Origin of the sequence: Oryzisolibacter sp. LB2S, from assembly GCF_040732315.1 — a bacterium.
Classification (GTDB): Bacteria; Pseudomonadota; Gammaproteobacteria; order Burkholderiales; family Burkholderiaceae_C; genus Alicycliphilus; species Alicycliphilus soli.
This window is the reverse complement of record NZ_CP160388.1, coordinates 1,664,953-1,777,474: the sequence shown is the minus strand read 5'-3', so window position 1 is coordinate 1,777,474 and position 112,522 is coordinate 1,664,953. Positions and strand designations below refer to the sequence as shown.

The following is a 112,522-nucleotide window of genomic DNA, read 5'->3' as shown; positions in this document are numbered from 1 at the left end:
CGCAGGAAGTGCCGGACAACGACGCCCTGCTGCAGGGCCTGCTGGCCGCCTACCCCGCCGGCCCGGCGCGCGAGGCCGCCGCCTGGCGCCTGCAGCTCGCGGCCGAGGGCATGGACGAGGCCGCCATCCACACCATAGACGCCTGGTGCCAGCGCATGCTGCGCGAGCACGCCTTCGACAGCGGCAACCTGTTTGACGAAACCCTGGAGGCCGACGAGGCCCAGCGCCGCACCGAGGCCGCGCAGGACTACTGGCGCCAACAGGTCTACCCGCTGGGGCCGGATGCGCTGGAGGCCGTGCTGGGCGTGTGGCCCACGGTGGACGCCCTGGCCACCGACATGAATGCGCTGATCGACGAACCCCTGCCCGCCGAACGGGGCGCGGGCGATGCGGGCGCGCTGGTCGAACGCATCCAGGCCGAGCGCAGCGCGCAGCTGGCCGCCCTGGCCGCGGGCTGGGCCGAGCGCGCGCAGCAGTTCGAGGACTGGCTCGACGGCGAGCTGGCCAACAACAAATCGGCCTGGAACGGCCGCAAGCTGCAGGCGGGCCGCTACAAGGTTTGGCTGAAAGCACTGCGCGACTGGGCCGCCGCCCCCCATCCCGATCTGGCCGAAACATTGGCCACCGGCGCCACCCGCCTCACCCCCGCAGGCCTCGACGATGCGCGCAGTGGCGATGTGCCCGTCACCCTGCACAGCGCCGCCCAGGCCCTGGCCGAGCTGCTGGCCGCACTGGACGAGCTGCCCCAGCTGGCCCCGGCGCTGCGCCAGCACGCGGCCGTGCGGGTGCAAGAGCGCCTGCGCTGGCTCAAGCAGCAGGCGGGCACGTTCGGCTTTGCCGACATGCTCAGACGCCTGAACGCCGCCCTGGCCGGGCCGCACGGCGCGCGGCTGCGTGCGTCCATCCTGGCGCAGTACCCGGTGGCGCTGGTCGATGAATTCCAAGACACCTCGCCGCTGCAATACCGACTCTTCGACCAGATCTACCGCACGGCAGAGAGCAGCGCGGACAGCGCCCTGCTTCTGATCGGCGACCCCAAGCAGTCCATCTACGGCTTTCGCGGCGCCGACATTTACAGCTACCTAGAGGCGCGCCAGGCCACCGCCGGGCGCCACTACGCGCTGGGTACCAACTACCGCTCCACCCAGGCGCTGGTCGACGCCGTCAACCACTGGTTTGCCAGCGCCGAGGGCCGCCCCGGCAGCGGAGCCTTCCGCTTTCGGCAATGGCAGGACGGCCAGGCCCACAACCCCCTGCCCTTCACCCCCGTGGCCGCCCAGGGCCGCAAGGAGCGCTTTGAGGTAGAGGGCAGGCCCGCGCCTGCGCTGCACATCGTCCACCACGGCGGCGCGGACGGCGAACCGCTCAAGGGTGACGAGCTGCAATCCCACCTGGCGCAATGCTGCGCCGAGCAAATCGTGCAATGGCTTGCCGACCCCAGCGCCGGCTTTGCCCACCCCGACAAGGGCTTTGCCCGCGTCAAGGCCAGCGACATCGCCATCCTGGTGCGCAGCCGCAAAGAGGCCGACGCCGTGCGCGCCGAGCTGCAGCGCCGCGGCGTGGCCTCGGTCTATCTGTCCGAGCGCGAATCGGTGCTGGCAAGCGACGAGGCGCAAGACCTGCTGCTGTGGCTGCGCGCCGTGGCAGCGCCGCTCGATCTGCGCTGCCTGCGCGCGGCCCTGGCCACGCGACTGCTCGATCTGCCCCTGGCCACGCTGGAGCAACTGGCGCAGGACGACGCGCTGCTCGACGCCGCCAGCGAGCTGCTGCGCCAGCTGCACGGCATCTGGCAGCGCCAGGGCGTGCTGGCCCTGGTGCGCCACAGCCTGCACCGCCTGGGCCTGCCCGCGCGCTGGCTGCAGGGCGAGGACGGCAACGGCGAGCGCCGCCTGACCAATGTGCTGCACCTGGCCGAGCTGCTGCAGGACGCCAGCGCCACGCTCGAGGGCGAGCACGCGCTGATCCGCTGGCTGGCCGAGCAAATCGCCCAGCCCGCCCAGGACGGCGACGCCCAGACCCTGCGCCTGGAGAGCGACGCCGACCTGGTCAAGGTCGTCACCATCCACAAAAGCAAGGGGCTGGAATACCCGCTGGTGTGCATTCCGTTTGCCGCCAGCTACCGACCGATCGAGCGGCGCGGCACCCCGCTGGTGCGCCTGCCGCAACCCGGCGGCGGCCATGTGCTGCGCCTGGACTATTCCGACGCCGATCTGCAGCAGGCCGACAAAGAGCGCCTGCGCGAAGACCTGCGCCTGTTCTACGTCGCCCTCACGCGCGCCCGCCACGCCCTGTGGCTGGGCTGGGGGCCGCTGCGCCGGGGCAAAGACAAGGCCTGCGTGAACCAGCGCAGCGCCAGCGGCTACCTGCTGGCCGGCGACGACCCGCGCAGCGCGCAGGACTGGATCAAGGCGCTGCAGGACTTCTGCGCGCGCCAGGCCCACAGCCTCTGCACCCCCGCACCGGCGGAGCCCGCCCTCACCCGCCTGCCACCCCCGGCCGACGCGGCCGTGCTGCCGCCAGCCCCGGCCTACAGCGCCGACTTTGACCGGCGCTGGGGCATAGGCAGCTTCTCGGCTCTGGTGCGCGGCATGGACATGGCCGCACACGCGGGCGCACCCGAGCCGCTGCAGGATCTGCCGGAGGATCTGCCCCAGGCCCTGCCCACCGCCCCGCTGCGCCCGGCGGACGACGAACCTGCCAGCGTCACCGCCATCACCCCGGCCAACACCGGCGCACAAGCCCCCTGGCACCGCTTTCCCGGCGGGCCGCTGGTGGGCAACTTCATCCACGACCAGCTCGAATGGCTGAGCAGCGAAGGCTTTGCCCTGGCGGACAACCCCAGCCTGGCCGGTCAGCTGGAGCGCCGCTGCCAGCGCGCCGGCTACAGCAGCGCCCAGGCCGCCGATCTGCAGGCCTGGCTGACAGCCGCCCTGGCCCAGCCCCTGGCTCCCTTGGGCACCAGCCTGGCCCAGCTGCAGGCAGACCCCAGCCACCAGCGCCTGGCCGAAATGGAGTTCTGGCTGCCCGTGCAAGACCTGCCCGCCGCCCAGATCGACGCCCTGTGCCGCCGCCACATCCTGCCCGGCCAGCCGCGCCCGGAGCTTCCTGAGCGCAGCCTGCACGGCATGCTCATGGGCTTTGCCGACCTGGTCTTTGCCCATGCGGGCCGCTACTGGGTGCTGGACTACAAAAGCAACCGCCTGGGGCCAGATGCCGCCAGCTACCACAGCCAGCACCTGCAGGCCGCCATGCTGGCCCACCGCTACGACGTGCAGGCCGCCCTCTACCTGCTGGCCCTGCACCGCCTGCTGCGCCAGCGCCTGGGCGCAGCCTACGAGCCCGAGGCGCAGCTCGGCGGCGCGCTGTACTGGTTTCTGCGCGGCATCGACGGACCGGTGCAGGGGCTGTACGTGGAAGAGGCGCCGCTGGAGTTGCTCTCGGATCTGGAGCGACTATAAAAACAGTTCGTGACGTTCATGAATAAAGCGCAATAAGCTATAATTTTGATAGCTTACACTTTCCCATGAGTTGCACCAAGAAGCTTGGCACGCCGAGGCGGCGAGAACCATCCTGCGCATTGCCGTACATTACCCCGGGTGCGGGTGTTGCACTTCGGAGTTGAGACCGCCCATTTTGGCGTGTTATCTGTTTCCCATATAAACCAAAAGATAAGTGAATGCAGCAACTTGCCCCAGCAAAAGTACTCCCCCAACCCAAAACAGGCGATTAAGCCAGTGGGAATTTAACGCACCGATAGTGAGACGCAGAGCATGCTCACGCTGCTGCAATGTTTGCAACATCAAGGCATCCTGATCCTCGCGATTTTTTCGCTCTGCTGCCAGTTGTTTCTTTGTGAATTCAAGGCAATCTCTCAATTGACTTACACCATCACCAAGTTTCGCATGGGATTGACGCAATGCGGCGTCAAATGCCTGAAAGCGCTGCGCGACAAGATCTTTTTGGATAGATATTTCAGAGCCAAAAAGAATCAATTGTCGATCATACTCCGCCTCCTTGTTCCGTATATTTTCTTCCAGCCGATTTTTCTCAACTTCAATACGACTGGAGTGATCACTCAGTTCTTGAAGAGCACTCCCGAGTAAGTCCAATTTTTCTTGGATTATTTTCGGGGCACCTGCAGCAAATTCGGATTGCTTTGCAATCTTTTTTATCTCGTCTTGCAGGGTATGATGCTGCATGTCGATCGTTTCGGAGAATGACCGCAGCCATCCATGTAAAGCGTCCCTATCTGCAGCATCTACTTGGCCGAGCCCCTGCACAATAGGTTGCAGCAAAGCTGTTTCGCGTGAGGCGCGCAAGTGCTCCAGCAATCCCTCGGTCAATTGTCTAACAGCTTCAAGCTGCTGACTGATTTCTCGATGATTGGCATCTATCTTCTCTGCATGCAGAAGGTTGCTCGTGGCCAAATCATTGCAAACTGCGCTCAGCGCAAGATTGACCTGCGAAATATCGCGAATATGACCAATTGAATCGACGACGTTCTGAGCAAATTTGCCAGAATTCCACAACCGCGCAATGAAATTGCCATTTGCAATATCACCAGCCACCTTCAGTGATTTCTCACTCCCATCAATAGCCTTACGCGCGGTGGCAGCCAGTTTTTTTAAATCAATATTATGGTCTTTGCGGCTTAGCTGAAGTCCAAATTCTTTGGCTGTTTCCCTTGTGATGGAAACTCCGCTGGAACGCTTGACGCTCATTCATCCACCTACTTTAGGGAACCAGGACGAAAGCTCAATAGCTTGGCAATATTGGCAACGTCCTGTTCAATTGCTTTTAGATTTCTCGTGCTTGCCTTGTTAGACGCCTCTGTATTCCGATAGTGCTGGCCGATCTGTTCCACGAGTGCGACGCCACGGATACGAGATTCAAAATCGGCACGAAAGGCCGTTCTAGTTTGTTTCCAGGCGTTCAAGATTTTTCGTTGAGATTCCACGTCACCCACCATCCGCTTCACAATGATGGGAACCAATAACCCCAAAGGCCCAGCAACCCAATAAGCGCCTGCCGTCAGCGTGGTGTAGCCCATACGGGATTTCGCTTGTTCTAGAAACTCCCCGCCAAATTTTCCGGGCTCAATTTCCCCGTTCCTGACCGATTGACTGAGCTTTACGGCATCCATCAACAAGTTGGCCAGTAACGCAGCGCCGAAAGGATCAATTGCATCAAGTGCAGATAGGGCCGCTGCGGCACCACCACGCGACAAGGCCCAGCCTGCTTCGGTTCGAATTTGGGCGGTCGTCAAATTCTCTTTCAACCGTTCAGTGAGCTCTGCTGGTTTGATCCTGCCCCGCAGTGTTTCTGCTACATCTGACATCAATTGCGGACCGATGGACGTCGCCAGTGCAACGGCTACTGCCAGTAAAGCGCCTTCCCCCACATTGCCAAGCAAGGTCGAGTCCTCACCCACATATCCTGGGAGAACACCATCGCGGATGCCTTCCGCTCCCTCTTGTGCATCGGCGTAACTCAAGGGCAGGGATTGGGCTCCACCATAGTCGATGCGATCGGCATACTGAATCGACTCCAGCGCATGTGCACTCTGAACGTCGTTCGACGCATATGCCTCCGCGATCGCTTGGCTGTGCAACTGCTGGACTTGGGCCAACTGGTCGGATGGGACAACAATGATCTGGTCGGCATATTTGGCGGTGATGGTGCCACCATCGTTTATCAACTGAGCGCCAGCGTTGTACGAGTCTTGCGCGGTCTGGTAGAACTTTGGATTGAATTGGACACCGGCCACAACGATATCCGGCGAGCCAAACGCAGTGCTACCCAAACGTTCAGCACTGAAGTCGAGACCTTGATATTTGGCGTCGATATTGAGTGAAGCAGTGTGATGCGCCTCCGCAAAGTAACCTGCGCCGCCGCTGGCGTTGTTGGCGATGACGTTGTGTGCGTCGTCGTAAATTGGAGCTCCTGCGCCATATGCCACACGGTCGTTGTAGGCCTGCTGGCCCTCAAGCCCTGCAGCGTATGTCCCAGCCTCTGTACTGGCATCAGACCTGTGTTGTTTCGATTGCATCCGTTCACCTCCTCGCCGATTAGATTACGTTTGTTTACTTACAACAAGTGTGCGATCAACTCGTCATAGGAGGCTACTCGCGCTGAACATAGCGATTGCGTTCTTTGAACGGCATCTTGGGTTGGCGTGAGTTCTAGCAAAAACGGGCTCCACCAATCATCCATCAACTTCTGTCAGCTACGTATACGATAGCAAAATGCTCGCCCACCCTCGCCACCACGACCGCACCACGCTGGACCTGTTTGCCGACGCGCCCGAGCCCAGCCCGGCCCTGACGCCAGCGGCCACCCTCGCCACCCTGCGCGCGCTGACCGACGCGGGCCTGCTGCGCCATATCGACACCGCCCTGGCCGCCGAGCTGCACGCGCGCCAGCCCGATGCCGCGCCCTGCGTGCTGGTGGCCTGCGCCCTGCTGGCGCAGATGGAGGGGCGGGGGCATAGCTGCCTGCCGCTGGCGCAGCTCTTGCCTGCGCCGCAGGACTTGCTGGGCGCGCCCGACGACAAGCCCGAGGCCCTGGCCCAGCTGCCCGCCCTGTGGGGCGAGCTACCCCAGCGCCTGGCCGAATGGGTGGCCGCCCTGCGCGCCTGCCCCTGGGTGCGCTTGGCCGGGCAGGACGAGGACGCTGCCCATGACCAGGGCCAGCCCCTGGTGCTGGCACAGGCCAATGGCAGCGCGCCGCGCCTCTACCTGCGCCGCTACTGGCAGCACGAGCAGGCCGTGGCGCAACACCTGGCGGCGCGCAGCGAGCCGGGGCAGCAGGAACAGGCCATCGACGAGGCAGCCGCGCGCACCTGGCTCGACCGCTTCTTTCCGCCCCCGGCGGAGGCATCCGCGGGCCCCGACTGGCAAAAGATTGCCTGCGCGCTGGCGCTGCGCGGTCGCCTGTCCATCATCACCGGCGGCCCCGGCACGGGCAAAACCTATACCGCCGCGCGCCTGCTGGCGCTGCTCTTTGCCACCGCCGCCCAGCCCGACCAGCTGCGCGTGGCCCTGGCCGCGCCCACGGGCAAGGCGGCGGCGCGGCTCAAGCAGTCCATAGACCAGGCCCTGGGCGCGCTGCAGCCGCAGGTGGGGTCGGCGCTGGACCTGGCGGCCCTGGTGCAGCGCGTGGGCGCGGCGCGCACCCTGCACTCGCTGCTGGGCGCAAGGCCGGGCACGCGGCATTTTGGCCACCACGCGGGGCGGCCGCTGGAGGTGGACATGCTCATCGTCGACGAGGCGTCCATGATCCACCTGGAGATGATGGCCGCCCTGCTCGCCGCGCTGCCGCCCGGCGCCCGCCTGGTGCTGCTGGGCGACAAGGACCAGCTCGCCTCCGTGGAGGCCGGCGCCGTGCTCGGCGACCTGTGCCAGGACGCGCAGGCCGGCCGCTACAGCACCGCCACCGTGGACTGGCTGGCCCGTGTGGCGGGTGAGGCCGTCCCCCCCGCCTTCCAGGCCCAGGGGGCCGCCCCTGCACTGGCGCAGCACATCACCATGCTGCGCGCCAGCCGGCGTTTTGGCGGGCCTATCGGTCAACTGGCCCAGGCCGTGAACGCCGGCGACGCCGTACGCGCCCTGGCCGTGCTGCAGGGCGATGCCAGCGGCGCCGTGGCGCAGATCGGCGGCGGCACGCCCGAGCAGGCCGTCAGGCTCGCCTGGCCCGGCCGCGCGGACTGCGCCAGCTATGCCGACTATGCCCGGGAGCTGGCGCGCTGGCCCAGCGTGGCCCAGGCCGCCGCCACGCCAGGGTTTGAGTCCACCCACGCCGACTGGGTGCGCGCCGTGCTGCAGGCCTTCGAGCGCTTTCGCCTGCTGTGCGCCGTGCGCGCGGGCGACTGGGGCGTTCAGGGCCTGAACCGTGCCGTGGAGCAGTCCCTGGCGCAGGCCGGTGCCATCCCGCCCCGCCCCGGCGCCTGGTACGCGGGGCGGCCGGTCATGGTCACGCGCAACGACCCGCAGCAGGGCGTGTTCAATGGCGACATCGGCATCGCCCTGCCGGCAAGCGCCCCGGGCCACGCGCTGCGTGTGTTCTTTCTGCAGGGCGAGGAACTGCATTCCGTGGCCCCCACGCGATTGCCGCAGGTGGAAACGGCGTTCGCCATGACGGTGCACAAAAGCCAGGGCTCGGAATTTGCCCACACCGCCCTGGTCCTGCCCGCCGGCTGCGGGCCGCTGCTCTCGCGCGAGCTGGTCTATACCGGCATCACGCGCGCGCGCAGCAGCTTCACGCTGGTCGAGCAGCACCCCGGCCTGCTGGCCCAGGCGGCCGGCCAGCCCACCGAGCGCGCCAGCGGCCTGGCCCAGGCGCTGGTGGGACAATCGGGGCATGGATGAATCGACCCAGCGCGCCACGGACGGCGCTGCCTCTACAGAAAAACACAACCCCTGGCGCATGAGCGTGGCGCCGATGATGGACTGGACGGACAAGCATTGCCGCCACCTGCACCGCCTGCTGTCGCGTCACACGCTGCTCTATACCGAGATGGTGACCACCGGCGCCCTGGTGCATGGCGACGTGGCACGCCATCTGCGCTTTGACGCGCCCGAGCACCCGGTGGCACTGCAACTGGGCGGCAGCGAGCCGGCCGATCTGGCGCACAGTGCGCGTCTGGGGCAGGACTGGGGCTATGACGAGATCAACCTCAACTGCGGCTGCCCGAGCGAGCGCGTGCAGCGCGGTGCCTTCGGCGCCTGCCTGATGAACGAGCCTCGCCTGGTGGCCGACTGCGTCAAGGCCATGGTGGACGTGGTGGATGTGCCCGTCACCGTCAAGCACCGCATAGGCATAGACCAGGGCGAGGACTACAGCTTTGTGCGCGACTTTGTCGGCACCGTGGCCGAGGCCGGGTGCAAGGTCTTCATCGTGCACGCGCGCAATGCCTGGCTCAAGGGCCTGTCCCCAAAGGAAAACCGCGAGATTCCGCCGCTGCGCTACGAGGTGGCGGCGCGGCTCAAGGACGACTTTCCGCGGCTGACGATCGCCATCAATGGCGGCTTTCAGGCCGACGCGGCGGTGCAGGAGCAGCTGGCGCTGGTGGACGGCGTGATGGTGGGCCGCGAGGCCTATCACAACCCCTGGTGGCTGGCACGCTGGGACGAGCTGTTCTTTGGCGCGGCGCCAAGTGCCCTCACGCGCGAAGAGGTCGAGGAGCAGATGGTGGAGTACATGGAGCGCGAGGCCGCCACCCATGGCACGCATTGGTATGCAATCGCCCGCCACATGCTGGGCCTGCGCCACGGCCTGCCCGGCGCGCGGCGCTGGCGCCAGGTGTGGAGCGACCACCGCCTGAAGCACCTGCCTGCGCGCGAAGTCATGGCGCTGGCGCGCACCAGGCCCGTTCCGGCCTAGTTTCAGCGTGGTGCCCGCAGCGGCGGACGGGGCGCCCGCCTCCGGTCCGTGCGGCAAAAGCCCGCCGCCCTTACCATAGGCGCTGTCTTCTCGAGCGCCTGGTATCCACATGTCCGCGACATCCCATCTGGCCCGTGAGGAGGCCGTCTTCCACGCCTTCTACGAGCGCGAGCTGCCCGTTCTGCAGCAGGCCTGCGCCCGCTTCATGGCGCTGTTGCAAGCCATTCTTTCGCAGGCGCGCCATATCGACATCGCCAAGGTCGAGGGCCGCGTCAAGGACCGTGACGAGTGCCTGCACAAGTTCTCGCGCAAGTACCGTACGGCCCTCGAGGACAGCGGAGCGGCCTACGAGATTCGCCACTACATCACCGACCTGATAGGTGTGCGCGTGGTCTGTCTGTACGAGGATGAGCTCGAGAAGGTGGCGCAGATCGTGCAATCGCATTTCGATGTGATCGACGTGACCGACAAGGTCAGCGCCATGGAGGGCACGGAGGCGTCCTTCGGCTACAAGGGCCTGCACCTCGATCTGCGCTTCAACGCCACCCAGGCCGCGCTGCCCGACCATGCGGCCTTTGCCAACCAGCCGTTCGAGCTGCAGGTGCGCACCATCATTCAGGATGCCTGGAGCGTGCTGGATCACCGGATCAAGTACAAGAAATCCATTCCCGCGCCGCTCAAGCGACGCATCAACGTGCTGTCCGCGCTATTTGAGCTCGCCGATCGCGAGTTCCGCCAGATACGGGACGCGACCGCGGCCGAGTTGCAGCATGCGCCGGACGAAACCGACGAACCCGAGGCGGAGGCCGTTCGTCCTCAGACCCCGGGCAGCGAGCTCAACGCCTTCACCTTCCTGAAGATCGCCAACCATTTCTTCAAGGACGCCGAGTTCGACGCGCAGAAGGTGGACCAGTTCGTCGACGACATCCGGGCCTGGTCACCGGGTATCACGCGCGCGCGCTTCAATGCGCTGATGCGCGAAACCCTGGCCACCGTCAAGCGCTACAAGCAGTTCTACGAGGAACGCAACCCGGAAAGCAGCTTCACCCCCTTCACCGTCATACGCCACTGCCTCTATTTGGGTGAAAAGCAGGTCTTTCATCGTGCTTTACGCAACAGTGCACGCGAGGCCTTCGAGGCATGGTTGCAGGGTCTTGACTGAGGAAATCCAGAGATGAAAAATCTGCCGACGCGCCTTACCACAAAGCGGCTAAAGCTATTAACACGATAGTCAAACCCGGCCCATCTTTGTCCCATACGAGACAGGTTTTCCGTATTTCCCACGCACACCGCTTCGGTCGATAGATACGATATTGTGCACTGCAACATAAAATAGGCGCCCCATGCTATACACCCTGTATGAATCTCAGCGCACCCTGATGGAACCGTTTGCAGACCTCGCGCAGGCCGCTGCAAAGTTCTACAGCAACCCCTTGTCGCCCTTCAGCGAAACGGATCTCGCGCACCGTTTGTCTGCGGGCTGCGAGCTCATGTTCCGACTGGGCAAGGACTACGAAAAGCCCGAATTCAACATTCGCACCGTTGATGTCGACGGTGTGAACTGCGCCATCCACGAACGCATCGAGATCAACAAGCCGTTTTGCGAGCTGCGCCGCTTCAAGCGCTTCTCGGACGATCCCGACACCCTGCTCAAGCTCAAGGATCAGCCCGTGGTGCTGGTCGTCGCGCCCCTGTCCGGTCACTACGCGACGCTGCTGCGCGACACGGTGCGCTCCATGCTCGAGGGCCACAAGGTCTACATCACCGACTGGAAGAATGCGCGCACGGTTCCGCTGTCCGAGGGTGATTTCCACCTTGATGACTACGTGAACTACGTGCAGGAGTTCATCCGCCACCTGCAGAAGAACTATGGCAACTGCCATGTGATCAGCGTATGCCAGCCCACCGTGCCGGTGCTGGCTGCCATCTCGCTGATGGCGAGCCGGGGTGAGACCACGCCGCTGTCCATGACCATGATGGGCGGCCCCATCGACGCGCGCAGTTCTCCCACGGCGGTGAACAACCTCGCCACCAAGCGCAGCTTCCAGTGGTTCGAGAACAACGTCATCTACCGTGTGCCGAGCAATTTCCCGGGCGCGGGCCGCCGTGTCTATCCCGGCTTCATGCAGCACATGGGCTTTGTTGCGATGAACCCTGACCGTCACGCCACCAGCCACTACGACTATTTCAAGAATCTGGTGCGTGGTGACGACGCCAGCGCCGACGCCCACCGGAAGTTCTACGACGAGTACAACGCCGTGCTCGACATGGATGCCAACTATTACCTCGAGACCATCAAGACGGTGTTTCAGGAGTTCAAGCTGGTCAACGGCACCTGGGACGTGCGTGCCGTCAATGGCGACCTTGAGCGCGTGCGCCCTCAGGACATCACCAGCACCGCGCTGTTGACCGTTGAGGGCGAGCTCGACGACATCTCCGGCTGTGGACAGACCAAGGCTGCGCACGACCTGTGCAGCGGCATTCCGGAGGGCCGCCGCATGCACTATGAGGTCAAGGGTGCGGGCCACTATGGCATTTTCAGCGGCCGCCGCTGGCGCAAGCATGTCTATCCCAAGGTGCGCGACTTCATTCTCGAAAACCAGCCTGCCCAGATGGCGGCCGAGGCACGCACGCGTCGCGCGCGCAGCGCCTGACGACGAAACGCCATGACGCCCCCTGCCGAGGCCCCGCTGCTGCCGCTGTCACCGACAGAGGAGCAAAAGGCCTTGGCAGCACGCATCGAGGCGGCCCTGCCGCAGACGCAGTGCACGCGCTGTGGCTACCCGGACTGCGCCAGCTATGCGCATGCCATTGCCCGTGGCGAGGCGGAAATCAACCAATGCCCCCCCGGAGGGGCGCAGGGCGTGGCGCGGCTGGCGGCCATCACCGGCCGGCCCGAACGGCCTCTGAGCGCGCAGCATGGTCAGGAAGCGCCGCGGGCCGTCGCCGTCATTGACGAGAACTGGTGCATTGGCTGCACCCTGTGCATCAAGGCCTGCCCGACGGACGCCATTCTTGGCTTGAACAAGCGCATGCATACCGTCATGGCGATGCATTGCACGGGCTGCGAGTTGTGCGTCCCCGCATGCCCCGTGGACTGCATACGCATGGAGAACGTCAGCGGACAGGCCACCGGCTGGGCGGCCTGGTCCGTCCTGCAGGCCGAACAGGCCCGCGCGCGCTACCAATCGAGAAAGATGCGCCTCGATCTCGAACAGCAAGAGGCAGACGTCTCGCCCGCGCCGCAAGCGGACACACTGCCGGGCGCACGCGACGGCCAGGACAGCAAGCAGGCGGCCATTGCCGCCGCACTGGCACGCGCCCGTGCCCAGCGCGGCGAACGCGGCTGAGGCATTGCCTGACCCCGCGTCAGGCCACGGCCAGCGTCTTGTAGACGCCGCAGCCCAGATACAGGTCGCCCACGCGCTGCACGAACGACATCTTTGTCTGCACCTTGCCGGTGGCGGGATGGACGATGTCGTATTCCACCCAGCCTGGCGAATGTTCGGCCTGCGCGATGATCGCCTGAAGCAGCTGCTCGCCCGCGACGCCTGGAATGTCCTGCACGCGTGTTCCCACCTTGGCGGGGTTGCCACCGAAGGCCTTGTAGGCCCCCGCAGCATCGAGCGCAAACACGTACATGTCGCGATCGTGGTAGGGCTGCGCCGGGTCCGACACGGTGCGCAGAAACACCTCGCGCGGATAGGCTCGGTGCAAGGCCGCCGCGCGCCCGACCAGGGCCTGCGCCTCCTCGGCCGTGCCCTGCTGCAGCCGGTAGTTGCAGACCGCGCGTGACAGCGTCTGGGCGCGGCTTTCCAGGGCCTGCGCCTGGCGCAGCGCCTCGCCCACCATCAGCGCATTGCTGCGCGTGATCCGATCGAGCTGTTGCACCGCCTGATTGATCTCGCTCAGACCGTTGCCCTGCTCGCTTGCCGAGTGCGATATCTCGCTCATGTGCGTGGCCACGCCGCGAATGCCGTCGACCATCGCATGAATGCCCTCACCCGTGGCGCGTATCAGGCCCGCGCTGGCCTGCACCTGCTGCATGGAGGTGTGGATCAGGCCACGGATCTCGCGGGCCGCCTCGCCGGATCGATGCGCGAGCATGCGCACCTCGGACGCGACCACGGCAAAACCCTTGCCCTGTTCACCGGCGCGCGCCGCCTCCACCGCAGCATTGAGCGCCAGGATATTGGTCTGGAACGCGATGCCGTCGATGACCTGGATGATCTCGCCCATGCGCCGCGCATCGCTCTCTATGCTCTGCACCGAATCCACCGCGCGTGCCATGGCCTGCGTTCCAGAGTCGGCGGCCGATCGCAGGTCACGTGCGCGCCGGTCCGCGACCTCGGCCGCCTGCGCATTGCTGCTCACTGCCGACGACAGCTGCGCCATGCTGGCAACCGTCTGCTCCAGGCTCGCCGCCTGCTGGTCGGTGCGCTCGGCAAGCTGCCCATTGTCCGTGGCGAGCATCTGGCCGGCATGGGCCACCAGCGCCGCATTGCTTCGCACGTCGGCCACCATGGACGAAAGCATCAGCACCATCTCGTCGAGTTGCCGGCCCATGCGCCCCAGCTCGTCCGCGCCGGCCACCCCGGTCTGGGCGCACAGATCACCCTGAGCGACGCGATCCATGGCCGCACCCAGGCGGCCCAGATCGGCGCTGACGCTCATCTGCAGAGAAAGCGCCAGATAGGCCGTCAGCAACACCATAGCCGCGCAAGCAGGCCAGGTGGCTTGCATGCCAAGGCCCTGCATTGCCGCGACCACCAGCTGCGCCAGTACGGCGACACCCGCTAGCAGGGCCAGCTTGTGCGCAAAACGCAACCGGCGCATGAGCCGAATGCCGGGCTGCCAAACGATCGAACCTGCCATTTGTCACGTCTCCTTCCACTCTCCAGCGTCGCAGATGTATGGTTTTGTTTGTAACATAAACAAACATTTTGTTTAAGTTCAAATACCCCATATTCCGCCCGACCATGTATGTGCCATTGCACGCACGCGCCCGCGGGCCATCCTGGATAATCGCGCCATGAACCCCCTGCTTTCCCTATTGCAGCCCTACCCATTCGAGAGGCTGCGGCAACTCTTCGCGGGGGTGACCCCGTCTGCGCAACACCGTGCGATCAGCCTGGGCATGGGGGAGCCGCGGCATGCGACGCCGCGCTTCATTCAGGAGACTCTGGCTTCCAACCTGGCCGGCCTGGCCAATTACCCCTCGACGGCCGGCGAGCCGCGCCTGCGCGAGGCCTGCGCGGCCTGGCTGCAGCGGCGCTATGGCATCACCGTCGATGCCGCCACCCAGGTGCTGCCCATCAACGGCTCGCGCGAGGCGCTGTTCGCCTTCGCGCAGACGGTGCTGGATCCGACGCGGCTCGGCGCCACCGTGGTCTGCCCCAACCCGTTCTACCAAATCTACGAGGGCGCGGCGCTGCTGGCCGGCGCCACCCCGTACTACGCCCCCAGTGATCCGGCACGCAACTTCGCCGTGGACTGGGACAGCGTGCCCGAGGCCGTGTGGCAGCGCACGCAGCTGCTCTTTGTCTGCTCCCCGGGCAACCCCACGGGCGCCGTCATGCCTCTATCCGAGTGGGAGCGACTCTTCGCCCTGAGCGACCGCCATGGCTTCGTGATTGCCTCCGACGAGTGCTACAGCGAGATCTACTTCCGTGACGAGCCGCCGCTCGGCGGCCTGGAGGCCGCGGCCAGGCTGGGCCGCAGCGACTACCGCAACCTGATGGCCTTCACCAGCCTGTCCAAGCGCAGCAACGTACCCGGCCTGCGCAGCGGCTTCGTGGCGGGCGATGCCGCGCTCATCAAGGCCTTTCTGCTCTACCGCACCTACCACGGCAGCGCCATGGGCCCGGCCGTGCAGGCGGCCAGCATTGCCGCCTGGGGCGACGAGGCCCATGTGCAGGAAAACCGCGCGCTGTACCGTGACAAGTTTGCCAAGGTCACACCCATGCTGGCCGAGGTCATGGACGTGCGCCTGCCCGACGCGGGCTTCTACCTCTGGGCGGGGCTGCCCGAGGCCCTGGCCATGAGCGACGCCGAGTTCGCCCGCGAGCTGCTGGCTCAATACAATGTGACGGTGCTACCGGGCAGTTATCTGGCGCGCGAGGCGGGCGGCGCCAACCCTGGCGCCCGACGCGTGCGCATGGCCCTGGTGGCCGAGGCCGAGGAATGCGAAGAGGCAGCCCGGCGCATTGTGCAATTCATCCAATCCCGTACCTGAACTCACCATGAGTCAACAACTTCAGACCCTGATCGACAACGCCTGGGACAACCGCTCTGGCCTCTCCACCGCCTCCGCCCCCAAGGAGGTGCTCGACGCCGTCGAGCATGTGATCGCCGAACTCAACCATGGCCGGCTGCGCGTGGCCACGCGCGAAGGCGTGGGCCGCTGGACCGTGCATCAGTGGATCAAGAAGGCCGTGCTGCTGTCCTTCCGCCTGAAGGACAACGCCGTCATGCGCGCTGGCGACCTGGCCTTCTTCGACAAGGTGCCGACCAAGTTCTCCGACCTCACGCCCGACGAGCTGGCCGCCACCGGCGTGCGCGTGGTGCCGCCCGCCGTGGCGCGCCGCGGCAGCTTCATCGCCAAGGGCGCGATCCTGATGCCCAGCTACGTGAACATCGGCGCCTATGTGGACGAGGGCACGATGGTGGACACCTGGGCCACCGTCGGCTCCTGCGCCCAGGTGGGCAAGAACGTGCACCTGTCGGGCGGCGTGGGCCTCGGAGGTGTGCTCGAGCCGCTGCAGGCCGGCCCCACGATCATCGAAGACAACTGCTTCATCGGCGCGCGCTCGGAGATCGTCGAGGGCGTGGTCGTCGAGGAGAACTCCGTCATCAGCATGGGCGTGTACATCGGCCAGAGCACGCCGATCTACGACCGTGCCACGGGCGAGACCCTCTACGGCCGCGTGCCCGCGGGCTCGGTGGTCGTCAGCGGCAACCTGCCCAAGGACGGCGGGCGCTACAGCATGTACGCCGCCATCATCGTCAAGAAGGTGGACGCCAAGACGCGTTCGACCACCAGCCTGAACGACCTGCTGCGCGACTGACGAAAACGCCAGCCCACGGGCTGGCAGCGCGCGAACACGACCAAGAGAGGGAGCGAGCATGAGCACAATGGAGCGGATCTTGCGCCTCATGGGCGAGAAAAAGGCCTCCGACGTCTATCTGTCGGCCAACGCACCGGCGCTGATCAAGATCAACGGCGAATGCGTGCCCATCAACAGCCAGCTGCTCCCGCCCGATGCGCCACGCAGTCTGCTGGCCGAGGTCGTGCCGCCCGAGCGCATCGAGGAGCTCGAGGAGACGGGCGAGCTCAACATGGGCGTGCCCCTGCCGGGCGTGGGGCGCTTTCGTATCAGCGCCATGCGCCAGCGCGGCACCTACGCCGTCGTGATCCGCTTCATCGCGCAGGACATCCCCAAGCTGTCAACCCTGAGCCTGCCGCCCGTGCTCAGCGAGCTGATCATGGAAAAGCGCGGACTGATCCTGGTCGTCGGCGCCACGGGCTCGGGCAAGAGCACGACGCTCGCCGCCATGATCGACGAGCGCAACGAAGCCATGACCGGCCACATCCTCACCGTCGAGGATCCCGTCGAGTACCAGTTCAAGAACAAGCGCTCCATCGTCAACCAGCGCGAGATCGGCGGCGACACGCAGTCGCTGCAGACGGCGCTCAAGAACGCGCTGCGCCAGGCGCCCGACGTGATCCTGATCGGCGAGATTCGCGACCGCGAGACCATGTCCGCCGCCATCGCCTACGCGCAGTCGGGCCACCTGTGCCTGGCCACGCTGCACGGCAACAACAGCTACCACGCGCTCAACCGCATCCTGTCGTTCTACCCCGTCGAGGTGCGCTCCACCATGCTGGGCGACCTGGCCTCGGCACTCAAGGCCATCGTCTCGCAGCGCCTGGTGCGCACCAAGACCGGCCAGCGCGTCCCGGCGGCCGAGATCATGCTCAACACCAAGCTGGTCGCCGATCTGGTCGCACATGGCGATTTCTCCGGCGTGCGCGAGGCCATGGAAAAATCCATGGCCGAAGGCTCGCAGACCTTCGAGGAGGCGCTGGCCCAGCTCATCCTGAGCGACACCATAGACCGCAAGGAAGGCATGGCCTACGCCGACTCCCCCACCAACCTCATGTGGCGGCTGCAGAACGACTTCTCACTCGCCGCCCGCGCCGCCAAGGCACAGCAGGAGGCGAACCAGCCGACCGAGGACGACGCACCGTCGTTCACCGAGATCGTGCTCGACGTCAAGCCTGCCTGAACACGCCCTTCCCCACCAATGTCCCCCACCCTGCTGCTGACCGAACAACTCATCGCCCGCCCCTCCGTCACGCCCGAGGACGCGGGCTGCCTGGACCTGCTGACCGAGCGCCTCGCCCCCCTGGGCTTTGCCTGCGAACGGCTGGACAGCGGGCCGCCCTCATTCCATGTCAGCAACCTGTGGGCAAAACGGCCTGCAGCGCCCAACCAGCAAGCGCAGGCAGCTACAAAAACAGTAGTTTTTGCGGGCCACACCGATGTCGTGCCCACCGGGCCCGTCGAGCAATGGAGCAGCCCACCTTTCGTGCCCACGCAGCGCGATGGGCGCCTCTATGGCCGCGGCGCGAGCGACATGAAGACCTCCATCGCCGCCTTCGTCGTGGCCGTGGAGGAATTCCTCGCCGCCACGCCGGCGCCGGCCATCGACATCGCCTTTCTGCTCACCAGCGACGAGGAAGGCCCCTCGGTGGACGGCACCAAGGTGGTGGTCGAGAGGCTGCGCGCGCGCGGCGAGCGCCTGGACTGGTGCATCGTGGGAGAGCCCACGGCCGTCAAGGCCACGGGCGACATGATCAAGAACGGCCGCCGCGGCACGCTCTCGGGCAGGCTCACCGTGCGTGGCGTGCAGGGCCACATCGCCTACCCGCAGCTCGCGCGCAACCCCATCCATGAGGCCGTGCCGGCGCTCGCCGAACTCGCCGCCACGGTCTGGGACCAGGGCAACGCCTTCTTCCCGCCCACGAGCTGGCAGATGAGCAACATCCACGCCGGCACAGGCGCGACCAACGTCATCCCGGGCCAGGTGGTCGTGGACTTCAACTTCCGCTTCAGCACCGAATCCACGGCCGAGGGCCTGCAGGAGCGCGTGCACGCCCTGCTCGAGCGCCACGGTCTCGACTACGAGCTGGCTTGGACGCTGGGCGGCCAGCCGTTTCTGACGCAGCCCGGCGAGCTCGTGGGCGCCGTGCAGCAGGCGATTGCGGCCGAGACGGGCCTGACAACCGAGCTCTCCACCACCGGCGGCACCAGCGACGGGCGCTTCATCGCCCAGATCTGCCCGCAGGTCGTGGAGCTGGGCCCGCCGAACGACAGCATCCACAAGATCGACGAGAACATCCGCCTGGTGGACATCGAGCCGCTCAAGAACATCTACCGGCGCACGCTCGAAAACCTCAACGCGCAGGCCGCGGCATGACGGGCAGCGTGCACGGCGACACCGTGGGCGCGCTGATCGCCAGCGGCGCCGCACGCCTGGCAGAGGCCGGCGTGGCCTTCGGCCATGGCACGAGCAACGCGCAGGACGAGGCCGCCTGGCTCGTGCTCTGGAGCCTGGGCCTGCCGCTCGACAGCCCGCTGGGCGACGAGCCCGAATCCATAGGAAATCAGGCCGTAACGCCCGCCAGTCAAGTGCAGGTAGCTACTCTTTTTGAGGAGCGCATCGCCACGCGCAAGCCCGCCGCCTATCTGACGCACGAGGCCTGGCTGGTCGGCGTGCCGTTCTACGTGGACGAGCGCGCCATCGTGCCGCGCAGCTTCATCGCCGAGCTGCTGGCCGACGGCAGCATCGACGACTGGCTCAGCGACCGCACCAGGCAGGTGCTCGACCTGTGCACCGGCAACGGCTCGCTCGCCTGCCTGGCCGCCATGGCCTGGCCCGAGGTGCAGGTCACGGGCGCAGACCTCTCCCCGGACGCGCTCGCGGTGGCGCGCATCAACGTCGAAAAACACGGCCTGCAGGACCGCGTGCGGCTGCTGCAGTCCGACGGCCTGGCGCAGACACCCGGCCCCTGGGACCTGATCCTGTGCAACCCGCCATACGTGAACGCGCACAGCATGTCCGAGCTGCCCCCGGAATACCGCGCCGAGCCCGAGCTGGCCCTGGCCGGCGGAGCCGACGGCATGGACTTCATCCGCCGCCTGCTGCAAGGCGCCCCCGCCTGCATGAGCGAGGACGCCGTGCTGGTGCTTGAGATCGGCAACGAGCGCGCCCATTTCGAGGCCGCCTTTGCACAACTGCCCGTGTTCTGGCTGCCCACCAGCGCGGGCGAAGACCAGGTGCTGCTCATCACGCGCGCGGCCCTGACCGACTTTTTCGCATGATCACTCTCAGAAACGTCACCTTGCGCCGTGGCAGCAAGGTGCTGCTCGACGGCGTCAGCGCCAGCATCAACCCCGGTGAAAAAATAGGCCTCGTGGGCCGCAACGGCGCCGGCAAGTCCACCCTGTTCGCGCTCCTGAACGGCACGCTGAACGAGGACGGCGGCGACTTCTTCATGCCGCCGCAATGGCGCATGGCGCAGGTCGCCCAGCACATGCCCGAGACCACACAGTCCGCCACCGATTTTGTGCTCGATGGCGACACACGCCTGTCTCACCTGCGCGAGCAGCTACAAAAGGCGGAGCAATCCGGTGACGGCATGGCGATCGCCCAGGCCCATGCCGACCTGGCAGATGCCGGCGCCCACGACGCCCCGGCGCGCGCCCAGGCGCTGATCCTGGGCCTGGGCTTTCAGGTGGCCGAGCTCGATCGGCCCGTGAACAGCTTCTCCGGCGGCTGGCGCATGCGCCTGCAGCTCGCCCGCGCCCTCATGTGCCCGAGCGACCTGCTGCTGCTCGACGAGCCCACCAACCACCTGGACCTGGACGCGCTGGTCTGGCTCGAGGCCTGGCTCAAGCGCTACGAGGGCACGCTCATCGTCATCAGCCACGACCGCGAGTTCCTCGACGCCGTGACCCAGGCCACGCTGCACATCGACAACGCCCGGCTCACGCGCTACGGCGGCAACTACAGCCAGTTCGAGGAGCTGCGCGCCCAGCAGCTCACGCTGCAGCAGGCGGCGTTCGAGCGCCAGCAGGCAAAGATCGCCCACCTGCAGAAGTTCATCGACCGCTTCAAGGCCAAGGCGACCAAGGCGCGCCAGGCGCAAAGCCGCGTCAAGGCGCTCGAGCGCATGGAGCGCGTGGCGCCGGTGCTCGCCAGCGCGGACTTCACTTTTGAATTTCAGGAGCCCGCCAACCTGCCCAACCCCATGCTGGCCCTGACCGACGCGAGCTTCGGCTATCGGCTCGAGGACGACAGCGTCAAGACCATTCTGAGCGGCGTGAGCCAGACCGTGCTCGCCGGCCAGCGCATAGGCATCCTGGGGGCCAATGGCCAGGGCAAGTCCACGCTGGTCAAGACCATTGCACGCACCATGGCACCACTGGCCGGCAAGGTCACCGAGGGCAAGGGCCTGGCCATAGGCTACTTCGCCCAGCAGGAGCTCGATGTGCTGCGCGAGGGCGACCATCCGCTCGCCCACATGGTGCGCCTGGCGCGCGACTGCGGCGTGGACGCGCGCGAGCAGGATCTGCGCAACTTCCTCGGCAGCTTCAACTTCAGCGGCGACATGGTGCTGCAGAACGTGGGAAGCATGAGCGGCGGCGAGAAGGCGCGCCTGGTGCTGGCCATGATCGTCTGGCAGCGGCCCAACCTGCTGCTGCTCGACGAGCCCACCAACCACCTGGACCTGGCCACGCGCGAGGCCCTGGCCATGGCGCTCAACGAGTTCGAGGGCACGGTCATGCTGGTCAGCCACGACCGCGCGCTGCTGCGCTCTGTCTGCGACGAGTTCTGGCTCGTCGGGCGCGGCCGGGTCGGGCCGTTTGACGGCGACCTGGACGACTACCAGCGCTACCTGCTCGATGAATCCAAGCGCCTGCGCGAACAATCGCGCGCCATGGCCGAGGCTGCGGCCCCAACATCCGCCACAGCCGTACCTGCCGCTCCCGCCATCGACGCCCGCGAGCAGCGCCGCCTGGACGCCCAGGCGCGCCAGCAACTGGCCGAGAAGACCCGGCCCCTGAAGCGCGAACTCGAAACCATAGACCGGCGCCTGGAGCATCTGTCGGCAGACAAGGCGCAGCTCGAAGAGCGCCTGATGCAGCAGCTTGCACCGCCCGAGATCGCCGAATGCGGCCGGCGCCTCAAGGCCTGCACGGACGAGATCGAAACGCTGGAGGAGCGCTGGCTGGAGGTCTCCAGCGCGCTGGAGGCACTGCAAGGCTAGGCTGCAAGTGGTCTGCGCGAATTGTGGATAACCATCGGAGACATATATCCACACATGGTTGGGCGCTACATAAACCAGAGTGCAATCCATGCCATCGAGTGACGTAGCATTTTTTTGCGATTGGATGTCAACGGCACTTTCGGTGTCCGCGTTGTGGATACATCTAAGGAGTTTTTTCCATGACCATGACCACAATGCTCTCTGCCTGGCCCGAAGACGAACGCGATCGCAAGCGCGCTCCAGCCCGCCTGTAAGCCCGTAAATGCGTGAGCCGGCCTGCCTCGTGGCCGTTCAATAACCCCAACCCACCGAACCTTCGAGCGACCGCTTCGTCCGGAGTTCATCCATAAACAAAAAAGGAACGTGCAGGCACGTTCCTTTTTTGTTTTGGGCGTCTGGCCCGCCGGGAATGGCGGGCCCAGTCGCAGGATCAATGCATGTGCAGGCCACCGTTGACGGAGAAGTCTGCACCCGTTGCATAGCCGCCCTCTTCCGAGGCAAGCCAGGCAACGATGGAGGCGATCTCGCTGGGTTCGCCCAGGCGCTTCACAGGCACGGTGCCGACGATCTTCTCGAGCACGTCGGGGCGGATGGCCTTGACCATGTCCGTGCCGATGTAGCCCGGGCTCACGGTGTTCACGGTCACGCCCTTGGTCGCCAGTTCCTGCGCCAGCGCCATCGAGAAGCCGTGCATGCCGGCCTTGGCGGCCGAGTAGTTGGTCTGGCCGGCCTGGCCCTTTTCACCGTTCACGCTGCTGATGTTGATGATGCGGCCCCAGCCCTTGTCCACCATGTCGGCCACGACCTGCTTGGTCACGTTGAACATGCTGTTGAGGTTGGTCTCGATCACGGCATCCCAGTCCTCGCGCGTCATCTTCACGAACATGCGGTCGCGCGTGATGCCGGCGTTGTTCACCAGAACGTCGATGTTTCCGTGCTCGGCCTTGGCCTTGGAAAAGGCCTCCACAGTCGAGTCCCAGTCCCCGACGTTGCCGACCGATGCATGGAAGGTGAAGCCCAATGCCTTCTGTTCGCCCAGCCATTTCTCATAGTCACGCGTGGGGCCGCAGCCGGCGATGACCTTCATGCCATCGCGGTGCAGGCGCTGGCAGATCGCGGTGCCAATTCCACCCATGCCTCCCGTGACATATGCGACTTTCTGACTCATTGTGTGCTCCTTTACTTCGTGGATGAAACTGAAATCACTCTATCTAAGAAACCTGCCCGGGTGATCAAGGAAAACACGGGCCATCGAACATGCCCGCCCCGGCCACGAGGCCAAGGCGGGAATCCCGGATCAGCGCTCGAGCGCCAGGGACACGCCCATGCCGCCGCCAATGCACAGCGCGGCCAGGCCCTTCCTGGCGTCACGGCGCTGCATTTCGTGCAGCAGCGTCACCAGCACGCGACAACCCGACGCGCCAATGGGGTGACCGATGGCGATGGCGCCACCGTTGACGTTCACGCGCGCAGGGTCGATGCCGAGCTCCTTGTTCACGGCGCAGGCCTGGGCGGCAAACGCCTCGTTGAGCTCGAACAGGTCCACGTCGGCGGCATTCCAGCCCGCGCGCTGCAGGGCCTTGCGCGACGCCGGCACCGGGCCCATGCCCATGGTGGCGGGGTCGAGACCGCTCGTGCCATAGGCGGCGATGCGCGCCAGGGGCTTGAGGCCCAGGGCAGCGGCCTTCTTGGCCGTCATGACCACCACGGCGGCGGCGCCGTCGTTGATGCCCGAGGCATTGCCCGCCGTCACGGAGCCGGCCTTGTCGAAGGCCGGACGCAGGCCCGCCAGGGCTTCGGCGTTGGTCTTGCGGTTCAGGTATTCGTCGGCATTGAAGAGGATGGGGTCGCCCTTCTTCTGCGGCAGCGACACGCCAACGATCTCATCGGCGAAGCGACCGGCGTCCTGGGCCGCGGCTGCCTTTTGCTGGCTGGCCAGGGCCAGGGCGTCCTGCATCTCGCGCGTGATGCCGTACTGCTTGGCCACGTTCTCGGCGGTGATGCCCATGTGGTACTGGTTGTACACGTCCCACAGGCCGTCGACGATCATGGTGTCCTGCATCTTCCAGTCGCCCATGCGCTGGCCTTCGCGCGAACCGTTGAGCACATGGGGCGCGAGGCTCATGTTCTCCTGGCCGCCGGCGACGACGATCTCGCTGTCGCCCGTGGCCACGGCCTGCGCGGCCAGCATCACGGCCTTGAGGCCCGAGCCGCAGACGGCGTTGATGGTCAGCGCCGGGGTTTCCTTGGCGATGCCGGCCTTGATCAGCGCCTGGCGCGCGGGGTTCTGGCCGCAACCGGCCGCCAGCACCTGGCCCATGATGACCTCACCCACCTGGTCCAGGCCCACCTTGGCGCGCGCCAGCGCCTCCTTGATGACGATGGCGCCCAGCTCGGTGGCCGGGGTCTTGGCGAGCGAGCCGCCGAACTTGCCCACGGGCGTGCGTACGGCGGAAACGATGACGATGTCTTCCATGGTGAGTCCTCTGAAGGGAAAGATGCCCCGCGACCCCGTGCCGCGGGTTCATGAACATGCTATGTGATCGATCAGGCCTTTTGTTTGACGTAACGCCCTGGAGCAGGCTCGATGGCCGTGAAATCGGGCGCCCGGCCATAGTCCTTGGGCGCGGCAATCTGTTTGCCGCCATGGCTCTTGAGCCAGTCGCTCCAGTCATCCCACCAGCTGCCGGGCAGCTGATCGGCGCCTTCCACCCACTCCGCCAGCGTGGGGGGGAGCACTCCGTCCTCGCGTATCCAGTGGCTGCGCTTGTTCTTGGCGGGGGGGTTGATCACGCCCGCGATATGGCCCGATGCGCCCATGACGAAGCGCTTCTTGCCGGGCAGCACCTGGGTCGAGGCATAGGCCGCGGCGGCGGGCACGATGTGGTCCTCGCGTGAGCCATAGATGTAGACCGGCAGCTTGACCTTGCCCAGATCGAGCCGTTCGCCGCACACCGTCAGGGCGCCGGGCTCGATGAGCTTGTTCTCCAGGTAGAAGTTGCGCAGATACCAGGCGTAGTAGGGTCCGGGCAGGTTGGTGCTGTCGCTGTTCCAGTACAGCAGGTCGAAGGGCGGCGGGGTCTGGCCCTTGAGGTAGTTGTCCACCACGTAGTTCCACACCAGCTCGTTGGGGCGCAGGAAGCTGAAGGTGGACGCCAGGTCCTGTCCCTTCATGAGGCCGCCCTGCCCCATCTGCATCTCGCGCATGCGCACAAAGGTTTCGTCGATGAAGACGTCCAGGATGCCGGTGTCGCTGAAGTCGATCAGCGTCGTGAGGAAGGTGGCGCTCGCCACGCAGTCCTGCTTGCGCGCGGCCAGCACGGCGAGCGCGTTGGTCAGCATGGTGCCGCCCACGCAAAAGCCCAGGGTGTTGATCTTGGGCGCTCCCGTGATCTCCTGCACCTTGGCGATGGCGGTGAGCACCGCGCCCTCGATGTAGTCGTCCCAGGTCTTGTTCGCCAGCGATTCATCGGGGTTGCGCCAGCTGATCACGAAGGTGCGCTGCCCCTGGGAGACGGCGTAGCGGATCACCGAGTTCTCGGGCTGCAGGTCCAGGATGTAGTACTTGTTGATGCACGGCGGCACCATGAGGAAGGGGCGCTCGTACACCTTGGGCGTGCTCGGCTTGTATTCGATGAGCTGGAACAAATCGTTCTCGAACACCACGGCGCCCTCGGTCGTGGCCATGTTGCGGCCGACCTCGAAGCGGCTCTCGTCCGTCATGGAGATATGGCCCTGGCGCATGTCGTGCAGCATGTTGGCCACGCCCTTGGCGATGCTCTCGCCATGGGTCTCCAGCGCCATCTTCTGCGCTTCGGCGTTGAAGGCGAGGAAGTTGCTCGGCGCCATCGCGGCCAGCCATTGCTCGACGCCGAAGCGGATGCGCGCACGGGTCTTGTCGTCGGCCTCGACCGCATCGGCCAGCCCCATGAGGGCGCGCGCCTGCATCTGGTAGGCCGCCACCGAATAGGCCGACAACGGGTTCTGCGCCCAGCTCTCTCCCGCAAAGCGGCGGTCGGCACCGGCGCTCACCTTCGGGCTCATGCCCTGACCCAACAGAGAATGCAACTCCTCCAGGTACTGCTGCTGCAGCTCGGCCAGCTTGTCGGGGGCAAAGGTCACCGGCGACGATGGCTGCACGGGCATGGCCATGGCCTTGCTCAACTCCCCTGGCTGCAACGCCTGAAACAGGCTGCTCCAGCTGTCGACAAGCATTTGCTGAAATTGCCGGGTGCCCTCGGCCCAACCACTGTCATTGCTCATACGGTCTCCATGTAGTTGCCCAGCAGCGGGCTGGAGCTTCATTGTTGCCGAGCTGTCACCTAGGCGGCAACTTCGAGCGCTTTTTTCGGTTATTCGGGCCATTTTCGATGTATCAAACTGTTATTCAGTGTGGTTTGACGCCCTTTCAGGAGGGCTGCCCGCCACAATCAGACGTTTGCTTACTCGAATCTGAACATGTACCTGGTGCTCATCGCCTGGTTCTACGTCACGCTGATGATGGCCGTTGCCGAGGCCCTGGCGCCCAACGGCACGGTGCTCGGCGCCGTCGTGACCTTTGTGCTCTATGGCCTGCTGCCCATGGCCATCGTGGGCTACATCCTTGGCACGCCGGCGCGCAAGCGCGCGTTGCGTGCGGCGCGCGAGCGTGAGCGCGATCAGGCCAAGGCGGCGGCTTCAGCCGCCGAGCCAGATGCAGGCGGCCATGCGCCCGCTGCCGCCCAGCCGGGCGCTGTCACGCCGGTGCGAGAAGAACCGTGAGGCGTTGGCCACAGTGCACCACGGGGTGCTGCCATCGTTGCCGTAAAGGGCTGTGACCCCCTGGGCGCGCAGACGCTGGCGCGCCAAGCCCGCCAGATCGGCCAGCCACTTGCCGGCCCTGCCCTGGGGCTGGAAATGCCGCGCCGCCTGCGGGTCCTGCGCGCAGAAGGCTGCGCGCACCTCGTCCCCCACCTCGAAGGCCTGCGGGCCTATGCAGGGGCCAAGCCAGGCAAGTATCTCCTGCCCACGTTGTGATGCTACGGTGTTGATAGCTTCTGGCGCTTGCCCAGCGGGCGTCTCCTGCCAAAAAGACTGCAATGCCGCCTCCAGCACACCGGCGGCCAGGCCGCGCCAGCCCGCATGGGCCGCGGCCACGCGCGTGCCCGCCCGGTTGGTCAGCAGCACGGGCAGGCAGTCGGCGGCCATGACGGTGCAGGCCACGCCGGGCAGGGTCGTGGTGCAAGCGTCGGCATCGCGGCCAGGGACGCTCGCGCAGTCCAGCGGCTGCACAACCGTGCCATGCACCTGGTGCAGCCACGCCAGGTGCACGGGCCGGCCCGCCGCCGCATCGAGGGCTGCCTGCAGCACCGCCCAGTTGGCGCGCACGGCCGCGGGGTCATCGCCCACATGGTGGCCCAGGTTGAGGCTGTCAAAGGGTGGCGCGCTCACGCCCCCGTTGCGGGTGGTGCACAGGGCATGGACATGGGCGGGCGCGGGCCAGTCGGGCCGCAGCCAGTCGTGAATGAGGGTGTGCGTCACGGATTCAGATTCGGCCTTCATGATTTCGGCGATTCGGAGAGCAAAGATGCCATTGCCATGCAGCATAAACGCCCGCGCGCTCGTGGCACACTGCGGCAGACCGCAAGACCGAGACCTGCCGATGAACTACGTCATTCCCCCCGGCGCCCAGGCCAGCGTGCCCGTGCTGGGCAGCGCCGACCAATTTCCCGTGCACCGCATCTACTGCGTGGGCCGCAACTATGCCGAGCATGCGAGGGAGATGGGCTTCACCGGCCGCGAGCCGCCCTTCTTCTTCATGAAGCCCGCCGATGCCGTGCTGCCCGTGGCCGCCGGCGAAACGGGCCGCATGCCCTACCCCAGCCTGACCCACGATCTGCACCACGAGATCGAGCTGGTCGTCGCCATCGGCCAGGGCGGCAGGAACATCGCTGCAGCGAACGCCCTGCAGCATGTCTGGGGCTACGCCGTGGGCCTGGACATGACGCGCCGCGACCTGCAGGGCGAGATGAAGAAGCAGGGCCGCCCCTGGTGCATTGGCAAGGGCTTTGATGCCAGCGCGCCCATCGGCCCCATCACGCCCGCGGCGCAGGCCGGCGACGTGGAGCAGGCCGCCATCTGGCTGCAGGTCAATGGCGCGGACCGCCAGCGCAGCAACGTGAGCCAGCTGATCTGGAACATCAGCGAGACCATAGAGCACCTGTCCAAGGCCTGGGAGCTGCAGAGCGGCGACCTGATCTTCACGGGCACGCCCGAGGGCGTGGGCGCCGTGGTGCGCGGCGATGTGCTCGAGGGCGGCATCGACGGTCTGTGTCCGCTGCGCGTGGAGCTCGTCTGAGACACTGCGAGTGACCTCATCACTACATCAACAATAGCTGCTCGCGCTTGATACACAAGCGTTGGAGCCATTTTTTGCACATACCCGATGATCTTCCGCCGCCCCATCCAGCATTGCCGTGAATGCGGCGCTGCCGTGGCCTACCGCCTGCCCGACGATGGCGACACGCGCGAGCGCGCCATCTGCACCGTCTGCGGCACCATCCACTACGAGAACCCGCTGATGGTCGTGGGCACGGTGCCCGTGCTGGGCGAGCGCGTGCTGCTGTGCAAGCGCAACATCGAGCCGCGCTGGGGCAAGTGGACGCTGCCCGCGGGCTTCATGGAGCTCGACGAGACCACGGCGCAGGGCGCCGCACGCGAGACCGATGAGGAGGCCGGCGCGCAGATCGAGCTGGGCCCGCTGTTCTCGCTGCTCAACGTGCCCCAGGTGGGCCAGGTGCACATCTTCTACCTGGCCACTTTGCAGAGCGACCGCTTTGCCCCGGGCCACGAGACCATAGAGGCCAGGCTGTTCACCGAGGACGAGATCCCCTGGGACGAGATCGCGTTTCGCACCGTCAAGAAGACCCTGGAGCAGTACTTCGCCGACCGCCGCGCGGGACACTTCGGCATGCACAGCTTCGACATCGTCTGACCGCCTGAACGCCGGAAAGCCTGACTGCGCCTTCAGCGCTCCCCCTGCATCAGGGCGACACCGGCCCGCGGCTCTGCCACCGCGCGCTGCACAGGCTCGATGCGCACGCCCGCGGCATCGAGCGGTACGGTCGCGGGCTGCTCGGGCGCGGGCTCTGGCGCGTCGGGCTGGTTCACCCACACGGGCGGCTCGGCCGGCGTGGTCGCGCGCGGCATCACCTCCTGCAGGGGCACGAGCGGTGCCTCGATGATCTCCGGGCGTTCCTCGGGGGGCGGCTGCGTGGCCGCGTCGGGCGCGCGCGGCGGCTCGCCGGACGGAGCGGACACGGGGGGCACGGCAGGAGCCGTGGGCGCCGCGCCCGTCGGGTCGCCCTGCCCCACCGACCCGCCTGCGGGCCGGCCGAACAGGTCATAGACCCAGTTGCGCAGCGTGCCCGTGGCCGCGGCGAGCCAGGAGCTTTCCTCCTCGTCGATGAAGCGCTCGCGCGCGTCGATGATCTTGCCGCGCAGCGCCTGGCGAAACACATCGCCCACCATGGGCAGCGCACTGTGCGCGCCCTGGCCCCAGTAGTCGCTGCGCAGCGTGATGCGCCCGTCGTTGAAACCCGCCCAGGCGCCGGCCACGAGCTGCGGATGCATGAGGATGAACCAGCCGTCTGTGTTGTCCTGCGTGGTGCCGGTCTTGCCCGCCACATCGGCCGTGATGCCGTAGCGCCCGCGTATGGCCACGCCCGTGCCCTTGTCGATGACGGCGCGCATCGCGTCGCGCAGCTCCTGCGCGGCCGTGATGCCCAGGGCGCGCTCGGGCGGCGCGCCCGGGAACTCGGCGAGCAGCTTGCCATGCTTGTCCTCGATGCGCGTGATCACGCGCGGCGCCCTGTAGAGCCCGCCGCTGGCGATGGTGCCGTAGGCGGCGACCATCTCCTTGAGCGTGACGGGGCTGGTGCCCAGGGCCAGCGCGGGCACGGCCTCGAGCCGCGACTCGCGCACGCCCATGGCGCGCGCGAGCTGGACCACGCGCTCGGGCCCCACCTGCTGCATGAGCTGGGCGGTGATGGTGTTCTTGGAATAGGCCAGGCCGTCGCGCAGACTCATGGGCTCATCGCTGGGCGGCCGCCCCCCGTCCGTCGGACGCCAGACCTGCCTGCCGCCCAGGGGGATTTCGACGGCCTGGTCCATCAGCTCGTCCGTGGGCAGCATGCCCTTGGCAAAGGCCGCGCCATACACAAACGGCTTGAACGTGGAGCCGGGCTGGCGCCGCGCGGCCTGCACATGGTCGAACGGGTCGGCGTTGTAGTCGCGGCTGCCCACCCAGGCCAGCACCGCTCCGCTTTGCGGATCGAGCGCCATGAAGCCGGCCTGCACGCGTGTCTTGGCCTGGCGCAGCTGGCGCAGGAACTCGCCATCGGCCAGCAGCTTCCTGAGCGCCTCCTCGGGCTCCTCGCCCGCGGCCACGGCCTTGGCGTAGCGCGGGGACTCGCGCACCAGTTGCTGCACCAGCGCGCTCTTGGCGCTCCAGACGCTGCGCGGCGCCCAGGCGGCATCGGCCACGCCCTGCAGCTGGCGGCCCTGGCGCTGCACGGCCTGGGTGGCGATCTCCTGCAGCCGGCCGTCAATCGTGGTGCGCACCACCAGCCCGTCGGAATACAGGCTGTAGCCGTTCTCGTCGGCCCAGTCGATGAGCTGGCGCCTGAGCTGCTGCGCCAGATGCGGCGCCAGGCCCGCGACCTCGCTCTGGCGCTCGAAGCGTATGCGCAAGGGGCGCTTGACGAGGCGCTCATAGTCCGCCGCCGAGAGCTTGCCGCGCTTCTTCATCTGCGCCAGCACGGTGTTGCGCCGATCCTGGGCGCGCTCCGGGTTGAGCACGGGGTTGTAGTAGGCCGTGCCCTTGAGCATGCCGATCAGCGTGGCGCTCTCGAGCACGTTGAGCCTGTCGGCCGATTTGTCGAAATAGGTGCGCGCCGCCATCTCTATGCCATAGGCGTTGTAGAGAAAGGGCACGGTGTTCAGATACGTCTCGAGGATCTCGTCCTTGGAGTACAGCCACTCGATCTTGAGCGCCGTGATCGCCTCCTTGAGCTTGCGCGTGAGCGTGGGCGCGCGGCCAATGTCCTCGGGGTAGAGGTTGCGCGCCAGCTGCTGCGTGATGGTCGAGCCACCCTGGCGGTCGCCCCCAACGGTACGCACCAGGGCCGAGGCCGTGCGCCGCCAGTCCAGGCCGAAATGCTCGTAGAAGCGATGGTCCTCGGTGGCGATCAGCGCATCGACCACGGGCCGGGCGATGGTCTTGAGCGGCACCCACTCGCGGTTGACCCATTTGTATTCGGCCAGCAGGCGCCCATCGGCGGACACGAGCTGCGCGGGCTCGTCATTCCTGGCCTTGCGGATGTCGCTGATGGCGGGGGTGAACGGAATCAACGCCAGCACATACAGCAGCCCGGCCAGCGCCAGCGCGGCCAGCAGCCACAGCAGGCCATGGGCCGACAGCCAGCGCTCGGGCGGCCGCACCAGGCGGGCGATCTGCGGCCACCACAGGGCCCAGCGCGCGCGCAGAGAGGCAGAAAAGGTCATCAGGAATTTGAAAGAAATCAGGCTCCAGCGCTTATCCAACAAGCGCGAGAAGCTATGAATAGAGAAGCAATCGCTGGGCAGATACGGCTCACCCGGGCCGATGGACGACGGGCGATGCGGCGCTACGAAAGCCTCGCTTTATACCGCCAATCGTTTGAAATCAATGGGTTACGGGTTTTTACAGCGCGTAAAGCCGCATATGCGCAAGCGCCAGGCCCGAATGGCCCGCCGCGCTGCGCTAGAATCCGCGCCGCTGCGGGTGTAGTTCAATGGTAGAACGGCAGCTTCCCAAGCTTCATACGAGGGTTCGATTCCCTTCACCCGCTCCATTTATGACTTTCATAAGCAGTCATAAACAGTCAAAAACCCAACATAATCAACCACTTAGGCTAATTTAAGCCGTCAAGTGCAGTCATGTGCCGCCATTGCAGCGCAGCACTTTTGGGGGTACAACCTGGGGGAACGGGGCAAATTTGCCCCCATCCCTGGAGTTTTGTTCCCCATGCTGACTGAAATCACCTGCAAAGCTGCGACCTGCCCCGAGGACAAGCCGCGTGTTCGTCTTACTGACGCTGGCGGGCTCTACCTGGAAGTCACGCCCAACGGGGCAAAGCGTTGGTTCTGGAAGTACCGCTTCGACGCGAAGGAAAAGCGCCTGTCCCTGGGCAGCTATCCCGCCGTCAAACTGAAAGAGGCCCGCTTTGCCAGGGATGACGCCCGCAAGCTGCTGTCTCAAGGCAACGACCCGGTACAGCGCCGCAAGATCGACAAGGCCTCCGCCCGCGTTAACTCCGGCACGACCTACGAAAAAGTGGCGCGTGAGTTTCACGCCATGAAGGTCAAGGAGTGGAGCGAAGCGCACTTCACCAAGTGGATAAGGCTGCAAGAAGCAAACCTGTTTCCCTGGATCGGCCCGCTGCCGATTGCCGAGATCACTGCGCCCCTGCTGCTGGAGACACTGCGCCGCGTGGAGGCCAGGGGCAAGAACGAAACGGCCCACTCCCTGCGCCAGTACGCGGGCCAGGTGTTCCGCTACGGCATGGCAACAGGCCGATGCACCCAAGACCCTGCCCACGCTTTGCGGGGTGCCCTGCAAGCTGTGATCGTCAAGCACATGGCCGCTGTATTGGAGCCCAAGCAGGCCGGGGAACTACTACGGGCCATTGACGCCTACCACGGGCACCCAACGACCCGCGAAGCGCTGATTCTGTCCGCCCTGCTCTTTCAGCGCCCCGGCAACATCCGGCAAATGGAATGGGCCTGGGTTGACCTGGAGGGCGCGATGCTGACCATCCCGTCAAAGGATATGAAGCGCACCAAGCAAGGCAAGATCAACGGTAGGCCGCACCTTGTCCCGCTGGCACCGCAGGCCGTGGCCTGCCTCAAGCGCATGCAGGTTCTATCCGGCACTGGCCGCTACGTGTTCCCGTCCTTGCTGACCGGCGAGCGCCCCATGAGCGACAACACGGTGAATACTGCCCTGCGCCGCATGGGCTACACCAACAGCGAAATGACCGCCCACGGGTTCCGTGCGATGGCCCGCACCATCCTGGGCGAGCACTTGGAGACTGATCCCGAGGTGATCGAGGCGCAACTGGCCCACGGCAAAAGCGGGCCGCTGGGCATGGCCTACGACCGCACCACCTACATGAAGCAGCGCCGCGAAATGATGGTGCAGTGGGCCAACTACCTCGACGAGCTGCGCCAGGGCGCGGACGTGGTGCAACTGCGCGCATGAATCACAAACAGCAATCAGCCAATGAAAAAAGATAAATCAATCTCACTTGGCTCATGGGTTTGGACTTTCCCCGATGGGTCAACGGGAGAAATGCCAGCCGTTGATTTAGAAGAGCGTTTGCAGCGGCAGTATCAGGCAATGGCATCAAGCGATGATCCATTACTCGCCGAAGCTGGGCGACGTCGCCTAAGAGAGGCAGCAGAAAATGCAGCCGCCCAGCAAATCGCCAATATGCATCGCGCAGCCATTGCGAAGCGCCCTAGACCCAGCAAACGAGGTGATCTCAAAGAAAAGATTCAGTCGGCCATGCGCGCGGAAAAGACGCGCGGTACAGACTTCAAAACGCTCATGAGCCGGTGGGAAAAAGGGGTACTCAATGGTTTGCGATGCCAGCCCGAGGACGAAAACAACTACCTGATAGAGGACGAAAACGACATCGAGGGACGCCAGCGCAAGTACACCTGGGGCACGCTCCAAACCTACTACTCGCAATCTTGATTTAACGTTAACGCCGCTAACGTTAATCGCACCTCGACATTGCACCCGTGTTCATTCATGAGGTGCAAAATGCAACCCGATACCGTTTCCCGCCGATATAACCGCGCACCAGCGCAAACCCTTCAAGCGCTCCATATCCCCGAAGCGCTCCTCAAAATCCAGACCGTGATCGCCGTCACGGGCCTGTCTGAATCGACCATTCGCCGCAAAGTGGCCGAGGGCAAATTCCCCGCCCCCATCAAGGACGGCGCCCGCTGCACCCGCTGGGTTGCTGCCAACGTGTCCAACTGGCTGCGCGCAAAGGTGGCCGCAAAGGAGGCGCTGTAATGAGCAAATCCACCGCGACCCGCGAGCAATACAAGCGCATTATTGAGGCGCTGCGCATGCGCCCGCAAACGTCCTACGATCTGCGCCGCCTGGGCATTTATCAGGCCCCGGCCCGTATAAAGGAGCTGCGCGACCGCCACGGCTACAGCATTACCACCGACCCCGTGGTGATCGTGGATCGTGACGGCTATCACCATGCGCGTGTGGCGCTCTACACGCTGGTGAGCGAGCCGGAGGTGGCGCTGTGAGTACCACCCGCCGCACCCGTGGCAAGTCCCGCGCCATGCTGGACTTAATCGAGGCCAGCCACAAAATACTCGCTGAGATTCAACCGGCCACTGTCCGAGCTGTCTGCTATCGCCTGTTCACGCTGGGCCTGATCCCGGACATGAGCAAGGCGTCCACCAACAAGGTGAGCCGCCAGCTTGTCTATGCACGCGAGCAAGGCATTGTTCCGTGGGAGTGGGTTGTGGACGAGACCCGCGAAGCCGAGCGCGTGAGCACCTGGCACAACCCGGACGAGATCATCAACGCTGCTGTCCGTGGCTACCGGCGCGACTACTGGCAAGACCAGCCTGTTCGCGTGGAAGTTTGGAGCGAGAAAGGCACCGTCCGGGGCACCGTGGCGCCTGTGCTGAACGAGTACGGCGTCACGTTCCGAGTAATGCACGGGTTCGCCAGTGCGACCGCACTCAACAGCATTGCCGAGGCGTCCAACGACAGCGAGAAACCCCTGATCGCGCTGTACGTGGGCGACTATGACCCGAGCGGCATCTACATGTCCGAGGTTGACCTGCCCGAGCGCCTGGGGCGCTACGGCGGCAAGGTGCACCTGAGCCGCATCGCACTGCTGCCCACGGATACCGGGCGCCTGCCGAGCTTTGACGTAGAAACCAAGGCCAAGGACGGGCGTTATGACTGGTACAGGACGCGCTACGGGCGCCAGTGCTGGGAGTTGGATGCCATGCCCCCGCCGCTGCTGCGCGAGCGCGTGGAGGCCGAAATCCGCGCCCACATCCTCATGGATCGCTGGGAGCACGCTGTGGCAGTGGAGAGGGCCGAAACCGAGTCCATGTCCACATTCTTGGCGACGTGGAACAGCAAATTGAGGCCTGCCACAAAATACTCAGAACCGAGGGGTTCTGTCTAATGGCGAACGGCCGCAACCGAGGCCACAAGGGCGATTCTGGGCGCGACGCTGGCGGGTTTGTAGCCTTGCCTTGGAGCGTACTGGATTGCCCCGCCTACGCTGCTTTGAGCCATCCTGCGCGTGCTTTGCTTTTTGAGCTGGCACGCCAGTTTGTGCGCGACAACAACGGGCGGTTGCTGGCGTCTGCTGCTTACCTTGCCAAGCGCGGCTGGAAGAGCGCAGACGTGATAACGCGGGCCAAGCGTGATCTGATCGAAGCCGGGTTCATCCATGAGACTGTGAAGGGCCACCGCCCCAATAAGGCGAGCTGGTACGCGGTCACATGGCGGGCGCTCGACAAAATACCCGGTTACGACCCTGGTGCGGCTGCGACGTTCGTGCGTGGCGCTTACCAAAAAAACGCACCCCTTAGACCGTCTCCCGGTGTAGAGAGGGCTCCCATTGCACCGTCTCCCGGTGTAGGGAAGGCCCCGCCTACACCGTCTCCCGGTGCTATCAGAGGTGTTTTTACTGCCCCGCCTACACCGTCTCCCGGAAACCATCTAGAGATGCCATCTGTAGGCAGTCGAATGCAGCACTGAGGAACAGGGGGGAAGTGGCTCAAAACCATGGTGGGCCCCTTTTGGCGTTGCAGGCACCCGGCATTGCCACGGCACCAGAACCCGATGCCACGGCATGCTGCTAGCAAGGGCCTAGCACGGTGCTAGCACGGTGCCAGCACAGTGCAGGCACCGTTACTGCAACGTTGCATAACCGTTACCGAACCCATGGCGAACCCTACGGCATCCCATGGGTTTGACGCGTGCTGGCGCGACAGTGACGCGTGGCGACGCGTGACCCGGTTTTATCGTGCTGGCACGTTAAACACCACCAACCCGCCCCGAGCGGGTTTTTTCATGCCCGCTCGAATCTTCTTGACATGGTTGCGAATACTGGCTATATATCCAGTAAATAGCCTTTGGCTATCACAACCCGCCCGGCGATTGCATGGGCACTTTTTCAAGAAAGCCCACAAATGCAACTGCATCAAATCCGCGAAGCCCGCGCCGCCAAGGTGGCCGAAGCCCGTTCCCTGCTGGCCAGCGTCAACGGCGGCAACCTGACTCCCGAGGCGCAAGCCAAGTTCGACGCCATCAAGGGCGAAATCACTTCGCTGGAAGGCCAGGAGCAGCGCGCCCAACTCGTGGAGGACTGGGAGCGCCGCAGCCTGGGCCAGCCGGTGGACAAGGCCCGCAACGAGCTGGAAGGCCAGGTCAACGTGCTGGACGCCATCGCCGCGCAGATTGAAAACCGCAGCGTCACCGGCGCACTGGCCGAGTTCCAATCCGAAGCCAAGCGCCAGGGCCTGACTGCCCGCAACGGTGGCGTGCTGGTGCCCACGAGCATCTTTGAAAAGCGCACCACCATGACCACGACTGGCGCCGCTGCTGTGGTGCCCGACGACTACCGTGCGGATCAATTCATCGGCCTGCTGCGCAACTCGCTGATCGTGCGCAGCCTGGGCGCCCGCGTGCTGACCGGATTGCGTGGCGATACCGTGCTGCCCAAGGCTACCGGCGCCGCCACCGCCTACTGGGTTGCCGAGGGCGACAGCCTGACCGAGAGCAACACCACGTACAGCACCATCAAGCTGGAACCCAAGACCGTGGGCGCGCTGACGGCGTTTTCCCGCAACCTGGCATTGCAGTCCAACCCCTCGATTGAAGGCCTGTTGCGCGACGATATCAGCGCCGTGGTGGGCCTGGCAGTGGACAAGGCCCTGATCCATGGTACCGCCGCCGCCAAGCAGCCGGTGGGCATCCTGAACGTAAGCGGCATTCAAACCGCATCGCTGGCCACCCTGAGCTGGGCCACCGTCGTGGCGATGCTGGAAAAACTGGGCCTGGAGAACATCAGCCCGAATGCCGTGCTGACCCATGCCAAGGCCGCGACGAAGCTGCAAACCACCCTGAAGGACGCCAGCGCCGGTAGCGTGTACTTGATGGAAGGTGGCCGCGTGGCTGGCCTGCCCGCCTACGTCACCAACCAATTGGACGCCAAGACCGGCACGCCGGACAAGGGCCGCGTGATCGCTGGCGACTTCTCGCAAATCGTGATTGGCGAGTGGGGCGTGACCGAGGTGCTGGCGAACCCGTATGCCGCTGGCTACTACGAAAAGGGCGACGTACAGCTTCGGATCATGCACACCATGGACGCCGTGGTACGCCATCCCAAGGCGTTCGTGGTGGCTGACGACCTGGGCCTGTAAACCATGAGCACCCCGGACATGGAGCGCCGGGGTGCCGCTGCTGGCGTTACAGCCAGTGGCCGCACCTTGAGCGGGTACGCCGCAAGCTACAACGACCCAACGGCCATCGGCGGATTTACCGAGCGCATCGCGCCCGGTGCATTCACCAAGTCGCTGGCAAGTGGGAGGGACGTTCTGGCCCTGCTGGATCATCGCGCTGATGTTCTGCTGGGGCGTACCCGCTCAGGCTCTTTGAAACTGTCCGAGGACGCCAAGGGCCTGCGGTTTGAATTGTCCTTGCCAGACACCGCAGCCGCCCGTGACGTGATCGCCCTTGCCGAGCGTGGCGACCTGGGCGGCATGTCCTTTGGCTTTGTCGCCATTGATGAAGCCTGGGACGGCGATACCCGCGAGCTGCGCGAGATCCAGTTGCACGAAATCAGCGTGGTGCAGTCCTGGCCCGCGTACCAAAGCACCGAAATCAACCTGCGCAGCAAGCCCAGCGTGTACGAAACGCACCGCGTGGGCATCGGCGGCAATGCTTTGTGGTTGGAGACTTGCCGATGAGCATCATCACCCGCATCAAATCCGCCATGGGCCTGGAGCAGCGTTCTGTCCTGGGCGTGAATGGCTGGCCTGTGCCGCTGTCTGCCACCAGCGTGACGCCCGATAGCGCGCAGTCTGTGGCCGCCTGTTATGCCGCCGTGGCCTTGATTGCCGAGGCCATCGGCTCTTTGCCGCTGCGCCTGTATCGGCAAGACGGTGACGACCGCAAAGCCGCCACCGAGCATCCCCTTCACACGGTATTGCACCGCGCCCCCAACGACCAGCAATCGGCCACCGAGTTCTGGGAATGGGTAGTTTCATCCATGCTGCTGACCGGGAATGCATATGCTCGTGTCACACGCGGCTGGGATGGCCAGGTGCGCAGCCTGGATCCCCTGGTGACAAGCAACGTCACGATCATGCGCAAGGGCGAAACCATCGCCGGTTATGAATACACCAACAGGGACGGCGTGAGGGAGCGCCTATTGCCTGCCGAGGTGTTCCACCTTCGCCACCGTGCTGGCAATGATCCGCTGGTGGGCGTCAGTCCTATCACCGCCGCCCGCGCCGTGATCCAGCTCGCGCAAGCTGAAGCGCAGCATGGGCAATCGACGTTCGACAACGGCACCCGCGCCAGCGGCATTATTTCCATGCCCGGACGCTTGAAGCCTGAGCAACGCCAGGCCATCGCCGCATCGTGGGCCAGCCAGTACGCCGGTGGAGCCAATGCAGGCAAGGTGCCCGTTATGGAGGAAGGCTCGACCTTCACTCCCATCAGCCTCAGCCTGGCAGATAGCGAGTGGGTTGCAGCGCGCCGTTTCAGCGTGGAGGAAATCTGCCGCATCTTCAAGGTGCCGCCCGTCCTGATCGGTGATCTGTCGCACAGCACCTACTCCAACAGCGTGGCGATGGATATGTTCTTTGCCAAGCACACGCTGGGCCGCCACCTGTCGGCCATCGAGGGCGCAATCAACCGTCAATTGCTGACGCCTGCCGCCGCCCGCACCATGTACGCAGAGTTCAGCCTAGAAGGGTTGCTGCGCGGATCAAGCCAAGAACGAGCCGCGTTCTACAGCTCCGGCGTGAACGATGGATGGCTGAAACGATCCGAGGTGCGCAAGCTGGAGAACCTGCCCGCTATCGACGGGCTCGATTCTGAGCCGGTTGCACTGAGCGCAAATCCGCGCCCAGCTCCGCAGCCGTACCCGAGCAAGCAGGGGGCGTGACGATGGCAGCAAACCGCACTGGACGCGATGCAGACCCGCGCCGCACGCTACCCCTCAACAGCGCCAGTTGGAGGCGCATGCGTGCGTCTGTGCTCAACGGTGAACCACTGTGCAGGCATTGCGCCGCCCGTGGCCTGGTGATCGAGGCAACGGACGTTGACCACAAGAGCGGCGACCCGTCCGACAACAGCTCCGAGAACCTACAGCCGCTGTGCCATAGCTGCCACTCGCTCAAGACCAATGCCGACATGGGTAAGCGCGTCTATCAGGGATGTGACGTGGACGGCCTGCCGCTCGACCCGAATCACCCGTGGGCGAAGGTATGCAGCCTCTTGCAGAAATCACCAGGCACGGATATTGCTAGACCGGCCGGTTCCCCTTCTTTTAACGCTGACTGCTTAAAAAATAGGCAACCATGAAGCTGACCCCCAAGCGCCACCGCTCCGACAGCGCCAAAGCCGCAGTCGCTGCGACCCAGGCCGCCGCCCTGCCGCCCTTGTCCCCGCCTGCCCACGTCACGCTGCGACCCCAAGACCGCCCGTTCTGGGCGGCCATCGTGACCGCCCGCCCGCGTGATACCTGGAACGAGGTGGATCTGGCGAGCGCCGCGAACCTGGCCCGCTGCCAGGCGGACATCGAGGCCCTGCAAGCGCAGATTGATGAAGCGGGGTTCGTCATTGATGGCAAGGTCAATCCGGCGTGCGAGCTGCTGGAGAAAATGAGCCGCCGCGCCCTGGCCCTGACCCGTGCCATTGCCGTCAACACCGTGGCGACCGTGGGGCGCAGCGCCGATATTGTGAAGGGTGCCGAGCTGGAACGCCAGGCCCGCGCCGATATGCAGGACGATGGCCTGATCCCGACCTTGCGAGCCGTGAAGTGAGCCGCGCCGCCCGCATCATCAAGTTCATCGAGGCGTACTGTGTCACGCCCGAGGGCGCGGACGTGGGCAAGCCGCTGCGCCTGGCCGAGTTTCAAAAGCAGTTCATCCGGGACGTGTACGACAACCCCGCAGGCACGCGCCGCGCCCTGCTGTCGGTGAGCAGAAAAAATGGCAAGAGCGGCCTGGTTGCCGGCCTGCTGCTGGCGCACCTGGTGGGCCCCGAGGCGAAGCAGAACGCGCAGATTGTCTCGGGCGCCATGAGCCGCGACCAAGCCGCCCTGGTGTTCAATCTGGCCTGCAAGATGGTGCAGCAGTCTCCGAAGCTGGCGCCGCTGGTGAAGATCATCCCCAGCGGAAAGCGCCTGATTGGCCTGCCGCTCAACGTGGAGTACAAGGCCCTTGCAGCGGACGGCAAGACGGCGCACGGCCTTTCTCCGGTGCTAGCCATCTTGGACGAAATCGGCCAGGTGCGTGGCCCGCAATCCGACTTTATCGACGCCATCACCACCAGCCAGGGGGCCCATGCCGAGCCGCTGCTGATCGCCATATCGACGCAGGCGGCCTCGGATCAAGACCTGTTTTCACAGTGGCTCGACGATGCCCGCCAGTCCAACGATCCGCGCATCGTCTGCCACCTGTACGCCGCGCCCGAGGGCTGCGACCTCATGGACGAAAGCGCCTGGCGTGCGGCAAATCCCGCCCTGGGCCTGTTCCGCAGCCTGGACGATCTGCGCGAGCAAATGACGCAGGCGCAGCGCATGCCGAGCATGGAGAACAGCGCCCGCAATCTGCTGCTCAATCAGCGGGTTTCGACTGTCTCGCCCTTCATCAGCCCGGACGTGTGGAAGTCCTGCAATTCCGCACCGGGTGCGGAAATGGACGGCCCGGTGTTCGCCGGCCTGGACTTGTCGGCACGTACCGACCTCACGGCGCTGGTGATCGTCGGCCAGGTGGATGGCGTGTGGCAGGTGCAGGCGCATTTCTGGACACCCGAGCAGGGCCTGCACGACCGCGCCCGCCGTGACCGCGCCCCCTATGACGTGTGGCACCGGCAAGGGTTCCTGCGCACGACGCCAGGCGCCACGGTGGACTATGAGCATGTCGCGTCTGACATGTTGGAGATCCTCGCTGACCTCGACGTGAGGGCCATCGCCTACGACCGCTGGCGCATTGACTTGATGCGCCGGGAGCTGGACAAGCTGGGAGCCGAGCTGCCGCTGGTGGAGTGGGGCCAAGGCTACAAGGATATGGCCCCGGCTTTGGATGCCCTGGAGGCCGAATTGCTCAATGCCCGCATCGCCCACGGCATGCATCCCGTCTTGACCATGTGCGCGGCAAACGCCACCGTCACCAAAGACCCGACCGGCGCCCGCAAGCTCGACAAGAGCCGCGCCACGGGCCGTATCGACGGCATGCAGGCCCTGGCCATGGCCATGGGCGCGGCATCGAGGGCAACGGAATCTCAATCCGTTGGTTTTGATTCCTTCACCTTTGTATAGCCCAGCCTGGGGGCGCCGCAAGGCATAGCCAGGACGCCTGTTAGTCGGTGAGTGAGGCGCGTAGAAAAACCCCGACTGCCTGCAGCAGCTCTTTCGGGATGCGTGGCAGGCACCTATTCACCCCATTTGAAAGAAATCAAATGCTGACACTGCAAGACGCCAAAGAACATCTTCGCGTGGATGACTACTGCGAGGACGTGCTGATTGCCCGCCTGATCGACGCTGCGCAGGCCGCCGTGGCCGACTACCTGGGCGCCGAGGAACTGCCTGACGCCATGCCCGTGCATGCGGCCTGCTTGATGTTGGTGGGCTCGCTGTACGCGAACCGGGAGACTTTGAGCGAGCGCCCGCTGAGTGAGAACCGGCTGTACGAGCGCCTGCTGGCCCCGTACCGAAAGTACGCCTGAGCCATCGTAAAACACGACTTGCGCTATTGATTGCAGCGTGATAGAAATTTAACGCAAAGAATGTAAATTGTTGATATACAAGCGATTGCAGCTATGAAATTTAAGTGCTTACACTAAATTCATATTCAGCGGGTATTTCCAATGTGCGATGACTGGAGCGAAAAATGAGGGCCGGACGTCTTGACCAGCGCGTGACCGTGGAGCAGCTTGTGACGATTGGGGATAGCTGGGGCGGCACCGTGGAAGCCTGGGCTCCGCTCATGACGGTATGGGCCGAAGTCTCGCCGCTGGTGGGCCGGGAGTACCTGGCAGCGCAGGCCGCGCAATCCGAGGTGACGGCGCGCGTGACCATGCGCTACCGGCGCGGCATCACGGCGCAGGATCGCGTGATCCACGACGGCACTATCTACGGCATCGAGAGCCTGGTGGACGTTCGCTCAGGCCACCGGGAGCTGGTGCTAATGTGCAAGGCCGTGGGGTGATCTGCTACCCTGTTTCGAGTTTTCGCAAAACGCCGGAATAGAACCGATGGCGATGGGGAAAAGGTGGGGGTAAAAAATAAATCGAATTGTTGAAAACACGCAGCCATGCGGCATAGAAGCAACAGTTCGACTCCCTTCACCCTCCACTTCAACTTTCCATGGCCTTCCAAGGACGTCCATGAAATGTTGCAAACCCTTGTCACGGTTTGATTTTTCCAAAAAATCCATCCAGTGACGTCCAGCAAAATCCACTGACAGCCGGTCAAAGCCGGTACATCAGGTGCGACATCTCCATGCGGAGCTTCCCGATTCCGCGTTGTTGCTGGGGGAGTCGGAGCCCGATGGGAAACATGGCACTCAACTCGCTTTCAAGAAGTGGGAATCATGCTTTCGGGCCTCACGGCTCGCCAGGCCAAGGCGACCGGCAAACCCTGCACCCTGTCCGACGCAGACGGCCTTTCCCTCTTTGTTTCAAGGTGCCAAGGCGTGGCACGTCCGCTTCTCGTGGGGCGGCAAGCGCCACCGCATGTCGTTCGGCACGTATCCAGGCAGCGGGCCCGGGGCATGGATTGGGGTTGATCCACATCCTTTTATGCGTTCAAATATGAACGCTTGTCTGGATAACAAGCTCATATTTGAAGTCATAAAAGATGTCTTTCTCCGAGCAAAAGCGTTCTGGTGCGCAGGTGGCGATGCCGCAGCCTGTCGCGCGTGCGTTGCGCCGCCTGGGGCAGGACATCTCGGCAGGGCGGCGCATGCGCCGCCTGAGCCAGGAGGATCTTGCGCAGCGCATCGGCACGTCCCTGAGCACCGTCAGGCGCATGGAAGATGGCCATCCCGGCACCGCGCTGCACACCTTCCTGCGCGCGCTGCACGTGCTGGGCCGGCTTGATGACCTGGCCCAGGCGATGACCCTGGAGAACGATGCGCTCGGCATGGAACTGGTGCGGGAACAACTGCCGCAGCGGGTACGCACCTCTGCCGGCAGGAAGCGGCAGGCAGCCGCCGCCGTCGACAAAGGCGACGCGCCATCGCCTGCCGATGATCTGGAGGGCTTCTGATGGCAGCACCTCGGCCCACACGGCGTCCGGACCTCGAAGTCCACCTGGGGGCGAGCGGCCTGGTCGTGGGGCGACTGCATCTTGGCAGCGGCCGGCGCAGCGCGTTCAGCTACGACCAAGGCTGGCTGCGGGATGCCCGTTTCTTCACGCTGTCGCCCGATCTCCAGCCAGTGGCCGGCGTGCAGCATCCCCGGCAGGTGTTCTTCCTCGCGCTGGAGGACACCGCGCCCGACGCCTGGGGCGAGCGCGTGATCCGGCGCGCCCATGCGAAGCTGCGGCAGGAAGACCGCGACACGCCCGCGCTGAACCCGGTGGACTTCGTGATGTGGGTGGATGACGAGGCGCGCGTCGGCGCGCTGCGCCTGTTCGATCCGCAATCGGGCGCCTACCTGCGCACCGGAGGCGCGAACCGGCAGATACCGCCCCTGGTGGAACTGGACAAGGTGCTCCACGCGGCCCGCGCCCTGGAAGACGGAACGGAAAGCGCACAGGACCTGCGCTACCTGCTAGGGCAAGGCACGTCGTTGGGTGGTGCCAGGCCGAAGTCCACGGTACGCGATACCGATGGACGCCTGGCGGTCGGCAAGTTTCCCAGCCAGGCGGATCGGCGCGACGTGATCCGGGGCGAAGTGCTGGCCATGCAACTGGCGGTCAAGGCCGGCATCCGCGTGGCGCCGGCGCGCGTGGAAATGATCGGCGGCACGGCGGTCGCCGTCATCCGGCGTTTCGACCGCACCGACGATGGCGCTCGCATCCCCTACGTGTCGGCCGCGACGATGCTCCAGACCGACGGCCGCGATGCGACGCACGCCTACACCGAACTGGTGGATGTGCTGCTGCAAGCAGGCGCCGATCCGATTGCCGACATCCATGAGCTGTGGCGCCGGCTGGTCTTCAACTTCCTGATCTGCAACACCGACGACCACCTGCGCAACACCGGCTTTCTGTACGACGCGCGCCAGCGCGGCTGGCGCCTGTCGCCAGCCTTCGACCTGAACCCGATGCCGGGCGACCGTCGGGAGAGCAAGACCTGGCTGACCGACGATGCGGGCGCCATCGACAGCCGGGACATGCTGATGGCCGCGGCGCCGCACTTCAGGCTGGATGCAGCACAGGCGAGGGCGATCTGGAGCGAAGTGGCCCAGTCCGTGGCGGGCTGGCGTGCACTGGCCCGGGGATTGGGCATGCGCGGCACCGACCTGCAGGACTTCGAGCCGGCCTTCGCCCAGGAGGGCGGGACTGGCACATAACCCGACCTGATTCCGTTGCGCTCACGGAAGAAACCCGTTGTCAATCAGCGCTTTGAGAGCGGCATGATGTTCCCTTCACCCGCTCCATAATCAGCGCTATCACGGCTCCAGCCGGTCGCGTCGGACGGCGTCGTCCTCCATCAGTTCGTACCACATCGCATTCAGAACGGCGAAGGCAGCCGCCAGAGGCAAGCCGAGAATCCAAGCGAAATACCACATGGTCAATGTCCTATGAATGAAAGCGTGTATGGGTCAGTACGCATGACCGTTGCCATCCCGAATGGCTTCAGCGTCGACCTTGCCGCGCAGAACCGAGAACACCCAGCTGGTATAGGCCAGGATGAGCGGCATGAAGATGACCGTCGAAATCAGCATGATGAACAGCGTGAGGTGGCTCGACGAGGAATCCCACACGGTCAGGCTGGCCGAGGGATTGACCGATGACGGCAGGATGAAGGGAAACATGGAGACGCCCACGCTGGCGATGATCCCCGTGATGCCCATGCCCCCGGTGACCAGTGCAGCCAGTGGGCGTCGGGCTGCCAAGCAAATCGCTGCGATCGTGGAGCCCGCCAAGCCCAATGCCGGTACCACCCAAAGCACAGGCTGCGATGCGTAGTTGGCAAACCAGGCGCCGCCTTGCGCCACAGCAGTCTTGACAAGAGGGTTCGATGCGCCGGTGGGCACAATCGCGCTCGTGATCACGTACCCCGCCACGAAATTGGCCAGCACGACACCCGCCACAGCGTAAAGCACCACAGTCAGCAGCGCTGCCACAATGCCAAAACGACGCGCGCGCTCGGCTACCTGGCCTTGTGTCTTGAGTTGTAGCCAGGCAGCGCCATGCATGACCAGCATGGTGACGGAGACCAAGCCGCACAGGAGGGCGAAAGGATTGAGCAGCCCGAAAAATGACCCGTCGTAGAAGATCTGCATGTCGTCTTCGATGCGGAAGGGGATGCCCTGGAGCACATTGCCCATCGCCACGCCAAAGATCAGCGCCGGCACGAACCCGCCGACGAACAGGGCCCAATCCCAGCTGCTGCGCCAGGCCGGCTCTTCGCGCTTGCTGCGGAACTTGAACGCCACTGGACGCAGGATGAGCGCGAACAGAATGGCGAACATCGCCAGATAGAAGCCGGAGAACGACACTGCGTAGAGCTGCGGCCAGGCGGCGAAGATGGCCCCGCCCCCGAGGATCAGCCAGACCTGATTGCCCTCCCAGACCGGTCCGATGGTGTTGATGACGGTGCGGCGTTCGATGTCGCTGCGCGCGACCAAGGGCAGCAGCGTGCCGGTGCCCAGGTCGAAGCCGTCGGTGAGCGCGAAGCCGATCAGCAGCACGCCCAGCAGCGCCCACCAGATCAGGCGCAGAACGTCATAGGAGATGAGTTCGTGGAGGATCATGTTCTTTCTCCTTTCGGGGTTACTGCACAGGCGCCAGGTCGCCCGAGCTGGCTGGGCTGCCTTCGGTGCCCGAGGGTGCATGGGCATCGGGTCCCTTGTGGATCGCCTTGAGCATCAGCTTCATCTCGATGATGAGCAGGACGGTGTAGATCGCCACGAAGCCGGCGATCGTCAGGAGCACGGTCGAGGCACCGAGGTTCGACACAGCGACGGCCGTTGGCAATACACCTTCGATGACCCATGGCTGGCGCCCGACCTCGGCCACAATCCAGCCGCACTCCACGGCAATCCAAGGCAGGGGAATCGACCACACGGCGACCTTGAGCAGCCAGGGGTGCACATCCAGCCTGCGCCGAGCCGAGAGCCAGAAGAACACGCCCATCAGCAGGATGAAGAAGAAACCCAGGCCGACCATCAGCCGGAACGCCCAAAACAGCGGCGCCACCTGCGGCACGGTGTCCCAGGCCGCCTTGGCGATCTGTTCGGACGTGGCCTGGCGGGGATCGTCGACATAGCGCTTGAGCAGGAGCGCATAGCCCAGCGCTCGCCCGTGCTCCTCGAATGCCGCCTGTGCATGGGCAGGCACACTGGCGCCCTCCCTTGCGGCACGAATCTGCTGCAAGGCGTCGTAGGCCACGATGCCGTCGCGGATGTGCTTCTCGGCGTGTGCAACCAGGTCGTCGATGCCAGGAATTTCGGTCGTCAGCGAGCGCGTGCCGATCAGACCCATGACCCACGGAATGTGAACAGCAAAGTGGGTTTCCCGCGCGGCCTGGTCGGGAAAGCCGAACGCGGTGAACGCGGCGGGTGCGGGCTCGGTCTTCCACATTGCCTCGATGGCGGCGAGCTTCATCTTCTGGTGCTCGGTGGAGAGGTAGCCGCTCTCATCGCCCAGCACCACGACCGACAGTGCCGAAGCCAGGCCGAACGACGCCGCCACCGTCATCGATCGCTTGGCCAGTGCAACGTGGCGGCCCTTGAGCACGTACCAGGCTGCGACGCCCAGCACGAAGACGGCCGCCGTCACGTAGCCGGCGGAGACGGTGTGCACGAACTTGGCCTGGGCGACCGGGTTGGTGAGCACGGCGAAGAAGTCCGTCATCTCCATGCGCATGGTCTGCGGATTGAACTGGGCGCCCACGGGGTTCTGCATCCAGCCGTTGGCGATCAGAATCCACAGTGCCGAGAAGTTCGAGCCCAGCGCCACGCACCAGGTGACGACCAGGTGCTTCACCTTGGAGAGACGATCCCAGCCGAAGAAGAACAGGCCGACGAAGGTGGCTTCCAGAAAGAAGGCCATCAGCCCCTCCAAGGCGAGCGGTGCACCGAAGATGTCACCCACATAGTGGCTGTAGTAGCTCCAGTTCATGCCGAACTGGAACTCCATCACGATGCCTGTGGCCACGCCCATGGCAAAGTTGATGCCGAACAGCACGCCCCAGAACTTGGTCATGTCGCGCCAGATGGTCCGGCCCGTCATCACGTAAACCGTCTCCATGATGGCGATCAGGATCGACAGGCCCAGCGTCAATGGGACGAAGAGAAAGTGGTAGAGCGCCGTGATCGCGAACTGCAATCGCGACAGGCTGACGATGTCAAAGTCCATGGCGAGTTTCCTCTATCGATATCAAATCACTTGTGCGAAATGGGTTTAGTCGGGCCTCAACGCGGCCAATGCGGTGCTGAAGCCGGCGCTGCCCCGCAAGAACTCTGCCTCGATGCGGCCGCTGCGCAGGACCAGCAGACGGTCGGCGAGTGCAGCCTCGCGTCTGAGGTGGGTGGCCATCAGCCAGGCCCGGCCCGCACCCAGCACGTCGAGCCGCGCAAGCACATCCTCGGCGGTTGCCGCATCCAGCCCTTCGGTCGGCTCGTCGAGCAGCCACAGCGGATGGGGTTGGAGCAGCAGGCGAGCCAGCGCCAGGCGCCGCGACTGCCCGCCCGACAGGCCAAGCCCACCCTCGCCGAGCCGGGTATCGAGCCCAGCTTGCATACCTCGAATCTCGGATGCGAGACCTGCCGCTTCCAGCGCATGCCAAAGGGACGCATCGGTAGCGTCAGGGTTGGCCAGCAAGAGGTTGTCGCGCAGGCTGTCCTGGAAAAGGTCGGTGCGCTGGCTCAGCCATGCATGGGGCAGCGAACGGACCATTCCCTCACGCGGCATCAACTCGCCTGCCGCCACAGCCATGAGCGTCGACTTGCCCGCGCCGCTGGAGCCGACGACCGCGACACGTGCTCCGGACACCAGGGCCAGCGAAAGGGACTGCAGGGCATCCACGGGGCTGTCTGGATAGCGCACCGACACCTGATGCAGAGTGATCGCATAGCCTGCATCGGGAGATACGCCGGATGAGAATGCCGCCTCGCCTTCGGCGCAATGTGGCGACAGGCGCCGCGCAGCCAGCCATGTGCGCCCAGCCTCCAGAACGCCCCGCCGCAGTGCCGCGAACGGCTCCATCGCCGTCAGCGCGATCAGCAGAGCCAGCGCCGCGCCAGCGGTGCCGATCCGCCCCTGGTCGACCAGCACACCGACGCCCAGCAGCACAAGGGCCAGGGTAAGGCTGCCAGCGATGCCAAAGGCTGCACCAGCGGATATATCCAGGCGGTGCAGAAGCCGGTCGGCACGCGCCAGGCTGCGATCCGTCTGCTGGAGAGCCTCGCACTGGCCAACCAAACGTCCGGCCATGACCAGCTCCGTCTGACCGGACACCAGATCGACGGCCTGGGCGCGCAGGCGCTCGGTGAGCAGAGCACGCCGCGCGGCGGGCAGCCGGGAACGGCGAAGCACTGCCACAGCCACGGCAGCGCCAAGGACCACGACCCAGATGCCCAGCGCGATGCCAAGCCAGGGCGCCATGGCGCCGAGGACCACGGTGCCGAGAATCGCCGCGCCCAGCGCAGCCCCGGCGGGCACCAGCAGGCGAAGGTAGAGGGACTCCAACGCATCGAGGTCGCTGGTCAGGCGAAACAGCGCACGTGCCGGGCGGCGCAGCAGATCCTGGATGCTCCCTGCTCCTGCCCAACTCCGGAATATGCGCTCGCGCAGTTGCGCCAAGGCAGCCAGCGTTGCATCGTGCGTGACGATCCGCTCGCCATAGCGTGCAGCCGTACGCCCCAGCGCCAGGAGGCGGATGCCGGCCGACGGCGCGAAGACATCGAACGTCAGTGCGGTGGTGACCTGCAACCCTGCGATCGCAGTTGCGGTGATGAACCAGCCCGACAAACCGAGAAGGCCCATGCCCGCCAGAACGGTCAACGCGGCCAGCACGGCGCCCAGCGCCATGCGGCGAGAAGATCCGGCCAGAGTGGCCCGCATTGCGGGCAGCAGGATCGATACGGCCACGGCAGCTCTACGCGCCATGCCATCCTCCCTGAATGGGCTCCGAGACATCGGCAGCCGCCGACAGATCAACGACGCGATCCATGCGTGCCGCAAGCGCGGGATCGTGGGTCGCCACGATCAGGGTGCGCCTGTGGGCCAGGGCCACGAGGGACTCGATGACCTGCTCGGAGGTTTCCGTATCCAAGTGTGCCGTCGGTTCATCCGCGAGCAGCAGATCGGCATGGGGCGCGGCCATCAGGCGTGCCAAGGCCAGACGCGCAGCCTCACCGCCCGACAGGCCCGTCCCGCCCTCACCCAGCGAGGCGCCGGGGTACGCTTGCGCCACCTTGTCCAGCCTTGCCCACTGGATCGCCTGGCGCACCTGCGTGTCCCCCACGGCCGCTCGTCCGAGGGACACGTTGTGCCGAACCGACCCGGAAAACACATGGGAGCGTTGCGCCATCCAGGCCATGCGCTCACGCAACCACCGCGCCGATGTTGCCGTCAACGCCACCCCATCGATCTCGATGCGGCCTTGGGACGCCGGCAGAAGCCCGGCGATCAACGACATCAGAACCGTTTTTCCGACTCCGCTGCCGCCCAACAGCGCGACATGCTCCCCCGGCTTCACGTCCAGGGAGAAGCTCTGGAAGACAGGCGTCTCGTCGGAGAAAGCAAATGCGAGGTTCTCGATCCTGACCCGCGGCGGCAGCCCGGCTGCCGATGCTTGCGGCGTACATGGGGCGCTGTGTGCTCCGTCCAGCAAAGGCAATCCACCCACATGAAGTCCATCCAGGGCGTCCATCGCAGCGATGCCAGCAGCCCGGTCATGCCAGACGGACGCCAGCTCCCGCAAGGGCTCGAAGAAGGCTGGCGCCAACAACAGAATGAACAGCCCTTGCGCCAGACCGAGGCGTTGTCCCCAGGCGCCGAAGTCCAGATACCCCAGCAGGTGGAACCCGACGTAGGCCGCCACCATCGCGACACCCAGGGCCGCAAACAGCTCCAGCACCGCGGACGACAGGAACGCGATGCGCAGCACACGCATGGTTCTCTGGCGCAGGTCTTCGGCGCTGGCCCGCAAGCGGCGTGCGGTGGCCTCTGTTCTGCCCAGCGCGCGCAGTGTCGGCAGGCCGCGCAGGCGATCGAGCAGGAAAGCGTTCATGCTCCCCATCTGCAGCCACTGCGCCTGGCTGGCGGCCCGGGCCCGCCAGCCCACGATCACCATGAACATGGGAATGAGAGGAGCCGCCAGCACAAGCACCGCTGCCGCGGCCCACGAGTACCAGGCCACCGGCAACAGTATCAGCACCGGCATGAGACGTACGCGCCACATCGCGCCCTGGTAGCGCGTCTGCCAGGGAAGGATCGCATCGGCCTGCTCTGCCAGCGCACTCGCGGCCGTGCCGGCATGTGCTCGGTCGCGATCCAATGGAGAACGCGCAGCCAAGGCGGCAAATGCATCTGCACGCCATTGGCTCAGGCGCTCACGCGCCGTATGGAACATGCGGCCAGCGCTCCAGGCTTCGAGCCAGGCACGCAGCGCACCCGCAAACACAATGCCGGCTGCCGGCCACAGAACACCGGCCAACCCTGAGCCGCTTTGCAGACGTGCCACGGCCAAGGCAATCAAGGCCGCCTGTGGCAGCCACAGGATCGGACTGATCGCATGAACCAAGCTGGCCGCATCAAGCTGCGAATCCGACATCGACTGGCGCCTGGGTGGAGGCAACTCACCTGGCATGCCTCAACACCCCCGGCCTTGCGCTGCGCCGTCCATCGTGGTCATGCTCAGGCCACCGAGCTGGTCGGTTCATCGAAGAACGCTTGAATGTGGGCCAGGGACTGCATGTCGAACTCCTTGCGCAGGATCCTTGGCGCCATTTTATATTAGTTATGCCTAAACTATGGAAACCCGAATATGGGCCATCCGAGACACTGCGCAAGAGCAACCAGCGGTTCAGTCAGGAAGGCGCGGCCCAGACACCTGGGCTTTCACGTTCTGTATCTGTGGAACGGCAGCAAGCGCCGGTTCATCCCCGACTTCCTGGTGCGTTTCAAGTCCGGCAAGACGCTGGTGCTGGAAATCAAGGGCGAGGATTCTCCGCAGGACCAGGCCAAGCGGCGCGCACTCGACCAGTGGGTGCAGGCCGTCAATGCCCAGGGCGGCCTGGGCCTGTGGGCCTGGGATGTGGTGGTGGGCAGTGCAGCCGGCATGCAGGACGTGATGGATCGACACGCCCGCATGGACGGCACCGGCGAGGCCGCCGCACAGTGACCCCGCAGGCGCAGGCCGCTTGATGGGTTCACGGGTTCAGAACATGCCAGTCCCATCGTCGCGCCTGCGGTTCGCGCGCGCCGGCCCGCGTCGCAGGATGGTCACGATGCCCTTGGGTTTGCGCAACTTTACAAGGGGACAATCCCGTATTGAGAATTATTCCCACACAATACCCGCCATTGCGCCGGTGCATTGCACCGGCGTTCTGTGAAGGATTTAGCAAAGGGAGTACCGATGACTGTGGGAATGAGTCGCCGCCGCGCGCTGGGCGGTCTGGGTGTGATCGTGACCATGCCCTGGGCGGCAGCCCGGGCGAATGAGACGCTGAAGGTCAAGGACAACACGGGCGAGGTGACCATGCCGCTCAAGCCCCGCACGGTGCTGGTGTACGACCTGGGTGCGCTGGACATCATCCGCAGCCTGGGCGGCCAGGTGCGTGGCGTGCCCAACCAGGCCATGCCCGACATGCTGGCCGAGTACCGGGACACGGCCCGCTACGCGCCCATAGGCAGTCTGTTCGAGCCCGACTACGAGAAGGTCAAGGCGCTCAAGCCCGATCTCATCGTCGCCGGCAACCGCACGCTGCCCAAGATTGCCGCACTCAAGGCCTTCGCGCCGGTGCTGGACGTGACCATCGACAACCGCAACCAGTTGGCCCATGTCTACCGCAACATCCGCAGCATCGCCGCCATCTATGACGTGCCGGACAAGGGCGAGCAGCAGATCCGCGAGATCGACGCGGCCATTGCCGACACCAAGACGAAGGCCTCCGGCAAGGGGGGCGCGCTGTTCCTGATGACCAATGGCGGCAAGCTCAGCGTCTACGGCCCGGGCTCGCGCTTCGACATGCTGTACACGACGTTCGGCGTGCAGCCGATCCCGGACCGGATCGAGGTGTCCAGGCATGGCCAGACCGTGTCGTTCGAGTATCTGCTCAAGGTCAACCCCGACTGGTTGCTGGTGCTCGACCGCGACGCGGCCATCGGCCAGGACGGCGGCGCCGCGCGGCAGCTGCTCGACAACAAGCTGGTGCACGCCACCCGGGCCTGGCGCAACAGGCACGTGGTCTACCTGAACGCGGCCCAGTGGTACACGCTGTCCAACGCCGGTCCGACGGCGCTCAAGGAGAACCTGCGACAGTTATCCGATGCATTTGCGCTCTGATCGCGGCGCCGGGCGGCGCGCGCTGTGGGCGTGGACGGGGGCCTTCGCGGCCCTGTGCGCGCTGGCGCTGTGGAGCCTGTCCGTGGGCGTGAGCGATGTGTCGTGGAACACGCTGTGGTCGCGCAGCGAGGACGACATGGTCGCCCAGGTACTGATGTATTCGCGCGTGCCGCGCACGCTGGCGCTGGTGCTCGCCGGCAGCGCCATGGCCGTGGCCGGGCTGTTGATGCAGATGCTGGCGCGCAACCATTTCGTGGAGCCGTCGACCATGGGCACGGCGGAGTCCGCCACCCTGGGCCTGCTCCTGACCATGTTGTGGGTACCGCACTGGCCGGTGCTCGCCAAGATGGGCGTGGCGGCCACGACGGCGCTCGCGGGCTCGGCGCTGTTCATGGCGCTGCTCGCGCGCATCCGCCTGCGCTCGGCCTGGATCGTGCCGCTCGTGGGCCTGATTCTGGCGGGGGTGATCGAGGCGGCCACAACCTTTGTGGCCTACCAGCACGACATGATCCAGTCCGTGCGCGCCCTCTCCAACGGCGACTTCTCCACCATGGTCGAGGGCCGCTACGGCATGCTGTGGATCTCGCTGGGCGCCACGGCGCTGGCCTGCCTGGCGGCCGATCGCTTCACCGTCGCCGGGCTGGGCGAATCGTTCGCCACCAGCCTGGGGCTCAACTACGGGCGCCTGGTTCTGCAGGGTCTGCTGGTGGTGTCGCTGGTCACGGCCTGCATCGTCGTCACCGTGGGGGCCATCCCTTTCGTGGGGCTCATCGTGCCCAATGTCGTGCGGCTGCTGCAGGGCGACAACGTGCGCCGCAGCGTGCCGTGGGTGGCCGTCGCCGGCGCGGCGCTCACGCTCGCCTGTGATCTGCTGGGGCGTCTGGTGATTGCGCCCTACGAGGTGCCCATGGGAACGGTGATGGGCGTGGTCGGCAGCGCGCTGTTCCTGTGCCTGTTGCTGCGCCAGCGCCGGCTGGAGGGCTGAGAGGCATGACACAGCCATCGACCACAATTGCTTCACCTGCCCTGCCCGACGGCCAACCCAGCACCGCGCCGTGGCGCCGTCGTGACCTGCGGCTGTGGCTGCTGGCGCTCGCGGCGCTGCTGGCCGGCGTGGCGTTCATGACGCTGGGCGTCGAGGTGGACTGGCGCTTTGTACTGCAGCACCGGGGCATCAAGCTGCTGGCCATGGTGGCCGTGGCCGCCGCGCTCGGCATGTCCACCGTCGTGTTCCAGACGGTCACGCACAACACCATACTCACGCCGGCGGTGATGGGGCTGGATGCGCTCTACCTGTTCCTGCAATCCGTGCTGGTGCTGGTGTTGGGCTCGGCCGGCGTGGTGGCGCTGGGTGCGGCCTCGAAGTTCGGGCTGGAGCTGGCGCTCATGGTCCTGCTGTCGGTGGCGCTGGTGCGCTGGCTGTTCAGCGGCAACACCAACGGACTGCACCTGATGCTGCTCGTGGGCATGGTCATGGGAATCTTGCTGCGCAGCCTCACGAGCTTTGCCATGCGGATGATCGATCCCAACGAGTTCGGCTCGCTGCAGGACCGCATGTTTGCCAACTTCAACACCATACACACCGAACTGCTGCTGCCCGCCGGGCTGCTGCTGCTCATGGGCGCGGCCTACTTCTGGCGGCGCCGCCATGTGCTGGACGTGCTGGCCCTCGGGCGCGATGCGGCCATCAACCTCGGCGTGCATTACCGGCGCGAGGTGCTGCGCCTGCTGACCGGCGTCTGCACCCTGGTGGCCATCTCGACGGCGCTGGTCGGGCCGGTCACCTTCCTGGGCCTGCTCGTGGCCAACATGGCCTACCAGTGGATGGGCACGCGCCGTCACGCCTGGGTGCTGCCAGCGGCCGTGCTCTGGGGCGTGCTGCTGCTGCTGGGCGGGCAGGTGGTGCTCGAGCAACTCCTGGGTTTCAACTCCGCCCTGTCCGTGGTGGTCGAGTTCATCGGCGGGCTGGCTTTCATTTACCTGCTTTTGCGCAAGACATGATCACAACCCACGATGCCACCAAGCGCCATGGCAACACCACCGTGCTGCATGGCGTGAGCGTAGAGATTCCGGCCGGGCAGTTCACGGCCATCATCGGCCCCAACGGCGCGGGCAAGAGCACGCTGCTGTCGCTGATCAGCCGGCTCATGCCGCTGTCGAGCGGCAGCGCCATCGTGGGCGGCATGGACGTGGCCCACACCGCGAGCGACGCGCTGGCGCGGGTGCTGGCCATCCTGCGCCAGGACAATCAATCGACCTTGCGCCTGACGGTGCGCGACCTGGTCGGCTTCGGGCGCTTTCCCCACAGCAAGGGGCGCATGACCGCTGACGATGTGCGCCACGTGGATGACGCACTCTCATTTTTGCAGCTGGAGCCGCTTGCTGGGCGCTACCTGGACGAGCTTTCTGGCGGGCAGCGCCAGAGAGCCTACATCGCCATGGTGCTGTGCCAGGACACGCCCTATGTGCTGCTCGACGAACCGCTCAACAACCTGGACATGGCCCACGCCGTCACCATGATGCGGCTGCTGCGCCGCCTGGTGCGCGAGCGCGGCAAGACCGTGGTGGTGGTGCTGCACGACATCAACTTCGCCAGCGGCTACGCCGACCACATCATCGCCATGAAGGACGGCCGCGTGGCCCATGCCGGAGCGCCCGCGGACGTGGTTCAGGACGCCGTGCTCAGCGCGCTGTTCGGCATCGACGTGAGCGTGCACGAGCTGGGCGGCGGGCGGCGCCTGTGCCATTACTTTGCGTAGGGCGCCCGCGCGTGTCGAGCTGCGGTGTGCCACGCCGCAGCTCGGTGATCAATCGGGCCTATCGAACTCAGCCAGCGGGCGCAGTTGCAGGCGGCTTTCGAAATGCCGCGCCTGGCCCGTCACGGGGTCTGTGAACGTCAGGCTGCGCGCGAGCAGCTGCAGCGGGTTGGAATAGTCGCCCTCGGGCGGGTCGTTGACCTCGGGGTAGAAGGCGTCGCCACACAGCGGCAGGCCCAGGGCCGCCATCTGCACGCGCAGCTGATGGCGCTTGCCGGTCAGGGGCTCGAGGCGGTAGCGCGCCCAGCGGCCCGATTGCTCGAGGATGTCCATCGCCGTGCTCGCGTTGGGCGCGCCGGGCACCTCGTGCATGCGAAAGAAATGCCCGCATTCCTCCAGGCGGCTCTCGTGCAGGCGCGGAAACTGCAAGTCTGCCCGCCAGGGGGCGACGGCCTCGTACACCTTGCGCACGCTGCGCTCGCGAAACAAGGCCTGGTAGCGCCCACGCGTGGCCCGCTGGACGGAAAACAGCACCAACCCGGCCGTGTCGCGGTCTATGCGGTGCACGGGCGAGAGTTCGTGCAGGCCCAGGCGGCGCTTCAGGCGTACCAGCAGCGTCTGCTGCAAGTACCGGCCGGCGGGCACCACGGGCAGGAAATGCGGCTTGTCGGCGACGAGGATGTGCTCGTCCCGGTAGAGCACGGTCTCCTCGAACGGGATGGGGCTTTCGGCAGGCAGCTCACGGTAGTAGTAGTAGCGCAGGCCCGGTGTGAAGCGGGTGCCGGCCTGGGCGGGTCGGCCATGCTCGTCGACTACCTCGGCGGCCGCGAGGCGGCGCAGCCAGTCCTCGCGCGATACCGCGGGCAGGCGCTGCACAAGAAAATCCAGCAGCAGGCCCTGACCCGTGGACGGCAGCACCACGCAGCTCGGGCTCACCCCGTCGCGCACGGGCAGCACGCGTGGGTCATGGCTGTTGTGCATGGTGGTTGTGCAGGGCCGTCAGGAGCGCGCGGGCACGGTCACCTGCACGCACAGACCCTGCCCCTCGGCGGGCAGCAGATCGAGGCGCCCGCCGGCCATCGCCGCGCGCTTGCGCATGCCGGCAATGCCGTGGCCGGCCTCATGCCCCGCGGGCGCATCGGGCAGGCCCCTGCCGTTGTCGATGATCTGCAGCCGCCAGGCGCCGCCCTCCTCCTCGACATGCCGCAGCCGGACCTTGAGGGACGTGGCACCCGAATGCTGGAGCACATTGCTCACGGCCTCCTGCGCGATGGCGGTGAGCTCGCGCGCGGGCGCTCCCACGGGCAGGCTGGCGCCACCGGCATACATGACGTCCCATTGCAGGGCAATGCCGCGCTGGTCCAGGGAGGGCTGGACGCGGTGGCGCAGGCGCGCCAGGCGGTCGGTCAAGGCATCGTCGTCGCCATCCATGGAGTCGACCAGCAGGCGCACGTCCAGCAGACATTGCTCCAGCGCCCGCGCCAGGGGAAGCGCGGCGGGGTTGTCACGGTCGACCATGGCAATGGCATGCACGAGTTGCGAGCCCACCTGGTCATGCAGGTCGCGCGCAATGCGCTGGCGCTCGACCTTGAGTTCGTGGCTCGGTCGCTTGCTGCGCCGCGGGCGCCATTGCAACGCCCTGGGCACCTGCAGGACGATCAGAACACCCAGCACGATGGTCGTCGCCAGGTTCAGGAGCAACCAGAGGTTGGGAGCGGCATGCGCATGCTGGCCGGAGTAAACCAGCCATACGTTGATGGCCAGCTGCACGAGCCAAAGCGCCACACAGGCCAGTGCATACACCGGCGGACGGGTGCGAAACATGATGTAGCTGATCTGGCTGCAGAGCCACCGGGCCCCGCAGCGACGTGAATGACGGGACTAGAACAGGCCGCGCAGCGATGCGAAGCGCACCGCCTGTGCGCGGGTACGTACCTGCAGCTTGCGGTAGATGTTCTTGATATGGGTGTTGACCGTGAGGCTGCTGATCTGCAACTGGTTGCCGATCTCGGCACTGGTGTAGCCGCTGGCGACCATGCGCAGCACCTCTTTCTCGCGTTGCGAGAGGCGCTCGGTCTCATGGTCGGTGGAGGCTTGGGCGGGCGCTGCCGGTGCCGGCTCGGCGGCGGCCGTGGGCGCGCTGTGATCGAAGCGCTGCAACAGACGCCGCGCCAGGTTGGGCGTGATCGACGCGCCACCGTTGACGACCTGCAGCACGGCCTGAGGATAGTTGCCGAACCAGGAGTTCTTCACCAGGTAGCCCGTGGCGCCGAGCTCGAAGGCGTGCAGCACCTGGTCGTCGTTCTCCATGACCGAGATGACGATGGCCTCGGCCTCGGGGCGCATGGTCTTGAGGTACTCCAGAAGCTCGAAGCCCTCGCCGTCGCCGAGATTCAGATCGACCAGGAGCACGTCGAAGTCGTGCTGCTTGATCGCCTTGCGGCCTTCGCGCACGCTCGCGGCCTGCGCGACCAGCAGCGTGCGCTGATCGGCCATGAGCTCCTGGGCGATGACGCGCCGCATATGTGGATCGTCGTCGACGAGCAGCACGCGCGCGGGCTTGTCCACCTGGCCGGTCATGAAATCGGGCCACATGGAGGGGGGACTCTGGTGCACGGCAAATTGCCCGGAACTCGTGGGGTTCTCCTCGGCCGCGGACGAGGGTTGTGTGGCGTTGGCTTCGTTTGAGTTCAACATGCTGTTCTCCAGGCAGTGGTTCTCAGTGACTCACACCATGGCTTGTTGAGTAACCAAAAAATCAAATGACTTCTCGGGTCAATTAGGTCAAGTTACACCGAAACACCTGAATTTACTGCAAAAAACCTTTGTAAGTTACCAAATTAACACTTGGAAACCATTGTAGATTGAAACTCAATGAAACTCGCGGCCGCCCTTCAAGGCCTGCGCCAGCCGCCCCAGCAGCGGCGTGAGATCGACAAAGCGCTGCCCCAGCAGGTGGCGCACGGCCATGCCGGCGCCGGGTTCACCCGTGCATTGCCACACCCCTTCCACGGCCAGCAGGCGTGCGCGCAGCAGCACGTCGCGCCAGCGCTCGAGCAGCGCGGGCCAGACGATGACGTTGACCGAGCCGGTCTCGTCCTCGAGCGTGACGAACATGGTGCCGCCGGCCGAGCCGGGCCGCTGGCGCACGGTGACGATGCCGCAGGCGCGCACGCGCCTCCCCCGTCGCATGTTGCGCAGTTGCAACGCCGTGGCCATGCGCCAGCGCTCGAGCCGTGGCCGCAGCAGGGCCAGCGGATGGCGGCGCAGGGTCAGGCCGGTGGCGGCGTAGTCGAACAGAATGTCCTCGCCCTCGGGGGCCTCGGGCAGTTCCAGGTCCTCTTCGTGCACGGGGGCGTCCCGCAGCAGGGGCAGGCTCTGCAGCTGTGCCGCGGCATCCCACATCTGCTGGCGGCGGTGGCCGGCCAGGGCGCGCAGCGCGTCGGCCGCGGCCAGCGCCTGCATGTCCTGGCGCTGCAGCCTTGCGCGCAGGGCCAGGTCCTGGGCGCTGGCAAAGGGGCCGTCCTGGCGCGCGCGCACCAGGCGCCGGACGGCATCCCTGCGCAAGCCCCACACCAGGCGCAGGCCCAGGCGCACCGCGGGCTGCGGCGCCTGCACCGCGCGCATGGGCTGCGGCGGGCCTTCGAGCGTGCAGTCCCAGTCGCTGGCCGTGACGTCCATGGGCAGCACGCGCACGCCGTGGCGGCGCGCGTCCTGCACAAGCTGGGCGGGCGGGTAAAAGCCCATGGGCTGTGCATTGAGCAGCGCCGCGAGAAAGCAGGCCGGCTCATGCCGCTTGAGCCAGCTGCTCGCATAGGCCAGCAGCGCAAAGCTGTAGGCATGGCTTTCGGGAAAGCCGTATTCGCCAAAGCCCAGGATCTGCCGGAACAGGCGATCGGCAAATTCCTCTGGATAGCCACGCGCGCGCAGGCCTTCCTTGAAGGGCTGCTCGAAGTGGTGCACCCCGCCCTTGCGCTGCCAGGCGGCCATGGAGCGGCGCAGCGCGTCGGCCTGGCCCGGCGTGAAGCCGGCGGCATCGATGGCGATCTGCATCACCTGCTCCTGAAAGATGGGCACGCCCAGGGTGCGCGCGAGCGCCCCGGCGAGCTCCGGATATTGCTGCAGCAGGGGCACGGCCCCGCCCTGGCGGCGCGCCAGCGCACGCGCCTGCAGGTAGGGGTGCACCATGCCGCCCTGTATCGGGCCGGGCCGCACGATGGCCACCTGCACCACCAGGTCGTAGAAGCAGCGCGGCTGCAGGCGCGGCAGCATGCTCATCTGCGCGCGGCTTTCGATCTGGAACACGCCCACGGTGTCGGCGGCGCACACCATGCGATAGGTGGCCGGGTCCTCGCGCGGGATGTCGGCCAGGCCCCAGCGCTCGCCGCGCAGCGCGGCGCGCGCGTCCAGGCAGCGGCGCAGGGCGCTGAGCATGCCCAGGGCGAGCACGTCCACCTTGAGCAGCCCCATGGCATCGAGGTCGTCCTTGTCCCACTGAATGACGGAGCGCCCGGGCATGGCCGCGGGCTCGACGGGCACCAGGCGCGTGAGCGGGCCCTCGGTGAGCACAAAGCCGCCCACATGCTGGCTCAGGTGGCGCGGAAAGCCGCGCAGCTGCTGCGCCAGAGAAAGCCACAGCGTGGCCTGGTGCGCGCTCAGGGGCACGCCCAGGTCCTGGGCCAGGGCCAGCAGCCGCTCCTGCGCGAGCAGGTCGTCGAACCAATGATGGTCCTTGGCAAAGGCGTCCACCAGGGCCGGCGCGATGGCCAGGGCCTTGCCCACGTCGCGCAGCGCGCTGCGCGTGCGGTAGCGGATGACCACGGCCGTGAGGGCGGCGCGATCGCGCCCGTACTTGGCGTAGATGTACTGGATGACGGCCTCGCGCCGCTCGTGCTCGAAGTCGATGTCGATGTCCGGCGGTTCGTTGCGCTCCTTGCTGATGAAGCGCTCGAACAGCATGTGGCCCTGCTCGGGATCGACGGCCGTGATGCCGAGGAAATAGCACACCACCGAGTTGGCCGCCGAGCCCCGCCCCTGGCACAGAATGCCCTGGCTGCGCGCGTAGCGCACGATGTCGTGCACGGTCAGGAAGTACATCTCGTAGCCGCAGTCGGCGATCAGGGAGAGCTCCTTGCGTATCTGCGCCTGCAGCGCCTCGGGCACGCCCTGGGGGTAGCGGGCATGGGCGCCCTCCCAGGTCAGCCAGGCCAGGCTCTGCTGGGCCGTCATGCCGGGCAGCACGGTCTCCAGCGGGTAGCGGTAGCGGATCTCGTCCAGGCTGAAGCTGCAGCGCCCGGCCACGGTCAGCGTGGCGGCGAGCAGCGCCGGCGGGTACAGGCCGGCGAGCTGGCTGCGCGGGCGCAGCCGCTTCTCGGCATGGGGCTGCAGGGCCAGGCCGCAGCCGGCCACGCTCCGGCCCAGGCGCACGGCGGTGATCACGTCCTGCAGCGGCTTGGCCGCGCGCGAATGCAGGTGCACATCGCCCGCGGCCACCAGCGGCAGGCCCAGGCGCGCGCCCACCTCGGTCAGCAGGCGCAGCCACAGCGCGTCGCCCTGCGCCATGTGCAGCTCCACGGCCAGCCAGCATTCATGGTCAAAATGGGCTTTGGCGCTCTCCAGACAAGCGCTGACAGCTATTGAATCAGAAGCATCTGCAAAGGCCTCGCGCCGCGGGGCGAGCAGCAGTTCGCAGCCCCGCAGCAGCGCCCAGGGCGATTGCGCATCGACCACATAGCTGCCCTTGGGCGCGCGTGCGCGCGCGGCGCTGATGAATTCGCACAGGTCGCCCCAGGCCCGGGCGTCGCGCGCCAGGGCCACGATGCGCAGGTCACCCCACAGGAATTCGCTGCCCGCAATCAGCCGCAGCCCGAGCTGCCGGGCCGCCACATGGGCGCGCACCATGCCGGCCACCGAGCATTCGTCCGTCAGCGCCAGGGCCGCGTAGCCCAGGTCATGGGCGCGCTGCACCAGCTCGTGCGGGTGCGAGGCGCCGCGCTGGAAGCTGAAGTTGCTCAGCGCGTGCAGCTCGGCGTAGTCCGGCAGGCTCACGCGTACACCCCCTGCAGAAACCAGGCGCCGCTGGCCCGCTCGCGAAAGATCCAGACGCTGCCGGCCGCATCGTTGTGCGCCACGAAGTAGTCGCGCCGCACCAGTCCCGGGCCGGCCTCGCCCTGCCCGGCAGGCTCCCACCAGCCCGATTCCAGGCGCTGCGGGCCGGCCAGCAGGCGCAGGGGCTGGCCACGCAGGCAGGGGCGGCTGCCCTGGAGCGCGAGCGGCTGCGGCGGGCGCACGAGCCAGGTCGGCAGACAGGTGGGCAGGCCGGTCGGCAATCCCGAGGTGGCCGGCGCCGCGGCCCCAGTCCCCTGCGGCGGCGCAATGGCCGGGTGCCATTGCTGCATGGCCTCGGGGCGGTGGTCGGCGCGCAGGCCCACGACCTGCAGGCTGCCCGCGCCCAGCCGGGCCGAGAGGCGCTCGACGAACTGATGCCAGGGCTCGCCCTGGGTCGCGTCCGGCGCGGGCGGCAGCAGGTCGTGGCTGGCCGGGGCCAGGGGCGCCGTTTGCAGGCTGCGCAGGGCCAGGCGGTTCACGGGCGCGGCCAGGCGCTCATGCGCCAGGCGCTCGGAGAGCAGGCGGCGCAGATGCGCCATGCCCTGCAGCGGCTCGGCCGTGCGCAGCTGCAGCCGCTGCCAGGGCGGCAGCTCGACGCCATCGACGCGGCGCAGATCGTGGCGCCAGGCCAGCTCCAGCGCCAGCACGCCCAGGTGGCGCGCGCACAGCCAGCCCTGCAGCGCATCGAGCAGGCGCTGTCCCGCGCCCAGCAGCGCCGGTGCCGATTCGGCCAGCGCGGGCAGCTCAAGCTCGAGCGCAAACTGCTCGGGCAGCGTGATCCAGTCAAAGCCCTGCGGCGCGTCGCCCCAGGCCTGGTCGAGCGCCAGCAGGCAGGCGCTGCCAAAGCGCCGCGCCACGCCGGCACGCGGCAGCGCGCGCACATCGCCCCAGCTGCGGCAGCCCAGGTGCTGCAGGGCCGCGGCATGCGGGCGCAAGGCCGTGAGCGTGGCCAGGGGCAGGCCATGCGGCAGGCGCTGCGGCAGGGGGCACCCCATGCGCCGCAGGCGCAGCAGTGCCAGGGCCTGCAGGGCCGTGGGGCCGGCGGCCCAGGTGGCCTCGGCCGCCTCGGGCGCCTCGGGCGGATGGACATCGGGCGCCGCCTGGCGCAGCAGCGCCTGCAGCGCGGCGCGCCCGCCCCACAGGCGCTCGGTGCTGCTCACCTCCAGCAGCAGGGCCTCATCCAACAGCGCCACGCGCGGCGTGAAACGCAGCGCCCACCAGCCCTGCGCGGCCGGTGGCAGGCCGGTGGCCCGATCAATGCAGGGCAGCAGCCAGGCCAGCCACAGCATGGGATGCCTCCAGGGGGACGGGCAGCGGTGCTGGCATGGGCGTCGGTGCGGCCATGCCCCGGGCATCGGCCTGGGCCTGGCGCCGCCGCCATGCCTGGGCCTGCAGCAACGCGGCGAGCTGCGCGCCCTGCGCGGGCAGCACCACGGGCTGCAGGGCACTGGGGCCGCGGCGCTTGAGCACATGCACGAGCAGCCGATCGCCCTGCGGCTGCAGCCACAGGCGCAGGGGCGCGGGCGATGCCTGGGCGCGCGCGCCCTCGGGCCGCAGCAGCCACAGCAGCTGCCGGTGCTGCGCGGCCGCCAGCTGCAGCCGGCGCAGCTGGGGCGTGACGAGCTGCGGCAGCCAGGCGAGCACGGCGCGTACGTCGCGGCAGCGCAGCGCCTGCTCGCAGGCCCAGGCCGCGGCCATGGCCGCGCCCGGGCCCGAGGGGCGTATGCAGCACAGGCGCTCTGCGGGCAGGCCCGCGGCCTGCAGCGCCGGGGCAAAGGGCTCGAGCGGCGGCGCCACCAGCACGGCGCGCCCAGGCGCGGCGCCCAGCAGACGCGCCAGCGCCGGCAGCAGCAAGGCCCATTCGCAGTGCGCCTGCGCGGGCAGCAGCAGCTCGGTCAGGCCGCCCAGGGGCCAGCCGCCACCGGGCAGCTCGGCATTGAGCGGCCCATGGCCCGTGTCCAGCACCGGCTGGTCCGCCTGCGCCCAGGCGCTGGCGCGCCAGACACCGGGAATGGTCAAGGACGAATCACAAAGGGCCACGGGCATCACCTCGAATACTGTTTAAATATACAGTATTCGAGGTGATGTGTCTTTTGTGATGTGTCTGTTCAAGACGCCGCTGTCATGGGCTCCTGCGCCAGCCGGGCGGCGCAGGCATCGCGCCAGCGCATGACGGCGATGTCACCCGGCTCCGGGCTGTCGGGTAACCCGGGCCATTGGCTGTAGGTGACGTTGACGATGCGCTGCAGCTGCCACAGCGCCTCCTGCACCAGGAGGGCGAGCTCGGCCATGCCCTGGGCATCGCCCTGCAGCAGCGGGATCATGTCGGTGAGCTGGCGCGGATGGGTACCGGACTCGAACAGCGACTTCTGCAGCGCAGCAAGCCGCTGCCCGACGATGACGCAGGCCTGCGCCTCCTCCTGCCCCTCCTGCGGCGGCTGCACCGGCGGCGGGCCTGCGCGGCGGGACTCCCAGTCGTCGAAGGCCTGTGCAAGCTGCGTCACGCAATGCTCCACATCGCCGTGCGATGCCTGTACGTCCCCCTGCACGGCGCGTATCTGCAGCAGAGGCAGCAGGCAGGCCACCAGGTCCGAGGGGAACTTGCGGTGGTTCAGCTTGAGCGTGAGCGACAGGCGCTGGGCCGGGGCCTGGTCGGCATATTTCTCGAAGAATGCGGCCACCACCTCGGCCGTCAGCAGAATCTGGCCCATGGGGGAGATCTGATCGCCCCGCAAGCCGCGCGGATAGCCGCTGCCGTCCATGTGCTCGTGATGCTCGAGGATGGCCTGCTCCACCGAGCGCGGGTAGATGTTCTGCTCGCGCGCGATGAGCATGGATGTGACCGGATGCGCCAGCAGCTGCTTGCGCCCCACTCCGGTGATCTTGTTGGCCGGGTCGTGCCAGACGGGATCCATGTGCAGCGACCCCATGTCGTGCAACAGCGCCGCGGCGGCCAGCGGCACGCATTGGCGCTCGCTCCAGCCGCTCCTGATGCCCAGGTACACGGAGACCAGCATCACGCGCACGCTGTGGGCGAACAACGCAGGGTATTGCTCACGCATCACCGTGAGCTTGAAGGCGATGGCCGCGGGCAGCAGCATGGCACGCACGGGCGCCAGCAGCCTGGCGGCCGTCATGCCCTCCAGCGTGTGCACCAGCAGATAGGCCAGGGTATCGCTCTCGCATTGGGCGCTGGCCACCTCCACCAGCGTCTGCACGCTGACCATGTCCTGCGCCGTCAGATGGTCCTCGATGCGCCCGCGCAGCTTGTGTTTGACCAGGCGGTCGTAGAGCCGGCCGTCGACACGCGTGCCCTTGTCCAGCAGCTTGATGCCCTTGTCCGTGTACAGGGCATCGTGCGTCACCACATGGCCGCGATCGGCCATGTCGGTGATGGCGCGCAGGTAGTGACTGCCGTCGTTCTCGCCCTCAGTGGCGGCGGGGACCTGCAAGGTGGCGGGTGCGTTCATGCCCATGTCAAGGTGTTTCCAAATGTTGGGGCCGACTATACGGTGCTTTGCGCAGCCGCAGAACGCAAAAAAGCCGGGCCTCTCGACCCGGCTTGTGCGGCCGGCCGGGCCCGCGGGCCCGCCGGCGGTGGTGCCTGCGCCTCAGCGCAGCAGCGGCACGCCCGTCTTGGACTGGATGTCCTCGAAGCTCACGCCCGGCGCGAGCTCCACGAGCTTCAGGCCCTCGGGCGTCACGTCCATCACCCCCAGGTCGGTGATGATGCGGTTGACCACGCCCTGGCCGGTGAGCGGCAGGGTGCATTGGGGCAGGATCTTGAGATCGGTCGTGCCGTCCTTCTTGCGCGCCACATGCTCCATGAGCACGATCACGCGCTTGACGCCGGCCACCAGGTCCATGGCGCCGCCCATGCCCTTGACCATCTTGCCGGGGATCATCCAGTTGGCCAGGTCACCCTTGTCGGTGACCTGCATGGCGCCCAGGATGGACAGGTTGATCTTGCCGCCACGGATCATGGCAAAGCTCTCGTGGCTGCCGAAGATGGACGAACCGGGGATGGTGGTCACGGTCTGCTTGCCGGCGTTGATCAGGTCGGCGTCGACCTGGTCCTCGGTGGGGAACGGGCCTATGCCCAGCATGCCGTTCTCCGACTGCAGCCACACTTCCTTGTCGCCCGTGTAGTTGGCCACCAGCGTGGGAATGCCGATGCCGAGGTTCACATAGAAGCCGTCCTGCAGCTCCTGCGCCGCGCGCGCGGCCATCTGGTCTTGGGTCCACGGCATGTCAGGCTCCTGTCTTTTCGGTGATGGTGCGCTTCTCGATGCGCTTTTCGGGGGTCGGGTTGTGCACGATGCGGTGCACGTAGATGCCGGGCAGGTGGATCTGGTCGGGGTCCATGGCGCCGGTCTCGACGATTTCCTCGACCTCCACGATGCAGATCTTGCCGGCCATGGCGGCGGCCGGGTTGAAGTTGCGCGCCGTCAGGCGAAACTGCAGGTTGCCGCTCTTGTCCGCGCGATGCGCCTTGACCAGGGCCACGTCGGGCACCAGGGAGCGCTCCATGACATAGGTGTGGCCGTCGAACTCGCGCGTCTCCTTGCCCTCGGCGACGATGGTGCCCACGCCGGTCTTGGTGAAGAAGGCCGGAATGCCCGCGCCGCCGGCGCGCAGCTTCTCGGCCAGCGTGCCCTGGGGCGTGAACTCGAGCTCCAGCTCGCCCGCCAGGTACTGGCGCTCGAACTCCTTGTTCTCGCCCACGTAGGAGCTGATCATCTTCCTGATCTGGCGCGTGTTGAGCAGCTTGCCCAGGCCAAAGCCGTCCACGCCGGCGTTGTTGGAGATGACCGTCAGATCCTTGACGCCGCTCGCGCACAGGGCGTCGATGAGCGCCTCGGGGATGCCGCACAGGCCGAAGCCGCCGACGGCCAGCAGCTGGCCATCAGCCACGACGCCCTTGAGCGCCTCGGCTGCCGAAGGGTAGAGCTTTTTCACGTTGCCTCCTGAAGTACTGAATCGATGCGCTACGATACTACGTATTGCGTTAAGTAGTATTCCCTAAAGACTTGTACCACCATGGATGTTGCCGACTACCGCCTGGCCTTCGAGATGGCGCCCGTGGGGCTGGTGATATCGCGCAACCGCATCATGGTGGACTGCAACCGCCAGGTGTGCGAGATGTTCGGCGCATCGCGCGAGCTGCTCATAGGCCAGTCCTTCCAGGTGCTCTACCCCAGCGCCGACGAGTACGAGCGCCTGGGCGCGCGCATGGCCCCCATACTGAACGCCCGCGGCTACTACGCCGACAGCCGCATCATGAAGCGCGTCAATGGCGAGACCTTCTGGTGCCATGTCTCGGGCCGCGCGCTCAACCGCGAAGACCCCCATGCCTCGGGCATCTGGAGCTTCGAGGACCTGTCCGCCCAGCGCCCCGTGAAGGCCGAGCTCACGGCGCGCGAGCGCGAGGTGGCCGCACGCCTGCTCGAGGGCATGACCTCCAAGGAGATCGGCCGCACGCTGGGCATCAGCCACCGCACGGTGGAGATCTACCGCGCACGCCTGATGCGCAAGTACAGCGCCTGCACGGCCGCCGACCTGGTGCAAAAGCTGCTGCTGGGGTGACTCCGCCGCCTGAGAGGCTGTGAGCCGGGCGAAAAAGTAATCATTGCTGATGGTTGCTGACATTCGGCTACGGCAAACATTCGGGTTTTTACTTAAACTTCGCCGCATTCCACTGTCTTCGACAGCCTCCCCGGCCGTGATGCCATGCACGGCCTCGGCCACCCTCGGTGGCCCGCAATTTCTTCAACCCCCGTGGTGACGCACCGCCCCTGCTCCTCGGCAAGGAGCATGCGCGGCCCACCACGGCAGACGGGAGATGCTCCGTTTTGCACGCACAGCGCCATCAGACCACCCGAGCGGGCCAGCCGCTGCCCGCCCTGCCCTACAACCCGGCCCTGGACGGGCTGCGCGCCGTGGCCATCCTGCTCGTCATCCTGTCGCACGCCCATGCGCCGCTGTTCGACGGCGCGTTCTATGGGGTGGACCTGTTCTTCGTGCTCAGCGGCTACCTGATCACCACGCTGCTGCTGCAGGAATGGCAGCAGAGCGGGCGCCTGGACTACTGGCGCTTCTACCGCCGGCGCCTGTGGCGGCTGATGCCGGCGCTCGTGCTGTTTCTGCTCGCCTACTGCATCTTCGCGCCCCTGCTCTGGCCGGGCATGACCGACATGTACACCGACGCGCTGGTGTCCCTGCTCTACCTGGCGGACTACGGCATCGCCTTCTTCGACAGCCCGGACACGCTGCTGCACATGTGGTCGCTGTCGGTGGAGGAGCATTTCTACCTGGTCTGGCCGCCGCTGCTGGTGCTGCTGGCCCGCGTGACGCAACCGGGCAAGCTGTGGCGCCCGATGCTGGCGCTGTTTCTGCTGGCCTGGGCCTGGCGCGTGCTGTGGGTGGTGCAGGGCCAGCAGTTCTACGAGATCTTCTTCCGCTTCGACACCCGCGCCACGGGCCTGCTGGCCGGCGGCCTGCTGGCCACGCTGTTGCGCGAGCGGCCAGCCTGGTTCGAGGCGCTGCGCCAGCGTCTCGTGCACTTCATGTGGCTGGTGCTGGCCGTGCCCCTGCTCATGGCCCAGGCCTGGGACGACATGAACGCCATGGTCTGGGGCATGACGGTGGTCGAATGCGCCACCGTGGTGGTGATGCTGGCCCTGCTCGAGCGCCGCGGCGCCATCTACGAGATGCTGAGCGCGCCGGCGCTGGTCACGCTGGGCCGGCTGTCCTATGGCATCTACCTCTGGCACTACCCGGTGGTGCGCTGGCTGCGCGCCGATCTGCCCTGGCCCGCGGTCGTGGCTCTGGGCCTGGCCATCTCCACGCTGCTGGCCGCGCTGTCGTACTACGGCCTGGAGCGCTGGGCCCTGCGCCGGCGCGACGCGGCTGCCGCGCCCCGGTCCAGGCCCCGGAAGGCGGAAGGGGAGCTGCACCTGTGCACACGCAGCCAAGGCTGATGGCCCCGCCAGCCAACTCTCATATTGATAGCTGACTGCGCTTTTTGCACGGCGCATACAACCGAATTTGATTCGAATATCCATATATAACAAGCGCCTCCAGCTATCGATTTGAAAGTGCGACGCGGCGCCTCATCCGTGGCGCGCACGCCGCGCCCGCAGCCGCTACACTGCGCGCTGCGCTTGCAGGCGCCACTGCCACCGACGGCCTTCCCGGGTGGCATGGAGCCGCAGGCGTTTTTTCATCCCTCCTGCCCGCGCCGCACAGCCCGCACAGCCATGTCCACGGTCTTCAACTTCACCTTTGTCCCCTGGTTCCGTTCGGTGGCGCCGTACATCCACAAGTTCCGGCACCAGACCTTCGTCGTGGGCCTGACGGGCGAGGCCATTGCCGCTGGCAAGCTGCAGAGCATCGTGCAGGACCTGGCCATGATCCAGGCCATGGGCGTGAAGATCGTGCTGGTGCACGGCTTTCGGCCGCAGGTCAACGACCAGCTCGCGGCCAAGGGGCATGCGGCCCAGTATTCGCACGGCATGCGCATCACCGATCCGGTGGCGCTCGACTGCGCGCAGGAGGCCGCGGGCCAGCTGCGCTACGAGATCGAGGCCGCCTTCAGCCAGGGCCTGCCCAACACGCCCATGGCCGGCGCGCGCGTGCGCGTGATCTCGGGCAATTTCCTCACGGCGCGGCCCGTGGGCATCGTCGACGGCGTGAACTTCCAGCACACGGGCCTGGTGCGCAAGGTGGACGTGGCGGGCATACGCCGCTCGCTCGAATCGGAGGCGCTGGTGCTGATCTCGCCGTTCGGCTTCTCGCCCACGGGCGAGGCCTTCAACCTGGCCATGGAGGAAGTGGCCACGCGCGTGGCCTGCGAGCTCAAGGCCGACAAGCTGCTGTTCCTCTCGGAAGTGCCGGGCATACGCATGCGCCCGCAGGAGCCCGAGAGCGACGACAACCCCGTTGACACCGAGCTGCCCCTGGCCCAGGCGCGCCAGCTGCTCGCCGAGCTGCCGGCCGCGCAAAGCCCCACGGACCCGGCCTTCTACCTGCAGCACTGCGTGCGCGCCTGCGAGCATGGCGTGGAGCGCAGCCACATCATCCCGTTCGCCGTCGATGGCTCGCTGCTGCTGGAGATCTACGTGCACGACGGCATAGGCTCCATGATCGTCGACGAAAAGCTCGAGGAGCTGCGCGAGGCCACGGCCGACGACGTGGGCGGCATCATCCAGCTCATCGAGCCCTTCGAGCGCGACGGCACCCTGGTCAAGCGCGACCGCACGGAGATCGAGCGCGACATCGCCGCCTACACCGTGATCGAACACGACGGCGTGATCTTCGGCTGCGCCGCGCTCTACCCCTACCCCGAGGCCGACACCGCCGAGATGGCTGCCGTCACCGTCTCGCCCAACAGCCAGGGCACGGGCGACGGCGAGAAGCTGCTCAAGCGCATAGAGCAGCGCGCGCGCATGCTCGGCCTGTCGAGCATCTTCGTGCTGACCACGCGCACCATGCACTGGTTCATCAAGCGCGGCTTCTCGCCCGTGGCGCCCGACTGGCTGCCCGAGGCACGCAAGCGCAAGTACAACTGGGACCGCAAGAGCCAGGTGCTGGTCAAGAAGCTCTGATCCATTCGGCCCACAACGCCGACAGGTCAATCGGCCTGCACCTGCGCGCGCATATGATCGCCAACATGACGATGCCCAGAGCCCTTGCCTCCCTGCGCCTGTGGGTGCTGGCCTGGTTCATGGCGTCGCTGGGCGTGTCCAGCGCCGCGCCCATGGTGCAGCCGCAGACCATGCACCTCATCTGCTCGGGCACCGGCGCCATCCTGCTGCTCATGCAGAGCGATGACGGCAGCGTGGAAAAAATGGGCAGCTCCGGCATGGACTGCCCGCTGTGCTCCCCCGCAGGCGCGCCACCGGCGGTCTACACCGCCGACCTGATCACCCCCCCGCCGCTGGCCCACGCGCTGCGGCCCATCGAGGCCGCACGCATCGCGGCCGCCACGGCCGCGCCGCTGCCGGCGCGCGGACCGCCCACGCTCTCCTGACTCCCGCCCGTCCGGCCCGCCCGCCGCGCCCCATGCGCCGCGGCGCGCCCGCATGCCCATGCGCGCCAACCCACGGCAAGCGCTCGCCGCGGCATGGCATGCCCCGCGTCATCCGTCAGAGAGAGTTTTCATGAGCCATCACAACACCACCACCGGCGTGGCCGCCCTGCGCGCGCACGCCCCATCGCTTCGCCCGTCGCCGCTCTGCACCCGCCTGCTCGCGGCCCTGGCGCTCGCACTCCTGGGCACCGCGGCCCAGGGCCAGGGCACCGAGGCCGCAACCCTGCAAACCATGGAGGTCGTGGATAGCGCGCCCGCCCCCAACGGCCGGCTGCCGCTCGACACCCCGATAGAGACCGGCAGCCGCCTGGGGCTGACGGCGCGCGAGACACCCGCCTCCGTCACCGTCGTGGACCGCAGCACCATAGAGGCGCGCGGCGCCCAGGACACGCAGGAAATCCTGCGCGCCATCCCCGGCGTGACCGCGCACAACGCACCCGGCAGCATAGGCGTGAGCTACCGGGGCTTTGGCAGCGGCTCCATAGGCCAGATGTTCAACGGCATCAACGTGCAGTATGCGATCGCCGCGCGCCCCGTGGACAGCTGGATCTACGACCGGGTCGAGGCCATCGGCGGTCCGTCGAGCTTTCTGTTCGGCTCGGGCGCCGTGGGCGGCTCCATCAACTACATCACCAAGCTGGCCGAGCGCCACGACTTCAGCGAAGGCCAGCTGCGCCTGGGCCGGCATGGCCTCAAGGAGGTCTCGCTGGGGCTGAACCGCCGCATCTCCGGCGGCACGCAGGCCGCCGGCGCGCAGCATTTCGCACGCCTGGACCTGAACCACCGCGATGCCGGCAACTGGGTCGAGGGCATGCACACGCGCGCCACGCAGCTCGCCGCCTCGCTGCTGTCCGACCTGGGCGGCGGCCTCACCCACACCCTGGCCTACGAGTACCAGAACGAGCATGTCGACCGCCCCTACTGGGGCACGCCCCTGCTCACCCCCGCGGCCGGCGAGCTGCGCACAGACCCACGCACGCGCTTTGCCAACTACAACAGCGCCGACGGCCTGTACGCCCAGCGCGTGCAGTGGCTGCGCTCGGTCACGCAGTGGCGCGCCTCTGGCACGCTGCAGCTGCGCAACACCTTCTACGCCTACGATGCGCTGCGCGACTACCGCAACGTCGAGACCTACCGCTTCAACGCCGCCAACACCCAGGTCATGCGCTCGGCGGCCTTGCTGCAGCGCCACGACCACCAGGTGCTGGGCGACCGCATCGAGGCCAGCCACCAGGGCAGTCTCGCGGGCCGCAGGAGCGACTGGGCCTTTGGCCTGGACGTGAGCGTGAACCGGCAGACGCGCTTTCCCAACAGCCTGGCGGGCACGGTGAGCACGGTCGATCCCTACCGCTTCACGACCGAGCATTTCTTCGACATCCCCGGCATGGCGCCGGGCTTCAGGGCCGACCGCACCAACAAGGTCACGACCGCCGCGCTGTACGTGGAGAACCGCACGGCCGTCGCGCCCCTGCTCAACCTGATCACCGCCCTGCGCCACGAGCGCATCGACCTCGACCTGACCAACCGCCGCACCGTCACGGCCACCATGCCCGCGAGCTACAGCCGCGGCTACCGGCCCACCACGGGCCGCATCGGCGTGGTCTGGGACATCGCGCCCGGCGCCAATCTCTATGCGCAGTACTCCACGGCCGCCGATCCCCCATCGGGCATCCTGTCCACGGCCTCTTTCGCCGACGTGATGAACAACAGCGAGCTCACCCGCGGCCGCCAGGCCGAGGTGGGCAGCAAGCTCGACTTCTGGGGCGGCAAGGGCACGGCGACGCTGGCGCTCTACCAGATCAGCCGGCGCAACATCGCCACGCAGGACCCGAACCGGCCGGGCGTCACGCTGCTCGTGGGCGAGCAGTCGTCCAAGGGCGCCGAGCTGTCGCTGGGCCTGCGCCCGTCGCCGCGCTGGCAGCTGCAGGCCAACCTCACGCATGTGCGCGCGCGCTACGAGAACTTCATGCAGGGCGGCGTGTCGCTGGCGGGCAAGCGGCCCACCAACACACCGGCCACCGTGGCCAATCTCTGGCTCGGCTACGCCATCACGCCCGCGCTCCAAGCCAGCGCCGGCCTGCGCCATGTGGGCAGGCTGTATGCCGATGCGGCCAACACGCAGTGGCAATCGGCCTACACGCTGCTGGACCTGGGCCTGGCCTGGCAGCTCAGCCGCAGCAGCACGCTCACCGGGCGGCTGCGCAACGCCACCGACCGGCTGTACGCCGCCAACCTCGGCAGCCAGGCCTATCTGGGCGCGCCGCGCACGGCCGACGTGACGCTGCACGTTGCGTTCTGAGCCGGAGGCCGCCATGGCACATGTCAAACGCTGGTTGTTTCTGATCCACCGCTGGCTGGGCGTGCTGCTGTGCGCCTTCTTCGCCATGTGGTTCGTCTCGGGCATGGTGATGATGTACGTGGGCTACCCCAAGCTCACGCCGGCCGAGCGGCTGGAACACCTGCCCGCCCTGCGCGCCGCCCCGGTGGTGCTCGAACCCGCCCAGGCGCTGGCCGCGGCGCGCCTGCAGGGGCCGCTGCAGGATCTGCGCCTGGCCGTGGCCGGCGCGGGCCGCCCCGTGTACCTGGCCACGCCCGCACAGACTGACCCGGCCGCGCAGGGCAAGAGCCGCCGCATGCGTCAGCCGAGGGCCGTCGTGATCGATGCCGAAACCGGTGCCGTGCTCGCCCGCGTGGGCGAGGCGCAGGCCCTGGCCAGCGCCGCGGCCTATGCCGGGCCCGACGTCGCCACGCGCTACGAGGGCCAGCTGGACGAGGACGCCTTCACGCATTCGCGCGCGCTGGACGCCCACCGGCCCCTGCACCGCGTGCGGCTTGGCGACGCCCAGGACACGGTGGTCTATGTCTCGGGCAGGACCGGCGAGGTGGTGCGCGACGCCACGCGCAGCGAGCGCCTGTGGAACTACGCGGGCGCCTGGATCCACTGGCTCTACCCCTTGCGCGGCAATGTGTTTGACGCCTACTGGGCGGACATCGTCAACGGGCTGTCCATCCTCGGCATCGCGGTCACGCTCCTGGGCGCCGTGGTCGGCGTGCTGCGCTGGCGCTTTGCGGGCCGCTACAAGAGCGGCAGACGCACGCCCTACCCGGGCGCGATGATGCGCTGGCACCACGCCACCGGGCTGGTGTTTGCGGCCATCACGCTCACCTGGATCTTCAGCGGCCTGATGTCGATGAACCCCTGGCGCATCTTCGACAGCGGTGCCGCGCCGCTGCGGCTCGAATCCATGCACGGCGGGCCGCTGACCCTGCCCGAGCGGCCCGCGACCGCGCAGGCCCTGCTCGCCGCCGCGCCCGCCGATGTGCGCGAACTGCGCTGGACGCGCACCGCGGGCCACACCCTCGTGCAGGCGCTGGCGCCGGGCCATGCCCCCATGCTGCTCGACGCGGCCACGGCCCGCGCCCATCACTGGCAGAGCGGTGAGCTGGAGGCGGCCGCGCGCAGACTGTTGCCCGACCCGGTGGCGCGCATGGAGACGCTGCACGCCTACGACAGCCACTACTACAGCCGCGCGGCCCACACCATGAGCGGCGGCGCAGACAAGCCCCTGCCCGTGCTGCGCGTGGTCTTCGCCGACGCCGAGGCCAGCTGGGTGCATGTGGACCCGCACACGGGCGCCGTGCTCGGCCGCATCGACGGCCACCGCCGCCTCTCGCGCTGGCTGTTCGGCATGCTGCACAGCTGGGACTGGCTGCCGCTGCTCTCGCGCCGCCCGCTGTGGGACGGCGTGATGATCGCGCTGAGCCTGGGCGGCGCGGCCCTGAGCCTGACGGCGGTGGTGATCGGCTGGCGCCGCCTGCGCCGCAGGCTGGGCCCGCGGGCCGCGCCCGCAAGGCCCTGAGGCGGCGCGGGCGGCATACTCGGGCCCATGTCCGCCCTGCCCGTGCTCTACTCGTTTCGCCGTTGCCCCTACGCCATGCGCGCGCGCCTGGCGCTGGCGGTGAGCGGCCAGCGCTGCGAGCTGCGCGAGGTGGTGCTGCGCGACAAGCCCGCGGCGCTGCTGCAGGCATCGCCCAAGGGCACGGTGCCCGTGCTGGTGCTGCCGGGCCGGGTGCTGGAGCAGAGCCTGGACATCATGCTCTGGGCCCTGTCTGCCCATGACCCCGAGAGTTGGCTGCGGCCGGACGATGGGGATCTGGCCGCCATGCTCGCGCTGATCGCCCAATGCGACGGCCCGTTCAAGCGCGCGCTCGATCGCTGCAAATACCCCAACCGCTACCCCGACGCCGACCCGGCAAGGGAAAGGGACGCGGCCCATGCCTGGCTGCAGACGCTCGAGGAGCGCCTGGCCGCACGACCGGATGGCTACCTGTTCGGCACGCGCGCGGCCCTGGCCGACATGGCGGTGGCGCCCTTCGTGCGCCAGTTTGCGGGCGTGGACGATGCGCCATGGCAGGCCGCGCCCTGGCCGCGGCTGCGCGACTGGCTGGCGCGCTGGCAGCAGTCGCCGCTGTTCGCGCGCGTGATGCTCAAGTACGAGGCCTGGAGACCTGGAGCGGCGCCGCTGGCGTTTCCTGTGCCTTGACGGCGCCACGCACGAGCAGCACCAGCAGCAGCACGGCGAACGCCACGAACCAGACGAAGGACCAATTGGCGATGGAGCCGCCGAGGAAGGTCCAGTCCACCGCCGTGCAGTCGCCCGAGCCGCGGAAGATCATGGGAATGGCGCGGCTGATCGGATAGTTTTCGATCATTCCGTAGAAGTCGCGCCCGCAGGTCGCGACCTCGGGCGGAAACCACTGCAGCCAGCTCTGGCGCGCGGCCGTGAAGGCGCCGAAGCCCGCCATCAGCAGCGCCAGCACGCCGAAGCTCATCCACCAGCCTTTTTGGCCTCTGGCGCTTGCCAGTCCTGCGAGAACAGCTACACCAATGAGAGCATAACGCTGCACGATGCACATCGGGCAGGGATCGAGCCCCACCACATGCTGCAGGTACATGCCAAAGGCCAGCATGGCCACGCAGGCGGCGCTGATCAGCGCCAAGGTGCGGCGCGGGGCCTCGGTTATCCAGTTGAGCAAGATTCTTCCTTTGTCCATGGTGCCGGCCCTCCCCTGCCGCGCCCCCATGGCTGCGGTCAGATGCCGGCGGCTTCGTCGAGAAACACCTTGGCGCGCCGGGGCGTGACCACCAGCATCTCGCCCTCGCGCAGCCCCATGTCGTGGAACTGCTGCGCGGGGATCTGCGCCTCGATCAAGGTGTCGGAGGACGCATTGTCCGCCGACAGCGAACCTTGGGTGCTGGCCTCGGGAATAAGTTCCAGCCGCGCGATGGGCCCGACGACGATGGCGCGCGTGAGCTGCACCACGATGCCGCGCGGGCGCCCGTGCGCGTCGAGCGCCTGGCCCGGGCCGCCGTAGCGCTCCACGTCGAGGTCGTGCGGGCGCACGTAGGCGAAGGCCTGGGCGCCGTCGGCGTGGCGCGCCTCGGGGCTGTCGAGCTGCATGCCCTCGTCGAGGTGGATGCGGCCGTCGTTGGCGCGGCCCTTGAACAGGTTCACGTCGCCGAGAAAGCCGTAGACGAAGGGGCTGGCCGGGTTGTCCCAGACCTGCTGGGGCGTGCCCTGCTGCTCGATGCGGCCCTGGTTGATGACGACCACGCGGTCCGCCACCTCCAGCGCCTCCTCCTGGTCGTGCGTGACGAAGATGCTGGTCACATGCAGCTCGTCGTGCAGGCGGCGCAGCCAGCGGCGCAGCTCTTTTCTCACCTTGGCGTCGAGCGCGCCGAACGGCTCGTCGAGCAGCAGCACCTTGGGCTCGACGGCCAGCGCGCGCGCCAGGGCGATGCGCTGGCGCTGGCCGCCCGAGAGCTGGGCGGGGTAGCGGTCGGCGATCCAGTCGAGCTGCACGAGCTTCAGCAACTTCATGACCTTGTCGCGGATCACTGCTTCCGCAGGACGCTCTCGGCGCGGCTTCATGCGCAGGCCGAAGGCCACGTTGTCAAACACCGTCATGTGGCGAAACAGCGCGTAATGCTGGAACACAAAGCCCACGCCGCGCTCGCGCACATGCACATCGGTCTGGTCCGAGCCGCTGAAGTGGATGCTGCCCGTGTCGGGTGTTTCCAGCCCCGCGATGATGCGCAAGAGCGTGGTCTTGCCGCAGCCCGAGGGGCCGAGCAGCGCGATCAGCTCGCCCGACTGGATGTCCAGACTCACGTCGCGCAGGGCCTGGAAGCTGCCGAACTGCTTGCTTACGTTGCGGATTTCGATACTCATAAATCAATAGCTTGCTGCGCTTTGCACATACGGCCTGGAGCCAAATATCACTACTATTCTGTGGCGACCGGCCGCTCGGGCGGCAGGCTGGCCGCGGCCCTGGCCTGCTGCTCGTTCTGCCATTCGGCAAAGGTCTTGATGACCAGCGTGACCAGCGCCAGCAGCGCCAGCAGCGAGGCGGCGGCAAACGCCGCGACCGACTGGTACTCGTTGTAGAGAATCTCCACATGCAGCGGAATGGTGTTGGTCTGGCCGCGGATATGGCCCGAGACCACGGACACCGCGCCGAACTCGCCCATGGCGCGCGCGTTGCACAGGATCACGCCGTAGAGCAGGCCCCATTTGATGTTGGGCAGCGTCACATGCCAGAAGGTCTGCCAGCCGCTCGCGCCCAGCACCACGGCGGCCTGCTCCTCGTCGTTGCCTTGGGCCTGCATCAGCGGAATCAGCTCGCGCGCGACGAACGGAAAGGTCACGAACACGGTGGCCAGCACAATGCCCGGCACGGCGAAGATGATCTTGATGTCGTGCGCGGCAAGCCAGGGGCCGAACCAGCCGTTGGCGCCGAACACCAGCACATACATCAGGCCCGCGACCACGGGCGAGATGGAGAACGGCAGGTCGATCAGCGTGATCAAAAACGCCTTGCCGCGGAATTCGTACTTGGCGATGCACCAGGCCGCCGCCACGCCGAACACCAGGTTGAGCGGCACGGAGATCGCGGCGGTGAGCAGCGTGAGGCGAATGGCGGACCAGGCGTCGGGCTCGTTCAGCCCGGCCAGATACGCGTCCACCCCCTTGCGCAGCGCCTCGGTGAACACGGCCGCCAGCGGCAGCACCAGGAACAGCAGCAGAAAGCCGAGCGCAATGGCCGTGAGCAGCCAGCGCACCCAGGGCGCCTCGGTCGTGCCCGCGCGAGCGCGCGGCGCGGTGCGTGATGTTGCGGCGCCACTCATGCCGGCATCCCCGCATGGCGCCGTTGCCAGGCCTGCAGCGCGTTGATGACCAGCAGCATGACAAAGGAGAAGAACAGCATCACCACGGCCACGGCGGTGGCGCCCGCGTAGTCGTACTGCTCGAGCTTGCCGATGATGATGAGCGGCGTGATCTCCGACACCATGGGCATGTTGCCGGCGATGAAGATCACCGATCCGTATTCGCCGATGGCGCGCGCAAACGCCATGGCAAAGCCCGTGAGCAGCGCCGGCATGATGCCGGGCAGGATCACGTGGCGAAAGATCTGCCAGCGCGTCGCGCCCAGGCTGGTCGCGGCCTCCTCGAGCTCCTTCTCGCTGTCCTCGAGCACGGGCTGCACCGTGCGCACCACGAAGGGCAGGCCGATGAAGATCAACGCGATCACCACGCCGTTGGGGTTGAACGCGAGCTGTATGCCCAGGGGCTCGAAGTACTGGCCCACCCAGCCATTGCCCGCCAGCAGCGCCGTGAGCGAGATGCCGGCCACGGCCGTGGGCAGGGCGAACGGCAGGTCCACGAGCGCGTCCACCACCTTCTTGCCGGGGAAGCGATAGCGCACCAGCACCCAGGCGATCAGCAGGCCGAACACCAGGTTCACGCAGGCGGCGATGAACGAGGCGCCAAAGGTCAGCCGGTAGGACGCGAGCACGCGCGGCGCCGTCACGGCCTCCCAGAACTGGGGCCAGCTCATGGAAAAGGTCTTGAACAGCAGGGCCAGCAGCGGGATGAGCACGATCAGGCTCAGATAGAACAGCGTGTAGCCCAGCGTCAGGCCGAAGCCGGGCAGCACGCGCTTGGAGCGCCTGGGGGCGCTTGTGTTGGCACTCATCGGGTGTTGATTGGTTGGCTCAGGTAGCGCGATGCGCCTCGCCGTTGCGTCATCCCCGCGAAGGCGGGACATGGGCCCGTGGTTCTTGTGCGCCTGTTGTCACCTGCCCCACGTCATCCCCGCGAAGGCGGGGATCCATTGCGGGGATGGATTGGCGAAGCGGGCCCGGCGTGGCGCCTGGATTCCCGCTTGCGCGGGAATGACGGCGGGCGGGGGAATCAGCGGTGTATCGACTCCGCTCGGAAGCCGGCTTACTTGCCGTACAGCTTGTCGAACTGGCCACCGTCGTTGAAGTGCACCTTCTGCGCCTCGGTCAGCGAGCCGAAGTACTTGGCCACGGTGAACTGCTGGATGGGCTTGAACTGGTCGCCATGGCGCTTGAGCACGGCCTCCGAGCGCGGGCGGATGGCGTGGCGTGCGGCGATCTCCTGCGCCTCGTCCGAGTACAGATAGTCCAGATAGGCCTTGGCGAGCTCGGCCGTGCCCTTCTTGGCCACTGTGCGCTCGACCACGGCCACGGGGTTCTCGGCCGTGATGCTCACCGAGGGGTAGACCGCATCGACCTTGCCCTTGCCGAACTCGCGCTCGACCGACACCACCTCCGACTCGAAGGTGATCAGCACGTCGCCTATGCCGCGCTGCAGGAAGGTGGCCGTGGCGTCGCGGCCGCCCTTGGCCAGCACCGGCACGTTCTTGTAGAGCTTGGCGACGAAGTCCGCGGCCTGCGCGTCGGTGCCGCCCTTCTCGCGCACCGAACCCCAGGCGCCCAGGTAGGCGTAGCGGCCGTTGCCACCGGTCTTGGGGTTGACGACGATGACCTTCACGTCAGGGCGCGTCAGGTCGGCCCAGTCCTTGATGTTTTTCGGATTGCCATGGCGCACCAGGAACAGCATGGTCGAGGTGGTGGGCGATGCGTCGTGCGGGAACTTCTTGGCCCAGTCCTTGGCCACCACGCCGTTGTCGGCCAGGAACTGCACGTCGGTCGTGGTGTTGAAGGTCACCACGTCGGCGGCCAGGCCGTCATTGACGGCGCGCGCCTGGGCGCTCGAGCCCGCATGGGCCTGGTCCACCTTCACGTCCACGCCCTTGGTCTTCTTGTAGTGGGCGATGAAGGTCTGGTTGTAGTCCTTGTAGAACTCGCGCGCCACGTCATAGGAGACGTTGAGCAGCGAGCTGGACTGCGCCGAAGCCAGGGCGCTGGCGCCCAGGGCCAGGGCGGCGAAAAGGGTCTTGAGAGTGGTCGTCGATGTCATTGTTGCCTCTAGCACGATGCGTGAATGGGAGGCATTGTCAGGACGACGGTTTAAAACTCAAAAGAATATATGGTTGTGAATTTATAGAAAACTCATCTATCGGCGGCTTCGAGCTGCGCGCCGCGGTGCACGTTCTCGCCAAGGAAGTCCAGGAAGCTGCGCACCGCCGGCGACAGTCCGCGGCGCGAGGCAAACACCGCGTGCACGATGCCGGGCGGCTGCGACCACTGGGGCAACAGCCGCACCAGGCTGCCCTGGCGCAGCTCCTGCTGGCACATGTAGTCCGGCAGCCAGCACAGGCCCGTGCCGGCAAGCGCGGCGAACTTGAGCGTGAGCAAATCGTCGGCCACGTAGCGCGGCGTGAACTGCACCGTCTCCTCGCGCCCGCCGGGGCCTATCAGGAGCAGGCTGGCGCGCCCGTCGGTGGCCGACATGGCCAGCGTGTCCATGGCCGCCAGATCCTGCAGCGTGGTGGGCGTGCCCTGGCGCTCCAGTTGCGCGGGGCTGGCCACGAGCAGCTTGCACCCCTCGTCGAGCCGCTTGACCACCATGCTGGCGCTGTCGTCCAGCGTGGTGCGCACACGCAGGGCCACGTCCACGCCCTCCTCCACCACGTTGACAACGCGGTTGCTCACCTGCAGCTCGAGCCGCACCAGCGGGTGGCGCGCGAGGAACACCGGCATCAGCCGCGCCAGCACGGTCTGCGCCAGCGCCACCGGGCAGGTCACGCGCACCGTGCCGCGCGGCACGGACTGCACCTGGGCCACGGCGTCCTGCGCGGCCTGGGCCGACTCGCGCATGGCCTGGCAGTGGCGCAGATAGGCCTCGCCCACCTCGGTCAGCGAGAGCTGGCGCGTGGTGCGCTGCAGCAGGCGCACGCCCAGGCGCGCCTCCAGCTCGGCCACGCGCCGCGACAGGCGCGACTTCGGAATCCCCAGCGCGCGCCCCGCGGCCGCAAAGCCGCCGCGCTCGGCCACCTCGGCGAAGTACAGCATGTCGTTCAGGTCTTGCATGATGGCCCTGGGTCGTTCCAAATTCAGAACAATTTATCGCAACCACGCGGACTAATCGAGCATTGATTGCAAAACTACAATCGCCCCATCGCCCAGACTCAGGGTTTACGCCAAGACAGGAGATTTCATGCAACTGCTGCACATCGATTCCGCCATCACCGGCGACCAGTCCGTTTCGCGCCAGCTCACGGCCCAGATCGTCGCCGCCTGGAAGGCCAGCCACCCCGCGACCCAGGTGGACTACCTGGACCTGGTGCAGGACGCCCCGGCCCACTTCACCATGGACGCCATGTCCCCGCGCACCGGCCAGACCGAGGGGCTGAGCGAGGCCCAGCAGCGCGAGAACGCCGTGTCCGAGCGCCTGGTGCGCCAGTTCCTCGCGGCCGACGTGGTGGTGATCGGCGCGCCGTTCTACAACTTCAGCATCCCCACCCAGCTCAAGGCCTGGATTGACCGCATCGCCCAGCCGGGCCGCACCTTCCGCTACACCGCCAATGGTCCCGAGGGCCTGGCCAAGGGCAAGACGGTGATCATCGCCTCCAGCCGCGGCGGCGTGTATTCGACCAGCGAGGCCGGCCGCGCCATGGAGCACCAGGAGAGCTATCTGCAGACCGTGCTGGGCTTCTTCGGCGTGACCGATGTGCGCTTCGTGCGCGCCGAGGGCGTGAGCATGGGCCCCGAGGCCAAGGCCAAGGCCCTGGCCGCCGCCACGCAGGCCATCGAGGCCCACGCCCAGAGCGGCGCGGCCAATCAGGAGCGCATGAGCCAGGCTGCCTGAGCCCGCCGGCCCCACAGAACAACGCCCGCTCCGGCCTGACCGGGGCGGGCGTTTTTTCACATCAAAACAGCCTCCAACGCACTACCAGCAAGCGCATACAGCTATTCTTTCAATAGTAAACCTCAGACGCTGTGGCGCTTGACCCAGGCGACATACCGGTCCATCCAGGCCTGCAGAAAGGCCTTGCTGGCGTCGCCAATGCTGCCGTCCGCATTGAACAGCCCGTCCTTGGCGTGGACGAAGGCCTCGGGCTGGCCCAGCGTGGGCATGTCCAGGTAGGCCAGCACGTTGCGCAGATGCTGCTGCGCCATGGCCGTGCCTATGGCGCCGATGGAGGCGCCAATCACCCCCGCCGGCTTGCCGGCCCAGGCGCTCTGGCCATAGGGGCGCGAGGCGTTGTCGATGGCGTTCTTGAGCACGCCGGGGATGGAGCGGTTGTACTCCGCGGTCACGAACAGCACGCCCTGGGACGCGGCGATCTCGCTCTTGAGCCTGAGCACCGACTCGGCCGGGTGGCCATCGTTGTCCTGGTTGTACAGCGGCAGGTCGTCGATGCGCAGCTGATGGAACTCGAACTCCGGCGGCCCCAGGCGCGCCAGGGCTGTGGCGAGCCTGCGGTTGAACGAATCCTTGCGCAGGCTGCCGACGACGACGGCGATGCGGTATCTGCTCATACAAACCCCTTTCTGGACAGACCGTCACATGCTATGGCGCGCACTCGGGCCTGGCTGTCAGACAAGGGGCTGAACAACGTGCCGGAGCCTACCAGCCCGCGAGCACCGAGCCCTTGAACTGGGTGTCGATGAACTGGCGAATCTCCTTGCTGTGGTAGGCCTTCACGAGCTGCGCCACCCAGGGCTTGTCCTTGTCGGCAGCGCGCACGACGAGGATGTTCACGTAGGGGCCGTCCGGGCTTTCCTGGGCGATGGAATCGGTCTTGGGGTTGAGCCCGGCCGAGATCGCGAAGTTGGTGTTGATGGCCGAGGCATCCAGGTCGTCGAGCGAGCGCGGCAGCTGCGCGGCGTCGAGCTCGATGAACCTGAGCTTCTTGGGGTTGCTCACCACATCGAGCGGCGTGGCCTTGAGGCCCGCGCCGTCCTTGAGCTTGATCAGCCCCAGGGACTGCAGCAGCAGCAGCACGCGCCCGCCGTTGGTCGGGTCGTTGGGAATGCCAAAGCGCGCGCCCTCCTTCAGATCGGAGAGCTTCTTGATCTTCCTGGAATAGATGCCTATGGGGAAGTTGACCGTGTTCGCGGCCACGACAAACGGGTAGCCGCGGTCCTTGATCTGCGCGTCCAGGTAGGGCTTGTGCTGGTAGCTGTTGGCATCCAGATCACCCGCGGCCAGGGCGGCGTTGGGCTGCACATAGTCGCTGAACTCCACCACCTGGATCTTCAGCCCCTGCTTCTCGGCCACCTTCTTGACCTGCTCCATGATCTGCGCGTGCGGGCCGGCCGTGACGCCGATCTTGATGGTCTTGTCCTGCGCGAGCGCGGCGCCGGCAAGCCCCGTGAAGAGTGCCAGGGCCAGGGTGGACTGAAGCAATGAACGCTTGGAGAGCATGGTGAATCCTTGTTCGTGGACGCGGTGAGGAAAACCTGCGATCGTAGGCCTCGGAAAGGCTTGGACGAACGAGTAATTTCACATATCCAAACAACCACAGGGCATTTTTTGCGTCGCACATTCCGCGCACCCACCATGGCCACAGCAGACCACTCCATCGTGTTTCGCGACCGCCTGGACGCGGCCCGCCGACTGGCGCTGCGGCTTGAGTCCTACCAGGGCCGCAACCCGCTGGTCCTGGCCATTCCGCGCGGCGCCGTGCCCATGGCCCACCACATTGCCACAGCCCTGCAGGGCGAGATGGACGTGGTGCTGGTGCGCAAGCTGGGCGCCCCCCTGCAGCCCGAGTTCGCCATCGGCGCGGTCGATGAAGGCGGCTGGACCTACGTGTCGCCCCAGGCAAGGCTGGCCGGCGCGGACGGCCGCTACGTCGCCGCCGAAAAGGCGCGGCAGCTCGCACTCATGCGCGAGCGCCGCCGGCGCTACACGCCCGCGCGCGCGCCGCTCGATCCCGCGGGCCGCATCGTCATCGTGGTGGACGATGGCCTGGCGACCGGCGCCACCATGGTCGCCGCCCTGCACAGCCTGCGCGAGCACCGGCCCGAGCGGCTGATCTGCGCCGTGCCCGTCGCCTCGCCCGAGGCGCTGGCCCGCGTGCGCCCGCTGGCCGACGAAGTGCAATGCCTGCAGGCCCCCGCGGACTTTCGGGCCGTGGGGCAGTACTACCGGAGCTTCGATCAGGTCGAGGACGAGGAAGTCATCGCCCTGCTCGGCGGTTAAAGGCCCGGCCGATCACCGGTGCGACATGCGCCGCACGATCCAGTCCCCCAGGCTCTGAATCGCCTGCACGAAGACGATGAGGATGAGGACCACGGCCAGCATCACGTCGGGCAGAAAGCGCTGGTAGCCGTAGCGAATGCCCAGGTCACCCAGGCCGCCGCCGCCCACGGCGCCGGCCATGGCCGAGTAGCCCGTGAGGCTCACGAAGCTGATGGTCAGCCCGGCGACGATGCCCGGCAGCGCCTCGGGCAGCAGCACCTTCCAGACGATCTGCCAGGTGCTCGCGCCCATGGACTGCGCGGCCTCGACCAGGCCCGCGTCCACCTCGCGCAGCGCCGTCTCGACAAGGCGCGCAATGAAGGGCGCGGCCGCCAGCGTGAGCGGCACCACGGCGGCCCAGGTGCCAATCGACGTGCCCGTGACCAGGCGCGTGAACGGGATGATGGCCACCAGCAGGATGATGAAGGGCGTGGAGCGCACGGCGTTGACGATGCCGCCCACCACGCCGTTGACCGGCCCGTTCTGCAGGATGCCGCCCTTGTCCGTCAGGCGCAGGAACACGCCCAGCGGTATGCCCACCAGCGCGCCCAGAATGCCCGAGGCGCCGACCATGATCACCGTCTCCCACAGCGAGGTGGCGAACAGCTCCAGCATCATTTCGGAAAAATTCTCAAACATCGCCCGCTCCCTATGCGCCCACTTCCACGGTGCGCACCACGACCCCGTTGGCGCGCAGATAGTCGATGGCCGCGCCTATGCGCGCCATGGGCCCGCTGGCGTAGACGGCCAGCGAGCCGAAGGTCTGGTCCTGGATCTCGTCGATCTGGCCATGCAGGATGGACAGGTCCAGCCCCAGCTCGCGGATCAGGTGCGACAGGATGGGCTCGTAGGCATGCTCACCCGCATACGACAGGCGCAAAAGCTGGCCGCTCGCGCCCGCCGGCAGCCGCGCCGCCAGGCTGCGCACGCGCGCGAGCACGCCCTCGGGCAGCTCCTGCGGCACGATCTCGTCGATCAGGCTCTTGGTGATGTCCTGTTGCGGCCGCGTGAAGACCTCGATCACCGGCCCCATCTCCACGATGCGCCCGGCGTCGATCACCGCCACGCGGTCGGCGATCTGCTTGATGACCTGCATCTGGTGCGTGATGAGCACCACCGTCACACCGAGCTCGCGGTTGACCTGGCGCAGCAGGTCCAGGATGGAGCGCGTGGTCTCGGGGTCGAGCGCGCTCGTGGCCTCGTCGGACAGCAGCACCTTGGGGCTACTGGCCAGCGCGCGCGCAATGCCCACGCGCTGCTTTTGCCCGCCCGAGATCTGCGCCGGGTAGCGGTCGGCCAGATGCGCCAGGCCCACGAGCTCCAGCAGCGGGTCCACGCGCTTCTTAATCTCGCCCGCGGCCATGCCCGCGAGCTCCAGCGGCAGCGCGGCGTTGCCGTACACCGTGCGCGAGGACAGCAGGTTGAAATGCTGGAACACCATGCCGATCTCGCGCCGCGCGGCGCGCAGCTCGGCGTCGGACAGCTGCGTCATGTCGCGCCCGCCCACCAGCACCTGGCCGGCGGAAGGCCGGTTGAGCAGGTTGATCACGCGCACCAGCGAGCTCTTGCCCGCGCCCGAGCGCCCGATGATGCCGAACACCTCGCCCGGCGTGATGTGCAGGTCGATGCCGCGCAGGGCCTCGACCGGGCCCTGCGGGCCCTGGTAAATCTGGGTGATGCCCCGTAGATCGATCATGGGAAACGAGAGGAAACGCCCCGCAGGCCCGCCAAGGCCGGCCGCCGGACTATGAAAAAAGCAGCGGCCCGCGCTGAATGGGCAGGCCGAGGGGCGGTATTTTAATCCCCCGCTTCGCGCGCGCTCGCGCGCCGACGCCCATGCCCGCGGCGCGCCATCACAGCGCCTTGAAGCGGTGCGCGTAGAGCCGGCTCACCACCAGGCGTTCGCCACAGCCGCGCAGGGCGAGGTGCAGGCGCCCGGCCTCGTCGCGCTGCACGTGGTCGATGGCGTCGGCGCGCACGGCCGTGGAACGATGGATCTGCCAGAACTCGGCCGGGTCGAGCTGCTCCAGCAGGTCTTTCAGCGGCGTGCGCAGCAGATGCTCGCCGCCGGTCGTGACCACGCGCACGTATTTGTCTGCCGCCTGCAGCAACAGCACCTCGGCCACCGGCACCATGCGTATGCTGTGGCCGCCGCTGCCGGCCGGGCTCACGGGCAGCTGGCGCAGCCAGGCGGCGCGCGGCGCGGCCGGCTGCAGGGCCGCGAGCAGCCGCTGCAGCTGTGCGGCGCTGGCATCGGCCAGGGCGGCCGCTCCTATTTCAATAGCTTCTCGCGCCCGCCCATCAAGTGCCAGACGCAGTTTTTGCACCGATTTATCCAGCCGCGCCGGCTGCACGGGCTTGAGCAGGTAGTCCATCGCCTGCGCCTCGAAGGCCTGCACCGCGTACTGGTCGTAGGCGGTGACGAAGACCAGCAGCGGAAACGGTGTCGCGCGCTCGTCCCAGGCGTCCATCAGCTCGGCCGCGGCGTCCAGCCCGCTCTGGCCCGGCATGCGGATGTCGAAGAACAGCAGGTCGGGCCTGAGCGCCAGCGCCTCGCGCACGGCGCTGATGCCATCGCCCACGCGCGCGACCACGCGCAGCTCGGGCCAGGCGCGCGCCAGCTCGGCCTGCAGGGCCGCGGCCAGCAGCGGTTCGTCCTCGGCAATCAGGGCGGTGGGGGCGTCGGTGTTCATGGTTTCATCAGCTTCCAGAGGGCGGGCTTGAGCGTGGCGGCGGCCATGAACCCGCCCATGGCCGCGCCCTCGATGCCGAGCGACGCCACGTCCTGCCCCGCGAGCAGCAGGCCGGGGACGGGCGTGCGGACGTGCAGCGCAGGGTCGAGCAGTCGCGCGGGCGTGCACGCCAGGCCGTACATCGCCCCTTCGGGCGCCAGCGCGTAGGCGGCCTGTGTCAGCGGGGTGGAGAGCTCGTGGTAGGCAATGCGGTTCTTCAGCGCCGGGAACAGGCGCTTGAACTGGCTGAGCAGGCGGTCCTCGATCCAGGCCTTGGTGGCCTCGTAGTCCGGCGGTCGCTGGCCCAGGCTGGAGTCGCGCCAGGTGGCAAAGAAGCGCCAGTCGCACAGCGCGATCACCTCGGCCGTGGGCGCGTGGGCCTGCTCGGGATCGTTCAGGCCGCCGAACGATACGTACAGCGCCGGGGCATCGGTATCGGTCGGGCTCTGCCAGAGCAGGGCCTCGGGGTCGGGCGCGCAGCCAAGCGCCTGGCCGTCGTAGATCCAGTGGTTGGCGCCGTCAAGGCCCAGCGCACGCAAGGCCTCGGCGCTGCCCTCCAAGCCCAGGTAGAGCGTGATGTAGGCGTGGCTGGGCAGGTGCCGGCGCAGCGCGTCGCGCCAGTCCGGGGCGAGTCCGGCCGGCAGCGCCTGCACCGTGTTGAGCGCCCCCATGGCCGAGACGACGTGGCGGGCACGCTCGTCGCCGCCCTCGGCCAACCGCACACCGATCACGCGGCCGCCGTCGGCCAGCAGGCGCGTCACGCGCGCACCGGTGCGCAGCGCCCCGCCGGCGGCGCGCACGGTGGCCGCCAGGCTGTCGGCCAGCCGCGCCGGGCCGCCGACCGGGTAGCCGGCGCCGCCGTCGGCGTAGCTGCCCATGACCAGCGCGTGCAGCGCCAGCGGTGCCTGCGCGGGCGCCAGCCCATAGTCGCCGCCGCGCGCGGCCAGCAGGGCGTGCAGGTCGGCGTCGTCTATGCCGGCGAGCGCCTGCCCGAGTGTCTCGCCCGCGCGGCGCCGCAGCCACGGGCCCAGCAGCGCGCGCAGCAGCGCCGCGGCGGGCCGGGGCAGGCCGTGCAGCGCCATCATGAGGTTGACGCCGCGGCGCGCCCGCGCATAGCGCGCGGCGTACGCGTCGATGGCGCCGGCCTCGGCGGGATACTGCGCCTTCAGCCGCGCCCAGTTGTCGGCCTCGGGGGCGCCGTAGGCAAAGCGCGTCTCACCGCCATCGGCACGCACCAGTCGAACCAGGTCGAAATGACGGGGTAGCGGCCGAAAGCGCAGCGTGCCATCGCCCAGGGCGTTGAGCAGCCTTGCCAGGCGCCCCTGGCCGCCATCGGGCGTGGTCACGCCCGTCAGGTAATGCAGGCCGGTGGCGAAGCTGTAGCCCTGGCGCGCGAAGGTCTGCGTCATGCCGCCCAGGCTGTCGTGCTGCTCCAGCACCAGCACGCGCTGCCCGCTGTGCGCCAGCGCCGCGGCGGCGGTCAGGCCACCGATGCCCGAGCCGATGACGATGGTGTCCCAGTTCATGACGTGGCCCCTGACATCGGCAGGCGGATGCACACGGTGGTGCCGCCGCCGGGCCGCGATTGCACATCGACCCGCGCGCGCCCGCCATAGGCGGTGGCGATGCGCTCGCGCACCTGCGCCAGGCCAAAGCCGCCGGCACCTGCCGCAGGCTCCGTCATGTCAAAGCCCGCGCCGCTGTCGCGCACCGTCAGAACCAGCGCATCGCCAGAGCGCCTTGCCGACACCTCGATGTGGCCGCCCTCGATGCGCGGCTCCAGGCCATGGCGGATGGCGTTCTCCACCAGTGGCTGCAGCAGCAGCGGCGGCACCGGCAGCGTGCGCAGCTCGTCGGGCAGATCCAGCGCCACCGCTAGGCGCGGCCCCATGCGCACGGCCATCAGCGCCAGATAGTCGGCCAGGCGCGCGAACTCGGCCGCCAGCGGGTGCTGCGCGCTGCGCGAGGCCGCGAGCGTGGCGCGCAGGTAGGCGTCGAGGCGGTCGAGCATCTGCTGCGCCGCCTGCGGGTCCACGCCGATCAGCGCGCGCAGGTTGGCCAGGGTGTTGAACAGCATGTGCGGCTCGAGCTGGCTTTGCAGCAGCGCGAGGCGCGCCTCGCCGGCGTCGCGCTCGGCGCGCGCGAGCTCGGCCGCGAGCGCCGCGGCGCGTCCGCGTGCATGAAAGAAAAAGCTGCCCACGGCGCCCGCGGCGATGGTGATCAACAGGCCGAGCTGGTCGTCGCGCGCCGAGCGCAGGTCCGCGCCGAGAAACAGGCGCCGGCCCAGGGTCTCGCCCAGCGTGAAGCCCGCGGCGATGCCGATCGCCGTGAGCAGCAGCGCGCGCCAGCCCCTGGGCCAGCCATGGCCGCCCTCCAGGCTGGGGTGGCAGTGCCGCTCGTCAACCGCGTAGCGCCCGAACTCTATGGTGAGCCAGGTCACGAGCCCAATGCACAGCGCATGGCCCAGCTGCGCCGCGTAGCCATGGCCCGGCCAGATACCGGTGGTGAGCACCGCGATCACGCAGCAGAACGCCACGACCAGCAGAAAATGCCGGCCCACGTCGCGCCAGGCGATGCTCATGCCGGCCCTCCGCGCGCAGATGGCGCGAGCGGGCGACCCGTGGCGAGGGCGATTTCCAGCAGCGGATCGCCGCCATCGATGAACAGCCGCCCTTCCGGGGTGAGCGCCGCGCGCAGCCGCTCGAGGGCGATGCGGCCCGCGGCCGGATGGCGGCCGTCGAGCGCACCGACGCGCACGGCAAAGGCCAGGTCGTAGGCGGGCTCGTCCACGCCGAGCTGCAAGTCCTCGATCGCGACATGACGAAACGCGAGCCTGCCCGACGCGAGCTCGGCCGCCGAGCCGGCCATGGCCTGGGCGATGGCCTTGGCCGAGCGATCGATGGCAAGCACATGGCCCTGCCCCATGCGCCGCACCACCGCACGCGCGGCAACGCCCGGGCCGCAGCCAATCTCCAGCACGCGCATCCCCGGCCGCAGCGGCAGCGCCGCGACGATGGCGGCCAGGCGCGGGGATATGGACTCAGCCATGGCCCGGGCCCCTGCCGGGCGCGCCGCCCGCCGCGGGCGCCACCCCGGCGCCATGGCGCACCTCGTACCGCGACTGCACCAGGCCGTTGGCATAGGCGCGCGAGTCGGTCAGATCGAGCGCCACATCGGCCGCCAGCGGGCCGAACAGGCGCCGGCCCGCGCCCAGCAGCACGGGCACGGTGGTGATGACCATGTCGCGGATCAAGCCTGCACGCAGAAAGCGCTGGATGGTGACGCCGCCATCGACGTACAGGCGCCCGTGCCCGTTGCGCGCGGCCAGGGCGGCAACGGCGGCCGGCTCGGCGTCGAGCAGCGACACGCTGCCCGGCGCCTTGGCCGGCAGCGCCCGCATGCTGCTGCTGAGCGCGTAAACCGGCATCTGCCCATAGGGCCAGGCGTCGAAGGTCAGCACCTTCTCCAGCGAGGCCCGGCCCATGACGATGGCATCGACCGAGGACAGAAACGCGGCATAGCCATAGTCCTCGGCCGCGTTGTCGGAGGCGTCTGCCCCCGTCAGCCAGTCGATGGCCCCGTCGGGCCGGGCAATGAAGCCGTCCAGGCTGGTGGCGATAAAGACCGAGCAATGCGCGGTGGACGGGGCTTGGGCTTGTGTCATGTGCGGTCCTTTTCAGTTGCGCCTTCAGTTGCGCCGCGCGAGCAGCGCGCGCTCGTGCTCGACCAGGCGTTCGCGCCAATGCGCGCCCGGCCCCATCAGCCACACGGCCGCCCCATGCAGCGCGAGCCCCAGGCCCCAGCCGAGCAGCGGATAGGCGTACCAGTCGCGCCCATGGCTCAGCGCCAGCAGGGCCAGCCCGGCGTTGACGCACAGGTAGACAAAGGCGTGGATGAACCAGCCCATCTTGGCACCGGCGCGCCTGCGCGCCAGCCGGTCAATCTGCTCGGGGGTGTAGGAGGTGTGGGGGACGTTCATGGTGGCGCTCCTTGGCTGCGATGGCGCCACTGTGCCGCCGCGTGCCATGGCGCGCCAGCATGATGCGACGAAATGCCGCCGGCCGGCGCCGGATGCAGCAGCGACCGACGCGCGGCGCTCAACGCGCGCCGAGCAGCAGGATGGCGATGTTCACCAGCAGGGCCAGGCCCCACACCAGGCTGCGCGCCGTGGGCCGGTCGGCCACGTAGAACGTGATGTAGGCCAGGCGCAGCGCGACGAATGCGCAGGCCAGCAGATCGAGCCGCCCCTGGGGCGCGCCGAGCTGGTGCGCGATGATGACCGCGCCGATGAAGAACGGCAGCGCCTCGAAGCCGTTGGCCTGGGCCGCGTTGGCACGCGCGCGCCAGCCGCTCTGGCGCGCGAGCCAGGCGCGCGGGTCATGGTTGTCGCGGCCGCGAAAGGCGCCGCCCTTGGCCAGCAGCGCACAGGCCATGGGCAGCAGCGCGGCGATCAGCACGCACCAGTAGGCCAGCGTGAGTCCTGCCATATGCACCTCCGTTTGGTTTGGAATGATTTTGGCCGCTGGCGCCCACCCATCAAGCGCGAGCAGCTATTGTTTTTGCGGATCCCAGGCCGCAACCACGATGAATCTGCCCAGCACAGCGTGCACAGTCCACAGGGCCCGTCATCCCCGCGCAGGCGGGGATCCAGGTGCAAGCCCTGCCGTCGATTCGTGACTGCTGTGGATCCCCGCCTGCGCGGGGATGACGACGGTGGCTGAGTCCTTGCACGGGTGTCGCTGACTGAACCACCGCCGTACCGCATCAACGCCGATCGGCCAGCGCATGGGCAATGGTGCCCAGGTCCACGTATTCGAGCTCGCTGCCCACGGGCACGCCGCGCGCCAGACGCGTGACGTGGATGCCGCGGCGCTTGAGGGCCTCGGCGATGGCGTGGGCCGTGGCCTCGCCCTCGGCGGTAAAGCTGGTGGCCAGGATCACCTCCTGCACCACGCCGTCGCAGGCGCGCTCGAGCAGCCGTTGCACGCCGATGTCGCGCGGCCCCACGCCATCGAGCGGCGACAGCCGCCCCATGAGCACGAAGTACAGCCCCCGGAAGGCGGCCGTGCGCTCCATGGCGGACTGGTCGGCCGGCGTCTCCACCACGCACAGGCGCGTGGCGTCGCGCTCCGGATCGAGGCAGGTGTCGCACACCGCCCCCTCGGTGAAGGTGTAGCAGCGCTCGCAATGGCGCACCTGGGCACAGGCCCGCGCCAGCGCCTGCGACAGCTGCTCGGCCCCGCCGCGGTCATGCTGCAGCAGATGAAACGCCATGCGCTGGGCCGACTTCACGCCCACGCCCGGCAGGCGCCGCAGGGCCTGGATCAGTGCGTCGAGGGAACTCGTATCGGACATGGCCTCAGAAATTCCTTACGCCACGAATGCGGAGCAGCACATTGAAACTGGCGCGCCGTCATGCGAGGGCCACCGCGCAAGGGCCGCCCCGCAGCGCTGGTGGCGTCCCCCTTCCCACGCGCAGCGTGAGAGAAGGGGGAAGGCGCGAAGCGCCTCAGGGGGTTGTCGCATCAAAACGGGAATTTCATGCCGCCGGGCAGGCCTGGCATGCCGGCCGTGATCTTGCCCATCTTCTCCTGGCTGGTTTCCTCGGCCTTGCGCACCGCGGCGTTGAAGGCTGCGGCCACCAGGTCCTCGAGCATGTCCTTGTCCTCGGCCAGCAGGCTCGGGTCGATGGTGATGCGCTTGACGTCGTGCTTGCAGGTCATCACGACCTTGACCAGGCCCGCGCCCGATTCACCCTCGACCTCGATGCTGGCGAGCTCTTCCTGGGCCTTCTTCAGGTTGTCCTGCATGGCCTGGGCCTGCTTCATGAGGCCGGCGAGCTGTCCCTTGTTGAACATATGCGTTTCCTTTGCTTATCAAAAAATGTCATGCAGGCTTGATGCTGCCGGGCACGATTTTCGCGCCGAAGTCACGCACCAACTGCTGCACATAGGGGTCGTTGTGGACGATGTCCTCGGCCTGGCGCTGGCGCTCGGCCGCGGCATGGGCGTTGCGCCGCGCCGGGCTGTCGATGACCACGCCCAGCTCCACGCTGATCTGCGTGGCATGGCCCGCGGCCTCGAGCGCGGCGCGCAGGCGCTCGCGCGCCTGGGGCTGGTTGACGGATTCGCGCTCCACGCGCAGCCGCCAGTGGCCGTCCTCGCGCGCCAGCAGCTGCGACTGCAGCGCGAGCTCGCGCACCAGCGCGGTGATGGCCTCGGCGGCGATGAGCTCCTGCACCACGGCATACCAGTGGTCGCCCTCCTCCGTGGGCACGAGGCGCGCCGCAGCGCCCGCGCGGCCAGTCGGCGACTGGGGCTGCAGGCGCGCGCTGGGTTCGGGTGCGGTGCGCACCGGGATAGCTACTGTTTCGGGAGCTGGCTGCGCTTTGCTGACGGGCGCTTCAGCCGGTTTTGTATCCAAATCCGCTGACAGATTCTCGGGTGCGGGCTGCGGCTGGACGGCTGGGGCCGCTGCTTGCGGTGCGCGCTGCGGCGCGGCAGGCGCGGCCACCGGCACTGCTGCCGCCACGGGTGCAGCCACCGGCGCAGCGACAGGCGCAGCCACAGGCACAGCGACAGGTGCTACCACCTGCGCAGCGGCCGGTGCGGCCTCAGCCTGCGTCAGAGTTTTTTTTTCCGCCGGGGCGGTTGCGGGCTGTGCGGCCTGTGCAGGCTTGAAGGCCAGCAGGCGCAGCAGCACCATGGTCAGGGCGGCGTATTCGTCGGGCGCCAGGCCCAGCTCGGTGCGGCCGTGCAGGCAGATGCTGTAGAGCAGCTGCGTCTCGTCGGCGGGCAGCGCGGCGGCCAGGCGGGCGGTCTCGGCGGCCTCGGGGTCGGTCTCGTCCACGGCGGCGGCCATCTGCGGCACGGCCTGCAGCACGGCCATGCGCTGCAGCACGGCGCTCATTTCCTCGAGCGTGCTCGCGGCCGACAGGCCATGGGTGCGCAGCGCGTCCGACGTTTCCACCACGCTGCGGCCGTCGCCCGCGGCCAGCGCCGCGATCAGGCGAAACACATGGCTTCTGTCCACGCTGCCGAGCATCTGGCGCACGCCCGCCTCCTGCAGCTGGCCGCTGCCGAAGGCGATGGCCTGATCGGTCAGGCTGAGCGCGTCGCGCATGGAGCCACGCGCCGCACGCGCGAGCAGGCGCAGCGCCTGGGGCTCGGCGGGCACGCTCTCGGCGCCCAGCACGCGCGTGAGGTGCTCGAGCACGGTCTCGGGCGCCATGGGCCGCAGATTGAACTGCAGGCAGCGCGAGAGCACGGTGACCGGCACCTTCTGCGGATCGGTCGTGGCAAGCACGAACTTGAGGTATTCGGGCGGCTCCTCCAGCGTCTTGAGCATGGCGTTGAACGCCGTGTTCGTGAGCATGTGCACCTCGTCGATCATGAAGACCTTGAAGCGCCCCTGCACGGGCTTGTAGACCGCCTGCTCCAGCAGGCCCTGCACCTCGTCGACGCCGCGGTTGCTGGCCGCGTCGAGCTCGGTGTAGTCGGGAAAGCGCCCGCTGTCGATGTCCTGGCAGGCCGGGCAGACGCCGCAGGGCTGGGCCGTGATGCCGCCCTGGCCGTCGGGCCCCTGGCAGTTGAGCGACTTGGCCAGGATGCGCGAGACCGTGGTCTTGCCCACGCCGCGCGTGCCGGTGAACAGATAGGCATGGTGCAGCCGCTGCTGCGTGAGCGCATTCGTGAGCGCCTGCACCACGTGTTCCTGGCCCACCATCTCGGAGAAGGTCTTGGGGCGGTACTTGCGGGCGAGCACTAGATAGGACATGGGGCGTGATTCTATGGCCCGTGGCCGGGGGCGCCGGATTCCCGGCGTACAATCTCGCGTTGACGGGCCTCCCCGCATGGTGAAGCGGCCAACCGGGTCAGGTGGGGAACCAAGCAGCCCTAACTGTGGAGCCAGTGCCGGGGGTAAGGCTCGTCACCCTCCCCACTCTTTTGCCCTATGCGGGCACCCCCATGATCACGCTCGACGCCTTGAACAGCGCCGACGCGCTCACGCCCGGCGCCAGGCCCAGCGCGTCGCAGCTTTCGTTGGTGATGATGGCAGCCACCGCGGCGCCACCGGGCAGGCCGATCACGACCTCGGTATTCACGGCGCCCTTCTCCACGCGCGAGACCGTGCCCTGCAGGCGGTTGCGCGCCGAGAACCTGGCGCCCTGCTCGTCCGTCGCGACGATGATCGACGAGGCCTTGACCAGCGCGAAGGCCTCGGCCCCCGGCGTGAGGCCAAGTTCCACCGCGCTGCCATGGGTGACGATGGCCACGATGGCAGAGTCCATGCCCGGCACGGAGAGTTCGACTTCGTCGTTCACGGCCCCGGCGGACACGCGCGACACCGTGCCAAAGAATTGATTGCGTGCACTCGTTCTCATACCCATTCTCCTGATCAACAAGAAATCATCGGCTACGCCCTGCGCCTGCGCGCTGAGCTGGTCCACGAACTGCCGGTGCGCGCGCTCGATGACGCCGAAGCTGCGCACCAGCCGCATGCCTCTCTCGGTCACGCGGGTGCCGCCGCCGCCCTTGCCGCCCACGAGACGCTGCACCAGCGGCTCACCGGCAAGCTGGTTCATGGCGTCCACGGCGTCCCAGGCCGCCTTGTAGCTCATCCCCATGGCCTTGGCCGCCTGGCTGATGGAGCCATGCTCGGCAATATGCCGCAGCAGCTCCACCCGGCCTGCCCCGCCCAGGCTGCTGCCGTCCACGGTCATCCATACCGATCCGCGCAACTCGATGCGCGCTGCGTCCTGCTGCATTGCCTATCCCCTGATTGCTCGAACACGCCAGTGTAGGCAAGCCGCGCCGGCTAGCGCTGTTCAAGCGGCTCAATGGTCACGCCCACATCGGCCGGCGGCGCGTAGTGCAGGCTGCTGGTGACCAGCGCATCGACGCCGCTGGCCGCGTACTCGGCGGCGTTGCCCAGGTGAATGCCGCCGGCGGCCAGCAGCCCCAGCCGCGCGTGGCGCTCGCGCAGCGGTGGGCACCAGGCGCGCAGCTGCTCGGGCGTGGCCTTGTCGAACTGCACCACATCCGCCCCGGCGGCGGCGGCGCGCAGGGCATCGTCGAGCGAATGCGCCTCGACCACGCATTTCTTCTCGGCCAGCGCGGGCGCCGCGACCGCCAGCCGCGCGCTCACGCCCTCCCAACCACCCGCGAGCACGCGGTGCTGGGGAAAGACCAGCACCGTCTCGCCCACGCCCAGGCGGTGCGGAAACGCGCCGCCGCTGAGCGTGGCCTTGAGGGCGACGCGGCGCAGCCCGGGCGCATGCTTGCGCGTGGTGAGCACCGCCACGCCGGGCGCCGCGGCCTGCACTGCGCGCACCATGCGCGCGGTGGCAGCGGCCACGCCGCAGGCGTACTCCAGCAGGTTCTGCGCCACCTTCCAGGCCCGCAGCAAGTCCGCCGCGGGGCCGCTGGCGGCCAGCAGCACATCGCCCGCTGCCACGGGCGTGCCGCTGGCCAGCAGGCGGTCTACCTGGGCGCCGCAGTGCTGCACGATGCGCGCGGCCTCCTCGGTACAGGCGGCCACGGCCTCGCCGCGAATGGTCAGACGCATCTGCGCCGCCCGATCGCCCACGGCCAGCAGATGCGTCGTCAGGTCCACGAGCGGCGCGTCCTCGGCAATCCAGGCGTCGATCGTGGCGTGGTCGAAAAACACGGAATTCATGGCGCTCCCCATCGATGTGGAACAGGAAAGATCTGCACGGTCATGGGCGCGCCTCACACACAAAGACAGACGCGCTCGACCGACTTGCCGAAGAAGTGGTAGCCCGAGCCCCCTTCGGCCAGCAGGTCGAGTAGTTCGGCGGCCGCATGCACACGCGTGCCGCCCACGACGGTGGCGCCGCGGCGCGCGAAGGGCGCGGCGCGCAGCGTGGCCGTGGGCCCGACCACGGCTGCCTGGGCGCCCGGACGCAGGTGGCGCAGCAGATCGTCCAGCGTGCCGTTGACCAGCGTGGTGCCAGTGGTGATGAGCACGTCGGCCGCGCCCACGATCTCGGGGGCGCGCTCGGCGGGAACGTAGAACGGCAGTTCCTCGGGCTTGAGCGTCGCGGGGTCGAGCTCCAGCACGTGAAACGGCTGGCCGCTGCGCCGCAGCGCGCGCAGGTAGGGCGGGAAGGCGCCCACCAGCGCCACGCGCTGGCCGGGCTCGATGGCGAGCGCGTCGAACGCGTCGCCCGGGACGACGCGCGCGCCGGGCGGCGGGCCGTCGCGCAGCCACAGCGTCTCGGCCAGCGCATTCAGCGTGGCGATGGCCAGCGCGCGGCGCAGGTCCTGTGGACGGTACAGGTCCTGCAGCACCTCGGCTGCGCTGCGCCCCGCGATGCGGCCGGGCACCGGCATGGCCAGTGCGGAGCTGGGGCAGCACACGGCTTCGGGCACGCTCTTGATGGGCGTGGCGCACAGGCCGCCGACGCCGTTGTCAAGCTGCACGCCGGTGAAGAAGATGCCCAGCACGGCACGTGCAATGCACAGATCCTCCAGCGCTTGCGCGCCCAGGGCCTGTCGCACGTCGGCATGAAGGTCGGCCAGCAGGCCATCGCCCTGTGCGTTCAGCATGGCGACTTCTCCCACGAGATGAAGGCCCAGCGCATGGGCGCGCCCGCGCGCTCGGCGGGCGTGGCGCGCTCGTACCAGGCGCGCAGGCGGTCGCGCTCTTGCTCGTCCAGCTCGCCCAGCGACCAGGCCACGCGCTGCGCGTAGTCATCGAAGCCCTGGGCGTCGGCGAGGCGGCTTTCCTGCGTCAGATAGTCGATCCGGGGGTGGATGCCCATGCGGTGCAGGATGTTGACGAGATAGATGTAGTCCGGCGTGCCGGGAACGCTGCGGCCGACGACGCGCTGGATCGCCGGGTCGGTGAAATGCCCACCCACCGGGTGCGTGAGGTAGACGCGCAGGCGCGCATGGGCGTCGAGCCGCACGAGCGCGGCGGCGATGTCGTCGACCAGCGTGGCGCGCGAGGCGACGGCGATGTCGCACACCGGCACATCGCTCCAGTCGTCCTCCCAGGCGCGGTGCAGCGTCTGGACATGGGTCAGCCCGCGGGCCGCGGCCTGGTCGCGCAGCGCCTCGAGCATGGCGCCGCTGTAGTCCAGGCCGACCACGCGCCGCAACCGCGGCGCGACGGCCAGCGCAATCGTGCCGGGGCCGCAGCCCACGTCCAGCAGCGACTGTGCGCCCGTGAGGTCCATGCGCGCGACGAAGTCCTGCGCATAGCGGCTGTGCAGCGCACGGGCGGCCATGCCGGCGGCGCGCGTGTCCCAGGCGCCGGCGTTCTTGCGCGTGCGTGCGGCCAGGGCCAGGTGGCTCTGGTACAGGCGGGAGAAGTCGATGGCGTCTATGGTCATGGGGTCGTCCTGTCGTGTAAGGGGGCGAGCGACGCGGCCACGGCGCCCTCGCTCACGCCGTAGAGCGCGGCCAGTGCGGCGGGCGTGGCGACCGCGTGCGGCGCGCCGATGGCCATGAGCCGCCCGCCGCCCAGCAGCGCAATGCGGTCGGCCACGCGCAGCGCATGCTCGGGCTGGTGCGTGGTCATGAGCACGGCCATGCCCTGGGCGCGCAGCTGCTCGATATGTTCCAGCACGCGGATCTGGTTGCCGAAGTCCAGGCTGGACGTGGGCTCGTCCATGACCAGCAGCGCAGGCTGCTGCGCGAGCGCCCGGGCGATCAGCGCGAGCTGGCGTTCGCCGCCGCTGATGGCGGTGTAGCTGCTGGCCCGCAGATGGCCGATGCCCAGGCGCTCGAGCGCCTCGCGCGCGACGCGCCGGTCCAGCGCGCCCGGCGCCGAGAACGGCCCCACGCGCGCGGCGCGGCCCATCAGCACCACGTCTTCGACGGTGTACGGAAACAGCCCCGCATGCGCCTGCGGCACATAGCCCACCTGGCGCGCAAAGGCGGCGCGGGGCCAGTCGGCCACGTTCTGGCCGGCGCAGCGCACCATGCCCGCCAGCGGCGCGAGCAGCCCGAGCAGCGTGCGCAGCAGCGTGGTCTTGCCACTGCCGTTGGCGCCCAGCAGACACAGAACCTCGCCGCGGGCGATGCAGAAATCCAGCCCCCGCGCCACGCAGCGCCGGCCATGGCCGATGGCGAGCGCCTGGGCCTCAAGCACCGCGGCGCTCATGCGCCCCTCCCCCCGCGCGCCAGCAGCACCAGGAAGAACGGCGCGCCCACCAGCGCGGTGAGGATGCCCAGCGGCAGCTCGATGGATGCCGCGGTGCGCGCCAGCGTGTCGGTGGCCACAAGAAAGCCCCCGCCCAGCAGCAGCGAGGCGGGCAGCAGCCGCGAGAACTGCGGCCCCACCAGCAGCCGCGCCACATGCGGCACCACCAGGCCCACCCAGCCGATGATGCCCGTGAGCGACACCGCCGCCGCCGTGGCCAGCGTGGCCGCTGCCACCAGCACCAGGCGCAGGCGCGCGACGGACACGCCCAGCGCCAGCGCCTCCTCGTCGGGCAGGGAGAGCAGATTCACGCGCCAGCGCAAGAGCGCCAGCGGCACCAGGCCGGCCAGCAGCGCGGGCGCCGTGGCGGCCAGGTCGGCGGGCGTGACGGCGTTGAGCCCGCCGAGCAGCCAGAAGGTGATCGAGGGCAGCTGGGTCGTCGGGTCGGCCAGTATCTTGATGAGCGAGATGCCTGCGCCCAGCAGCGCGCCCACGGCCACGCCCGCGAGCACCAGCACCAGTACCGGGTCGTGCCGGCGCACCAGGCCGGCGACGGCGAGCACCGCGCCCACGGCAAGCAGCCCTCCAAGAAAGGCCAGCGCCTGCACGGCCGCAATCGGCAGGCCCAGGTAGATGGCGGCGGCCGCCCCCAGCCCGGCACCGGCCGACACGCCCAGGATGTCGGGCGAGACCAGCGGATTGCGGAACATGCCCTGGTAGGCCGCGCCCGCCGCCGCCAGTGCCATGCCCACGAGCAGTCCCGCCGCCACGCGCGGCAGGCGGATGCGCCACACCACGGTCTCCACCGCCGCCGGCAGGCCCGAGGGTGCGCCGGTCAGGCGCGCGGCCACGGCGCGCCACAGCTCGGCGGGCGAGATGGAGAACTTGCCCGCGCCAAAGGCCAGCAGCACCACGGCGGCCAGCAACGCCAGGGCGAGCATCCAGCGCAGCGCAGGCACTACCGAAACAATAGCTGCTCGCGCTTTCTGGGCGGGCGCTGGAGCCTTGTCGAAGGCATATTCCACGGCCTAGTCCTCGAGCAGACGGCGCAGCTGCTGGGCCGACAGCTCGGCGCCGTAGAACAACTGGTAGAAGCGCCGCACGGCCTGGGGCAACGGCTCCAGCGCGCGCAGCGCGGCATGGCCGCCGTGCAGCCGTTCGAGCAGCCAGCGCACGCCGATCAGGCGGTTCACGCCCGGGGGGCCGTCCAGCCAGCCAAAGGGCAGCGCGGGCGCGCAATGCACCCTGCCCGTCTGCACGGCGGCCACGCTGCGCCACAGCGGATCGCTGCGCACGCGGCGCGCAAACGCCGCATCCTGCGTGACGATGACCTCGGGGTTCCAGGCCAGCAGCTGCTCGAGCGAGACGCGCGTGAGCGAGCCCCGCCCAGCGTCCGCCGCCACGTTGCGGCCGGCGCAGAACTCCAGCAGCTCCAGGTTGATGGAGCCCGCGAGGCCGGTCTCCAGGCCATCGGCGCCACGCCCGTAGTACACGCGCGGGCGCAGCGCCTGCGGCACGCTGGCGCGCAGCCGCGCGGCCAGGTCGATGGCGGCCTGCGCCTCGGCTGCGAGTTGCTCGCCGCGCTCGGCCACGCCCAGCAGCCGCCCCACCTCGCGCAGCTGCGCGGCATGGTCGGCGATGCGGCCCTGGATCAGGACCGTGGCCAGGCCCGTCTGCGCGCTCACGCGGCGCATGCCCGAGACGTAGGTCGCGTCGGCCGTGCCCGCGTCCAGCACCAGATCGGGCGCGTGCTGCAGCAGCGACTCCAGCGGCGCCGTGCTGCCGCGCCCGGACAGCCTGCCGGTGTGCGCCAGCGCCGCCAGCCGGGGCCCGAGAAAGGCGCGCGCATCCTCATCCAGCGTCTGCGGCCAGCCGATGAGCTTGTCCGGCGCCAGCGCCGCCACCAGCACGCCGGCGGGCGGGCCGGCGGCAAACACCCTGCGCACCTGCGCGGGCGCGGGCAGCGTGCCGAACTGCGCCACCACCACCGGCTGCGCCACGGGCGCAGGCTGCGCCGTCCCGGCACGCACCCGGGCCGCCGCCCACAGCAGCGGCAACTGCAGCGGCAACTGAAGGCAATGGCGCCGGCGCATCATGCGGGAACCCTGTGGCCCGCGACCAGGGTGAACCATGCCGACAGCGCCGACATGCGCAGGGGCAGCTCCTCGCCCAGGCCGCCGGTGAAGCGCCGCCAGCCGTCAAGATGCTTGGCGGCAACCACGGTCAGCACGGGGATGCCGGCATCGGCCAGCGCCGCGATCTCGGCCACGAAGCCGCCGCCCTGCGCCTCGAGTTCGCCAAAGCGGTTGGTCACGGCCAGATGCACGCCATCGGCCAGCGCCCGGCGCAGCACCGCGCTGGCCTGCGCAATGCCGCCGGTGTCGAGGCTGCAGGCACGCGAATGCGGCCCGAGCTTCTGCGAGATGGAAAACCGCTCGTCCGTGCCCAGGTCGACGAGCAGCAGGCGCGGCCTGCCACCGCCCTCGGGCGGCACGCATTGCTGCAGCAGGCCACCCACGCGCCAGCCGGAGCCCAGCAGCAGGTGGCAGAACGCCTGCAGCAGCACATCGGCTTCTTCGCCGTGGCCGGTGTCGCCGTCATAGACCAGGGCGGCCAAGGGGTGCGTCGTCATATCGGGCATGGGGGCTGGGAGGATCGTCGGGGAGGTCAGAATCTGTAGCTGCCGTTGAGGTACCAGTAACGGCCGGGCATGGGGTAGCCGTCGGCCAGCTCGTACCACTTGTCGCCCAGGTTGCTCACGCCGAAGTCGAGCGCGAGGTCCTTCACGGGCTTGTAGGTCGCCTTGAGGCCGGCGCTGCCGAAGCCGCCCAGCTGGCGGTAGCCGCCGTCGAAATTGACGCGCCGGCCCTGCTCTGCCTCCAGCGTGGCCTGCAGCTCCCATTGCGCGACGGGCAGCCACTGGATGGCCGCGTACAGGCGATGGCGCGGCGTGTCGACCAGCGTCACGTTGCGGTTGCTCAGGTTGGTGCGCTGCAGGTAGGTGTAGCTGGCGTTCGCGCTCCACTGGGCCGAGAGCTGCTGCGCGAGCGACAGCTCCAGCCCCTGGTTGCGCGTGCGGCCCACGTTCTGCGCCTGGTTGCAGGTGCTGCCGCCGCAGGCGCCCGAGGGCACGACCACGGTCTGTATCTGGTCGTTCACGCGGCTGTGGAACAGCGCCGCCTGGCCCTTGGCGCCGGCCCAGGGCCGGCCGCTCACGCCGAGCTCGACATGGTTGGCGACCTCGGGCTTGAGGTCGGGGTTGGGCAAGGCGCTGCCCATGCGCGCGGAGTAGCGGTCCTTGATGGTGGGAAAGCGCGTCTTGTGCGAGAGCACGGCGTACAGCTCGTCGCCCTGCTGCGTCAGGGCATAGCCCAGCCGCGCCAGGCCATTGGTGGCGCTGGCCGAGCCCCTGGGCCAGTGGTAGACCTCCCGCGCGTCGCGCTTTTCGTGGCTGGCGCCCAGGGTCAGGCGCCAGCGCTCGGACAGGGCGATGCTGTCCTCGGCCACGAGCGAGGTGGTCACGTCGCGATAGAACTTGCCCGTGTCGTCATGCTCGTCGACCTTGTAGTGCGCGGCAAGGCGCAGCTCATGACCGGGAAGGCTGTAGTTCGCCCACTCGATGCTGGCGCCCTTGCTCGTGTCCTTGTAGGCGCTGGTCGGGTCGTGCGTCGTGTAGCTCGCGTCCCTGTAGATGTCCAGGCCGTTCTTGTAGCTGTCGTGGAACAGGCGCGTCTTGAGCACGTTGTCGCCGCCGATGCGCGTGGTGCTCAGAAAGTACACGCTGTCCTTGTCCCAGTACGGCCAGCGCCAGTAGCGCACGGCGCTGCGTTGCGCAGACCGGCCGGTGTAGACGGGGTTGCCCTTCTCGCCCTCCTGGCGCACATAGCCCAGCGCATATTCATCGGTGGCGTTGGGCGTCAGGCCCAGCTTGAATGACAGGCGCCTGTCGCTGCGGTAGGCGTTCTCGCGCTGGCTACCCACATCGGTGGGCCTGGCCTTGTAGTCCCTGAAGCCCTTGGGCAGCGGGAAACCGTCGGCATCGAGGTAGGAGGCGCCCAGCTGGTAGTACCACAGCCCCTGGTTGCCACCGAGGTTGACGGCCGCCCTGCGCGTCTGCCCCGCCCCGAGGCCCAGGCGCACATCGCCCTCCAGCGGCTTGACGGGCTTGCGCGTGACGAGATTGATCGCCCCGCCCAGCGTGTTGGGGCCGTAGAGCAGCGAGGCATCGGCCTTGGCGACGCGAATCTCGGCCAGGTCGAAGGTGGTGAAGCGGCCGAAGTCCACGTAGCCGTCATAGGGCACGTAGAGCGGCACGCCATCGACGAACACCGGCACCTGGCGCGCGTCGAAGCCACGCACGTAGACCATCTCCTCGTTGCGTGCGCCACCGCGCGAGACGCTCACGCCCGGCAGCAGGCGTACCGCGTCGGTCACGGTATCGGCGTCGTGGCGCGTCATGTCCCCCTGGCTCAGCACCGCCTCGCCCCCCGCGTGGCTCCTGACGGGCGCACCGACCACCGTCACCGTGCCGAGCTCGAACACGCCGTCCGCCGCCTGCGCGGCACCGACGCAGAAGCCCAACGCCACCAGCGCCGGCGCCACGGGCCCATGCCCACGCCTGTGTTTTGCTGCCACTCCATGCTCCATCACCGCCACACCCTCTCTTCGTTATAGACACTCATATACAACGCTGGGCGGGCCAAGCCGCCCCGCAAATCCGGTCAGCCAGCGGGCTCTGCCGCCGGCGTCGTGCCGCGCACCGAAATATACATACATATATAACGCTTGTCGGAGCCCATGCCGCGTCTTCTGATGGGGATCAATTCCGCCGCCCGCACGGGCGGCGGCGACGGTCTCAGGATCTTGTCCTACATGAACAGCCACCGCCGTGAGACTTCGGCGCAGGCACCCTCCCTCATACTCGTACGCAACGATCGCCCTTGCCTCCGGGAGTGATGTCATGCATTCGCCCGCAACAGCATGCAGATGCGTTCGCCAGCTCGGCCTGGCGTCTGTCTTGGTGAGTGGTCTCACCTGCCCGGTCATGGCCCAGACGGGCGTCGTCAGACCGGCCGCGGCGCCGCTCGAGGTCTCCAGCCGCGTCACGCCTCCCGATGCGCCGGTTGCGGCGACGCATGTGGACATCACGCGCTGGACGCCGCCCGGCCGCGCGGGCAGCCTGGGCCTTTCCTTTGGCCTGGACATGCCCGCACAGCTCGATGCGCGGCCCTATGGTGTGGCCCGTGCGTCGTGGCGCACGGACGTTGGCGTGCGCTGGCGCATGCCGCTGGGCAGTGATCGTCATCTGGACATGGCCGTCTGGACACGCACCGGCCGCCATGGCCAGGAGCCCGACGCGCTAGGCATGATCTGGCAACAGGAGCAGAACCGCTATGGCACGCGGCTGGAGGTGCAGTGGAACTCGTCGCGCACCCGTGGCCTGGTGCCCGAATTCGGCGCCGTCGGCCTGCAGCTCGAGGGCAATTCACGGCTGGTGCTGCGCGCCCGGCGTGGCGGGCCCATGCTGTATTACCGCACCAAGTTCTGACCGCGCGCCACAAGCGGGGCTGTGGCCGCGCCCCCGCGCCGGTTACGCCTGCCGCGCCAGCCAGCGCAGCGCGCCCTCTCCCGCCGCGCGGCCCGTGGCGCAGCAGGCCGTGAGCAGATAGCCGCCCGTGGGCGCCTCCCAGTCCAGCATCTCGCCCGCGCAGAACACGCCCGGCGCGGCCTGCAGCATCAGGTGTGCGTCCAAGGCCTGCGGGGCCACGCCGCCCGCGGTGCTGATGGCCTCCTGCACGGGGCGCGCGGCAATCACGGTGATGGGCAGCTGCTTGATGGCATGGGCAAGTTTCACCGGGTCGTTCATGCCCTCCCTGCCCAACTGCTCGTAGAGGATGGCGGTCTTGATGCCTTCCAGCCCCAGCCGGCCCTTGAGGTGACTCGTCAGGCTGCGCGAGCCGCGCGGGTGGCGCACCTCGGCCAGCACGCGCTCGGGCGTGTGATCGGGCAGCAGATCGAGGTGAAAGCTCGCGTGGCCATGGGCGGCGATCTCGTCGCGCAGCAAGGCCGACACCGCATAGATCAGGCTACCCTCCACGCCCGTGGCCGTGGCCACGAATTCGCCGCGCCGATCGAAACGGCGGCCCCGGCTGTCGGTGAACGACAGCGCAACCGACTTGAACGGCTGGCCCGCGAAGCGCTGGGCGAAATGCGGCGTCCAGCCCACGGCCGGCGCCGGGCCGCGACCGAGCAGCTCGAGAAAGAACGCGCGGCGCGTCTCGCCCAGCGGCGCATCCACGCGCGGCACGTCAAAACCGCAGTTGGCCGGCACAAGCGGCGTGATGGCCACGCCGCGCTGCGCCAAGAGCGGCACCCAGGCCGCGTCGGACCCCAGTCGCGGCCAGCTCGCGCCCCCCAGCGCCAGCACCACGGCGCGCGCCGCCACCTGCAGCTCGCCCGCGGGCGCGGCAAGGCGCAGCTGCTGCGGGCCAACGGCCGCACCGCCATCAGCACCACCGTCAGAAGCACCATCGGCCCAGCCCAGCCAGCGGTGGCGCATGTGCAGCCGCACGCCCTGGCCGCGCAGGCGGTGCAGCCAGGCGCGCAGCAGCGGCGCGGCCTTCATGTCCTTGGGAAAGACCCGGCCGGAGCTGCCGACAAAGGTCTGGGCCCCCAGGGCATCGGCCCAGGCGCGCAGCTGCGCCGGGCCAAAGGCGTGCAGCCAGGGCGCGAGCCACGCCCGGCGCTCACCGTAGCGCGACAGAAATGGCTCCAGGGGTTCGGAATGCGTGAGGTTCAGCCCACCCTTGCCGGCCAGCAGAAACTTGCGCCCCACGGACGGCATGGCGTCAAACACATGCACGCGCATGCCCGCCGCGGCCGCGACCTCGGCGGCCATCAGGCCGGCCGGGCCGGCGCCGATGACGGCGACATCGCATTGCAGCGGGCGGGAGGAGGAATGGGGAGCGTCAACGGGCACGGAAAGCATGCGCCAATCATCCCAGATCGGGCCGGCCTTGCATGGCAGCAGCCAAGCAACCTCATATTTGATAGCTGCTCGCGCTTGTCCACGTTGGCTTACAGGCCATTTTCATATGTATTTTGCACCGTTCCAATTTCAGAACGATCTGGTGAAAAACCGCCGGCTTGTGTCCAGCGGCGGCGCCCCTACCATCCCATCATGCGCTGGCACAGGGCCGGCGCACCACGCAAGCCAGGAGCTGCCATGAGCACAGCAAGCATTTCCACCCTCAAGCGCATCCTCTCGACCCACAAGGCGCCCGGACGCCACTGGGTCGGTGACGGCTTCCCCGTGCAAGGCATGTTCGGCTACAGCGGCACGGGCGTGGCCGAGCGCAGTCCGTTTCTGCTGCTGGACTACGCCGCTCCCACGCATTTCGAGCCCCACCACGGCTACCGGCGCGGCGTGGGCCAGCACCCGCACCGCGGTTTCGAGACGGTGACCATCGTGTACGACGGCGAGGTGGAGCACCGCGACTCCACCGGCGCCGGCGGCGTCATCGGCAAGGGTGACGTGCAGTGGATGACCGCGGGCGGCGGCATCCTGCACGAGGAGTTCCACTCCGAGGCCTACAGCAGGAGCGGTGGCCCGTTCGAGATGGTGCAGCTGTGGGTCAACCTGCCGGCGCGGCACAAGATGACACCGGCGCATTACCAGGGCATCACCGATACGCAGATCCCCTCCGTCCCCCTGCCCGACGGCGCGGGCCGCGTGCGCGTGATCGCCGGCAGTTTTGGCGGCACGCAGGGCCCGGCCAGCACCTATTCGCCACTCAATGTGTGGGATGTGCGCCTGGCCGCGGACCAGTCCGCCGACCTGCAGCAGCCCGAGGGCTGGAGTACGCTGGTCGTGGTGCTGGACGGCCAGGTCACGGTCAACGGCGCAGCGGCGCTGGGCGCGGCCGAGATGGCCACGCTCTCTGGCGCGGGCACGGGGCTGGAGATCGCGGCCCAGGCGGATGCCAAGCTGCTGGTGCTGGCCGGCGAGCCCATCGCCGAGCCCGTGGTCGGCTACGGCCCCTTCGTCATGAACAGCCAGCGCCAGATCATGGAGGCGATCAACGACTTCAACTCCGGGCGCTTCGGGCGCATGGGCTGAGGCGCAGGTTTTGACAGAGGCATATGGAGGCAGACATGGGCAACGACGGCATCCGCATTCCCTCCCGCACCGCCGACATCGGTGGCGGCGTGCCCGTGGCGCGCACGCTGCCGTCGCGGCTCAGGCGCACCATTGGCGCCTGGTGCTTTCTCGACCATGCGGGACCCGCACACTTTGCACCGGGCCAGGGCCTGCGCGTGGGCCCGCACCCGCACACGGGACTGCAGACCTTCACCTGGATGCTCGAGGGTGAGGTGCTGCACCGCGACAGCCTGGGCAACGAGCAGGTCATACGCCCCGGCCAGGTCAACCTGATGACCGCAGGCCGGGGCATTGCACACACCGAGGAATCCATGGCCGGCGAGACGCGACTGCACACGGCGCAGCTGTGGATCGCGCTGCCCGCCAGCGTGGCCGACATGGCGCCGCGCTTCGACCACTACCCCGATCTGCCACGCTGGAGCGATGGCGGCGCCGAGGCCGTGCTGCTGGCCGGCAGCTTCGCGGGCCGGCGCTCGCCCGTGCTGGTGCACACGCCGCTGGTGGGCGTGGACTGGCTCGCAACGCGGGATGCGGCGCTCACGCTCGCGCTCGATCCTTCCTTCGAGTACGGCCTGGTGCCGCTCACCGGCCCCGCCACCGTCCAGGGCCAGGCGCTGGCGGTCAACGAGCTGCTGTACCTGCCCCCTGGCGGCGCCACGCTGGACATGGAACTGCCCGCCGGCACGCGCGCGCTGCTCATTGGCGGCACGCCATTCGGCGAGGACATCACCATCTGGTGGAACTTCGTCGGCCATGGCAGGCCCTACATCGCCCAGGCACAGCGCGACTGGCAGGCGGGCAGCGCGCGCTTTGGCGAGGTCAAGGGCTTTGATGGCCCACGCCTGGAGGCGCCCGCCCTGCCCTGGGCCGGCTGACTTCAGCCGCCCCCACCAACAGGGCAAGTGACGACGGCACACGCCTGCGCGCGGGAATCGACCGCACGCCTTCAGCGCGCGGCCAGGGCCGCGCCGCGGCAATCGGCGAAGGCATCGAGCGCCCTTGTGTACGTGGGCGACTGCACATCCAGCAGGCCCAGCATGGTGTGGTAGAGGTTGTCGTGCGTGAGCGGCGCGATGGCTCCGGCGCGAAGGCAGGCGCCGGACAAGCCGCCTCGGCGCAGCAGAGCGTCATCCAACCAGGCCACCATGGGCACATGCTTTTGCACGTCGGGCGCCATGCTGTAGGGCATGCCGTGCAGGAACAGGCCGTATTCGCCCAGCGACTCGCCGTGGTCGCTCAGGTACAGCAGGCCCGTGTCGTAGCGCGCCGAACGTGCCTGCAGCCAGTCTATGGTCTTGCCCAGGAAAAGGTCCGTTGCCGCGATGGAGTTGTCGTAGGCATTGACCAGCTCCTGATGGGCGCAATCGGCCAGCACCTCGGTGCGGCATTCGGGCAGGAAGCGCTTGGCAGCGCCGTGCGAGCGCTTGTAGTAGGCCGGCCCATGGCTGCCCATCTGGTGCAGCACCAGCAGCACGCCGCGCTCGCGCTGCGCCGCGGGCAAGGCGGCCAGGCGCGCGTCCAGGTCGTGCAGCAGGGCCTCGTCCCCGCATTCGCCACCAGGGCACAGGGCGGCCTGCGCCTCGCGCGGAAGAGCCTCGGACGCACTGGCATGAGCCACCCGATCGCACACACCCTTGCAGCCGGACTGGTTGTCCAGCCACAGCACGGCCATGCCGGCGGCCTGGGCCACGTCCAGCAGGTTCTCGTATTCGTTGTCGCGCGACTCGAAAGCATCCTTGCCCAGCGGCGAGAACATGCAGGGCAGCGAGGCCAGCGTGCTCGTGCCGCAGGAACGCACCTCGCGCCAGCTCAGCACGCCGCGGCGCGCGAGCTCGGGCGTGGTGTCGCGGCCATAGCCATTGATGCCGAAATGGTCCGCGCGTGCGGTCTCTCCCACCACCAGCACGAACAGCATGGGCTTGGCGCCCGCCGCATAGGAAGCCCCCAGCGCGGCCCTCTGGGTCATGGGCACCAGGGTGCGGCTGCGCGCGAACACCGGCCGCAGGGCCGCCACGGGCGTCGAATACAGGCTGGCCAGCGGGTTCATCAGATAGCGCAGCTGCGGGTGGCTGCGCATCAGCGGCGCCAGGTCACGCGCCGTGGCGGCCACCGTGCCTGCGGCCACCCCAAGGGCCAGCACCAGCATCACGAGGTTGCGCCACAGCTGGGCCAGCGGCCGCATCGCCACAATGCGCACGCGCAGCAGCCACCAGGTGGGCAGCGCGAGCACAGCCAGCACGGCCAGCAGCATGCGCAGGCTCAGCAGGTCGGCCGCCTCGCGGGCGTCGGTCTGCAGCACATTGGCCGCCATGCCCGGGTCCATGACCACCTTGTAGGTCAGCATGTAGTACTGCGCGAGCGCTGCGACCAGCACCACCAGCCACCACAGCAGCCGCATGCCGCGCGTCCAGGCAAAAAAGGCAAGAATGGCCACCATGCCGCAGACGATGAGCACCGCCAGCGCAGCCATGGAGCGCAGGTGCTGGCTGGGCGCGCCGCCAATGCGCATGATCTGCAGCCACAGTGGCCAGTTCGCCGCAAGCACCAGGTACAGCGTCAGGCGCAGCACGACCTGCTGGGCAGTCAAGGGCGTGGCCATCCAGGCGTCCACGCGGCGCAGCAAGGCCCGCAGGGGCTGGAGCAAATGGAAAGAGGTGGGAGAGGATGGGGAGCCGGTGTTGGCAGAGGCAAGACTGAGCATGGGCCCATCGTGCTATGGCGCTCTGAAGGCTGGCTGAACGAGGCGCTCAGGTTTCGTTCAGGTTTGTATCCCGCGCGCAGGTCCTGCTGCGCCAGCGTTGCACGGCCTCGTCCACCAGCAGGCCCACAGCCCAGCAGAACCATGCCGTCCAGAGCGTGTGGCTCATGTAGTGCGCGCCGCGCACCTGCTGCGCCAGGCCCAGCACGCAGCCCAGGACAAGGCTCGCCAACAACCAGCGGGTTGCCAGGCGCGGTGCGGCGCGGCGCAGCACGAACCAGCCCGCCACATAGCCAAACCCGGCCGATGCATGGCCCGCGGGAAAGCAATGGCCGGGGCCGCCATCGCGCACGCCCCAGATCCAGTGCGACACATAGTGCGCCACACCGCCAAACTCCGCCAGGTCCCAGGGACAGCTCGTCGTCGCCAGGCGCTTGAGCGCCGTGATGGACAGCATGGCCAGCGCCACGCTGAACGCGAGTTGGCGCCTGTCCGCCGCCCCCATGGCGCGCAGAAAACCCCAGGGCCGCCATGCGCCCCAGGCCAGCGCCAGCAGCGCCGCCATGCTGAGGGCGCGCGGCACCTCGTGCAGCAGCAGCACATAGCCTGGGTGGCTGCGCCAGGCAAAGCCCTGGGCCGAGCCGAAAAGCCGCGCCAGAGGAAGATCCAGACCCGACGCATCCCACAGGAGCAGCGGCACGAGCGGCAGCAACACAAGCGCCAGTCTGCGCGGCAAAACATCGAACATGCGCGCAAGCCTATGCCTCCATCCTGAACGCGCCATGAACGCCCCGCCCACTACACTTTCCGCATCGGAAAAATCTACGGAGTCTCCATGCGTGTGCTGCTGGTCGAAGACGATCTGGCCCTGTCCGACGCCGTGTGCGGCTATCTGCGCGCCAAGGCCTTCGTGGTCGATGCCACGGGCAGCCTGAGCGAGGCCGAGGCGGCGCTGCATGGTGCGCAATACGCGGCCGTGCTGCTCGACCTGCATCTGCCCGACGGCGACGGCCTGGCCCTGCTGCCCCAGCTGCGCGCGCTGCGGCAGCGCCCCATCGTCATCGTGCTCACCGCACGCGATCAGGTCAGCGACCGCATACGCGGCCTGGACGCGGGCGCGGACGACTACCTCATCAAGCCCTACGACCCCGGCGAACTGCTCGCGCGGCTGCGCGCGGTGGAGCGCCGCCGCAGCGCGGCCGATACCCCGGTGCTGGTGCTGGGCGACCTGCAGATCGATCTGGCGCGCGAGCAGGTGCGCCGCGCCAGCGTGCCCATCGCGCTGACACAGAAGGAATGGGCCCTGCTGCGCGTGCTGGCCACGCGCCCCGGCCGCATCCACACGCGCGAAAACCTGCAGGACGCCCTCTACGGCTGGGGCGACGAGACCGACAGCAACACGCTGGAGGTATTCATCAGCCGCCTGCGCCGCAAGCTCGGACGCACGCACATCGAGACAGTGCGCGGCCTGGGCTACAGGCTGCACAGCGAGCCGGCCGCCGCATGAGGGCCGGCACGCTCGCGCAACGCCTGACCCGGGCCCTGGTGCTGCGGCTGGCCCTGGTGTGGCTGCTGTGCGTGCTGGCCGTCGCCTATTACTTGAACCACGAGATCGAAGAGAACTTCGATGCCGAGCTCGCCGAGAGCGCGCACCGCATGTTCGACGTGGCCATGTTCCAGCTCCAACGCACCGCGCCGGTGGGTGCAGCGGGCCAGGCGCCGCCTGCCAGCGCCGTGATCGCAGACGATCCGCTGTTTGCCGACGCGCCACTCGTCTACCAACTTGTCAACGCCCAGGGCCGGCTGCTGCTGCGCTCGCGCCAGGCGCCCGACCAGGCGCTGGCCGTGCCGCTCGCACCCGGCTTTCACGACACGAACCAATGGCGCGTGCATGTCGCGCAGCACCCGGAGCAGGCGCTTTTCTTTCTGCTGGCCGACCCCTTGTCGGAGCGCAACCACGAATGGCGCGAGACGCTGCTGGTGCTGCTGGCGGCGGCCGTGATCGCGCTGGCGGCTCTGACCTGGGCCCTGCCCGGCGTCGTCACGCGCGAGCTCGGGGTTCTGGAGCGGCTGCAGCGGCAAATCCGCCAGCGCGGCGGCGGCGACCTGCGGCCGCTGACGCTGACGGGCCTGCCGGCCGAACTGCGCGCCGTGGGCGAGGACGTGAACCTGCTGCTGCAGCGCCTGGACCAGGCGCTGGACGTGGAGCGCGCCCTGGCCGCCAACGCCGCGCACGAGCTGCGCACACCGCTGGCCACGGCCCGGCTGCGGCTGCAGACCGCCCTGGAGCATGGCCTGCACCGCGACGACGTGCAGGCCGCGGTCGATGCGCTGCACACCCTGAGCCACCGCACGGAAAAGCTGCTACAGCTCTCGCGCGCGGAATCGAGCGCCCCCCTCACGCGCGAACCCGTCGATCTGGCCCGGCTCGCCGCCACGGTGGCGCAGGAGTTCTGGCAGGACGAGCGCGCGGCCGACCGGCTGGAGCTGGTGACGGCCGCCGATGCGCAGCATTGCACGGCCCTGGGCGACTTCGACGCACTGGCGATCGCCCTGCGCAACCTGGTGGAAAACGCGCTCCACTACGCGGCCCCGTGCCCGGTGGAGATCATCGTCGGCCCC

General features: G+C 67.7%; 102 protein-coding genes, 1 tRNA gene, 1 other RNA gene and 1 pseudogene (2 of these 105 running past the window's edge). 51 read left to right on the top strand and 54 right to left on the bottom strand.

Annotation, left to right across the window (positions count from 1 at the left end):
* A protein-coding gene (gene recB / locus ABUE11_RS08385; RefSeq protein WP_367068588.1) for an exodeoxyribonuclease V subunit beta crosses the window boundary here: on the top strand, positions 1 to 3,458 show its 3' portion. The gene continues 259 nt to the left of window position 1, outside the view; 3,458 of the gene's 3,717 nt are visible here — the last part of the coding sequence; its start codon lies off the left edge, out of view; its stop codon occupies positions 3,456 to 3,458.
* Positions 3,459 to 3,641: 183 nt separating this feature from the next.
* On the opposite strand, the gene ABUE11_RS08380 is transcribed toward recB, so the two are convergent.
* Positions 3,642 to 4,721, bottom strand: coding sequence for a hypothetical protein (locus tag ABUE11_RS08380; RefSeq protein ID WP_367068587.1), 1,080 nt, complete (start codon positions 4,719 to 4,721; stop codon positions 3,642 to 3,644).
* Between the two features lie 8 nt (positions 4,722 to 4,729).
* Positions 4,730 to 6,049 (bottom strand): hypothetical protein, encoded by a 1,320-nt coding sequence (locus ABUE11_RS08375; protein WP_367068586.1) that lies wholly within the window; start codon positions 6,047 to 6,049, stop codon positions 4,730 to 4,732.
* A 196-nt stretch (positions 6,050 to 6,245) separates the two neighbouring features.
* Here ABUE11_RS08375 and recD point away from each other — a divergent pair, with 196 nt between their 5' ends.
* The 5 genes from recD (at position 6,246) to ABUE11_RS08350 (ending at position 12,731) form a co-directional block, all read left to right on the top strand.
* On the top strand, positions 6,246 to 8,366 hold the full coding sequence (recD, locus tag ABUE11_RS08370; RefSeq protein ID WP_367068585.1) for an exodeoxyribonuclease V subunit alpha: 2,121 nt from the start codon (positions 6,246 to 6,248) through the stop codon (positions 8,364 to 8,366).
* Between the two features lie 58 nt (positions 8,367 to 8,424).
* Positions 8,425 to 9,381, top strand: a complete 957-nt coding sequence (dusA, locus tag ABUE11_RS08365) for a tRNA dihydrouridine(20/20a) synthase DusA (protein WP_367068786.1) — start codon at positions 8,425 to 8,427, stop codon at positions 9,379 to 9,381.
* A gap of 109 nt (positions 9,382 to 9,490) precedes the next feature.
* Positions 9,491 to 10,543, top strand: a complete 1,053-nt coding sequence (locus ABUE11_RS08360) for a RelA/SpoT domain-containing protein (protein ID WP_367068584.1) — start codon at positions 9,491 to 9,493, stop codon at positions 10,541 to 10,543.
* Between the two features lie 181 nt (positions 10,544 to 10,724).
* Positions 10,725 to 12,035: a polyhydroxyalkanoate depolymerase gene (phaZ, locus tag ABUE11_RS08355; protein ID WP_367068583.1), complete on the top strand. Its 1,311-nt coding sequence runs from the start codon at positions 10,725 to 10,727 to the stop codon at positions 12,033 to 12,035.
* 12 nt (positions 12,036 to 12,047) lie between these two features.
* Entirely contained in the window at positions 12,048 to 12,731 is a 684-nt protein-coding gene (locus ABUE11_RS08350; RefSeq protein ID WP_367068582.1) for an RnfABCDGE type electron transport complex subunit B, read from the top strand.
* 19 nt (positions 12,732 to 12,750) lie between these two features.
* Here ABUE11_RS08350 and ABUE11_RS08345 read toward each other — a convergent pair whose 3' ends face one another.
* Positions 12,751 to 14,256 (bottom strand): methyl-accepting chemotaxis protein, encoded by a 1,506-nt coding sequence (locus ABUE11_RS08345; protein ID WP_367068581.1) that lies wholly within the window; start codon positions 14,254 to 14,256, stop codon positions 12,751 to 12,753.
* A 157-nt stretch (positions 14,257 to 14,413) separates the two neighbouring features.
* Between ABUE11_RS08345 and dapC the strand changes: the two genes are divergently transcribed.
* Genes dapC through ABUE11_RS08315 form a run of 6 tightly spaced genes read left to right on the top strand, consistent with a single transcriptional unit; the run spans position 14,414 to position 21,718 of the window.
* Positions 14,414 to 15,616 carry a succinyldiaminopimelate transaminase gene (gene dapC, locus ABUE11_RS08340; protein WP_367068580.1) on the top strand — a complete coding sequence of 401 codons (1,203 nt, stop codon included), beginning with the start codon at positions 14,414 to 14,416 and terminating at the stop codon, positions 15,614 to 15,616.
* A 7-nt stretch (positions 15,617 to 15,623) separates the two neighbouring features.
* Positions 15,624 to 16,448, top strand: coding sequence for a 2,3,4,5-tetrahydropyridine-2,6-dicarboxylate N-succinyltransferase (dapD, locus tag ABUE11_RS08335; protein WP_367068579.1), 825 nt, complete (start codon positions 15,624 to 15,626; stop codon positions 16,446 to 16,448).
* A gap of 58 nt (positions 16,449 to 16,506) precedes the next feature.
* The gene (locus tag ABUE11_RS08330; RefSeq protein WP_367068578.1) at positions 16,507 to 17,670 is read left to right on the top strand and encodes a PilT/PilU family type 4a pilus ATPase; all 1,164 of its coding nucleotides are present in this window, start codon (positions 16,507 to 16,509) and stop codon (positions 17,668 to 17,670) included.
* 18 nt (positions 17,671 to 17,688) lie between these two features.
* Entirely contained in the window at positions 17,689 to 18,864 is a 1,176-nt protein-coding gene (dapE, locus tag ABUE11_RS08325) for a succinyl-diaminopimelate desuccinylase (protein WP_367068577.1), read from the top strand.
* The gene (prmB, locus tag ABUE11_RS08320; RefSeq protein ID WP_367068576.1) at positions 18,861 to 19,769 is read left to right on the top strand and encodes a 50S ribosomal protein L3 N(5)-glutamine methyltransferase; all 909 of its coding nucleotides are present in this window, start codon (positions 18,861 to 18,863) and stop codon (positions 19,767 to 19,769) included. Before dapE ends, prmB begins: the two co-directional genes overlap by 4 nt.
* Positions 19,766 to 21,718 (top strand): ATP-binding cassette domain-containing protein, encoded by a 1,953-nt coding sequence (locus ABUE11_RS08315; RefSeq protein WP_367068575.1) that lies wholly within the window; start codon positions 19,766 to 19,768, stop codon positions 21,716 to 21,718. Before prmB ends, ABUE11_RS08315 begins: the two co-directional genes overlap by 4 nt.
* A 430-nt stretch (positions 21,719 to 22,148) precedes the next feature.
* Here ABUE11_RS08315 and phbB read toward each other — a convergent pair whose 3' ends face one another.
* The 3 genes from phbB to phaC all read right to left on the bottom strand — a co-directional run bounded on the left by phbB (position 22,149) and on the right by phaC (position 25,981).
* Positions 22,149 to 22,886: an acetoacetyl-CoA reductase gene (phbB, locus tag ABUE11_RS08310; RefSeq protein WP_367068574.1), complete on the bottom strand. Its 738-nt coding sequence runs from the start codon at positions 22,884 to 22,886 to the stop codon at positions 22,149 to 22,151.
* Between the two features lie 129 nt (positions 22,887 to 23,015).
* Positions 23,016 to 24,194 carry an acetyl-CoA C-acetyltransferase gene (locus ABUE11_RS08305; RefSeq protein WP_367068573.1) on the bottom strand — a complete coding sequence of 393 codons (1,179 nt, stop codon included), beginning with the start codon at positions 24,192 to 24,194 and terminating at the stop codon, positions 23,016 to 23,018.
* A 71-nt stretch (positions 24,195 to 24,265) separates the two neighbouring features.
* The gene (phaC, locus tag ABUE11_RS08300; RefSeq protein ID WP_367068572.1) at positions 24,266 to 25,981 is read right to left on the bottom strand and encodes a class I poly(R)-hydroxyalkanoic acid synthase; all 1,716 of its coding nucleotides are present in this window, start codon (positions 25,979 to 25,981) and stop codon (positions 24,266 to 24,268) included.
* Positions 25,982 to 26,176: 195 nt separating this feature from the next.
* Here phaC and ABUE11_RS08295 point away from each other — a divergent pair, with 195 nt between their 5' ends.
* Positions 26,177 to 26,479 (top strand): hypothetical protein, encoded by a 303-nt coding sequence (locus ABUE11_RS08295; RefSeq protein WP_367068571.1) that lies wholly within the window; start codon positions 26,177 to 26,179, stop codon positions 26,477 to 26,479.
* On the opposite strand, the gene pgeF is transcribed toward ABUE11_RS08295, so the two are convergent.
* Complete coding sequence (gene pgeF / locus ABUE11_RS08290; RefSeq protein ID WP_367068570.1) at positions 26,396 to 27,259, bottom strand: peptidoglycan editing factor PgeF; 864 nt, start codon at positions 27,257 to 27,259, stop codon at positions 26,396 to 26,398. The two genes, ABUE11_RS08295 and pgeF, sit on opposite strands and share 84 nt — an antisense overlap.
* Before the next feature lie 100 nt (positions 27,260 to 27,359).
* Between pgeF and ABUE11_RS08285 the strand changes: the two genes are divergently transcribed.
* Positions 27,360 to 28,055 carry a fumarylacetoacetate hydrolase family protein gene (locus tag ABUE11_RS08285; RefSeq protein ID WP_367068569.1) on the top strand — a complete coding sequence of 232 codons (696 nt, stop codon included), beginning with the start codon at positions 27,360 to 27,362 and terminating at the stop codon, positions 28,053 to 28,055.
* An 87-nt stretch (positions 28,056 to 28,142) separates the two neighbouring features.
* On the top strand, positions 28,143 to 28,691 hold the full coding sequence (locus ABUE11_RS08280) for an NUDIX hydrolase (protein WP_367068568.1): 549 nt from the start codon (positions 28,143 to 28,145) through the stop codon (positions 28,689 to 28,691).
* Positions 28,692 to 28,723: 32 nt separating this feature from the next.
* Here ABUE11_RS08280 and ABUE11_RS08275 read toward each other — a convergent pair whose 3' ends face one another.
* On the bottom strand, positions 28,724 to 31,261 hold the full coding sequence (locus ABUE11_RS08275) for a transglycosylase domain-containing protein (protein WP_367068567.1): 2,538 nt from the start codon (positions 31,259 to 31,261) through the stop codon (positions 28,724 to 28,726).
* A 255-nt stretch (positions 31,262 to 31,516) separates the two neighbouring features.
* Here ABUE11_RS08275 and ABUE11_RS08270 point away from each other — a divergent pair.
* The 16 genes and pseudogenes from ABUE11_RS08270 (at position 31,517) to ABUE11_RS08195 (ending at position 44,552) form a co-directional block, all read left to right on the top strand.
* Positions 31,517 to 31,590, top strand: a tRNA-Gly gene (locus tag ABUE11_RS08270).
* Between the two features lie 173 nt (positions 31,591 to 31,763).
* Entirely contained in the window at positions 31,764 to 32,999 is a 1,236-nt protein-coding gene (locus tag ABUE11_RS08265; RefSeq protein WP_367068566.1) for an integrase arm-type DNA-binding domain-containing protein, read from the top strand.
* A 21-nt stretch (positions 33,000 to 33,020) separates the two neighbouring features.
* Positions 33,021 to 33,497, top strand: a complete 477-nt coding sequence (locus tag ABUE11_RS08260) for a hypothetical protein (RefSeq protein ID WP_367068565.1) — start codon at positions 33,021 to 33,023, stop codon at positions 33,495 to 33,497.
* A 69-nt stretch (positions 33,498 to 33,566) separates the two neighbouring features.
* Positions 33,567 to 33,824: an AlpA family phage regulatory protein gene (locus ABUE11_RS08255; protein WP_367068564.1), complete on the top strand. Its 258-nt coding sequence runs from the start codon at positions 33,567 to 33,569 to the stop codon at positions 33,822 to 33,824.
* Entirely contained in the window at positions 33,824 to 34,072 is a 249-nt protein-coding gene (locus tag ABUE11_RS08250; RefSeq protein ID WP_367068563.1) for a helix-turn-helix domain-containing protein, read from the top strand. Before ABUE11_RS08255 ends, ABUE11_RS08250 begins: the two co-directional genes overlap by 1 nt.
* Positions 34,069 to 34,974, top strand: a complete 906-nt coding sequence (locus ABUE11_RS08245; RefSeq protein WP_367068562.1) for a hypothetical protein — start codon at positions 34,069 to 34,071, stop codon at positions 34,972 to 34,974. Before ABUE11_RS08250 ends, ABUE11_RS08245 begins: the two co-directional genes overlap by 4 nt.
* A 1,015-nt stretch (positions 34,975 to 35,989) precedes the next feature.
* The gene (locus ABUE11_RS08240) at positions 35,990 to 37,222 is read left to right on the top strand and encodes a phage major capsid protein (RefSeq protein WP_367068561.1); all 1,233 of its coding nucleotides are present in this window, start codon (positions 35,990 to 35,992) and stop codon (positions 37,220 to 37,222) included.
* Positions 37,223 to 37,225: 3 nt separating this feature from the next.
* Entirely contained in the window at positions 37,226 to 37,768 is a 543-nt protein-coding gene (locus tag ABUE11_RS08235; protein WP_367068560.1) for an HK97 family phage prohead protease, read from the top strand.
* Positions 37,765 to 38,973, top strand: coding sequence for a phage portal protein (locus tag ABUE11_RS08230; RefSeq protein WP_367068559.1), 1,209 nt, complete (start codon positions 37,765 to 37,767; stop codon positions 38,971 to 38,973). Before ABUE11_RS08235 ends, ABUE11_RS08230 begins: the two co-directional genes overlap by 4 nt.
* 415 nt (positions 38,974 to 39,388) lie before the next feature.
* The gene (locus ABUE11_RS08225) at positions 39,389 to 39,853 is read left to right on the top strand and encodes a terminase (RefSeq protein WP_367068558.1); all 465 of its coding nucleotides are present in this window, start codon (positions 39,389 to 39,391) and stop codon (positions 39,851 to 39,853) included.
* Positions 39,850 to 41,352 carry a terminase TerL endonuclease subunit gene (locus ABUE11_RS08220; RefSeq protein ID WP_367068557.1) on the top strand — a complete coding sequence of 501 codons (1,503 nt, stop codon included), beginning with the start codon at positions 39,850 to 39,852 and terminating at the stop codon, positions 41,350 to 41,352. The genes ABUE11_RS08225 and ABUE11_RS08220 overlap by 4 nt, the downstream gene beginning before the upstream one ends.
* Before the next feature lie 140 nt (positions 41,353 to 41,492).
* A complete protein-coding gene (locus tag ABUE11_RS08215) occupies positions 41,493 to 41,759 on the top strand; it encodes a head-tail connector protein (RefSeq protein WP_367068556.1) in 267 nt (88 codons plus the stop codon).
* A 164-nt stretch (positions 41,760 to 41,923) separates the two neighbouring features.
* On the top strand, positions 41,924 to 42,241 hold the full coding sequence (locus ABUE11_RS08210; RefSeq protein ID WP_367068555.1) for a phage head closure protein: 318 nt from the start codon (positions 41,924 to 41,926) through the stop codon (positions 42,239 to 42,241).
* A 384-nt stretch (positions 42,242 to 42,625) separates the two neighbouring features.
* A pseudogene (locus ABUE11_RS08205) lies at positions 42,626 to 42,788 on the top strand (Arm DNA-binding domain-containing protein); the annotation flags it as partial.
* Between the two features lie 103 nt (positions 42,789 to 42,891).
* Positions 42,892 to 43,302 carry a helix-turn-helix domain-containing protein gene (locus ABUE11_RS08200; protein WP_367068554.1) on the top strand — a complete coding sequence of 137 codons (411 nt, stop codon included), beginning with the start codon at positions 42,892 to 42,894 and terminating at the stop codon, positions 43,300 to 43,302.
* Positions 43,302 to 44,552 (top strand): type II toxin-antitoxin system HipA family toxin, encoded by a 1,251-nt coding sequence (locus ABUE11_RS08195; RefSeq protein WP_367068553.1) that lies wholly within the window; start codon positions 43,302 to 43,304, stop codon positions 44,550 to 44,552. Before ABUE11_RS08200 ends, ABUE11_RS08195 begins: the two co-directional genes overlap by 1 nt.
* 99 nt (positions 44,553 to 44,651) lie before the next feature.
* Here the strand turns inward: ABUE11_RS08195 and cydX are convergent, their stop codons facing one another.
* Genes cydX through cydD form a run of 5 tightly spaced genes read right to left on the bottom strand, consistent with a single transcriptional unit; the run spans position 44,652 to position 50,986 of the window.
* The gene (gene cydX / locus ABUE11_RS08190) at positions 44,652 to 44,771 is read right to left on the bottom strand and encodes a cytochrome bd-I oxidase subunit CydX (protein WP_367068552.1); all 120 of its coding nucleotides are present in this window, start codon (positions 44,769 to 44,771) and stop codon (positions 44,652 to 44,654) included.
* Between the two features lie 33 nt (positions 44,772 to 44,804).
* Entirely contained in the window at positions 44,805 to 45,959 is a 1,155-nt protein-coding gene (gene cydB, locus ABUE11_RS08185) for a cytochrome d ubiquinol oxidase subunit II (protein WP_367068551.1), read from the bottom strand.
* Positions 45,960 to 45,978: 19 nt separating this feature from the next.
* On the bottom strand, positions 45,979 to 47,565 hold the full coding sequence (locus tag ABUE11_RS08180; protein ID WP_367068550.1) for a cytochrome ubiquinol oxidase subunit I: 1,587 nt from the start codon (positions 47,563 to 47,565) through the stop codon (positions 45,979 to 45,981).
* Positions 47,566 to 47,610: 45 nt separating this feature from the next.
* The gene (locus tag ABUE11_RS08175; RefSeq protein ID WP_367068785.1) at positions 47,611 to 49,272 is read right to left on the bottom strand and encodes an ATP-binding cassette domain-containing protein; all 1,662 of its coding nucleotides are present in this window, start codon (positions 49,270 to 49,272) and stop codon (positions 47,611 to 47,613) included.
* 34 nt (positions 49,273 to 49,306) lie between these two features.
* Positions 49,307 to 50,986, bottom strand: coding sequence for a thiol reductant ABC exporter subunit CydD (gene cydD, locus ABUE11_RS08170; RefSeq protein WP_367068549.1), 1,680 nt, complete (start codon positions 50,984 to 50,986; stop codon positions 49,307 to 49,309).
* A gap of 213 nt (positions 50,987 to 51,199) precedes the next feature.
* Between cydD and ABUE11_RS08165 the strand changes: the two genes are divergently transcribed.
* The 5 genes from ABUE11_RS08165 to ABUE11_RS08145 all read left to right on the top strand — a co-directional run bounded on the left by ABUE11_RS08165 (position 51,200) and on the right by ABUE11_RS08145 (position 55,479).
* A complete protein-coding gene (locus tag ABUE11_RS08165) occupies positions 51,200 to 51,556 on the top strand; it encodes a hypothetical protein (protein WP_367068548.1) in 357 nt (118 codons plus the stop codon).
* 246 nt (positions 51,557 to 51,802) lie between these two features.
* Entirely contained in the window at positions 51,803 to 52,720 is a 918-nt protein-coding gene (locus ABUE11_RS08160) for an ABC transporter substrate-binding protein (RefSeq protein ID WP_367068547.1), read from the top strand.
* Positions 52,704 to 53,705, top strand: coding sequence for an iron chelate uptake ABC transporter family permease subunit (locus tag ABUE11_RS08155; protein ID WP_367068546.1), 1,002 nt, complete (start codon positions 52,704 to 52,706; stop codon positions 53,703 to 53,705). The genes ABUE11_RS08160 and ABUE11_RS08155 overlap by 17 nt, the downstream gene beginning before the upstream one ends.
* Positions 53,706 to 53,710: 5 nt before the next feature.
* Entirely contained in the window at positions 53,711 to 54,721 is a 1,011-nt protein-coding gene (locus ABUE11_RS08150; protein ID WP_367068545.1) for an iron chelate uptake ABC transporter family permease subunit, read from the top strand.
* Complete coding sequence (locus ABUE11_RS08145) at positions 54,718 to 55,479, top strand: ATP-binding cassette domain-containing protein (protein WP_367068544.1); 762 nt, start codon at positions 54,718 to 54,720, stop codon at positions 55,477 to 55,479. Before ABUE11_RS08150 ends, ABUE11_RS08145 begins: the two co-directional genes overlap by 4 nt.
* A gap of 48 nt (positions 55,480 to 55,527) precedes the next feature.
* Here ABUE11_RS08145 and ABUE11_RS08140 read toward each other — a convergent pair whose 3' ends face one another.
* The 9 genes from ABUE11_RS08140 to ABUE11_RS08100 form a co-directional block, all read right to left on the bottom strand.
* Positions 55,528 to 56,457, bottom strand: a complete 930-nt coding sequence (locus ABUE11_RS08140; RefSeq protein ID WP_367068543.1) for a pseudouridine synthase — start codon at positions 56,455 to 56,457, stop codon at positions 55,528 to 55,530.
* An 18-nt stretch (positions 56,458 to 56,475) separates the two neighbouring features.
* Positions 56,476 to 57,300, bottom strand: a complete 825-nt coding sequence (locus ABUE11_RS08135; protein WP_367068542.1) for an ATP-binding protein — start codon at positions 57,298 to 57,300, stop codon at positions 56,476 to 56,478.
* A 57-nt stretch (positions 57,301 to 57,357) separates the two neighbouring features.
* Positions 57,358 to 58,071: a response regulator transcription factor gene (locus ABUE11_RS08130; protein WP_367068784.1), complete on the bottom strand. Its 714-nt coding sequence runs from the start codon at positions 58,069 to 58,071 to the stop codon at positions 57,358 to 57,360.
* A gap of 276 nt (positions 58,072 to 58,347) precedes the next feature.
* A complete protein-coding gene (locus ABUE11_RS08125) occupies positions 58,348 to 61,524 on the bottom strand; it encodes an error-prone DNA polymerase (protein ID WP_367068541.1) in 3,177 nt (1,058 codons plus the stop codon).
* A complete protein-coding gene (locus tag ABUE11_RS08120; RefSeq protein ID WP_367068540.1) occupies positions 61,521 to 62,873 on the bottom strand; it encodes a DNA polymerase Y family protein in 1,353 nt (450 codons plus the stop codon). Before ABUE11_RS08120 ends, ABUE11_RS08125 begins: the two co-directional genes overlap by 4 nt.
* On the bottom strand, positions 62,839 to 63,603 hold the full coding sequence (gene imuA, locus ABUE11_RS08115; protein ID WP_367068539.1) for a translesion DNA synthesis-associated protein ImuA: 765 nt from the start codon (positions 63,601 to 63,603) through the stop codon (positions 62,839 to 62,841). Before imuA ends, ABUE11_RS08120 begins: the two co-directional genes overlap by 35 nt.
* Positions 63,604 to 63,692: 89 nt before the next feature.
* Entirely contained in the window at positions 63,693 to 65,054 is a 1,362-nt protein-coding gene (locus ABUE11_RS08110) for an HD domain-containing phosphohydrolase (protein ID WP_367068538.1), read from the bottom strand.
* A 141-nt stretch (positions 65,055 to 65,195) separates the two neighbouring features.
* Entirely contained in the window at positions 65,196 to 65,834 is a 639-nt protein-coding gene (locus tag ABUE11_RS08105; RefSeq protein WP_367068537.1) for a 3-oxoacid CoA-transferase subunit B, read from the bottom strand.
* Between the two features lies 1 nt (position 65,835).
* Positions 65,836 to 66,543, bottom strand: coding sequence for a CoA transferase subunit A (locus ABUE11_RS08100; RefSeq protein WP_367068536.1), 708 nt, complete (start codon positions 66,541 to 66,543; stop codon positions 65,836 to 65,838).
* An 81-nt stretch (positions 66,544 to 66,624) separates the two neighbouring features.
* On the opposite strand from ABUE11_RS08100, the gene ABUE11_RS08095 reads away from it, so the two are divergent.
* From ABUE11_RS08095 to ABUE11_RS08065, 7 genes are all read left to right on the top strand, one after another.
* Positions 66,625 to 67,170: a PAS and helix-turn-helix domain-containing protein gene (locus tag ABUE11_RS08095; protein ID WP_367068535.1), complete on the top strand. Its 546-nt coding sequence runs from the start codon at positions 66,625 to 66,627 to the stop codon at positions 67,168 to 67,170.
* A gap of 266 nt (positions 67,171 to 67,436) precedes the next feature.
* A complete protein-coding gene (locus ABUE11_RS08090) occupies positions 67,437 to 68,564 on the top strand; it encodes an acyltransferase (protein WP_367068783.1) in 1,128 nt (375 codons plus the stop codon).
* 279 nt (positions 68,565 to 68,843) lie between these two features.
* Positions 68,844 to 70,190 carry an amino-acid N-acetyltransferase gene (argA, locus tag ABUE11_RS08085; protein ID WP_367068534.1) on the top strand — a complete coding sequence of 449 codons (1,347 nt, stop codon included), beginning with the start codon at positions 68,844 to 68,846 and terminating at the stop codon, positions 70,188 to 70,190.
* Between the two features lie 65 nt (positions 70,191 to 70,255).
* Complete coding sequence (locus tag ABUE11_RS08080; protein ID WP_367068533.1) at positions 70,256 to 70,615, top strand: DUF2946 family protein; 360 nt, start codon at positions 70,256 to 70,258, stop codon at positions 70,613 to 70,615.
* Between the two features lie 292 nt (positions 70,616 to 70,907).
* Positions 70,908 to 72,974 carry a TonB-dependent receptor gene (locus ABUE11_RS08075; protein ID WP_367068782.1) on the top strand — a complete coding sequence of 689 codons (2,067 nt, stop codon included), beginning with the start codon at positions 70,908 to 70,910 and terminating at the stop codon, positions 72,972 to 72,974.
* Positions 72,975 to 72,987: 13 nt separating this feature from the next.
* Positions 72,988 to 74,535: a PepSY domain-containing protein gene (locus ABUE11_RS08070; RefSeq protein WP_367068532.1), complete on the top strand. Its 1,548-nt coding sequence runs from the start codon at positions 72,988 to 72,990 to the stop codon at positions 74,533 to 74,535.
* A 27-nt stretch (positions 74,536 to 74,562) separates the two neighbouring features.
* The gene (locus tag ABUE11_RS08065; protein WP_367068531.1) at positions 74,563 to 75,219 is read left to right on the top strand and encodes a glutathione S-transferase; all 657 of its coding nucleotides are present in this window, start codon (positions 74,563 to 74,565) and stop codon (positions 75,217 to 75,219) included.
* Here the strand turns inward: ABUE11_RS08065 and ABUE11_RS08060 are convergent.
* From ABUE11_RS08060 to ABUE11_RS08035, 6 genes are all read right to left on the bottom strand, one after another.
* Positions 75,164 to 75,715, bottom strand: a complete 552-nt coding sequence (locus ABUE11_RS08060) for a disulfide bond formation protein B (RefSeq protein WP_367068781.1) — start codon at positions 75,713 to 75,715, stop codon at positions 75,164 to 75,166. The two genes, ABUE11_RS08065 and ABUE11_RS08060, sit on opposite strands and share 56 nt — an antisense overlap.
* Before the next feature lie 53 nt (positions 75,716 to 75,768).
* Positions 75,769 to 76,908: a sulfate ABC transporter ATP-binding protein gene (locus tag ABUE11_RS08055; protein ID WP_367068530.1), complete on the bottom strand. Its 1,140-nt coding sequence runs from the start codon at positions 76,906 to 76,908 to the stop codon at positions 75,769 to 75,771.
* Positions 76,909 to 76,961: 53 nt separating this feature from the next.
* Positions 76,962 to 77,864 carry a sulfate ABC transporter permease subunit CysW gene (gene cysW / locus ABUE11_RS08050; protein ID WP_367068529.1) on the bottom strand — a complete coding sequence of 301 codons (903 nt, stop codon included), beginning with the start codon at positions 77,862 to 77,864 and terminating at the stop codon, positions 76,962 to 76,964.
* A complete protein-coding gene (gene cysT / locus ABUE11_RS08045; RefSeq protein WP_367068528.1) occupies positions 77,861 to 78,712 on the bottom strand; it encodes a sulfate ABC transporter permease subunit CysT in 852 nt (283 codons plus the stop codon). The genes cysW and cysT overlap by 4 nt, the downstream gene beginning before the upstream one ends.
* A 251-nt stretch (positions 78,713 to 78,963) precedes the next feature.
* A complete protein-coding gene (locus ABUE11_RS08040) occupies positions 78,964 to 79,965 on the bottom strand; it encodes a sulfate ABC transporter substrate-binding protein (protein ID WP_367068527.1) in 1,002 nt (333 codons plus the stop codon).
* Between the two features lie 92 nt (positions 79,966 to 80,057).
* Positions 80,058 to 80,978, bottom strand: coding sequence for a LysR family transcriptional regulator (locus tag ABUE11_RS08035; RefSeq protein WP_367068526.1), 921 nt, complete (start codon positions 80,976 to 80,978; stop codon positions 80,058 to 80,060).
* A gap of 127 nt (positions 80,979 to 81,105) precedes the next feature.
* Here ABUE11_RS08035 and ABUE11_RS08030 point away from each other — a divergent pair, with 127 nt between their 5' ends.
* Entirely contained in the window at positions 81,106 to 81,756 is a 651-nt protein-coding gene (locus tag ABUE11_RS08030) for an FMN-dependent NADH-azoreductase (RefSeq protein ID WP_367068525.1), read from the top strand.
* A gap of 122 nt (positions 81,757 to 81,878) precedes the next feature.
* Here the strand turns inward: ABUE11_RS08030 and ABUE11_RS08025 are convergent, their stop codons facing one another.
* Positions 81,879 to 82,430: an NAD(P)H-dependent oxidoreductase gene (locus ABUE11_RS08025; RefSeq protein WP_367068524.1), complete on the bottom strand. Its 552-nt coding sequence runs from the start codon at positions 82,428 to 82,430 to the stop codon at positions 81,879 to 81,881.
* Positions 82,431 to 82,518: 88 nt separating this feature from the next.
* Complete coding sequence (locus tag ABUE11_RS08020; RefSeq protein ID WP_367068523.1) at positions 82,519 to 83,319, bottom strand: MetQ/NlpA family ABC transporter substrate-binding protein; 801 nt, start codon at positions 83,317 to 83,319, stop codon at positions 82,519 to 82,521.
* A 135-nt stretch (positions 83,320 to 83,454) separates the two neighbouring features.
* Here ABUE11_RS08020 and ABUE11_RS08015 point away from each other — a divergent pair, with 135 nt between their 5' ends.
* Complete coding sequence (locus tag ABUE11_RS08015) at positions 83,455 to 84,099, top strand: phosphoribosyltransferase family protein (RefSeq protein ID WP_367068522.1); 645 nt, start codon at positions 83,455 to 83,457, stop codon at positions 84,097 to 84,099.
* 12 nt (positions 84,100 to 84,111) lie between these two features.
* Here ABUE11_RS08015 and ABUE11_RS08010 read toward each other — a convergent pair whose 3' ends face one another.
* From ABUE11_RS08010 to dnaX, 12 genes are all read right to left on the bottom strand, one after another.
* On the bottom strand, positions 84,112 to 84,777 hold the full coding sequence (locus tag ABUE11_RS08010; protein WP_367068521.1) for a methionine ABC transporter permease: 666 nt from the start codon (positions 84,775 to 84,777) through the stop codon (positions 84,112 to 84,114).
* Between the two features lie 10 nt (positions 84,778 to 84,787).
* Positions 84,788 to 85,834: a methionine ABC transporter ATP-binding protein gene (locus tag ABUE11_RS08005; RefSeq protein WP_367068520.1), complete on the bottom strand. Its 1,047-nt coding sequence runs from the start codon at positions 85,832 to 85,834 to the stop codon at positions 84,788 to 84,790.
* Positions 85,835 to 85,991: 157 nt separating this feature from the next.
* Positions 85,992 to 86,831, bottom strand: coding sequence for a LytTR family DNA-binding domain-containing protein (locus ABUE11_RS08000; RefSeq protein ID WP_367068519.1), 840 nt, complete (start codon positions 86,829 to 86,831; stop codon positions 85,992 to 85,994).
* Positions 86,828 to 88,396: an NAD(P)/FAD-dependent oxidoreductase gene (locus tag ABUE11_RS07995; RefSeq protein ID WP_367068518.1), complete on the bottom strand. Its 1,569-nt coding sequence runs from the start codon at positions 88,394 to 88,396 to the stop codon at positions 86,828 to 86,830. The genes ABUE11_RS08000 and ABUE11_RS07995 overlap by 4 nt, the downstream gene beginning before the upstream one ends.
* Positions 88,393 to 89,451 (bottom strand): histidine kinase, encoded by a 1,059-nt coding sequence (locus tag ABUE11_RS07990; RefSeq protein ID WP_367068517.1) that lies wholly within the window; start codon positions 89,449 to 89,451, stop codon positions 88,393 to 88,395. The genes ABUE11_RS07995 and ABUE11_RS07990 overlap by 4 nt, the downstream gene beginning before the upstream one ends.
* On the bottom strand, positions 89,448 to 89,918 hold the full coding sequence (locus ABUE11_RS07985) for a methyltransferase domain-containing protein (protein ID WP_367068516.1): 471 nt from the start codon (positions 89,916 to 89,918) through the stop codon (positions 89,448 to 89,450). Before ABUE11_RS07985 ends, ABUE11_RS07990 begins: the two co-directional genes overlap by 4 nt.
* Positions 89,911 to 90,534 (bottom strand): dihydrofolate reductase family protein, encoded by a 624-nt coding sequence (locus tag ABUE11_RS07980; RefSeq protein ID WP_367068515.1) that lies wholly within the window; start codon positions 90,532 to 90,534, stop codon positions 89,911 to 89,913. Before ABUE11_RS07980 ends, ABUE11_RS07985 begins: the two co-directional genes overlap by 8 nt.
* A 24-nt stretch (positions 90,535 to 90,558) precedes the next feature.
* Complete coding sequence (locus ABUE11_RS07975; RefSeq protein ID WP_367068514.1) at positions 90,559 to 90,849, bottom strand: 2TM domain-containing protein; 291 nt, start codon at positions 90,847 to 90,849, stop codon at positions 90,559 to 90,561.
* 118 nt (positions 90,850 to 90,967) lie between these two features.
* Positions 90,968 to 91,357 (bottom strand): MAPEG family protein, encoded by a 390-nt coding sequence (locus ABUE11_RS07970; RefSeq protein ID WP_367068513.1) that lies wholly within the window; start codon positions 91,355 to 91,357, stop codon positions 90,968 to 90,970.
* Positions 91,358 to 91,634: 277 nt separating this feature from the next.
* Positions 91,635 to 92,225 (bottom strand): recombination mediator RecR, encoded by a 591-nt coding sequence (gene recR / locus ABUE11_RS07965; protein WP_367068512.1) that lies wholly within the window; start codon positions 92,223 to 92,225, stop codon positions 91,635 to 91,637.
* A 170-nt stretch (positions 92,226 to 92,395) separates the two neighbouring features.
* The gene (locus tag ABUE11_RS07960; protein ID WP_367068511.1) at positions 92,396 to 92,728 is read right to left on the bottom strand and encodes a YbaB/EbfC family nucleoid-associated protein; all 333 of its coding nucleotides are present in this window, start codon (positions 92,726 to 92,728) and stop codon (positions 92,396 to 92,398) included.
* Between the two features lie 28 nt (positions 92,729 to 92,756).
* Complete coding sequence (dnaX, locus tag ABUE11_RS07955) at positions 92,757 to 94,646, bottom strand: DNA polymerase III subunit gamma/tau (RefSeq protein WP_367068510.1); 1,890 nt, start codon at positions 94,644 to 94,646, stop codon at positions 92,757 to 92,759.
* 61 nt (positions 94,647 to 94,707) lie between these two features.
* Here dnaX and ffs point away from each other — a divergent pair.
* Positions 94,708 to 94,804: signal recognition particle sRNA small type (gene ffs, locus ABUE11_RS07950), an RNA gene on the top strand.
* Positions 94,805 to 94,821: 17 nt separating this feature from the next.
* Here the strand turns inward: ffs and ABUE11_RS07945 are convergent.
* The 9 genes from ABUE11_RS07945 to ABUE11_RS07905 form a co-directional block, all read right to left on the bottom strand.
* Complete coding sequence (locus tag ABUE11_RS07945; RefSeq protein WP_367068509.1) at positions 94,822 to 95,637, bottom strand: TOBE domain-containing protein; 816 nt, start codon at positions 95,635 to 95,637, stop codon at positions 94,822 to 94,824.
* Positions 95,638 to 95,687: 50 nt separating this feature from the next.
* Entirely contained in the window at positions 95,688 to 96,548 is an 861-nt protein-coding gene (modD, locus tag ABUE11_RS07940; protein ID WP_367068508.1) for a ModD protein, read from the bottom strand.
* A 53-nt stretch (positions 96,549 to 96,601) separates the two neighbouring features.
* Complete coding sequence (locus ABUE11_RS07935; protein WP_367068507.1) at positions 96,602 to 97,441, bottom strand: DUF364 domain-containing protein; 840 nt, start codon at positions 97,439 to 97,441, stop codon at positions 96,602 to 96,604.
* The gene (locus tag ABUE11_RS07930) at positions 97,435 to 98,229 is read right to left on the bottom strand and encodes a class I SAM-dependent methyltransferase (protein WP_367068506.1); all 795 of its coding nucleotides are present in this window, start codon (positions 98,227 to 98,229) and stop codon (positions 97,435 to 97,437) included. Before ABUE11_RS07930 ends, ABUE11_RS07935 begins: the two co-directional genes overlap by 7 nt.
* A complete protein-coding gene (locus ABUE11_RS07925) occupies positions 98,226 to 99,002 on the bottom strand; it encodes an ABC transporter ATP-binding protein (protein ID WP_367068505.1) in 777 nt (258 codons plus the stop codon). The genes ABUE11_RS07930 and ABUE11_RS07925 overlap by 4 nt, the downstream gene beginning before the upstream one ends.
* Positions 98,999 to 99,982 carry an iron ABC transporter permease gene (locus tag ABUE11_RS07920; RefSeq protein ID WP_367068780.1) on the bottom strand — a complete coding sequence of 328 codons (984 nt, stop codon included), beginning with the start codon at positions 99,980 to 99,982 and terminating at the stop codon, positions 98,999 to 99,001. Before ABUE11_RS07920 ends, ABUE11_RS07925 begins: the two co-directional genes overlap by 4 nt.
* An 87-nt stretch (positions 99,983 to 100,069) precedes the next feature.
* Positions 100,070 to 101,137 (bottom strand): ABC transporter substrate-binding protein, encoded by a 1,068-nt coding sequence (locus ABUE11_RS07915; protein ID WP_367068504.1) that lies wholly within the window; start codon positions 101,135 to 101,137, stop codon positions 100,070 to 100,072.
* Positions 101,134 to 101,682, bottom strand: a complete 549-nt coding sequence (locus tag ABUE11_RS07910) for a DUF2478 domain-containing protein (RefSeq protein ID WP_367068503.1) — start codon at positions 101,680 to 101,682, stop codon at positions 101,134 to 101,136. The genes ABUE11_RS07915 and ABUE11_RS07910 overlap by 4 nt, the downstream gene beginning before the upstream one ends.
* Before the next feature lie 26 nt (positions 101,683 to 101,708).
* Entirely contained in the window at positions 101,709 to 103,628 is a 1,920-nt protein-coding gene (locus ABUE11_RS07905) for a TonB-dependent receptor (protein WP_367068779.1), read from the bottom strand.
* Between the two features lie 433 nt (positions 103,629 to 104,061).
* On the opposite strand from ABUE11_RS07905, the gene ABUE11_RS07900 reads away from it, so the two are divergent.
* Positions 104,062 to 104,589 carry a hypothetical protein gene (locus ABUE11_RS07900; RefSeq protein WP_367068502.1) on the top strand — a complete coding sequence of 176 codons (528 nt, stop codon included), beginning with the start codon at positions 104,062 to 104,064 and terminating at the stop codon, positions 104,587 to 104,589.
* A gap of 42 nt (positions 104,590 to 104,631) precedes the next feature.
* Here ABUE11_RS07900 and ABUE11_RS07895 read toward each other — a convergent pair whose 3' ends face one another.
* Complete coding sequence (locus ABUE11_RS07895) at positions 104,632 to 106,029, bottom strand: TIGR03862 family flavoprotein (protein WP_367068501.1); 1,398 nt, start codon at positions 106,027 to 106,029, stop codon at positions 104,632 to 104,634.
* Positions 106,030 to 106,266: 237 nt separating this feature from the next.
* Here ABUE11_RS07895 and ABUE11_RS07890 point away from each other — a divergent pair, with 237 nt between their 5' ends.
* Together ABUE11_RS07890 and ABUE11_RS07885 are read left to right on the top strand one after the other, a co-directional pair.
* Positions 106,267 to 107,160, top strand: coding sequence for a pirin family protein (locus ABUE11_RS07890; protein ID WP_367068500.1), 894 nt, complete (start codon positions 106,267 to 106,269; stop codon positions 107,158 to 107,160).
* 35 nt (positions 107,161 to 107,195) lie between these two features.
* Entirely contained in the window at positions 107,196 to 108,077 is an 882-nt protein-coding gene (locus ABUE11_RS07885) for a pirin family protein (protein WP_367068499.1), read from the top strand.
* 71 nt (positions 108,078 to 108,148) lie between these two features.
* Here ABUE11_RS07885 and ABUE11_RS07880 read toward each other — a convergent pair whose 3' ends face one another.
* On the bottom strand, positions 108,149 to 109,801 hold the full coding sequence (locus ABUE11_RS07880) for a phosphoethanolamine--lipid A transferase (protein ID WP_367068778.1): 1,653 nt from the start codon (positions 109,799 to 109,801) through the stop codon (positions 108,149 to 108,151).
* 148 nt (positions 109,802 to 109,949) lie between these two features.
* On the bottom strand, positions 109,950 to 110,648 hold the full coding sequence (locus ABUE11_RS07875; RefSeq protein ID WP_367068498.1) for a phosphatase PAP2 family protein: 699 nt from the start codon (positions 110,646 to 110,648) through the stop codon (positions 109,950 to 109,952).
* 87 nt (positions 110,649 to 110,735) lie between these two features.
* Here ABUE11_RS07875 and ABUE11_RS07870 point away from each other — a divergent pair, with 87 nt between their 5' ends.
* Together ABUE11_RS07870 and ABUE11_RS07865 are read left to right on the top strand one after the other, a co-directional pair.
* Entirely contained in the window at positions 110,736 to 111,407 is a 672-nt protein-coding gene (locus ABUE11_RS07870; RefSeq protein ID WP_367068497.1) for a response regulator transcription factor, read from the top strand.
* A protein-coding gene (locus ABUE11_RS07865; protein WP_367068496.1) for an ATP-binding protein crosses the window boundary here: on the top strand, positions 111,404 to 112,522 show its 5' portion. The gene runs 294 nt beyond the window's last position; only the first 1,119 of its 1,413 coding nucleotides appear in the window; its start codon is at positions 111,404 to 111,406; the stop codon falls past the right edge of the window. The genes ABUE11_RS07870 and ABUE11_RS07865 overlap by 4 nt, the downstream gene beginning before the upstream one ends.

Excerpts from the sequence above, each read along its gene's own strand:
- dusA (WP_367068786.1), top strand. The coding sequence starts at position 8,425 with ATGAGCGTGGCGCCGATGATGGACTGGACGGACAAGCATTGCCGCCAC.
- pgeF (WP_367068570.1), bottom strand. The coding sequence starts at position 27,259 with ATGAAGGCCGAATCTGAATCCGTGACGCACACCCTCATTCACGACTGG.
- ABUE11_RS08070 (WP_367068532.1), top strand. The coding sequence starts at position 72,988 with ATGGCACATGTCAAACGCTGGTTGTTTCTGATCCACCGCTGGCTGGGC.
- ABUE11_RS08140 (WP_367068543.1), bottom strand. The coding sequence starts at position 56,457 with ATGCACAACAGCCATGACCCACGCGTGCTGCCCGTGCGCGACGGGGTG.
- ABUE11_RS08035 (WP_367068526.1), bottom strand. The coding sequence starts at position 80,978 with ATGCAAGACCTGAACGACATGCTGTACTTCGCCGAGGTGGCCGAGCGC.
- cysT (WP_367068528.1), bottom strand. The coding sequence starts at position 78,712 with ATGAGTGCCAACACAAGCGCCCCCAGGCGCTCCAAGCGCGTGCTGCCC.
- ABUE11_RS08275 (WP_367068567.1), bottom strand. The coding sequence starts at position 31,261 with ATGACCTTTTCTGCCTCTCTGCGCGCGCGCTGGGCCCTGTGGTGGCCG.
- ABUE11_RS08345 (WP_367068581.1), bottom strand. The coding sequence starts at position 14,256 with ATGGCAGGTTCGATCGTTTGGCAGCCCGGCATTCGGCTCATGCGCCGG.
- ABUE11_RS08145 (WP_367068544.1), top strand. The coding sequence starts at position 54,718 with ATGATCACAACCCACGATGCCACCAAGCGCCATGGCAACACCACCGTG.
- ABUE11_RS07870 (WP_367068497.1), top strand. The coding sequence starts at position 110,736 with ATGCGTGTGCTGCTGGTCGAAGACGATCTGGCCCTGTCCGACGCCGTG.
- phbB (WP_367068574.1), bottom strand. The coding sequence starts at position 22,886 with ATGAGTCAGAAAGTCGCATATGTCACGGGAGGCATGGGTGGAATTGGC.
- ABUE11_RS08260 (WP_367068565.1), top strand. The coding sequence starts at position 33,021 with ATGAAAAAAGATAAATCAATCTCACTTGGCTCATGGGTTTGGACTTTC.
- dnaX (WP_367068510.1), bottom strand. The coding sequence starts at position 94,646 with ATGTCCTATCTAGTGCTCGCCCGCAAGTACCGCCCCAAGACCTTCTCC.
- ABUE11_RS08280 (WP_367068568.1), top strand. The coding sequence starts at position 28,143 with ATGATCTTCCGCCGCCCCATCCAGCATTGCCGTGAATGCGGCGCTGCC.
- ABUE11_RS08225 (WP_367068558.1), top strand. The coding sequence starts at position 39,389 with ATGAAGCTGACCCCCAAGCGCCACCGCTCCGACAGCGCCAAAGCCGCA.
- ABUE11_RS08120 (WP_367068540.1), bottom strand. The coding sequence starts at position 62,873 with ATGCTGTGGCTGGCCTGGCTGCTGCCCTGCATTGATCGGGCCACCGGC.
- ABUE11_RS08080 (WP_367068533.1), top strand. The coding sequence starts at position 70,256 with ATGACGATGCCCAGAGCCCTTGCCTCCCTGCGCCTGTGGGTGCTGGCC.
- ABUE11_RS08200 (WP_367068554.1), top strand. The coding sequence starts at position 42,892 with ATGTCTTTCTCCGAGCAAAAGCGTTCTGGTGCGCAGGTGGCGATGCCG.
- ABUE11_RS08360 (WP_367068584.1), top strand. The coding sequence starts at position 9,491 with ATGTCCGCGACATCCCATCTGGCCCGTGAGGAGGCCGTCTTCCACGCC.
- ABUE11_RS07875 (WP_367068498.1), bottom strand. The coding sequence starts at position 110,648 with ATGTTCGATGTTTTGCCGCGCAGACTGGCGCTTGTGTTGCTGCCGCTC.
- recD (WP_367068585.1), top strand. The coding sequence starts at position 6,246 with ATGCTCGCCCACCCTCGCCACCACGACCGCACCACGCTGGACCTGTTT.
- ABUE11_RS08375 (WP_367068586.1), bottom strand. The coding sequence starts at position 6,049 with ATGCAATCGAAACAACACAGGTCTGATGCCAGTACAGAGGCTGGGACA.
- ABUE11_RS08235 (WP_367068560.1), top strand. The coding sequence starts at position 37,226 with ATGAGCACCCCGGACATGGAGCGCCGGGGTGCCGCTGCTGGCGTTACA.
- ABUE11_RS08020 (WP_367068523.1), bottom strand. The coding sequence starts at position 83,319 with ATGCTCTCCAAGCGTTCATTGCTTCAGTCCACCCTGGCCCTGGCACTC.
- phaC (WP_367068572.1), bottom strand. The coding sequence starts at position 25,981 with ATGAGCAATGACAGTGGTTGGGCCGAGGGCACCCGGCAATTTCAGCAA.
- ABUE11_RS08015 (WP_367068522.1), top strand. The coding sequence starts at position 83,455 with ATGGCCACAGCAGACCACTCCATCGTGTTTCGCGACCGCCTGGACGCG.
- ABUE11_RS08265 (WP_367068566.1), top strand. The coding sequence starts at position 31,764 with ATGCTGACTGAAATCACCTGCAAAGCTGCGACCTGCCCCGAGGACAAG.
- dapC (WP_367068580.1), top strand. The coding sequence starts at position 14,414 with ATGAACCCCCTGCTTTCCCTATTGCAGCCCTACCCATTCGAGAGGCTG.
- ABUE11_RS08175 (WP_367068785.1), bottom strand. The coding sequence starts at position 49,272 with ATGCGGGCCACTCTGGCCGGATCTTCTCGCCGCATGGCGCTGGGCGCC.
- argA (WP_367068534.1), top strand. The coding sequence starts at position 68,844 with ATGTCCACGGTCTTCAACTTCACCTTTGTCCCCTGGTTCCGTTCGGTG.
- ABUE11_RS08240 (WP_367068561.1), top strand. The coding sequence starts at position 35,990 with ATGCAACTGCATCAAATCCGCGAAGCCCGCGCCGCCAAGGTGGCCGAA.
- ABUE11_RS08005 (WP_367068520.1), bottom strand. The coding sequence starts at position 85,834 with ATGATCGATCTACGGGGCATCACCCAGATTTACCAGGGCCCGCAGGGC.
- ABUE11_RS08230 (WP_367068559.1), top strand. The coding sequence starts at position 37,765 with ATGAGCATCATCACCCGCATCAAATCCGCCATGGGCCTGGAGCAGCGT.
- ABUE11_RS08305 (WP_367068573.1), bottom strand. The coding sequence starts at position 24,194 with ATGGAAGACATCGTCATCGTTTCCGCCGTACGCACGCCCGTGGGCAAG.
- ABUE11_RS07985 (WP_367068516.1), bottom strand. The coding sequence starts at position 89,918 with ATGGCTGAGTCCATATCCCCGCGCCTGGCCGCCATCGTCGCGGCGCTG.
- prmB (WP_367068576.1), top strand. The coding sequence starts at position 18,861 with ATGACGGGCAGCGTGCACGGCGACACCGTGGGCGCGCTGATCGCCAGC.
- ABUE11_RS08055 (WP_367068530.1), bottom strand. The coding sequence starts at position 76,908 with ATGAGTATCGAAATCCGCAACGTAAGCAAGCAGTTCGGCAGCTTCCAG.
- ABUE11_RS08105 (WP_367068537.1), bottom strand. The coding sequence starts at position 65,834 with ATGCCGTGGACCCAAGACCAGATGGCCGCGCGCGCGGCGCAGGAGCTG.
- ABUE11_RS07980 (WP_367068515.1), bottom strand. The coding sequence starts at position 90,534 with ATGACACAAGCCCAAGCCCCGTCCACCGCGCATTGCTCGGTCTTTATC.
- cysW (WP_367068529.1), bottom strand. The coding sequence starts at position 77,864 with ATGAGTGGCGCCGCAACATCACGCACCGCGCCGCGCGCTCGCGCGGGC.
- ABUE11_RS08010 (WP_367068521.1), bottom strand. The coding sequence starts at position 84,777 with ATGTTTGAGAATTTTTCCGAAATGATGCTGGAGCTGTTCGCCACCTCG.
- ABUE11_RS08180 (WP_367068550.1), bottom strand. The coding sequence starts at position 47,565 with ATGGACTTTGACATCGTCAGCCTGTCGCGATTGCAGTTCGCGATCACG.
- ABUE11_RS08065 (WP_367068531.1), top strand. The coding sequence starts at position 74,563 with ATGTCCGCCCTGCCCGTGCTCTACTCGTTTCGCCGTTGCCCCTACGCC.
- ABUE11_RS08000 (WP_367068519.1), bottom strand. The coding sequence starts at position 86,831 with ATGAACACCGACGCCCCCACCGCCCTGATTGCCGAGGACGAACCGCTG.
- ABUE11_RS07935 (WP_367068507.1), bottom strand. The coding sequence starts at position 97,441 with ATGCTGAACGCACAGGGCGATGGCCTGCTGGCCGACCTTCATGCCGAC.
- cydX (WP_367068552.1), bottom strand. The coding sequence starts at position 44,771 with ATGTGGTATTTCGCTTGGATTCTCGGCTTGCCTCTGGCGGCTGCCTTC.
- ABUE11_RS07895 (WP_367068501.1), bottom strand. The coding sequence starts at position 106,029 with ATGCTTTCCGTGCCCGTTGACGCTCCCCATTCCTCCTCCCGCCCGCTG.
- ABUE11_RS07925 (WP_367068505.1), bottom strand. The coding sequence starts at position 99,002 with ATGAGCGCCGCGGTGCTTGAGGCCCAGGCGCTCGCCATCGGCCATGGC.
- ABUE11_RS07945 (WP_367068509.1), bottom strand. The coding sequence starts at position 95,637 with ATGCAGCAGGACGCAGCGCGCATCGAGTTGCGCGGATCGGTATGGATG.
- ABUE11_RS08210 (WP_367068555.1), top strand. The coding sequence starts at position 41,924 with ATGAGGGCCGGACGTCTTGACCAGCGCGTGACCGTGGAGCAGCTTGTG.
- ABUE11_RS08075 (WP_367068782.1), top strand. The coding sequence starts at position 70,908 with ATGGAGGTCGTGGATAGCGCGCCCGCCCCCAACGGCCGGCTGCCGCTC.
- ABUE11_RS08215 (WP_367068556.1), top strand. The coding sequence starts at position 41,493 with ATGCTGACACTGCAAGACGCCAAAGAACATCTTCGCGTGGATGACTAC.
- ABUE11_RS07880 (WP_367068778.1), bottom strand. The coding sequence starts at position 109,801 with ATGGCCACGCCCTTGACTGCCCAGCAGGTCGTGCTGCGCCTGACGCTG.
- phaZ (WP_367068583.1), top strand. The coding sequence starts at position 10,725 with ATGCTATACACCCTGTATGAATCTCAGCGCACCCTGATGGAACCGTTT.
- ABUE11_RS07930 (WP_367068506.1), bottom strand. The coding sequence starts at position 98,229 with ATGACCATAGACGCCATCGACTTCTCCCGCCTGTACCAGAGCCACCTG.
- ABUE11_RS08350 (WP_367068582.1), top strand. The coding sequence starts at position 12,048 with ATGACGCCCCCTGCCGAGGCCCCGCTGCTGCCGCTGTCACCGACAGAG.
- ABUE11_RS08030 (WP_367068525.1), top strand. The coding sequence starts at position 81,106 with ATGCAACTGCTGCACATCGATTCCGCCATCACCGGCGACCAGTCCGTT.
- ABUE11_RS08095 (WP_367068535.1), top strand. The coding sequence starts at position 66,625 with ATGGATGTTGCCGACTACCGCCTGGCCTTCGAGATGGCGCCCGTGGGG.
- ABUE11_RS08255 (WP_367068564.1), top strand. The coding sequence starts at position 33,567 with ATGCAACCCGATACCGTTTCCCGCCGATATAACCGCGCACCAGCGCAA.
- ABUE11_RS07915 (WP_367068504.1), bottom strand. The coding sequence starts at position 101,137 with ATGATGCGCCGGCGCCATTGCCTTCAGTTGCCGCTGCAGTTGCCGCTG.
- ABUE11_RS08130 (WP_367068784.1), bottom strand. The coding sequence starts at position 58,071 with ATGTGGCCCGATTTCATGACCGGCCAGGTGGACAAGCCCGCGCGCGTG.
- cydB (WP_367068551.1), bottom strand. The coding sequence starts at position 45,959 with ATGATCCTCCACGAACTCATCTCCTATGACGTTCTGCGCCTGATCTGG.
- ABUE11_RS08250 (WP_367068563.1), top strand. The coding sequence starts at position 33,824 with ATGAGCAAATCCACCGCGACCCGCGAGCAATACAAGCGCATTATTGAG.
- ABUE11_RS07995 (WP_367068518.1), bottom strand. The coding sequence starts at position 88,396 with ATGAACTGGGACACCATCGTCATCGGCTCGGGCATCGGTGGCCTGACC.
- ABUE11_RS08040 (WP_367068527.1), bottom strand. The coding sequence starts at position 79,965 with ATGACATCGACGACCACTCTCAAGACCCTTTTCGCCGCCCTGGCCCTG.
- ABUE11_RS08315 (WP_367068575.1), top strand. The coding sequence starts at position 19,766 with ATGATCACTCTCAGAAACGTCACCTTGCGCCGTGGCAGCAAGGTGCTG.
- ABUE11_RS08160 (WP_367068547.1), top strand. The coding sequence starts at position 51,803 with ATGAGTCGCCGCCGCGCGCTGGGCGGTCTGGGTGTGATCGTGACCATG.
- ABUE11_RS08025 (WP_367068524.1), bottom strand. The coding sequence starts at position 82,430 with ATGAGCAGATACCGCATCGCCGTCGTCGTCGGCAGCCTGCGCAAGGAT.
- dapE (WP_367068577.1), top strand. The coding sequence starts at position 17,689 with ATGTCCCCCACCCTGCTGCTGACCGAACAACTCATCGCCCGCCCCTCC.
- modD (WP_367068508.1), bottom strand. The coding sequence starts at position 96,548 with ATGAATTCCGTGTTTTTCGACCACGCCACGATCGACGCCTGGATTGCC.
- cydD (WP_367068549.1), bottom strand. The coding sequence starts at position 50,986 with ATGTCGGATTCGCAGCTTGATGCGGCCAGCTTGGTTCATGCGATCAGT.
- ABUE11_RS08380 (WP_367068587.1), bottom strand. The coding sequence starts at position 4,721 with ATGAGCGTCAAGCGTTCCAGCGGAGTTTCCATCACAAGGGAAACAGCC.
- ABUE11_RS08195 (WP_367068553.1), top strand. The coding sequence starts at position 43,302 with ATGGCAGCACCTCGGCCCACACGGCGTCCGGACCTCGAAGTCCACCTG.
- ABUE11_RS07990 (WP_367068517.1), bottom strand. The coding sequence starts at position 89,451 with ATGAGCATCGCCTGGCGCGACGTGGGCCGGCATTTTCTGCTGGTCGTG.
- ABUE11_RS08165 (WP_367068548.1), top strand. The coding sequence starts at position 51,200 with ATGGGCCATCCGAGACACTGCGCAAGAGCAACCAGCGGTTCAGTCAGG.
- ABUE11_RS08155 (WP_367068546.1), top strand. The coding sequence starts at position 52,704 with ATGCATTTGCGCTCTGATCGCGGCGCCGGGCGGCGCGCGCTGTGGGCG.
- recR (WP_367068512.1), bottom strand. The coding sequence starts at position 92,225 with ATGTCCGATACGAGTTCCCTCGACGCACTGATCCAGGCCCTGCGGCGC.
- ABUE11_RS08110 (WP_367068538.1), bottom strand. The coding sequence starts at position 65,054 with ATGAACGCACCCGCCACCTTGCAGGTCCCCGCCGCCACTGAGGGCGAG.
- ABUE11_RS08330 (WP_367068578.1), top strand. The coding sequence starts at position 16,507 with ATGAGCACAATGGAGCGGATCTTGCGCCTCATGGGCGAGAAAAAGGCC.
- ABUE11_RS08285 (WP_367068569.1), top strand. The coding sequence starts at position 27,360 with ATGAACTACGTCATTCCCCCCGGCGCCCAGGCCAGCGTGCCCGTGCTG.
- ABUE11_RS07890 (WP_367068500.1), top strand. The coding sequence starts at position 106,267 with ATGAGCACAGCAAGCATTTCCACCCTCAAGCGCATCCTCTCGACCCAC.
- ABUE11_RS07885 (WP_367068499.1), top strand. The coding sequence starts at position 107,196 with ATGGGCAACGACGGCATCCGCATTCCCTCCCGCACCGCCGACATCGGT.
- ABUE11_RS08135 (WP_367068542.1), bottom strand. The coding sequence starts at position 57,300 with ATGTTTCGCACCCGTCCGCCGGTGTATGCACTGGCCTGTGTGGCGCTT.
- ABUE11_RS08295 (WP_367068571.1), top strand. The coding sequence starts at position 26,177 with ATGTACCTGGTGCTCATCGCCTGGTTCTACGTCACGCTGATGATGGCC.
- ABUE11_RS07970 (WP_367068513.1), bottom strand. The coding sequence starts at position 91,357 with ATGGCAGGACTCACGCTGGCCTACTGGTGCGTGCTGATCGCCGCGCTG.
- ABUE11_RS07960 (WP_367068511.1), bottom strand. The coding sequence starts at position 92,728 with ATGTTCAACAAGGGACAGCTCGCCGGCCTCATGAAGCAGGCCCAGGCC.
- ABUE11_RS08150 (WP_367068545.1), top strand. The coding sequence starts at position 53,711 with ATGACACAGCCATCGACCACAATTGCTTCACCTGCCCTGCCCGACGGC.
- ABUE11_RS07910 (WP_367068503.1), bottom strand. The coding sequence starts at position 101,682 with ATGCCCGATATGACGACGCACCCCTTGGCCGCCCTGGTCTATGACGGC.
- ABUE11_RS07920 (WP_367068780.1), bottom strand. The coding sequence starts at position 99,982 with ATGCTCGCCCTGGCGTTGCTGGCCGCCGTGGTGCTGCTGGCCTTTGGC.
- ABUE11_RS07975 (WP_367068514.1), bottom strand. The coding sequence starts at position 90,849 with ATGAACGTCCCCCACACCTCCTACACCCCCGAGCAGATTGACCGGCTG.
- dapD (WP_367068579.1), top strand. The coding sequence starts at position 15,624 with ATGAGTCAACAACTTCAGACCCTGATCGACAACGCCTGGGACAACCGC.